Here is a 115,343-nt window from a genome sequence, read left to right on the forward strand (position 1 = left end):
AGCGTTCTGTAGCTATCGGAATAAATTCAACAACAACGGCAGCAGGAACAGGATCTATGGCTATAGGTGAATCTTCTGAGGCTAGTGGTGTTAATGGCCATGCTTATGGGTATTTCACAAATGTATCAGGGGATTATGCGACAGCAATCGGTCAGCAGAGTACAGCTTCAGGAGGCGCATCTTTAGCTGCAGGTTCTTTTGCCAATGCAACAGGTGATAGTTCTGTGGCTTTAACCGGAGGCACGGCATCAGGCGAGAATTCTTTTGCATGGAGTGCTGAAGCTATTGGCCAAGCATCAATTGCTATGTTAGAAGGTACTTCAAATGGAGATCAATCTGTAGCTATTGGAGAAGAAACTATTGCAAATAGTTTTAGGGAATGGGCTTTAGGATCTTACAATCAAACTAATGTTGCAATCAGTACGACTACATGGAATGCAAATGATTGGTTATTTAGTCTTGGTAATGGTCTTAACAATGGTAGTAGAAGTAATGCCATAACAGTATTAAAAGATGGAAAAACAGGATTTTCGAGAATACCAACTACTAATGTTATTGAAGTCAATGGTAATGCCTCAAAAACGGCTGCTGGTGATTGGTTAGCCAATAGTGATGGACGTTTAAAAAAGAACATCAATACTTTTAATGAGACTGATGCCTTAAACAGGTTATTACAAATGCGAGGTGTCACCTACGAATGGAATGATAACCATACAGGAAATAACCGTCCAGAAGGCCAGCAATATGGTTTTATAGCACAAGAATTGCAAGACGTATTTCCTGAAAATGTGAGCTTAGATAATCAAGGCTTTTACCAAACAGCTTATGGTACTTATGATGCTTTATATGTACAATCGATTAAAGCCTTACATACAAAAATTGAAACTTTAGAACAAGAGAATAAGGCATTAAAAGCAAAACTTGATGCGCTATATGAAATGGTAAAAGCAAGTGCAAATAATTAGAAATTATAAAAGCATCTGAAAGCTGTCATTCTTAATTAAACAAAGAATCTTTTGTAAAAAATGAATAGACTATTCGTTATGTATTGAATGACAGCTATACACTACACTTTCAGAATGCTAAATACTTATTGAATAGGAATATAAAACTCGGTCTTTAGTTTTTCTTCTGCTACCCGGTCTGGATGACTAATGTATTTTTCTCTACAAGGTACATCTCTTAGTTCGTATTCTGTGTTGAGTAACCAATCGTTAAACATATAGTCATAAACCTCTGCAAAGTATTTGTAACTACCTTGGTATAAGAATATTGCGTACTTTCCGCCTTTAAGCGTTTTTACACCAATATCACCTTGAGGTTGAGCATCCTTATGGATTATCAAACAAGCGTCGTAACGTGTTTTGTCTGGGTCTGTTACATTTGGGTCATCATAAGGTAAGCCAATATGCTTAATCCCCTTGGTAAATAGTTTCTGTGTTTTCACTTCTGCCCAAAGCTTTTGCCATGCAGTGCCGTAATCCAGGTCTTGGTATTTGCCATGCATTGTGTAATACAAACACTTTTGGTCTTCTACATCTACAATTTTCGGTTTTTTAATGTTTAATTCTGTTGTCTTCATGATGTTCTGTTTTTTGATTATGAATTCTTTTTTGTTACGATAAGCATTTGGAGATATTCCAAAGTGGTTTTTAAACGCCTTAGAGAGTGAAGAAGGTGTTTCAAAACCCACGCTATATGCAACAGCCTCAATGGTGTTGTCGGTATACCGAATCATTTTTGCAGCAGTCTCTACACGTGTTCTACTAATGTAGGCGCCTAAAGGTTCACCAAGCATAGCACGTGTGATGCGATGAAAGTGATACAGCGAAAAATGCGACAACTCTGCTAAATGCGCAATATCAATTTTAGTATCTAAATGGTTATGAATATAATCCACAACACGGTTGAGATTCTGTTGATAATAGTGCTTGGTTTTGGGTTGTTCTGCCATGTGATATCGTTTCTATGAAGACAAAACTAAAGATAGCGGTTGGTAATCACTTTTCCAATCTTGCTCAATTTTGTACGAATAATATGTTAATACTTTCTTAAATGTTCGTCATTCAGTAACGATAAGTGTAACAGTTGATTTTTTTATTAATCGTATACGATATATGATGATAATTTAAACCACTCAAAAATGAAAAAATCAGTTTTTATTCTCTTATTACTTACTTCAATTAGCTTTTCACAGTCTAAAGAACTCGTTCAAAGGCTAGATAGTGTTACCAACTTTATCGATGAACAGCTTAACATAAAACCAGGTACTTCTATTATCGTAACAAAAAACAACAAAACTTTGTACACAGCAAGTAACGGATTGTCTAGTATAGAATTGAATACCAAAAACACCATCAATACGATGTACGACTTAGCTTCAATAGCTAAAATGTTTACAGGATATGCTATTGCCACTTTAGAAGTTGAGGGCAAACTATCTATGGATGATGATATACGAACCTATCTTAAAGACTTTCCAGAATACGATCATAAAATTACCATAGGACACTTAGTGCATCATACCAGTGGTATAAAGAATTGGACCTATCTTATTAATGAAATGGGTTGGTCTAGTGAGGATAAAATCTCTACAGATCAGTTGCTTAGAGCAATTTATGCTCAAAAGCATTTAGATTTTGTTCCAGGCGATAGATATCAATATTGTAACTCCGGCTATGTATTATTAACTAAAATCATTGAAGAAGTTACTAATCAGTCTTTTGTAAATTGGACAGATGAGTATATTTTTAAACCCCTCGGTATGAACAGTACCTTTTTCAACGAAGACCAGAATAAAGTTATTGAAGGTATGGCATCCGCCTATATGTTGGATAATGATGGCAATAGAATACGAGAAGCATACAATACCAGTGCTTTAGGTTCTAGCTCGCTAATTTCTAATGCTACTGATATGGGGAAATGGATGAATTTTTTGCTATTTCCAACAAAGGACAAAAAAGGCATTGTAGACAAAATGTTTACCACGACAAAGCTTAATAATGGAGATGCTAATAATTATGCTTATGGTATTGAAATTGAAGAATTTAATGACCATAAGGTTATTGGTCACGATGGGAGTTGGTCATCATTCACGTCTTACATGACAATAGTGCCAGAGTTGAATGTTGGTCTTTTTTTTGCGAATAACTATCGAGTTGGTACAGGTCAGATTAGGGACTTATATTTAGAGGTCTTCTTTCCAAAAGAAAAAGAAGCCAATACAAATTCAAAAGAAGAAAAGAATAATGCCAAAGAGAACTCAACCGAACCTGAGAAAGAAGTTGTAATACCTACAGAACAATTAGATAAGTATACTGGAATCTATAAACTTTGTGAGGCTTGGTATTTGGATATTATGAAAAAAGGCAAGGACCTATATACACAGGCTAATGGTGAAAATGCATTTTATATGAAACCTGTTAACGATTCTACATTTATAGTTCGTGCATACGGTAACAGAACAATTACTTTCATTACTAATAAAAAAGGAAAAGTAGATAAATTAGTATATAATGATATAACAGCCAATAGAAAAACGACTCCTTTTTATTTTAATGAAGAAGCGTTTAAAAAATACGAAGGAGTATACTATAGCACAGAACTCGGTGTCCTTTACAGTATTGAGGTTAATAGAGATGAAATGTTATATAAGAATATTAAAACAGGTAATTTTGAGCTTATTTATGAAAATGATAAACTCTTCTTTTCTGATGGAAAATTATCAAAAATTACTTTCGAGTATAATGATGAAAATCAAATTACAGGATTTTATAAGATAAACTGGGAAAAGAAAAAATTATATTATTTCAATAAAGCGAATTAAATAATAAATGGTTTTGATAGAAAAAATAAACTTTAGAGATTAGGTTAAAGACTTACTATTGCATAAAATGCGTCATGGCGTATTGAACCCTAAAAAGTCTATTTCTCTGGCATCATTGGCCAGAGAACTAGATGTTAGCGTAACACCAATTAGAGAAGCTTTAACACAATTGCAAACATCTGGTATTGTAGAGGCTATACCCAATAGAGGTTTTTTTATTCCAGAACTTAATAATGAAGAAGCACAAAATCTGTATGAATTAGTAGTTTCGTTGGAGTCATTGGCCATAAGAAATTCAGTATTCTCTGAGAAAACAATAAAAAAGCTAGAAACTGCAAACAAGATTTTTAAAAACGCTAGTGACGAAATTCAACGCATCAATGCAGATATCGACTTTCATAATTTATTGACGTCTAATTATAAAAACCCAATTGCGTTGAAAATCTTATCAGATCTAAAAACCAGAATTTTCTTTTATGAGGTTGATTTTATGAGTAAACGAGAGAACTATGCTGACTCTGACGATGAACATCAACAAATCATAGGACATATAAGAAATGATAACCTAGAACATGCTTGCCAAGTTTTAAAAGAAAACTGGCTTAAGGTTTTAGATTACCAATAAGTTATTTTCAATCTTATGATGTTATAAATACCTTACTTTTACGACCATTAGTCTAATAGTTTTTCAAAATTGAAAGTCGAAAAATTTTCACCAGAAATTAATAAAGTATACTTTATGGAAAGGTATACACTTATTCATATTCTATCAGGTAAAGGAGGCATACAAGTAGACTTTAAAAACTATTTCGATTGGCAGGAAAAAGCTATCTTCTTAGAAAAAGGTCAATACATTAAGTTTTTATCAGACGACTTTACCGTTAGAAAAATAGAGTTTTCTAATTCAGATAAATTTTATGACAAAGACGTAAGAGTACTATTTAAGCACCTTATTTCTCTAGGTTATATCGATTTATTAGAATGCGAAGAGTGTAATGCGTTTTTATCGCAAACTACCTTAACTGATAATTCGGCAGATATCATAGATGTATCTTCAAAACAATGGTATTGGCAAAATCCGTTTAAAGCTAATAAAGAAGAATACCAGGTTATTTTTGATACTAAAGATATTATCGATAAAGAGTTTTCTAATAACCTCACAAGCAATGATCTGGTTAGTCTTATTAACGATAGAGGTTATAATGCCCAAGCCTTAATTAAAGATAAAGTAGGACTGTCCGTTAAAAAATTAATAAACTCTAAACGACTTAATGAAGGGCTTAAAGAAGTGGCATTTACAGATAAAAATATCCAGGAGATCTCATATGATTTGGGTTATAAAGACGATGCCTACTTCAATAGAGTCTTTAAGAATTCTACAGGTCAAACACCAAAAGCGTTTCGAGAGCATTTTGACTTTAAGAATAGAGACATGTTTTCGCAAGACCTATTAGAGCTACTTCAAAAATACCATACCCAAGAACGTACCTTAGGCTTCTATGCGGATAAAATGAACCTGTCAATAAAAGCCTTATCTAATAAAGTAAGGACAAAGATGAATGTCTCTTTAGGGCAACTCATACGCTTAGAATTGATTAACTCAGCAAAGCTAATGCTGCTAAATGGTCAGTCGGTTAGCTCTATATCAAGGCGATTAGGTTTTGAAGAGCCTAATCATTTTTCACGCTTCTTTAAACATTATTCTAAACTGACTCCAACAGCGTTTCAATCCAAAAAGTACAATTCTTAGTCCTTTTTTTGTAGCAACTATCTTTTACATCTCATTGATCTTTGCAGTGTATTAATTCACTAAAAAAGAAAAAAATGAATATTAAAGAACAAGTACAAAAAATGGACACTATCGTTGCTCAGGGAGCTATCGTAGATGCCGTAAAGGAATTCTTTGCAGACAATGCTAACACTTCAGATTACGGAAATGGTGGCACAGCAGGAAAAGCCGAAATGATTATAAAAATGGAAGGCTTTGCAGGTGCTATTGCTAAAGTTAATGGGATTACACATCATCATTCTATTGTTGATGGTAATGTGTCAGCTTCAGAGTTCACCTTTGATTTTGACATGAAAGATGGCAGTAAAATTTACTGGCACGAAATCATCAGAAGAATATGGAATGATGAAGGTAAGGTCACTCACGAAGAATACTTCAATGCTGAATAGGGCTGAATGTTAAGAAATTGTCCTGTGGACAATTTTAATGAAGAGCCAGCGCTGAGGCGTAGGATAACAATAACCATTAAAATTTTTAAAAAATGAACACATTAAAAACCATAGTAACCGCAGTAGCATTTTTATTCGCTACAACAATATTTGCACAAGACAACAAAGCAAATAACATAGACAACAGTAATATAGCATTACAAGGCTATAGCCCTGTATCGTATTTAGATTTGGGCTTAGCTCAAAAAGGAAACAAGAGCTATAAGTCTGAATACAAAAAAGTAGTGTATTACTTTACATCTAGTGAGCAAAAGGCAAGTTTTGATAAAAACCCAGAGCGTTATTTACCACAGTATGGAGGGTTCTGTGCTTTTGGCTGCTATGCAGGTGCTAAATTTAGAGTAGACCCAAATAAATTTATTGTTGAAGATGGAAAATATTACTTGTATTTAAACAATGTAGAATTAGATGCGAAGCAGTTATGGTTAGCAGAAAATAATCACAATAAGCTAAAGGCTGTTGCGGATAAGAATTGGAAGAAATTGAGTAAAACACATAACTAAGTCATGAAATTCGTCACCAAAAGAATACACGCGTTTTTAGATTATCCTGTAGCTATAGCACTTATGGTATTACCATTTGTGCTAGGCTTAGGAAGCTCAAATCCATTAGCATTATGGCTTTCTGTAACTACTGGTATAGCAGCATTACTATTAACGGTATTAACAGATCATCACTTAGGCATCATCAAAGTGATCTCGTATAAAATGCATTTACTAGTAGATTTTATAGTCGCTATCGTATTTATAGTCGCTCCTTTTATCTTTTCATTTGAAGGTATAGATGCCATATATTATTGGGTAAATGGAGCAGCAGTACTCATTGTTGTAAGCTTACATAAACCAGAAATGGCGATGTAGATCATAGTGTAATTTGTTTTGTTAAAAGGCTCGGTATTTTAATAGATATCGAGCTTTTGGTGTTTTAAAATATACGTAGGGTTACGTATGGATTTCTTAAGACAAAAAAACTAACTTCGCTTAACGTCTGGTATAAGTCATTAAAACGGACTCATACCATGAAAGTTAAGCGGAACTACATTTACCATTCCCATTTCATCCCAAAAATCCCGTAATTTTAAAAAGTCATAACTTTTTTGTGACATTTTTTTAAGTACTCCGTTATTATAACAACTACCAATCAAAGACTACTAATTTTTGGAACGACAAGAATTAATAAAAGCATGTAAGCAGAATAATCTAAAAGCGCAGATGCAAGTGTATCAGATGTACAAGGATATGCTATATAATGTCAGCTTAAGGATTATTAAAAATCAGCACGATGCACAAGACACTGTGCATGATGCCTTTATTAAAGCGTTTCAGAATATGTCTAAGTTAAATAACGACCTTAACCTTGGGCCTTGGTTAAAACGTATTGTCATCAACTGTTCTTTAGACCTTTTACGGCACAAAAAGAAATTAGGTTGGTTACAGGAATCGTATGAATTTCAACAAGAAGACACACAAACTGACGAGTTTGAGGATATATCTTTAAAAGTTGAAGACGTAAAAAAAGCAATACATGCCTTAAAGGATAAATACCGCATCATATTAGTACTGTATCTCATCGAAGACTATTCGCACAAAGAAATAGCAGAGCAATTAGGCTTAAAAGAAGGCACAGTACGCAATCAATATGTAAGAGGGAAACGTTTGTTAAAGCAGCAATTGCAAAATAAAATGATAGTATGAGTTTAGAGAAATTTGTTAAGGAGCACAAAACAGCATTTGACGATGAGAAAATGCCAGAAGCTGCAAGCTTAGATTTTGAAGCAAGGCTTAAAAGCGCATTGCATCCTAAGGAGACTAAAGTAAAGAGTTTAAAAACGATACGCTATGTTTCTATTGCAGCAAGCGTCGCATTATTAATCACGTTTGGGTATTGGTACCAAAACAAGCAAGAACGTATTGAAATGAGAGATAACCTCGTTTTAGCCTTGGGCGAAAGTGACACCAATAGTTCACGTCTCGAAGCCATTTACGAGATTGAAGATCAGTTTGCAAATGAAAAGGAAGACGAAAAGATATTAAAGGCCTTCTTTAAAATTTTAAAAGCTGATTCTGATGCCAATTCAAAAATAGCCGTCATCGATGCTCTTTTAAAATTCCCAGACAATCAATTAGTAAGAAACAATCTCATTGAAGCCTTAGGCAATGAAACAGAGCCTCTGGTGCAGTTAAAACTCATAAAATCTGTTGCTACGCTAAGAGAGCAACGTGCAAAAGCACCACTTAAAAAAATCATTGAGGATGAAGAAGCTTTACCATTGGTAAAAGGCAATGCTTCAGCCTTATTAGCCATGTTAAATCAATAAAAAACGAATAGAAATGAAACGTATAATAATACTTGTAGCACTGCTTTTAATAGCTGGTGTTGGTCACACACAACAGAAAGAAAAACGCATTAAATTTAATAAAGGAACACTTAAAATATGCTCTAACGCACATATGACCATTAAAGGTTATGATGGAGATGAAGTGATTATAAAGAGTCTTAACCAGCCACGCTATTCCTACTATTACGACTTTGGAAACAAAGACGAGAAGTTATTAGACTCATTAGAAGAGGCATCAGACACTCTATTGAGAAAGAGCTACTATTTGGTGTCTTCACAATACAAAGACGCAGAATTAGAAAAAGGTCTAAAGCCTTTAGGTAATAAATCTACAAACCCTAAAGACAATCTATATCTGGATATTACAGAAAAGCCTGGTGAGTTGATCATTAAAGATTATAAGTATAGCCAATCTGGTAACAATAAGTTAATTGGTTATACGACCAAGTCTTCAAATGGTAATGTTAATAAAAAGAAATCAAATAAGAATACGGCTTCGGGCTTTGCTAATTTTGCTTCAATAAATAATAAGTATGAAATTTTGATTCCTAATTCCATTAAATTATCCTGGAATGTCGAAGATTGCTCTAAGAAGAATTCTAACACGTTTTTTATAAGAACAACGTCAACACCTTGGGAACTAAATGATTTTAAAGGAGAAGTAGAGATTTCGACATCATACAACTCTATAAGTTTAGCTAATGTTAGTGGTCCAGTCATTGCCAATACTATCGGAGGAAATATCACTGTAGTCTTTGATACGATCAAACCAACGAAGTTATATTCTTTGGTAAGCAACGATGGTTATATAGATATAACCTTGCCAACTAATGCTGATGTAAAGGTAGACGTCAATGGTAAACGTATACTAAGCGATATAGACTTTACGGTTTTGGATGAAACTTTGCAAGATGGTATTAAAGAAATGATGCTTCAGCTAAACTCTGGTAAAACAAAAATGAAGCTAGATGCAGGCTCTGGTAGTGTCTACTTAAGAAAGCAAAAATAAACCTTAAAAACGTCTGACTTATCGGGTTAGACGTTTTTATTCCATTTATTATTTCCAATTTAATTCTTACTGGCTACAAGATAGGTGACTTTATTATGTCATAAAATAGCTAATAGAATTTATCAAAAAACAATTTAAAAAATTCAATTATGCGTTTGTTATGTTTTATCATGACGCTATGCTTCATTGCCAGTTGCGAGGGTCAAAAAAAGAGTGAAAATAAAGCTTTAGAAGAGCGAATTTCGCGAATAGAAAATGGCTTACAATCTAATTTACGAGTTCAATATGGAGATAGCGTAAATATTCAATATTTTAATATTGAAGACCGACTAAAAGAACTAAATATTCCTGGAGTAAGTATAGCTGTTATGAATAATGGTGTTGTGGAATGGGCAAGAGGATACGGTATGGCTGATACTAGTCAGAATAAAAAGGTAACCACAAAGACATTATTTCAGGCAGGTTCAGTTAGTAAACCCATTGCAGCTACCAGAGCACTTCAACTTGTAGAAGAAGGTCAGTTAAATTTAGATAGCAATGTAAATGACTATTTAAGAAGCTGGAAAGTATCAGAAAATGAATTTACAGTCAAAGAGAAGGTGACTTTAAGGCGATTGTTAAATCATTCCGCAGGACTTACCGTTCATGGTTTTCCAGGGTATTCGATCAAAGATACAATTCCAAGTATTATAGACGTATTGGATGGTAAAGGGAATACGGATCCAGTTCGTGTCTTTAGGGCGCCTGGAGAAAAGGTAGGCTATTCAGGTGGAGGTTATACAGTTATGCAACTGATGGTATCGGACTTAGAACAAAAGGAATTTTCAGATATTATGCAAAAGAATGTACTCAATCCATTAGGTATGACATCGAGCACCTATGAGAATCCACTTCCTAAGGCTTACCATAGTATAGCTGCTGCAGGTTATAAATCTGATGGCTCTCAAGTAGCAGGAAAGTGGCATACCTATCCTGAAATGGCGGCAGCCGGACTCTGGACAACACCATCTCAACTTTTGCTTTGGGCAAAGACTATTCAAGACACCTATCAAAATCAAAAAGACGGATTTTTAAAAACACAGACGGTGAATGAAATGCTAAAGGACTATGGAAATAACCAAGGTATGGGCCCTTATGTGGTTGAGGATTTATTTGGTCATGGTGGTTCTGATGAAGGATTTGTATCAGATCTAAGAATTTGGAAAGCATATCCCATTTCTGTAGCCATAATGGTGAATTCGGATAATGGTAATGATATTATTCAAGAACTATTTTTAAGTATAGCAAAAGAGTACAACTTACCTGGAATTTACCATAGGTTAAGGAAATACAATGAACAATCCAAAGCACAACGCGCGCGCTATGTAGGAGCATATCAATTTTCTGAAGATGCTATTGCTAAAGTCAAAATAAAAGATAATGGTTTAGAATTTTCAGAGGGTCTTGTAAAGAATCCTATCTTTTTATTGCCAGAAACGGACACTTTATTCTTTAGTTCTAAAAGTGGCTTATATTTTGAGTTTGTTTTTGAAAATGACTTGGTCACAAATTTGAAAGTGGCTGGATATAATGGTCAAAAAATGCAAGAATAGTCGTTTGGCAAATGGCTATTATAATGACTAAATCTCTGGCACTGAATTTGTTTGTAACAAAACACATCGTTTTACTACATATAAGTATAATAGGTTTAACTAAAAAAGAAAAATATGATTCAGTATAAAGGAGCACTTGTTTTAGGCGCATTAATTGGCGCAGCCGCAGGTGTGTTGTTAGCACCAGATAAAGGTAGTGTTACCAGAGACCATCTTAAAAAAGAAGGTAAAGACATTAAAGAACAAATTACTCAAGATTTTAATGAGGTAAAAGATGATTTATCTAAAGCTGCAAAATCTGGTAAGGATAAGTTTAAAGAAGACCTAAAAGATTTTGCTTCTAAAGCAAGCTATAAAACAGAAGAAGCAATTACGTTTTTAGAGAAGCAATTGGCAGTTCTAAAAGAAAAGAATAAAACGCTACAGCAAACAAGCTAAAAGGTTTTGAAAATGGTCGCTTTAATTTGCGGCCATTCTTCTTTTAATATGCCATAACAACAGGTACTACGCTTAAAACCATCACTCATCAAAGTATCTTTACGTAAAATACCTTCGAGTGTTGCTCCCAATTTTTCAACAGCACGACGCGACTTGTTATTGCGTTCGTCAATTCTAAATTCTACCTTATCAAAATTTAAAGTTTCAAAGGTATATTGCAGCATTAAGAATTTGATGTTAGCATTCAATCCTGTACCTTGAAAACTGTGACCTATCCATGTCCAGCCAATATGTAAGACTTTATTTTTCCAGTTGATGAGTCCAAAACGTGTTGAACCAGCATAAGCTTCCTTTTTTTTATCATAAATGATAAATGGAATAATTGTTTTATGATAATAACCATCAACAGCAACTTGCACATAATCTCTTAACTTTTCTGGTGTAGAAATATCGGAAGGTGAATAGAAAATTAAGTCTTTTTCCTGCGCTATTCCTTCTAAATGTTGGTAGTTGCTTAGGTCTAAGAGACTAAGCTTAACTCTGTTGTTTTCTAAAGTTGGTACTGTCATACAAGTGCATTTATATAATCTACATTAATCACATGCTTTCCTTCAAATGGAAGTATAGTTACTCTACTACCAAATAATTCTTTAGCTCTTAAAGATTCTTGTTTTATACGGGTTTCATCTAGGTACTCGTCTTTGGTGCCGTAGATTAATTTTACTTTACTTGTTTCATTCAAATAAGCAAAATCTTTCTTAGTAAGCTCTTTAGGAATACCGCCAGAGTGTATAACTAGTTGCGAACATTGTAATTTTCGCTTTACCATATAGCGCATCGCAACACTAACACCTTGTGAATAACCCAATATAATTAAGTTAATATCATTTGGAATTTGCTCAGCTTCAAAAACAGCATCAAAATAATTGAGAATGTTTTCCATTCCAGCTTTAGTTTCATCTCTTGTAAGCCAATTGGCACCAACATGCATTTTTGGCTGAATATAATACTTGCTCGGAGCTTGCGGAGCAATAATGTAATTTCCTTCAGGATTAATATGTTTAAAATATCTAAGGAAATAGCGGCTCAAATAACCCATACCATGGCACACAAACCAAACAGTGTTAGTATGTTCCGTTAGTGTGTTTAAAGTAGAGTAGGAGCTACAGGTTTTATATGTGATTTCTTTCTCTTCTGAATTCATTATTCTTAGCAGTTTCAGTATTTTTGTAATAGACAATAAAACTACTGATTTTCTATGCAACAATCTAAAGAAGAATTCTTAGCTAAAGTTAATGCTGTGAGTAAAAATACATTAATGGAAACCTTAGAAATTGAAATTGTGGATTATGGTGATAATTTTTTAGTTGCAAGAATGCCAGTAACACCAAAAGTACATCAACCAGATGGTGTTTTGCATGGAGGCGCAACTGCAGCTTTAGCAGAAAGTGTTGGTAGTTTTGCTTCGCATATTTTCACTGATTTAGAGAAGTATTTTGTAAGAGGTTTAGAAATTACAGCTAATCATCTCAAGAGTGTAAAGACAGGTTATATCTATGCTAAAGCAACATTTTTACATAAAGGACGTACAACGCAGTTGCTGGATATTAGAGTTACTGACGAAGCAGACAACCTGGTTTCTATTTGTCGTTTATCTACCATTTCATTACCTAAAAAGTAATAGTTGATGGAGATAAATTCTTTTTTTGAAGCTCTAGAGCATCAGTATAACAAGCAACTTCCTTTTGTAGTCTACAGCAGACCCATTAATTCAATAATCAACTCTTGGTTGCAAAGCGATAACAGGTTACACACAACGACCACATTCACCGAAAGTGGATTTGTATTTGCACCATTTAATTTATCTAATAAGACGGTTTTATTCCCAAAAGACAATTGTGAGTTTCGTAGTATAGAATCTAAAGCTAAAATCGAGCTCAAAGATTGGGGTCAGTTTGTGCCAACAGATAGTGATTTTATCAACAAAAAAGATCATTTAGACTTAGTTTTAAAAGGTATTTCGGATATTGAGGATGGGTACTTAGAGAAAGTCGTTTTATCCCGTATTGAAGCCTTTAAGCTTAAAAATGTTAATCCAGTAGAGGTATTTAAACGCTTATATAATACGTATAAGAATGCGATGGTCTATTGTTGGTATCATCCAAAAGTTGGTTTATGGTTAGGTGCTACACCAGAGCTATTATTTAAAGTTGAAGGACAGCAATTAACAACAATAGCCTTAGCTGGTACACAACCAAATAACAACGCTTCACAAGTTAAATGGGCCAATAAAGAGATTGATGAACAGCAAATAGTTGTGGATTATATAATACATCAGATAAAACCATATGCTAAATCGATAAATGTATCTGAAGTAGAAACGATTTCAGCAGGTAGTTTATTACATCTAAAATCCCGGATTACAAGTCGTGTTGACGATAATGCCAATTTAAGATCTATAATAGAAGCTTTGCATCCTACACCTGCAGTTTGCGGATTTCCGAAACAAGGCTCTAAAGCATTTATCCTTGAGTACGAAAATTACGATCGTGAGTATTATACAGGGTTTCTTGGTGAGCTTAATTTAAAACAATCTAAGTCTAGAAATACGAATAGGCGTAATGTTGAAAACAATGCCTACGCTGTGGTAAAAACACAATCTAATTTCTATGTGAATTTGCGTTGTGCTCAAATCAAAGATGAAAAAGCTTTAATCTATGTAGGTGGTGGTATTACTAAAGATTCTATTGCAGAAAAAGAATGGGAAGAAACTGTCAGTAAGACTAAAACTATGCATAACGTTTTAGGATAGAACTATTGATATTTCGTATTTTTGTGATTAGATGAAGCATTCTAAAATTCCCTTATCTCAAACTGTAGTTACCTTATGCAAAACGCATAATATTAAGCACATTGTTATTTCACCAGGAAGCCGAAATGCACCTTTAACCATTGGGTTTACACACGATGATTATTTTAGTTGTTATAGTATTGTAGATGAGCGTTGCGCTGCATTTTTTGCCTTGGGAATTGCACAACAACTACTAGAACCAGTAGCAGTAGTATGTACATCTGGTAGTGCATTATTGAATTACTATCCTGCAATTGTAGAAGCTTATTATAGTAATATCCCTTTAGTAGTTTTATCTGCAGACAGGCCCAAACATTTAGTTGATGTAGGAGATGGACAAACCATAAAGCAAAAGAATGTTTATGGAGAGCATGTGATGTATAATACTAATCTAAAACTAGATTTAAAAGAAGAGGCAAACAATGATGAAGATGAGTTGCCAATAATGAAAAGTATAGAAAATAAGCTTGAACATTTTCTAGGGCTTCAACAAGACATACAATCTTATAATGAATCTGAGATTCACGAAGCGCTTACTATTGCTAATTTAAAATCAGGACCAGTACATATAAATATTCCTTTTAATGAACCATTATATGATATGGTTGATGAATTATCAATCAATCCGGGTTTGTTCAAGGTTCAAAATAGAGCAGAACAGGTTGATGAGGTTGAAATAGAGCAAATAACGAGTGTTTGGCAAAATGCCAAGCGCAAAATGATTTTGGTAGGAGTATTGCAACCTAATACTGTCGAAGCGCAATGGCTTCAAAAATTAGCTGATAATGATAGCGTATTAGTATTTACAGAAACCACTTCTAATTTACATCATCCCGATTTTTTCTCTGAAATAGATAAGATCATTGCTCCTTTAGATGATAAGGCATTTAAAGCGCTTCAACCAGAAGTATTATTAACTCTAGGTGGTTTGGTGGTTTCTAAAAAGATTAAAGCTTTTTTAAGGCAATATATGCCATTGCATCATTGGCATGTAGATTTGTTTAGAGCTAACGATACATTTTTCTGTTTGGATAAACACATCAAACTGTCACCAAATACTTTTTTTGGTTCGTTTTTACCTAAGGTTCATTCAATTGAGAGTAATTATAAACCGAATTGGCTATTAGTAAGAGAAAGGCGTCGTGAGCTTCATAACAAGTATTTAAAAACAATTTCTTTTTCAGATTTCACAGTCTTTAATTTGTTATTAAGAAGTATTCCTAGTCATAGCCAATTGCAGGTTGGTAATAGTTCAGCTATCAGATATACCCAGTTATTTCAGCTTAGAAAGGATATTACAGTATTTTGTAATAGAGGCACTAGTGGAATTGATGGAAGTACAAGTACAGCTGTTGGCGCATCTGTTGCTTCTAAAGAGCGGGTTACATTCATCACTGGTGATTTAAGCTTTTTCTACGACAGCAACGCATTATGGAATAGTTATATTCCTAATGATTTTAGAATCGTTGTTATTAATAACAAAGGTGGAGGTATCTTTAGAATTTTACCAGGTCATAAAAACATCGATAATTTTGATACGTATTTTGAAACTAAACATCATTTAACAGCTAAGCAATTATGTAATATGTATAATATTAACTACGTGAAAGCTGATAATGAAACCTCTTTAAGAGAGGAACTCAAAACATTCTACGAAGTGTCTAACCAACCCAAATTACTAGAGGTTTTTACACCTTCGGTTATAAATGATAAGGTGCTATTAGATTATTTTACTTTTATAAAGTAAATATTAGGCGAAGTGTACTAAGAAGTGACGAACCAACTTTTAACGTGTCTAAAAAATACTTACCTTTAGTGAGATATTATAATTAACTTAAAAACATATTATTTAGCATGAGTAAAAGAGATGAATTAATCGCAAAGTATGCGGCAGATTTAAAAGATAAATGTGGTGTTAACGCTGACATGGATTTATTAACTAAAGTTACTGTAGGCTTAGGGCCTTCAATTTATAATGCAGATTCATCAACAGTATCTGGTTCAGATGATAAAGAATTGGCAACTGTAAAGAATAACTTTTTAATAAAAAAGCTGGGATTAAGTGATAGTAATGATTTAGACAAAGGCATAGCATCTGTTATGGATACCTATGGTCAATCTAATAGAAATAAATACAGAGCGGTTGTTTATTATCTATTGGTAAAACATTTTAATAGAGAATCTGCATATTAGTAGATCTTCTTTAAAAAATATAAAAGCGTTATAATACTTATTATAGCGCTTTTTCTTTTGGTTAATTTTTATCTGTAGATAAACAAATAAATATACTATCTATTAATTTCATTTCAGTATCTCACTAATATCAATACATTTGCAGTATGATACATTTAGGTGAATATAATACACTCGAAATATTAAGAGATACTGAACCGGGTTTGTTTTTAGGAGATGGGGAAGAGGGAGAAGTTTTGCTGCCAAATCGTTATGTGCCAGAAACATTTGAAATAGGTGAAAAAATAGATGTATTTGTATACTTAGATAACGAAGAGCGGCCAGTAGCAACAACAGATCAACCCTATATTAAAAAAGGAGACTTTGCTTTGTTACGCTGTAATCAAGTAACTAAGTTTGGAGCTTTTTTAGATTGGGGTTTAGTTAAAGAATTATTCTGTCCATTTAAAGAGCAAGCCTTTAAGATGACAACCGGTGGCTGGTATTTAGTACACTGTTATTTGGATGAAGAAACTGAACGTTTGGTAGCTTCGAGTAAAACCAATCGCTTTTTAGACAATAAAGAATTGACGGTTAATCAGTTTGATGAGGTTGATCTAATCATATCCCATCCTTCAGATATTGGAATGAATGTTATTGTAAACAAAAAGCATTTAGGTTTAGTATTTAAGGATGATATATATAAAGATATTAGTGTTGGTGACCGTTTAAAAGGTATAGTAAAAAAAGTGCGCCACGATAATAAGCTAGATATATCTTTAAATCAAATAGGTTATAGAAATATAGAGCCTAATGCAGCGTTTATATTAAACGAGTTAAATGATAATAATGGTTTTATCCCTTTGCATGATAAATCGAGTCCAGAAGATATCAAAGAGCAACTGCAAATGAGTAAAAAGAGTTTTAAAAAAGCAATAGGAACGCTTTATAAAGAAAGGCAAATAGATATAAAGGAAGACGGCATCTACCTTAAATAGATTAAATTTTGCAGGAAAGTGATTCTTCAACCCAAGTCACTGCAGAATCTAATTCTTTAAAAACAGATCTGTTAAACGTGAAGAAATGATTCTCAATTTCAAAAACACGTTCTGTTATAGTGTTGTATACTACAACAGCATAAGCTCTTAGATTAGGGAAGTTAGCATTAAATTTAGAAGCATCGGTTAAGTTTATAGAATAAGAATTTATTCTATTTGCAATAAACCCAAAATGTCTGTCTTCAAAATAAACTTTTATAAGCTCTGAAACCTCATTGAAGTTTTCAAAATTAATATCTATACCTTCTTTGAAATCTGTAATAATATAATTATCAAAAAGATATACACTCCCTAAATTTGTTTTAAGGAGCGTATGTTCTTTGCTATTAAGGTAAGGGCTATTAATCATTTATAGTTATGAAAAGGCTGCAAATATATTATGCTTGCATAATAAAATCAAATAAAAATAACTCTTAATGCATTATTATTAATTCCTTATTTTTGCAGTCAAAATAATGAGAAATATGAGTCATATAGGTTGGAAAGTTGCCAAATCTTATGAAGATATAACATATCATAAAAGCAACGGAGTTGCAAGAATTGCTTTTAATCGTCCTGAAGTAAGAAACGCCTTTCGTCCAAAGACAACGTCAGAGCTTTACGACGCATTCTATGATGCTAATGAAGATGTAAATATTGGTGTTGTGTTGCTAAGTGCAGAAGGTCCGTCTTCAAAAGATGGTGTTTGGAGTTTTTGTTCTGGTGGAGACCAAAAGGCTAGAGGACACCAAGGCTATGTAGGAGAGGATGGTTATCATAGACTAAATATCTTAGAGGTACAGCGTCTTATTCGTTTTATGCCAAAAGCAGTTATAGCGGTTGTGCCAGGTTGGGCAGTTGGTGGAGGTCACAGTTTGCACGTAGTTTGTGATTTAACCTTAGCGAGTAAAGAGCACGCAATTTTTAAGCAAACCGATGCTGATGTTACAAGTTTTGATGGAGGTTATGGCTCTGCATATTTAGCAAAGATGGTTGGCCAAAAGAAAGCTAGAGAAATATTCTTTTTAGGGCGCAACTATTCTGCTAAGGAAGCTTATGAGATGGGAATGGTAAATGCTGTGATACCTCATGCTGAATTAGAAAAAACAGCCTATGAATGGGCACAAGAAATATTGGCTAAATCACCAACATCAATAAAGATGCTTAAATTTGCTATGAATCTTACTGATGATGGTATGGTTGGTCAACAGGTTTTTGCAGGTGAAGCCACTCGATTGGCTTACATGACAGACGAAGCAAAAGAAGGAAGAGATGCTTTCTTAGAGAAAAGGAAGCCTAACTTTCCTAAGAAATGGATACCTTAATCTAATTAATTTGAATGAAAGAAATTAAACCATGGCTTGCTGCCATGCGCCTCAGAACTTTACCACTTTCCGTTTCTGGTATAATAGTAGGTACATCTTTTGCCTATTATAATGGGCACTTTAGTTGGTGGGTATTAGTTTTAGCTATATTAACGACAATTAGCCTGCAAATCCTTTCTAATCTAGCAAACGATTATGGGGATAGTGTTAATGGGGCTGATAATGATGAACGAGTAGGTCCCAGACGTGCTGTACAGAGCGGTAAGATTACACCAGAAGAAATGTTAGATGCAATAAAGTTTAACATTATTGTAGTTATTATTTTAACTTTATCACTTATCTGGGCTGCTTTTGGATCCACTAATTTCCTTTTTTTATTGTTGTTTATTTTTCTTGGCGGTGTTTCAGTATATGCTGCATTAAACTATACTATGGGAGATTCACCTTATGGTTACAGGGCTTTGGGTGATGTTTTTGTTTTTGTATTCTTTGGACTTGTAAGTACTATTGGGAGTTACTTGTTGTATATGCATACTATTGATCATGTAGTTGTGCTTCCAGCAATAGCTTTAGGGTTATTGAGCGTAGGTGTGCTTAATTTAAACAATATGAGGGATTTAGAGGCAGATGCAAAGGTTGGAAAAATAACTCTTGCAGTAAAGTTAGGAGCGCAAAGAGTTAAACAATACCATTTTTTCCTTATTATTGGCGCAATGCTTATTAGTATAGCATTTTCAATCTTATATTATGTAGAGCCATATAACTTTATATATCTTTTGGCTTTTATTCCGTTGATTCTTCATATAAAAAAAATTAAAGTAGCTAAAACACCTGATGATTATGATGGCCAATTGAAAGTCTTAGCATTATCTACATTCCTCTTTTCATTCTTATTAGGTATTGGCTATATTTTGTATTAATTTTAAAAACAAATTATCTCTAAAAACTTTTATAAATGAAAATAACATTCTATGGACATGCAAGCTTAGGTATTGAGATTGATAGTATTCATATTCTTGTTGATCCATTTATCACAGGAAATGAAAAAGCTTCTCAAATAGATATTGAAAGCTTAAAAGCAGATTATATTTTAGTCACACATGCACATCAAGATCATATCTTAGATGTTGAAGCTATTGCTAGGCGAACAGGAGCTGTTATTGTTTCAAATTATGAAATCGTTACACATTATCAAAACTTAGGATTAAAAGGTCATCCTATGAATCACGGCGGCTCTTGGAATTTTGATTTTGGTAGATTAAAGTATGTTAATGCTATACACACATCATCCTTCCCAGATGGAAGTTATGGAGGGCAACCTGGTGGTTTTGTGTTACAAGCTGACAAAACTATATATATAGCTGGTGATACTGCATTAACTTATGATATGAGATTAATTGGTAAGCAATTTGATTTGGACTTAGCCATTTTACCTATAGGAGACAACTTTACAATGGGTGTGGATGATGCTATACAAGCAAGTAAATTTGTAGATTGCGATAGAGTCTTGGGATATCACTATGATACGTTTGGTTATATTGAAATAGACAAAGTACAGGCCAAGGCTAAGTTCGATTCCAGATTAAAATCATTAAAGCTTTTAGATATAGGCGAAAGTATGGAGGTTTAATCAATAAATGTAAAGACGGTTAGCAATTAATATTTGTCTCTTGTTTTCAAAATAGAATCTAACCACTCTTTTCTTAAATCATCACTTATTTTTCCTGAGCCATCATGTTTCCATCCTGGTGGTTTAATGAAATACTGCAAGCGATTTTTTAATGACTTTTTTCCTGTAAAGGCATCTTTAAACATATAATACCATTCAATGAACGCTATCTTTATGGGATTGAAGGTTTTAATATTTTTTACTAAGCCGTAATTCACTTTTTCATTTTCAAGTTCTGGTTGAAAAGTACCAAATAATTTGTCCCAAATAATTAAAATACCTGCATGGTTTCGGTCTAGATAGATAGGGTTGCTTCCATGATGAACCCGGTGATGGGAAGGGGTGTTAAAAACAGTTTCAAACCACTTCGGCATTTTGTTAATGGCTTCTGTATGAATCCAAAATTGATATAAGAGACTAATGGACATTTGCAGTAAAATCATTGCGGGATGAAAACCAAGTATTGGTAGCCATAGCCAAAAAATAAAAGTATAAAAACCCCCAGACCATGTCTGCCGTAGCGCTGTACTTAGATTGTAATGCTCAGAAGAATGATGTACCACATGCGAAGCCCAAAATAAGCGACATTGGTGCGAAATACGATGAAACCAATAATAAGAAAAATCATCGGCAAAAAATAACAGTAAAAAAGACCACCAGACTACAGGGATTTCGAAAAGTTTAAAATTGTTATATACCCACAGTAATGTTAACCAAACCAATGCTTTACTGACATAGCCTAAAGCTACGTTTCCCAGTCCCATTGCAATAGACGAAAAAGCGTCTTTTGCTTCATAGGTTTTGATATGTTGTTTGGTCGTCACATACAACTCTAGCAACATGGCTAAAATAAAAAATGGAATAGCATAGAGGATAATATTTGGGAATTCTTGCATTTATTTTTCTTTAAAAATAGGATTTTTAAAATAATACTACTTTTAAAAAGTGCTAGTTGTGTATTTTTATGATTTAATTTTTTGAGATTATTATTTATGAGGTTTAAACTTTTCGTTTTACTATTTTTTTTATTAAGCAATTATTGCTTCAGTCAAGTTGAAGAATCCCAAACAGGGGCTTGGTATATGTATTTTTATAATCATCAGTTTAAGGATAGCCTGTGGGGAATTCAAGGGGATTTTCAATATAGAGATTGGCAAGGATTAGGTGATATGGAACAACTATTATTACGTTCAGGTATTACCTATTCTCCAAAAAATGCAGGTGTAAAGTTTACCTTGGGTTATGGCAATATTACCACAGGTCAGTTTGGCGAAAGTGAAGAAACTTCTGGTGAAAGTAGAATATACCAGGAAGCCTTAATTCCACAGAAATTAGGAAATAGGTTTTATTTAGTCCATCGCTTTAGATACGAACAACGCTTTGTAGAAGATCAAGATTTTAGAACACGCTATCGTTATAATCTTTTTTTAAATATACCTATAAACACTAAAACACTTAGCCCTAAAACTATATACGCAGCATTATACAACGAACTTTTTATCAATGGGCAAACTGATATAGGAGATGGTAGGGAAGTTCAAATATTTGATAGAAATCGTACCTATTTGGGAATGGGTTATGTATTAAATCCTAAAATTCGTTTTCAATTTGGTTGGATGAATCAAAAAACAGCTAATTGGGGAAAAGGGCAATTACAGTTAAGTATGCATCATAATTTTTAAAATGATAAAAGCCAATTATAGTAAATATATTCTCAATTTTAAACAGCCAAGTGGTACATCAAGAGGTATAATGACGACCAAAGAAACCTGGTTTATTCAACTGTTAGAAGATAATAAAACAGGAGTTGGTGAGTTTGGTATTCTTAGAGGTTTATCAATTGATGATACTACAGATTATGAAAGTAAGTTAAAATGGACTTGCGAAAACATTACCTTAGGGTTAGATACTTTGATTACTGAACTTATCGAATATCCAAGTATTCAGTTTGGTCTAGAAATGGCTTTTAAATCTTTAAAAAGTGACAACCCATTTTTACTTTACCCTTCGGCATTTACTAAAGGATTTGACAACATACCAATTAATGGGTTGGTGTGGATGGGAGACGAAGCTTTTATGCGAAAGCAGGTAAAAGAAAAGATAGAAGCGGGTTTTGATTGTATAAAACTAAAGATTGGCGCCCTGAATTTTCAAACAGAATTGGCTATATTAAAATCTATCCGAAAGGAATTTTCAATAAATGATATTGAACTGCGAGTTGATGCTAATGGAGCGTTTTCTTCTGATGAAGCATTAGAGAAGTTAAAATACCTTTCAGATTATCAGTTGCATTCTATTGAGCAACCTATAAAGCCTCAACAGCATGAATCTATGGCAAGATTGTGTGAGCTCACACCATTGCCAATTGCCCTAGATGAGGAATTGATTGGCATTTTCTATTTAGAAGGCAAGCAAAATGTATTAAAAACCATTAAACCACAGTACATTATTTTGAAACCTAGTTTGGTTGGTGGCTTTTGCGGAAGTCAAGAATGGATTGATCTGGCAGAAAATCAGAATATAAAATGGTGGATTACAAGCGCACTAGAAAGTAATGTTGGTCTCAATGCTATTGCACAATGGACTTATACTTTAAAGAATATGTTGCCTCAAGGTTTGGGTACCGGGAGTTTATATACCAATAACTTTGATTCGCCATTAACCGTAAAAAGTGGTACTTTGCACTACGATTTAACTCAACATTGGAAATTTAATTTACAACCATGAATTATATACAACAAGCCTATAAAGGACAGCGTGAAGTATGGATGTTTATTTTAACAACATTTTTAGTAGCTGGTATTTTTCTTACCAATTTTGTTATCTATTTGGTTAGCGATCCGGCGGATTTAGAACTTGCAATGGATTTAATGAAACAATGGCCAGCAAATATCTCTTTAATCGTTAACCTAATACCTTTTGCATTTTTACTATTACTTTTATTTATACTGGTAAGATATGTACACCAACGAAGTATTTTGTCCTTAACCACAGCAAGACCAAAAGTAGATTATAAGCGTATTTTGTTCTCTTTTTTAATGGTGTGCACATTTACGCTAGTAACCTTTTTTATAGGATACTCAATAGATTCTTCTGAGTTAGTTTTTCAATTTAATGCTAGTAAGTTTGCCATATTATTTTTAATCAGCATCATTTTATTTCCATTTCAAATAGGTTTAGAAGAATACCTGTTTAGAGGGTATTTAATGCAGCATATAGGCATTATGGTAAAAAATAAATGGTTCCCTTTAATATTAACTTCAATTTTATTTGGTATTGCTCATGCGGCTAACCCTGAAATTGGAGCAATTGGTTTCTGGAAGATGATGATTTTCTATGTGGGTACAGGATTATTGTTAGGTATCATGACCTTAATGGATGATGGTCTAGAGCTTGCTCTGGGTTTTCACTTGGGCAATAATTTATTAGCATCTCTATTAGTAACTGCAGATTGGACAGCATTACAAACCGATGCTATTTTTAAAAGCACAGCAGACCCTTCTATGAGCTTAATTTCGGAAATATTAATGCCAGTATTAATCATTTATCCAATTATGTTATTGATTTTATCTAAAAAATATGGTTGGAAAAATTGGCAAGACCGTTTATTTGGAAAAGTAACAAAACCCCCAAAAGAAGATTATAAAATTATTGAATAGATGACACCAAAGTACAATAAGGTACATAATCGTTTTAAGTATAATGGTATTCATTTTAATCATGAAGATCTTAAAGAAGTTGCTTACAGTCTCATAAAGGAGGGTGAAACCTTTGAGAAAGTTACAGGAAATTTTTTGATAGATTGGCTAAATGATAAAGATTATCTAATTGTTTATACGTCGGGTTCTACGGGTCTACCAAAACCCATTAAATTAAAAAAACAAGCTATGGTAAATTCTGCTATAGCAACAGGAGATTTTTTTGGTTTACAGCCAGGAGATTCTGCATTACATTGTTTGCCTAGTCATTACATAGCTGGTAAAATGATGTTTGTGCGTGCTTTGGTTTTAGGTTTAGAGTTAGATTTTGTTGAGCCTAGTTCGCAACCTATTTTTGATTATAAAAAACATTATGATTTCTGTGCTATGGTGCCTTTACAATTAAAGCATACTATTAATTACGTACAGAATATTAAGACCATTATCGTTGGTGGTTCTATGGTCACAAAACCATTGTTGGAAAAAATTTCTAATAGTACTTCCCGGTTTTTTGAAACTTACGGTATGACAGAAACTGTCACTCATGTTGCCGTAAAACAATTACAGTCTATTAAGAATACAGGTGAAGCACACTTTAAAGCATTGCCCAATGTTACCTTTAATAAAGATAAGAGAGGTTGCCTAATTATCAACGCCCCAAAACTTGTAGAAGAAGCTTTGGTCACCAACGATATTATAGATTTAAAATCAGAAACCAGTTTCAAACTACTTGGCCGATATGACAATGTTATTAATTCTGGGGGAATAAAACTCTTTCCTGAGCAGATTGAGGAAAAACTTCAATCAACAATTAAAGAGCGTTATATTGTTGCTGGCGAAGCCGATGATACACTTGGTGAGAAATTAATTCTTATTATTGAAAACCCTGATGAATCTATAGAAGTTATCTTTAAGGCTATTGAAAAGCTTAAAACCTTAGATAAATTTGAAATCCCCAAGCATATCTATATAACCGATAAGTTTATTGAAACCAGTACAGGAAAAATTCAACGTAACGAAACTCTAAAAGCTGTTCTTGGATAGTTAACTCATTCAAAGACTTATTTTACTCATTCTCGATTTTATATTCTAGGTAAGGCATATAGTTTTATACCAACTTTAAATGCCAAACCAATGAAATTTTCAAAAAAAAATCACGAATTCAGAAGGAGAAATAGTAGAGAAGTAAGTAAAGCATTTGTTGTATTTATACTTGTCGTCATATTATCATTTACGAGTTATGCACAAGAAAAGACCATAGAAACAGAGTCTGTAACCATAGATAATCTTATTACATTTATTGTAGAACACTACAATGTTAAAGAAGATTCCACTAAAATAAAGCACATTACATTTTTGATTGAAACCTATGCTGATAGTTTTAATACAGAAGATAAGGTTATTCTAAAACAAGCTTTTAAGTTGTTGTCAAATCGCCTTACTGAAAAAGACTTGATAAATATAGCTGTTTATTCTAGTTTTAATGGAATAGCGCACAGTCAAGTAGGAGCAACGGATATTAAATCCTTGCTATATGTTATTGAACATCCAAAATCGAGTGTAAAAACACTTGAAGATGATGGCATAGAGAGTGCCTACAAATTTACAAAAGATAACTTTGTTGAAGGTGCCGAAAACACTCTGGTTATGATACGTATTCCCAATCGTAAATCAGAAATCGCTAAAACCGAAACTTTTAGCACTGATAAAAAAACCAAAGCGAAAAGTAATGCTGTGGTGCTGACTGCTATTGCACTATTACCAGAGTTGATTTCTGTTATTAAGGATTAAAGCTCTATTGATAAATAAATTACATTGTAAAACATTAATTCCCAAGATTTCTGTCTGGTTGACGACGTTGATCATATTTTAAGTCTTTTAGTAAGTTAGACTTAATACCTATAAAAAAGTTCCAGGAGGTATTAATACCAATTGGAGTCCAATTAAAATTCATTCGCCAACTCAATAGGTCACGTTCAAATCGCAGTTGGGTTAGCGTAACTCCTTGGTTTAAGAAATCATATCCTGAAGATATACCAACACTCCAACGCGGAGATAGTTCTATATCACCAGAAAACATTAGAGAATGCGAAGATATTTCATCCTGCCGTCTTGTGTTTGAATAATTTGCAACATAGGCTAAATTGAATCTCCAAGGTATTTTAAAGTTGTAGAATTCGTTATCCTCTTCGTCTTTATTTTCATTCTTATTCCGATCGCCTAAGCGTTCATTTGCAAAATCTTGTGATACTCCAAAAAGGTCGTCTGTTCTGGCATTTGCATTTGCGGCACGTCGTTTTTTATCCTCATCCTCCTCCTCCTCCTCGGCATTGCCAGAAAAGGTATTGTTAGATAGTTCATAGTTAATATTAAGATTGGCAGAAGTTAATCTAAATAAACTTCCTCCGTTATCAATATTAAAAGTATTGATGATGTTATTATTACTGTCTAAGGCATAAGGATTAAGTGTCATGCCAAAGTTAATGTTCATTTTATTTTTAAGAATTTGAGTACCACCAGTGACACGTAGAGGACTCCAATTTAAAGAGTCAGCAGCAAGATTGTATGATGTTGAAAAATTAAGATTACTCAATAGCATCACTTTTTCGGGTTCTGTTTTAGTAGAGTCTTTAGCGCGGACTTTAGCTTCAAAATTATTTCCTAAAGAAAATCCTATACTACTCGAATACCTATTATTTGGCGAACCAAATAGAGAGTTCTCAAAGCGTGTATACTCTACCTGATCTGTTGTATTACCATCGGCATCTATGACATCATAGGTTTCGTAATATTGATCAAAGGCAGGAGTTACGCTATAACTTAGACTTGGTCTCACTACATGCCTTATGGCTTGTATTTTTGGGTCCTTACCTTTTTTCTTAAAGTCGTACATACCGTATAAGGTTGTACCAATACTTGCTCCAAAATTATAGGTTAAAAAACGGTCGAATCCATTTTGATCAATAGTTACGTCTTCTTGGTTTGTTTGATCCCAAAATCGTCTTACAGTTTTTAGGGTCCAGGTTTCTTCAAAGTTGGCACTTGTGCTGACACTAAAATGATTAAATATTTTAAAATTGGTTGTTACAGGAATGCTATGTCGCATGCCTGCTCTGGCATCGTCAAACATTTCGCTTTTACCAAATAACGAATCGGTAGTATTGATACGGTATTCACCTCTGGTATTTACCTGAAAGTTGATATTTTGAATAGCTCCTTTTTTAGCTCCAGATTTTGGTGCAAAAGGAAAAACCCTACTCATCGAAGCTTGTAAGGTAGGTAAGGTTAAATTTATGGTTTCGGTATTAGTATTTTGGTTATGTGTAGCCGTAAGGTTGAGGTTTACTTGAGGCTCGCCTTGAAAAGTTTTAGAATAAGAAACCGAAGACGCTAAAGTATTAGTAAGCGAGTTATTTAAATTAATCTGATTAATAGACTGTCTAAAATACTGGCTACTACCCAAATTAACTGAAGCTGAAAATCTTGAATTTGGGTTGGCCTTAGCATCCTGACTGTGAGACCATCTAATATTATAAATAGTTCGTTGACTAAAGTCTGGGAAACCACGTTCACTGTTTAATAGATTTTCGTATCTAAAGGATAAGTTCCCTCTAAATTTATACTTTACTGCATAATTACTTTCTAAACGTAAGCCATAACTACCATTAGTATAATAATCCCCTAAAACTGCTAAATCTACATAATCATTTATAGCAAAATAGTAACCTCCATTCTGCAAAAAATACCCTCTGTCGTTTCCAGTATCTTCACCAAAAGAAGGAAATATAATACCGGAAGTTTGCTTTTTAGACATAGGGAAATATGCAAATGGGATAGCTATGGGAGTAGGTACATCGTAGATGTACATTTGGCTCATTCCCGTTACAATCTTTTTGTTAGGTACAATCTTAGCTCTATTCATTAAGATGTAATACTCTGGGTCTTCCAAGTTCTCAGAAGTAGTGAATTTTCCTCTATATATAAAATATACGGAGTCATTTTCACGTTTTGTACGTTCTGCTATTACGGTTCCACCACTTTGTTCTGTAACGGAATTAAAAATGAGTGCTTTTCTAGAATCGGTATTAAAAATGATTGAGTCGGGTTCAATGATATTAGCACCTTGTTTAAAAACAGGTTTTTGAGTATACCCTGTAGAATCCTTTATACGACCTGCATATACTAGGTTTTTACTATAATCAATAACAATAACTCCTGATGTAATTTCCATATCATCATAGACCACCTTTGCCTCGTTATATAAGCGTATTCTTTGTTTTCTTTGATTTACCGAAACATAATCTTTAGCCGTATATGTAACCGTACTTTTTAAAAACTCATCTTTTTTTACGGAATCTTGCTCTGTAGAATCTACCACTTTAGTATTTACAGTTTTGCCTAATAGTGAATCTATAGATACAGCAACAGAATCTTTGGCAACAACAGTAGTATCCTTTTTTTTCTCTGCAGGAATTTCCTTGTTGTTTTTTGGTAATTCTTGTGCAAAGCTAAAAGTGTTGATAAACACTGTAAAACTCAAGGCAAAAAGTATGTGTAAGCTATTTGTACGCAATCCTTTTAAATGTATTTTTGTAAAAGTATGGCTCGGTTTTTGAAACGCCAAAAGTACAGTTATTTTTTTGTGATTAAATTAATATAACTCTAAAGTTTAAAAATACTGTTTTACTAACAATAATCTGTAATAATTAAAGTCTATAAACCGTTAGATTACATATGCAAACGAAGCGAAAATATATAAAAGTATTTCTGGTTTTCACATTTATCACTTCTTTAACATCATTTGCTTCATTGCAAGCACAAGAAGATAAATTTGTAGTAGTAATTGATGCTGGTCATGGAGGTCATGATCCAGGTCGCCCCACAAAAAATGGATATAAGGAAAAAGATATTGCATTAAAGATAGCTTTATTAGTGGGAAAAGAACTAGAAAAGAATGCAGATTTTAAAGTTATTTACACACGTAAGGCAGATGTGTTTGTAACCCTTAAAAATAGAGCAAAAATCGCTAATAAAGCAGATGCAGATTTATTTGTATCTATACATTGTAATGCACATAACTCTCAAGCACACGGAACAGAGACATTTGTATTGGGTGCCAAGAATTCTGAGCGTAACATGTCTGTTGCAAAAGCAGAGAATGAGGTAATTTTTTTAGAAGAAAATTATCAAGAAAACTATGCTGGTTTTGACCCGAGTTCACCAGAATCTACTATAGCTATTGGTATTGAACAAGAAGTCTATGTTGAGCAGAGTATTATTTTAGCTCGTAAAATTGAAGATAATTTTTCTGGTAAACTTAAAAGAAAGAGTAGAGGTATAAAACAGGCCAGCCTTTGGGTAATGCATAATACATATATGCCAAGTGTACTTGTAGAGACAGGTTTTATAACTAATAAAAAAGAAGGTGCTTATTTAAATTCAAAAAAGGGACAAAGTGCAATAGCAAATGCAATTAAAGATGCTATTATAAATTACAAAAAACAACTCGATCAAAATGTTGGTAGCAGTATATTAGGAACAGTCCCGGAAATTACAGATACCTTAGAAGATGTTCCTCTAATTTACGAAGGCATTACATTTAAAGTACAGATAGCTGCCAGCTCAAAAGCATTAGAACCAAAATCTTATAATTTTAAAGGTTTATCTGATATCACCCGATTAAAAGTAGGAGCGATGTACAAATACTATAGTGGTAATACTTCAGACTATAACGAAATTAAAAAACTACAAGAAGAGGCAAAGTCTAATGGTTATAACGATGCCTTTGTGGTGGCCTATAAAGATGGTGAACAAATCAACATAGCAGAAGCCTTAAAATCTACTACAAATTAGTCACCTTAATTAGAAACATTATTAATATATTTATGACTAATTTTGTTTTTAATCAAAGCTTAGCCCATTGAAAATCTCAAGAGAAGTTAAAACAGCCGTACTGGTACTATCAGGTATTGCACTTTTTATATATTTAATGTCATTCTTAATGGGTGAAAACCTATTTGATAATTCTGAAACATATTATACCGAATTTGATTATAATGCATTAAGCCCATCATCTGTAGTTACTATTAAAGGTAATAGAGTTGGTAAAGTTGAAGACATTAAATACGATTTTGAAACTGGTAAAACCAGAGTTTCTTTTTCGGTAACACCAAAACTAAAATTTTCTAAAAGCAGTGTCATTCGTTTATACGAAACAGGTATAATGGGAGGCAACGCATTAGCTATTGTAAATACTAATGATGAAGAACTAGCCGAGCCTGGCGATTTTATTCCATCAGAAGTAAAACCTGGACTTATAACGTCCTTAAAAGGTAACTTTTCAGATATAAGTTCGGATTTAGACAACACAATCAGATCTGCTGATACATTAATGACCAACCTTAACGCTTTGGTTGTTGACGAAACAGAAACAGGTATAAAAAGTACCATTGCAGAATTGAATGCTACATTAAAATCATTTAAGAGTTTATCGTATTCTGTTCAGGGAGTTATAAAAGAAAATGACAATAAAATAGCATCAATATTAAATAATTTTAATGTCACAAGCGAAAACTTATCAAAACTTTCAGATGATTTAAAGGATATTGAATTGGCAAAGACAATTGCAAAGTTTGATGAGTCTCTATCGTCCATAAATACATTGTTAACAAGTGTTAATAGTAATGAGGGAACATTAGGGAAACTTCTTAATGACGATGCGCTTTACAATAATCTTGAAGCGGCATCTAAAGAAATGGAAGAATTATTACTAGATATTAAACTGCATCCAGCAAGATATAGGAGAATTCTTTCTAAAAAAGAAATTCCTTACCAACCACCAACCAAAGATCAAAAAAACTAGACCATTTTTAATATGGATTATGTACCAAACATTCTTTTTGCCGCTATCCTCGTTTTGGGTGTTGGCTATTTTGTTAGAAATATTAAAAAGCTAATAAGAAACATTAAACTGGGTCAAAAAATTGACGTCAGTGATAATAAGTCTGAACGTTGGAAAAATATGGCACGTATAGCTCTCGGTCAAAGCAAAATGGTGAGACGACCAGTCTCTGGTTTTTTACATGTTATCGTATATATAGGTTTTATAATTATTAATATCGAGGTTCTAGAAATTATCATTGATGGTTTATTCGGTACTCATCGTATAGGATTAAAAGTATTGCCAGAATCTGTATACGGATTTTTAATAGGCTCTTTTGAAATACTTGCAGTACTAGTTTTGGTATCTGTAATTGTATTTTGGTTACGAAGAAATGTTATAAAAATAAAACGCTTCCTAAGTTCAGAAATGAAAGGCTGGCCAAAGAATGATGGTAATATTATTCTGTATTTCGAAGTTGTTCTAATGTGTTTGTTTTTGGTGATGAATGCAACAGATACATCCTTTCAAACAGCCAATGAAGGGAATATTATTAGTCAATTTATTGCACCCTGGTTTGAAAGTATGTCTGCCGAGACCCTCCATACTGTTGAACGTACAGCATGGTGGTTGCATATAGTTGGTATACTAATTTTCTTAAATTATTTATACTTTTCTAAGCATTTACATATTCTTTTAGCATTCCCAAATACATATTTTGGAAGTCTGGACCCAAAAGGAAAAGTTAACAATCTCGAAGCGGTTACAGCTGAGGTAAAGCTAATGATGGATCCAAATGCAGATCCTTTTGCAGCAGCACCAGAAGGTACAGAAGATGAGGAGCCAGCCAAGTTTGGAGCGAGTGATGTGATGGATCTCAATCAAATTCAATTACTCAATGCGTACACTTGTACAGAATGTGGTCGGTGTACATCTGCATGTCCTGCTAACCTTACAGGTAAAAAACTATCACCTCGCAAGATTATGATGGATACACGAGATCGTTTAGAAGAAGTTGGTAAAAATATAGATGCTAATAATGGGGAGTTTAAAGATGATGGTAAACAGCTTTTAGGAGACTATATTACTAACGAAGAGCTTTGGGCATGTACAACCTGTAATGCTTGTGTAGAAGAATGCCCGGTAAGTATTAATCCATTGTCTATTATTTTAGAAATGCGTCGTTATTTGGTTATGGAACAGAGTGCTGCACCTATGGAATTGAATAATATGATGACCAATATAGAAAACAATGGAGCACCTTGGCCTTACAATCAAATGGATAGGTTAAATTGGAAGGATGAATAGATAATTAAACCTTTTATTTAGTCAAAAAAATTAGCTAAATATTTCAAAACACTAAACGCTATACTATATGAGCGAGCAACTAAAAGTGCCAACAATGGCAGAGTATATGGCAGAAGGCAAACAACCAGAAATCTTATTTTGGGTAGGTTCTGCTGGTAGCTATGATGATAGGGCTAAGAAAATTACAAAAGCCTTTGTAAAAATATTAAACAAAGCTAATGTTGATTTTGCAGTTTTAGGAACGGAAGAAAGCAATACAGGTGATGTCGCTAAGCGAGCTGGTAATGAGTTTTTGTTCCAGATGCAAGCTGTTATGAATATTGAAGTGCTTAATGCTTACGAAGTAAAACGTATCGTAACCTGCGACCCGCATTCGTTTAATTGTATTAAAAACGAATATCCAAACTTAGGAGGTAACTATGATGTAGTGCACCATACGCAGTATATAAAAGAATTAATTAGTTCTGGACGTTTAACTCTGGAAGGCAATACTTATAAAGGCAAACGTATTACATTTCACGATCCATGTTATCTTGGTCGTGCCAATAGTGAATACGAAGCGCCTAGAGATGTACTTAAAAAAACCAATGCCAATTTGGTTGAGATGAAGCGTAGTAAAAATACAGCTTTATGTTGCGGAGCTGGTGGTGCGCAAATGTTTAAAGAACCCGAAAAAGGTGATAGGGACATTAATGTACTAAGAACGGAAGATGCCTTAGAAACAAAACCAGATATTATTGCTACAGGCTGTCCATATTGTAATACTATGATGACAGATGGTATTAAAGCTAAAGAAAAAGAAAATGAAATTTCGGTAATGGATATAGCCGAGTTAATTGCAAACACATAAATTAGATGTATAGAATCACTTTACTGTTTATAATATTTGCTATTGGAAATAACCTAAATGCGCAGAAAAAATCAAAGCAAGAGGTAGTTGACCTTATGGCAGAAGACACCTGCGAGTGCATAGCTCAAAAAAAGCTGAAGACTTCTGATAGTATGGAAGAAAAAGAAATAGCCTTAGGACTTTGCCTGATTACCAGCTTTAACACGCATAAAGGTAAATCTAAATACTATAAGAAAAAATCCTTAAACGATATAGAAGAAATAGGTCAGGATGTAGGTATAGTTATGGCAACTATGTGTGCAGATGATTTTATGTCTATATTCTCTTCAGAAGAATTAGTTGATATTATTGAAGATAAAGAAGACGATATCATTGGTTTTGTCAATTCTGAAGAAAACAACCTTTCTATTGAAGTAGAATTAGTATCCATGAATAATGATGCCATATCCTATATTAAAGCCAAAGACGATTTTGATAAAAACCACATATTCTTAATTACTGAAGAGTTTGAAGGTTATGATTTATTGAAGAAATCAAATTTCGGTAAATCTTTTACAATCACTTTTAAAGAAGTAGAATTATTTGATCTAAGTGAAAAGCAATACATTACCAAAAAAGTAATAACTAAGATAGAAGCACTATAATGCTAGTAAAATTTGATACTTTACCAGAGGAATCCAGAGTTTGGATCTATCAAGCTAACCGGTCGTTTTCTGAAGATGAACTATTAGAATTAAATTCAAAAATTAAAACTTTTATTGAAGTATGGACAGCTCATGGGAAAGACTTGCGCGCAGGTTATAAGATTGTTTATAAACGTTTTATAGTTATAGCCTTAGATCAAAACTTAAATAGTGCTACAGGGTGTTCAATAGATGCTTCAGTCCACTTTATACAACAGCTAGAGAATGCCTATAGCGTAGATTTAATGGATAAAATGAATGTATCCTTTAAACAAGGTGAGTATGTAGCATATAAGCCATTAATAGATTTTAAAAAAATGGCAAAGAACAGATCGATTTCAAAAAACACTATAGTTTTTAATAATCTGGTTACTAATATTGCAGAATTTAAAGAGAATTGGGAAGTACCAGCAAGTGAAAGCTGGCATAGCCGATTTATCAAGTAATATCCCCTTATTACGAATTTTATAGATAATCCCATTTATTATTGTAAAATTCTCAGTCTTAATAATTTTTATTTTTCAGATAGAATATTGACTTTTACAGCTTGTTAAAATAAAAACTGCAAAAGTGGCTACAGATATTTTCTTATTGAATATTTCAGGACAGGATAAACCAGGACTTACATCTGGTTTAACTAGTGTTTTAGCAGAATATGACGCTAAGATATTAGATATAGGACAAGCTAATATTCACGACACCTTGTCTTTAGGTATAATGTTTGAAATAAAATCTGGTAAAAAATCTGCTGCAGTTTTAAAGGATTTATTATTTAAATCTTACGAGTTAGGTATTACAGCAAAATTCTCACCAATCTCTCTTGAAGATTATGAACATTGGGTGAGCTTACAAGGAAAAGACCGTTATATCGTTACTATTTTAGGCGAAAAATTAAAAGCCGAACAAATATCTGAAGTCACCAAAATTATTTCAGAAAAAAACTTAAATATAGATTCCATAAAACGCTTAACAGGGAGAACATCGTTAGTTAAAACTGAAGAGTATCCAAGGGCTTCAATACAATTATCAATACGCGGAAAGCTTAATAGTAAATCAGAATTCACTTCAAAATTCATGGAAATTTCGAGAGAGTTAGATGTAGATATAGCGTTTCAAGAAGATAGTATGTTTAGAAGAAATCGACGATTGGTATGTTTTGATATGGATTCTACACTAATACAAACCGAAGTTATTGACGAACTTGCAGAACGTGCTGGTGTTGGTAAAGAAGTGAAAACGATTACTGAGTCTGCCATGCAAGGGGAATTAGATTTTAATGAAAGCTTTGAAAAGCGAATGCAACTTTTAAAAGGATTAAGTGAAGATGTGTTGCAAGATGTTGCTGAGAAGCTTCCGATTACAAAAGGAGCTAAGCGCTTAATAGATACGTTACATTATTATGGTTATAAAACCGCTATACTGTCTGGTGGATTTACATATTTTGGTCATTACCTAAAAGAGAAGCTAGATATAGATTTTGTTTATGCTAACCAACTCGAAATTAAAGATGGTGTTTTAACCGGAAACTATATTGGTGATATTGTCAATGGAAACAAAAAAGCAGAGTACCTTCAACAACTTGCTGATGATATGGATATTGATATCGCCCAAACCATAGCAGTAGGAGATGGAGCTAATGATTTAGAAATGCTGAATCTTGCAGGGCTTGGTATTGCTTTTCATGCTAAACCTAAGGTAAAAGACAATGCTCAGAATTCAATATCCAGCATAGGTTTGGATGGTGTTTTGTATTTATTAGGCTATCACGATAGGCATATTGATTTAATGATATAGTTATTTGTATAACTGTTAATTATACAGTTTATAAAAGTATCACAAAGGCTTTTTACTTCTTATTAATTATGCTATTTTGGCATAGTATTCGTTACATATTAAAAAACGATAAAAGATTTTATATGCGTTATTTGTCCCTTGTGCTTATATGTTTTTGTGTTCAAATTAATTTTGGACAAGAATACATTAATAACCCTTTACTTTCCGAAGACCCAATAGAACAACAAAAGTGGGTTGATAGTATTTATAACTCTATGTCTGTAAAAGAACGCATAGGTCAGCTATTTATGGTACAGGTAATGTCTAAAAATAGTGATGCAGCTAATAACAAAGTTGTAGATTTAATTAAGAAAGAACATATTGGCGGAGTTATTTATTCTAATGGAGGGCCATACAGGCAAGCAAAATTGAATAATCAATTACAAGCTGCTTCTAAGCTTCCACTTTTGGTAGGTATGGATGCAGAATGGGGTTTGAGTATGCGTCTAGATTCTACATATGCTTTTCCATGGAATATGACACTTGGTGCTATTTCTAATGACAGTTTAATAGAACAAACCGGACGACAAATCGGTGAGCATTGTAAACGATTAGGAGTGCACTTTAACTTTGCACCAGTGGTAGATATTAATACCAATCCTAAAAATCCAATTATTGGCAATAGATCTTTTGGTGAAGATAGGGACAATGTCACTTTAAAGGGCTTGGCTTTTATGAAGGGCATGCAAAGCGCAGGAGTTCTTGCCAATGCTAAGCATTTTCCAGGTCATGGCGATACTGAAGATGATTCCCATAAAACATTGCCTACAGTATCGTTTAGTGAAGAGCGTATAGATTCTATAGAATTATATCCATACAGACAACTTATAAAAGAGGGATTGTCTAGTGTTATGGTGGCACATCTCAACGTGCCAAGTTTAGAAAAGAGAAGAGGGTTTCCATCTTCATTATCTAAACACATAGTTACAGATATACTTAAAGAAGAACTAGGTTTTAAAGGATTGATATTTACTGATGCATTAACCATGAAGGGTGCTGCAGATTATGTAGAAAAAAGTGTTGATGGTATTGCTCCAAAAAGTTTGACTACAGGTGGAGAAATAGATTTAATGGCATTTTTAGCAGGAAATGATGTTATGCTCATGTCCGAAAATCCTAAAAAGGGTATTGCGAAATTTATTGAAGCATTTAATGAAGGCGTTATTACAGAAGAACGTTTGGCACATTCTGTAAAGAAAATATTGATGGCAAAATATAAGGTAGGATTAAACAACTATTCGCCAATAGGTTTATATAATCTCTCAAAAGATCTGAATCGTATTAAGGATGATGTACTTTATGAAAATTTAATGGAAAGCGCGATTACTGTTTTAAGAAATACAAAATCACTATTACCATTCCGAGATTTGGAAACTAAAAAAATTGCTTATGTATCATTAGGCAATGATGACGGCTCTATTTTTCTTAACGAATTAAAAAAATATACAAAAGTTCACGAAATAAAAGCTGATAAACTAGATGGTCTTATTTCTAAGCTTCAAAATTATAATACCGTTGTTGTAGGTTTTCATAAGTCTAATGCTAATCCGTGGGAAAAATTTCAATTCTCTCAACGCGAAATGGCTTGGCTTTACGAAATTGCCAGAACTAACACTGTTGTTCTCGATGTGTTTGCCAGACCTTATGCCTTAAACGATTTATTATCTATTGAAAATATAGAAGGAATTATAATGAGCTACCAAAATAGTAGAATAGCTCAAGAGAAATCAGCACAACTAATTTTTGGAGCTATTGGAGCTAAAGGTAAGTTGCCAGTAACTGCCGGACCATTTTTTCCATTGGAAACAGGTGAAACATATAATACTTTATTGAATTTAAGTTACGGACTACCAGAACGTGTAGGTGTAGATTCAAAGCTTTTAAGCAAAATTGATTCTATTGCAAATTATGCAGTAACCAGAAGGATGACACCAGGTATTCAAATGTTAGTAGCTAGAAAAGGTAAAGTGATTTATAACAAAAATTTTGGTTATCACACCTATTCAAAAAAGAATAAAGTCGATTTTGACGATGTATATGATGTTGCATCACTTACAAAGATACTGGCAACACTTCCTGTGGTAATGGAATTAGAGCAACAGGGATCTATATCTTTAAATTCTAAGTTAGGAACATTATTACCAGAATATAAAAAGACTAACAAGAAAGATATTACATTAAAGAAGATGTTATCGCATTATGCGCAATTAAAACCCTGGATACCATTCTACTATGCTACCTTAGATTCAGTAACCAAAAAACCAGACCCTAAATATTACAGAAGTAAGCGAACAGGTATCTATAATGTAGAAGTTACTAATACGCTTTTTATGAGAAATGACTATCAAGATTCCATACAAGATATTATAAAAGAAAGCGAATTGTTATCCCGTTTACGTTACAGATATAGTGATTTGCCATATTACATACTCAAAAATTATTTGGAAGGGTTTTACGATAAATCCTTAAACGAGATTACCCAAGATCGTTACTATAAATCTTTAGGCGCAAACCATACGACCTATAACCCACGAAAAAAATTCAGTTTAAAAGATATTGTACCAACAGAAGTTGACAACTACTACAGATATAAAAAAATACATGGATATGTGCATGATATGGGCGCAGCTATGCAAGGAGGTATAGGAGGTCATGCGGGTATTTTTAGTAATGCTAATGATGTAGCCAAGATTATGCAAATGTATTTACAAAAAGGATTTTATGGAGGAAAGCGTTATTTTAAAAATGAAACGTTAGAAAAATTTACCAAATGTCACTATTGTCATGCTGATAATAGACGCGGTATAGGGTTTGATAAACCGCAATTAGGGGAGGAAGGACCAACATGTGGTTGTTTATCTATGACTAGTTTTGGACACTCGGGTTTTACAGGTACTTATGCATGGGCAGACCCAGAAGAAGAGATTCTCTATATTTTCCTGGCTAACCGAACATATCCGGAAGCGGGTAAAAATCTTTTATTGCGAGAAAATATTAGAACTGAAATTCAACGCCTAATTTACGAAGCTATTATTGAATAATGGGTTAGTGCTATAAGTTAAAATGTACTTAAAGTTAAAACCCTATTCGATAAAACATATAACTTTATAAATTTTAAATAAGGTGTAAGTATTTTAAAAGACTTGAGACTCTATAGGCTAATTACTTATGCACATTTTAACTTTAATACTTATAATTTTTAAATGAAAATAGGAATTGTTTGTTACCCAACATTTGGTGGAAGTGGAGTGGTAGCCACAGAATTAGGTTTAGAACTTTCTAAACGCGGTCATGAAATTCATTTTATTACCTATAGTCAGCCTGTAAGATTAGAACTGCTAAGTAATAATTTACATTTTCATGAAGTACATGTGCCAGAATATCCTTTATTTCATTATCAACCATACGAGTTAGCACTATCAAGCAAGTTAGTGGATATGGTGAAACTACACGATATTCAATTATTACACGTGCATTATGCTATACCTCATGCCTATGCTGCATATATGGCGCAACAAATGTTATTAGATGAAGGTATACATGTACCAATAGTTACCACATTGCATGGTACTGATATTACTTTAGTAGGAAGTCATCCGTTTTATAAACCTGCAGTAACTTTTAGTATTAATAAATCTGATGCTGTTACTTCAGTTTCAGATAGTTTAAAGAAGGATACAATGCGTCTTTTTAATATTAAAAAAGATATTCATGTCGTTCCAAACTTTATAGACTTAGAAAAGCATCAGCATAGTTTTACAGATTGTCAACGCGAAATGATGGCGAATGAAGATGAACGTATCATCACGCATATAAGTAACATGCGAGAGGTAAAACAAATACCAGATGTTATCAAAATCTTTTATAACATTCAGAAAGAAATCCCAGCTAAATTAATGATGGTAGGTGAAGGTCCGGAAAAAGAACCAGCTGAACGTTTAGTGGAGCAATTAGGAATCTCTGATAAAGTGGTGTTTTTTGGTAATAGTAACGAAATAGATAGAATTCTTTGCTTTAGTGATTTATTTCTATTGCCTTCTCTAACCGAAAGTTTTGGATTGGCTGCTTTAGAAGCAATGGCAAGTAATGTTCCTGTAATATCCACTAATACTGGTGGTTTGCCAGAAGTTAATGAAGATGGCTTTTCAGGTTATTTAAGTGATGTTAATGCGGTTAAAGATATGACTGTTAAAGCTATTAAGATTTTAAAGAATATTGAAACATTAAATCAATTTAAAATCAATGCTAAAATTCAATCTCAAAAGTTCGATTTACATAACATAGTGCCTATGTACGAATCTATTTATGAAGAAACTTTGAAAAACTTTCTGGTAACTAGTTAGACCATACTGCGTAACGTTCTCTTCGTAATTCTAAAGCAATTTGTTTTTCAGCAATTAAGGCTTCTTCTCTCGAAAAAAAAGGATCAATATGATTATAAAGACTAGGGCGTAAATACAAGCCATATTTCTCTACTATACTAGAAGATAGCTTATAACCTTTCTTATTTCTGTAACCTGTTTTATGTTGCAAAAAACGCTCTTTGGGTGTTTTACTTGTCATACCTACATAAAGACACTGAAGCACACCATTAAATTGAGGATTAGCAGCTCTAAATTTAGAATTTTCTGTATAGACGCGCTTCGATAGTTCAACAACATAAATGCGGTATAGAGTTCTGGGCATTTTAACTTAAAATAAGAAATGTTTTAGTACAACTAAATATAGTAACTTCTATTAAATCTGAGTTAGAAATTTTATAATATTCTATATATAACCATAAAGGCAATAGCAGAACATTTTACTTCTTCTTATGTGTTTGCTTTTTTGGCTTTTCGACAATAGTTATTGCAGCAATTAAATCCTTGGTGTCCATACCTTTTATATTCTCATTTGTAAAGGAAACAGAGAGTTTGTCTTTGCTGTAATTGTAGATTTTCCAACGTTTAAACTGATATTCTAAAGCAGTAAAATTTTCTACCCAATCACCAGAATTTAAATATGTGGTTTTACCATTTTTATTCTCCTTAACCAACATTTTTGGCTGATGTATATGACCACATATAACATAATCATAACCATTTTCTATGGCCAAATCTGTAGCTACTTGCTCAAAATTATGTATATATTTTAAAGCACTTTTTACGCTGTTTTTTATCTTTTTTGAAAGAGAATAACGTTCTCTTCCCATTTTTTCTAAACACCAGTTAACGAAACGATTCAATAAAATCAATATGTCATAACCATGACCTCCTAATTTTGCTAACCATTTAGCATTTTGTATAGAAATATCGAATACATCACCATGAAAAAACCAAGCCTTTTTGCCGCCAAGATTTAAGACTAATTTATTTACAATTGAAATATTGCCAATTTCGGTATCGGCAAACTTACGCAGCATCTCATCATGGTTTCCTGTAATGTATACTACTTCTGTACCATGAGCTGCAAAATTCATTATTTTTTTGATAACGCTTAGGTGAGATTTTGGAAAGTATCGTTTTTTAAATTGCCATATATCAACAATGTCGCCATTAAGAATTAGCTTTTTTGGCTCAATACTATTAAGGTATGCTAATAACTGTTTAGCATGACAACCATAAGTACCTAGATGTATATCAGATATTACTGCTATTTCAACTTTCCTTTTTAGATTCAATAGTACCAGAAATATTTTTTACAAATAACAGTAAATAATATTACCAAGACATCAAGACACAATTAATTAACTATAAGGAAAATGTTAAGTCAATGTTATGAAAATTATCTCATTAGTCTTCTTTTAAAATCAATTTTGAACTTCGAAAACTTCACCATGATTTTTGTTTCTGTGATAATACAATTACATTAGCGTAAAATAAGTTTTAATGGCAGGAAATTCCTTCGGAAAATTATTTAAGCTCACTACTTTTGGTGAATCTCATGGAAAGGCTATAGGTGGAATTATAGACGGTTGCCCGTCAGGTATAAAATTAGATTTTGAAGCCATTCAGAATGAGCTAAATAGGCGTAAACCTGGGCAATCTAAAATTGTAACTCAGCGTAAAGAACCAGATTCTGTAGAATTTTTATCAGGTATCTTTGAAGGGCAAACAACAGGAACACCAATAGGATTTATTATATATAACACCAATCAAAAATCAAAAGACTATTCACATATTAAAGATGTTTACCGTCCAAGTCATGCCGATTATACTTACGATAAAAAGTATGGTGTGCGCGATTATAGAGGTGGTGGAAGAAGTTCTGCGAGGGAAACGGCTTGTCGTGTAGTAGCTGGAGCTATTGCAAAACAATTTATAAAGACTATTAAAATTAATGCCTTTACCTCTTCTGTTGGTGACATTTTTATTGATAAACCATATGAAGACCTAGATTTCTCTAAAATTGAGTCTAATGCTATTCGTTGCCCAGACGAAACATCCGCTGAAAAAATGATTGCTAAAGTACAAGAAGTTAAAAAACAAGGTGATACTATTGGCGGAACAATAACCTGTGTATTACAAAATGTACCAGTTGGTTTAGGTGAGCCTGTTTTTGATAAGTTACATGCAGAACTAGGCAAAGCCATGTTATCTATTAATGCTGTAAAAGGCTTTGAGTATGGTAGTGGTTTTTGTGGTGCTAAGATGAAAGGTAGTGAGCATAACGATAAATTTAATGAAGATGGAAGCACCCAAACTAATTTGTCTGGGGGTATACAAGGTGGTATTAGTAATGGTATGGATATTTATTTTAGAGTAGCCTTTAAGCCAGTAGCGACAACATTACAAAAGCAGGACACTATAAACAGTAAAGGAGAAACCGTTGAAATGCAAGGTAAAGGAAGACATGATCCCTGTGTTGTACCAAGAGCTGTTCCAATTGTAGAAGCTATGGCTGCTTTGGTTCTGGCAGATTATATGCTTTTACGCAAGCAAGAGTTATAAACTTCTAATAATATAAATACTAATACAAATGAAACAACTAAAAGTATTTGCAATAATTCTTTCGATTTCCTTTTTGACAAATTGTAAGAATAATGAAATGTCAGAAAAAGAAAGAAACATGTCTTATAGGTCTATAGAACAACCTATAGCAAAAGAAGTAGCTGATACCTTGTTAGAACATGGCAATATACGAATAGACAATTATTTTTGGATGCGTTTGAGCGACAGCCAAAAGAGTTTTGAAGAACCAGACGCTCAAACTAAAGATGTTTTAGATTATTTAAATGCTGAGAATACCTATACTCAAAAGGCAATGACGCATACAGATTCATTACAAGAAAAGTTATACAACGAAATAACTAGTAGAATTAAAAAAGATGATGAGTCTATACCATATGATTACAATGGTTATACTTATTATTCACGATTCGAAAAAGGTGCTGATTATGCCTTGTATTGCAGAAAGAGAATAGGAACTGAGAATGAAGAAATTTATATCAATGCGCCAGAACTTGCAGCTGGGAAAGCATATTTTGGTTTGGGCAGTTCAACATTTAGTCCAAATAACGAAATATTAGCTTATGCAGTAGATACTATATCTAGACGTCAGTATACAACTTATTTTAAAAATGTAAAGCATCATAAACTCTTAACCGATAAACTAGATAATACTTCTGGAAGTTTTGTTTGGGCAAATGATAATAAGACTTTGTTTTACATTACCAAAGACCCTCAAACATTAAGAAACAATAAGATATATAAGCATGTTTTAGGAACTTCGCAGTCTGATGATGAATTGGTTTATGAAGAAAAAGATGAAACATTTAATTGTTTTATAACCAAGTCAAAATCTAATGACTACCTATTTGTTTATAGTAGTCAAACAGTTTCAACAGAAGTTCGTTTTTTAGATGCTAATACACCAAATGCTGATTGGCAAATTATTCAACCAAGAGAACGAAACCTAGAATATTCAGTTGATCATTATGACGATCACTTTTATATTCGAACTAATCATAACAATGCTGAAAATTTTAAACTAGTAAAAACACAATTAAATAATACAACAAAAGAGTATTGGATAGATGTTATACCACATAGAGATGAGGTGTTTTTACAAGGGTTTAATTTATTTAAGGACTATTTAGTTTTAAGTGAAAGAAAAGATGGCTTACGCACATTAAGAGTAATAAGATGGGATGAGTCCGATGATCATTATATTAAATTTAATGATCCAGCTTATGCTACATATTCTAGCATAAACCTGGATTTTGACACAGATGTTTTTAGATATTATTATACATCATTAACAACACCAGGTACTACATATGATTACAATATGAAAATCAAATCACAAGATTTGTTAAAGCAAGAAGAAGTTATCGGTGATTTTGACTCTAATAATTATGAGAGCAAACGTTTTTTTGTAACAGCACGAGATGGTGTAAATGTGCCTGTGTCTTTAGTGCATAAAAAAGGACTTGATATAAATAAAAATACTCCGGTGCTTTTATATGCTTATGGTAGCTATGGAAGTAGTAGAGATCCATCGTTTAGTATATCAAGATTAAGTTTATTAGATAGAGGTTTTGTATATGCTATTGCTCACGTTCGTGGCGGACAAGAAATGGGATACAATTGGTATAAAAATGGCAAATTATTAAATAAAAAAAATACGTTTACAGATTTTATTGATGTTGGTAAACACCTCATAGATGAAAATTATACAAGTAGCGATCATCTTTATGCTTATGGTGGTTCTGCAGGAGGATTGTTGATGGGAGCAATTGTTAATATGGAACCTCAATTATGGAATGGTGTAATAGCTGCAGTGCCATTTGTCGATGTTGTGTCAACAATGTGGGATGAATCTATTCCTTTAACAACATTTGAATTCGATGAATGGGGAAATCCTAAGGACAAGACATATTATAATTACATACTTTCTTATTCACCTTATGATAATGTTGAAGCAAAAGACTATCCAAATTTATTAGTAACTACTGGCTATTGGGACAGTCAAGTGCAATATTGGGAGCCAGCAAAATGGGTTGCTAAACTAAGAGCATTTAAAACTGATAATAACCTTCTTATTTTAGATTGTGATATGGAATCTGGCCATGGTGGTGCATCTGGTAGATTTAAAAGCTATAAAAAAACAGCATTGAATTATGCCTTTTTATTAGATTTAGAAGGTATAACAGAGTAAAAAGAACGTATGAAAAAACTAGCATTACATTGGAGGATAATTATTGGAATGGTATTAGGAGTGCTTTTTGCGCTTTTAATGATTAATTTTGAATGGGGAGCACAATTTATTAAAGACTGGATAAAACCCTTTGGAACCATTTTTATCAATTCGCTTAAATTAATTGCTATTCCTTTAATACTAGCAGCTTTAATTAAAGGCATCACTGATTTAAAAGATATTTCTAGTTTATCTAAAATGGGCACAAGAACTATCGTTATTTATGTTATGACTACTGTTATTGCGGTGTCTATAGGCCTTATAGTTGTAAATTTAGTTCAACCTGGGGACACATTAACAGAAGACACCAGAACAGAATTAATAAATGCTTATGCTGATGATGCAGCTGCAAAGCAACAAGCATCAAAAGACCAACAAAATAAAGGTCCGTTACAACCACTTATAGACCTTGTTCCAAGCAATATATTTGAAGCTGCAAGTAGTAATAGAAATATGTTACAAGTCATATTTTTTGCAGTTTTTTTTGGTATATCTTTAATATTAATCCCTGAAATTAAAGGGAAACCAGTTAAAGATTTCTTTGATGGTGTAAATGATGTCATATTAAAAATGGTTGATTTAATTATGCTAGCAGCACCATATGGAGTTTTTGCACTTCTAGCAGCTTTAATAGCAGAATCACCAAGCGCTGACCTTTTTGCTGCTCTAGCTATGTATGCACTATCTGTGGTTGGTGGTTTACTTATTATGGTTATTATTTATGTTTTTGTTGTTAAAACCTACACAAAGAAGAACCCAAAATTCTTTTTAAACGGAATTTCACCAGCACAGTTATTAGCTTTTTCTACAAGCAGTAGTGCAGCAACATTACCAGTAACAATGGAACGAGTTACTGAACACCTTGGTGTCGATGAAGAAGTGTCAAGTTTTGTACTACCAGTCGGTGCTACTATAAATATGGATGGAACTAGTTTATATCAAGCGGTAGCAGCTTTATTTATAGCTCAAGCCTTTGGTATAGATTTAAGTTTCGGGACTCAATTAGGTATTATAGCTACTGCTACGTTAGCTTCTATAGGTAGTGCCGCAGTTCCTGGAGCTGGTATGGTAATGTTAGTTGGTGTCTTAGGCTATGCAGGAATTCCTGAAGCTGGCTTAGCTCTAATTTTTGCAGTAGATAGACCACTCGATATGTGTAGAACAGTGATTAATGTTACTGGAGATGCTACTGTATCTATGGTTGTAGCTAAATCTATAGGTAAGTTAGGCGAACCCAACATAAAAAATTGGGATGATAATTACGAGGCTGTAAAATAATTTTTCATGTTCATTAAAACTTATTAAATTTAAAGACTATAGATAACTAACTAAAACTCATTAGGATGAATATTTGCTTTATAATGTATCCATGGGAAAATATAGACCCAGAAAATGATACGAGTTTAGCCTTGATAAAAGAGTGTGCAAAACGAGGACATGGTGTAGCCATGTGTACACCTGCAAACCTTACCATTAGAGATAGTGTTACCAATGCGTTTTGTAATGTTATAGGCAGAATGGATAAAGTGCCTTCTACACTAAAATCATTTTACAACAAAGCAAAACTTAGAGAAGAAATGTTACCCTTAGCAGGTTTTGATGCTATATTTTTTAGAGCTAATCCACCTCTAGACCCCTTAATGCTTAATTTTTTGGATTCTGTAAAAGACGATGTTTTTATTGTAAATTCCTTACAAGGCATGCGAGAAGCTAATAATAAACTCTATACAGCAGCTTTTGGTGATGCGCATAGCAATATTATTCCTAATACTCATGTGTCAAAAAACAAAAAATATTTAGTGCAACAGATTAAAGAATCTAAGGCAGATAAAATGATATTAAAACCTCTAAATGGTTTTGGTGGTTCTGGTGTTATTCTTATTGAAAAATCTGCTATGAATAATATCAATTCATTATTAGATTTCTACATCTCAGCTGGTGATGGAGGTTCAAATTATGTCATTTTACAAGATTATATAGAAGGTGCTGATCAAGGAGATGTTAGAATTTTATTACTAAACGGAGAACCAGTTGGTGCTATGAGACGTATTCCTGGTTCTGATGATCACCGTTCTAATGTGTCAGCAGGAGGTAGTATAGCAAAACATACATTAACAAAAGCTGAAAGAGCATTATGCAAACAAATTGGGCCTAAGTTGGTGAAAGATGGACTATACTTTGTTGGTATTGATGTGATTGGTGGGAAATTAGTAGAAGTTAATGTAATGTCTCCAGGTGGAATTACATATATTAATAAAGTCTATAAGAATAAGCGAAAAGTTGAAGAAAAAGTTGTTGATTTTTTAGAAAGCAAAGTATTAGATCAACTACAAGCTTTTGATAGACGTGCACGATTACGTAAAGCTGTTGATGAAGCATAATCGATTGTAAATGAAGCTTTTTAATTCAAAAATAAAATTATTAAAAGGTGTAATTATAATAGTTTTAATTGCTGTTTGTTTTTGGGTATTAAAATCGAAAGCATTCCATGATTACTATAGTGCGTATCAATGGAAAAAAAACAGAATATCAAATCAAAATATACAGGTTTATTCTGAATTCGACTCTTTAAAAACTGACGACTATATTCAGTTTGAAAGTATAAAAGGATTTAAGGCTCAAAAAACATACAATTATGCCAAGGTTACTAAAATTACCAAAGACTCGGTAACTATAGTGCCTTTTCTTTTTATGAGGGGTATAAAACTAAATCTCATAGATCGTCATTATAACAAAGAAAAAGAAAACTTACAGTCCATAACATTGAGCCGGAAAGATTTAGAAAATGGTATATGTGACAATTACTTTCCTATGATTGGATTTACATTTTGCGGGGTAGAATTTTTAGATTCAAAAGAAAAATTAAGACTGTCAAACATTAATAATACTACAGAACCCATAATTAGATTTTCTGATTTAGATATTAAAGATTCTGGTAAGTTTTATATATCATTTTATAATGTTGGGCAACCCATTTATATGCAAAAAATAATAGTGTCTAATGATACTATTCGGTTTTTTCAAAAAAATGAGTTTCCGTATTTAATAGGAAAAAAGGATTCGAAAAATAGTCATTTTGCTTTAGCTGGTACAGGCTGGGATAAAGACTTGGAGACATCCGTGGAATTAACAGTAATGTTAGATACGCTAAGCGATAAAACTTATACTTTTAAGTTGTCAACTTATGATGAATCTATTCGTAAATTTGAACGTATAAATTAAACTCTAAAGCTATAAAATGAAAACAATCGACTGGACAAGAGATGAGCTCGTTGCATACATACTATTGTTTGCTGCCAATTCAGATTTTAAAGAAGATAATAAAGAGCGCGATGTTATTATCTCTAAAGTAGATATGCAAACGTTTCAGGATATTCATGACGAATTTGATAATGATAATGATTATCAAGGTATTCAAAAAATAATGACGAGTTTAAGACAGCATAATTACGACAAAGATGATGTTGAAATATTGTTAGCTGATATTAAAACTCTATTTTTCTCTGATGGGGAGTTTAATATTAATGAGCGTAATATGCTTAAATCTCTTGAGCGTTTATTTAAAACTTTGTAATAAAGAACTTTTATACTAAATTCTATGTTTACAAACTTTTCTAAGTGGGTAATTACTTATATTGCAAAAATCACACTAATTCTTTGCTGCAGTAGTCTTGTAAGTTTAGTATTATATTTTATTACAAGTAATAGATTAGTTAATTTACTTGATGTACTTCCTGTTTATTTTGGTTTCTTAGGAACGAACTGGGCACTTCTTTATCTAGAAATGCCAAGTGGTACTTATGTGGCTTTAGATATACTAAGGTTATTCTTAATTGTTACTATGATTATTGGGGCAATTATATATATGCAATCAAAAGGGAAAGAACGAAAACTACTTTATTTTTCTTATGCAATCATTTTTATTGGATCGATTTTTAATTTGGCTGATTTTTTATTTAAAAGAATATTTAGAGAAGAATTTGATGAAATTTTTAGTTTTATTACTAGAGATCAATATAGTTATAATTGGGCTTTAGAAATATATACTGTGCTAACATGGTTATTGTTAATTATAATTAGTTATAGTGTTTTAAAACATTTTAATAGTAACACAAGACTGATTACCAACAAAGAAAGTTCTACTGATGTCTATAATAAATCAAGTAATTGGAAACGATTATTTCATTTTATTTTTGACCTAATTATCTTTCTGAGCATTGCAACCGAATTTATGCAAAATATATTGATTCTTGTTTCGCATAAGCTAGGTTCATCAGGCCAATTTAAAGATATTGCTATCCCAATTTTAATTTTCATTTTTACTGTATTGTACTATACGATTTTTGAATATTTGTTTAGCACTACACCATCTAAAATTCTTAGCCATTCAAAAATAATTAGTACTAATAAAAATAATTTGACGTTATCCAAAGCTTTAGGTAGAAGTTTGTCTAGACATATCCCACTAAATCAAATTTCTTTTTTATTTAATAATGGTTGGCATGATGTATTAACAGAAACTACTGTTGTTGATATTGAAGAGCAAACTACCTATTTGGCAATATATTGGGTATTATTTATTATACTAGTTGTTGGTTTAATTGCAAATTATCTTATTTATCCGTTTTCATAATTATGGAAAAACTGACCATTAATCAAATCATATTAAAGATTGAATCTGAAGATACTTTTCATGCGGTTTCAGAGGATTATTCATTTACGTTAAAAATAGATAAATATGTGCCTTATGTATGCGGAGCAGTGCATGATGGTCATCAGTTTAGAAAAGACCTTTGGGAGAATTGTTTACATTCTGAATATGACAGATGGTACGAAGAAGATCCAGAAACTAAAAATATGGTGATATCCCACCCTATTGTAATTGCAGGATGTGATTCGCGTTTTGAGTATGACTTAAATCGTGATCCAGATAATGCAGTATTTGATACTGCTTGGGGAAAACAACTCTGGAAAAACCCTTTGCCTCAAAAAGAAAAAGAAAAAAGCTTGCAAAAGCATACCAGCTTTTACACAGCTGTACATGCTTTAATTAATAAGCTTGAAGAGAAATTTGGTGTTTGTGTAGTATACGACATGCACAGTTATAACTGGCAACGGTGGGATAGGGAAGTGCCAACATGGAATTTAGGAACCTCAAATATTGATAACAAACGCTTTGGTAATGAGGTTGAAACTTGGAGGCAAGCCTTAGAGAGTATAAATCTGCCACATGGTATAAAACAAACGGCTAAAGTTAATGACACATTTAAAGGCAATGGATATTTTTTAAAATTTATTACTAAAAACTTTAAGAATACCTTAGTTTTGGCAACCGAAATTGCAAAGGTCTATTGTGATGAGTATAAGCAGATTAATTACCCAGAAGTAGTTACTGCTGTTGAAGAACAATTACGAATACTTTTGCCAAAGCATGCCAAGGAATTTTATAATACGTTTAAATAATAATGTCCCAAATTAAAACCACTGAAGAATTTCAAGAATTATTTGATATTGATGCTAATCTTAACCGTTTGGTAAAAAATATTGAATTGCTCAATTATATTAATCCGCTAAATATTGCTTCTGAAAAGAAGAAGTTCTTCGCTTCAAAATATAATTATGAACCAGAATTTAAGTACCGAAAAGTAAGATTCAATGGTTATAAGTTGCATCGTTTGTTTTTTTCGCAGCGTTTAGAACGTATTGAGAACGAAGACATAAGACAATTATACGAAGATGTTATCTATGAATATTCAGGTTTAATTGAGTGTATTCAAACCATTGGACAAGGTAGAAAATTCTATTTCAATAGTTTAAAGAGCTTTGGTACACCAACAGAAAAAGATATCGAAAACGCAAAGTTTATACTACGTTTTGATGATTCAGAATTTGACGAACAAATGCTTCCTATGTATAATGCGAGCGAAGCAAAAGAATATTTTAAGGAGTTTTCTAAGCGTTACGATTTTAAATACAATATAAAAATATCTAATAATCTTTCTGCAGCAGCTATGGTTTTGAATAATACTCAAACCTTGGTGTTGCGAAAAAGTCATAAATACAGTTTAAATCAGTTAAAAGTGCTAACCAATCACGAAATAGGTGTGCATATGGTTACTACTTTTAATGGTTTATATCAACCATTAAAAGTGTTTTCTAATGGTTTACCTAATAATGTTGAAACCCAAGAAGGTTTGGCGGTTTATTCTGAGTTTATGAGTGGCTGTCTTACCATTGAACGTTTAAAAGAGCTGGCGTATAGAGTCCTAGCTGTAAATAGTTTAAATAAAGGTTATAATTTTTCAGATACCTTTCATTTATTGCACAATCAGCATAAGTTAAATAGAGATAAGGCTTTTGCTATAACACTTAGAGTACATAGAGGTGGAGGTTTTACTAAGGATCATTTATATTTAAGAGGATTGCGTAATGTCTATAAATATGCAAAATCTGGTAATGACTTAAGCATTTTACTTACAGGAAAAGTGAGTCAAGAATATGTACCTACTATAGAAAAACTTCAAGAACTAGGCTTAGCCATTACTCCTAGATATTATACTGATGCTTATGTCAAGAATGATAACAATAACCAAAATTTGGATTTTATTTTGAGTAGTTTGAAGTAAATGCATTAAGTGACCATATAAGTTAGAGCTCTTACCGAGTAAAAACCCCAAAGCTAAATGTTTCGGTCTATCATTTGTTGACACTATAAAAGAGGTTAGACAAGTCTCTTTATAGAATTTAACTCGTTCCTAACTAACAGAAGCTAGGGTTAAATTAACATCATCTTGCTTTGAGGTTTAGAATTACTAAGCTTAAAAACCATTAACTAAAAATAAGCTCAGATCTAAAGTACTTTAGTTGTCTCAACTACAAAACCAATACTGAGTGTATTGGTTTTTTTAATAAGTAAACGTAATGTTTTAATGAGTTAAAGATTAACGCGTTTTCCTTTGGGATATTTTACGGAATATGAGTGTTCAACTTTGTCGGTTTCACCAGATTCTAAGCTAATAACCCATTTTAAAATACCTTTCTCTTTGTCATATTTTGAAGTACCAGTTTCAATATCATCAAGTTTAATAGATTTATTTTGAGTGATAGGAATTCTATCTAATAGCGTTAATTGAATGTTTGATTGTTTATTGTTTCTAACTTCAATTTCAAAGCCTTTGTAAACAACTTTATTACTTCCTATAAATGTTGTTTTCTTAAAATCATTACGTTGTGTACGTTTAACAACAATATTTGGGTCAACACCAAGAGAAATTGTTAAGCTATCTGTGGTTGCTCCTGGATTTATATTTGTTTTACCAGAATAACTACCTTCAAAATATACATTAGCTTCAGCTGGTAATAGATTATACTGTTCCCAATTACCAATTTTTGCAGTTAAGAATACATTTTCATTTAAAACAGGAGCGGTAAAATATTCGTAATTAGCAGGAACACTAAATTTGTCTACCTCAATAACCGTTACATCTCCATCAGATGGGATACTGTAAGTTTTGTCTATTTTAAAGCTTGTGTTAGTCAGTCCTGTTTCTATAATTATACCTAAGTCATTTTCTTTTCTTTGTTCTGTATTACGAGTTTTAATTATAATTACTCCATCATCCCCTCCTCGGGAACCATAAAGAGCGGTTGAGCTTGCATCTTTTAATACCTCAATAGATTCTATACTATCTGGGTTAATTTTACTTGCTGCTTTAGCAGTTACAGGTACGCCATCTATAATGTATAGTAAACTATTTTTACTATTCACGGAACTTGCTCCTCTAATTCTAATACCAGAAGCAGAACCATACAAGTCACTGACAATATCTTCAGATTTTATGCTAGTTACAGAACTAGCGTAACCATTTTTTGATGTCCCGTAGCCTGCAATAATTACTTCTTCTAATGCATTATCTTCATCTAAGGCAACGTTCATAGTACTAGAGTGAATAGGTAGCTCTTCGGTTTTCATACCAACATACGAAAACTGTAATGTGTTACCAGTTGAGGTTTTTAAGGAGTAACGACCATCAAAATCTGTTTGTACACCATTAGAAGTCCCTTTTTCAACAACATTTGCTCCTGGTAATGGTAAACCATCACTTGTTGTTGTTACGACGCCAGTAACCGTTTTTACTAAAGGATTGTACTTATAGTTATAACTCCTTGTAGCACGTTGAGATTGGTAATTACTATAAGTACTAACAAAGTTTAGGTATTTAGGGTTAACTATTGGTTTTTCGTTGTTAGTATTAGGATCTCCAGTAGAAAGCACCAGATTTACATTTTTCCAGTCGCAACCGGAGCTCTGAAATACATGTGCCTTATATTCTAAATTTATAGGCGTGTTAATCTTATCTGCCTTTAAATCGTAAATAGGAAACCACCCTGCATTTTTAATATTGTAACTAATGTTTAAGTCTAGGCTTAAAGGTTTATCACTATTAAGTTTTATGGTTATTTCACCAGTTTGCACTTTATCATCAACATTAAACTCTACGAGTTGTTGTTTTATGTCTGTTTGTTTTTTTCCATAATCTTCAATTCTACGATTAGATTTATGAATTGCCATTTTTAATTCGGTAATTCGTTCTCTATAGTAGGTAGCAAAAGACTTTAATTGCTCAAGATTTACTACTTTATTGGAGTTGCCAAGTTTTTTATTACTTTGAATAAGACTAACCTCTTCATTATAGCCAGAAATTAGATCGTACTCATTTTGAATTTTACCATCCAGGATTTTTAGCTGATCTTTTAAAGCTGTTATTGAATCGTTTTGTTTTTGCTTAGACAAATAATTGATGCCATAATTAATGGATAGTATAGAAGCTTTTTTTAATCCTGAAATCTGAATACTGCTTTCTTCAATATAAGGGGACAAGTTGTTAAACGTAAATTCTGAAGTGCCAGACTTTAAATTTATGTCTGTTTTTCGGTTGATTTCGGCACCATCGAGATAGACAGTTACATCAGTTATTTTGCTTTCTTGTTGAGCATTTATCGATTGTATACTTAAGATAATACATAAGAATTTCAATATGTTTTTCATAATAGTTTAGAGTTTAAGTTTTATCAAAACTATTATGGAATACAAAAACCCAAAACTTAAAATGAGTGTAATATCTATTATAAAAGGTAAACGCTAAGTCTCAATTAGTGAGCTTATGACTTTTAATACATCTTATAGATGTTATTTGCATTTTTAACTTTTAGAACAATTATAAATGGACTTATATCGAATTTTTTTATACAGAAGTTGATGATATCCTATTTTTGAATAAACAAAATGATGTGCTATTAACCAATTCGTTATCATCCCTCAATACGAATTAAATTTTGTTTAAATTAAATTAAATTAGTTTTAAGTAAGTTGTTAATTTAAAAAAGCCTTTTAGAATACATACTAAGAGGCTTTTTTTATTCAAGGAATTTAGCTTTTAATTCTGGAGTTGGTATCATGCAAGCCTCTTTTTTGCCATACCATTTATAACGATTCTTGGCAACATAATTATACACCCAATTGCGTATAAAATTTGGAACAATAAAAAATACCGCCATTAATTTAGTTGGAAAACTTAAAGATTTAGCTATACGTAATATTGCAGAAGACTTATGAAAAATTCTGCGTTCTTTGGGTTTGTAAAGTATAATTGAGTCTATTTTTACGGTATCTATACTAAACTCATTAATAATAGACTGTCCAATATTACTTTGCAATGGAGCAAACATAAACTTGTTTTTAGTATCTCGCTTTATAACATATAGCACACTGCTATTGCATAAGTTACAAATACCATCAAACAGTATTAATTGCTTGTTTTTTGGGACATTTTCTATCACAATGCAAAGATAAGCCTTAAGTTTATAGTGTATTTAAAAATTGCGTTAAATTGGCTTCCTTATTTAGGGTAAGTTTCTTCTTTAATCGATATTTAGATTTTAATACACTGTCTGGTAGCACATTGAGCATTGATGCAATTTCTTTTGTGGATAGATTCATGCGTAAAAATGAAGCCAGTCTTATCTCTTTTTCAGTAATGTCGCTGGCAATAGCCCTAATTTTATTGTCAAAGTCATTATGTACTTCAGAGAAGTAAGACTTAAAAACTTCCCAATCTTTGTCTTCTGCACTTTCTTTTTTGAGCAGCATTACCAAACGTCTAAATTCAACTTTAAAAAGCTCTGGCGACTTTTTTATTTTTTCTAAATTTTCTTTGAGCTCTTGTATAAAGGTATTTTTTTGTACCAGATGCAAGGTTTGGGACGCTAACTCTTTCTTCTTAAAGGCTATTTCTTGTTTATAGATTTCTTCTTGTTTTTCGCGTTCAATTTTATTTTTCTTAATACGTTGTTTAAAACCAAAGTAGAGGAGGCCTGCGATTGTCAAAAATGAAATCATTCCAATACTATATAGCGTTTTAGTGAGTTTGTCGTTTTCTGCCTGTGCATTGAGTGTTTTTATTTCTTCTTTCTGTAATGCGATTTCACTTTCTTTTTTCTGAGTATCAAACTGTACCTGTAGTTCATCAAACTTAATCACTTTTTCCTTTTTATAAATACTATCCGAAAGGATTTTAAATTCTTTCTGAAGTTTATAAGCTTCCTTGAAATTTCCTTTTTTAAATTCTATAATTGCTAAATTCTTTGTAGCTTCTGTTATACCAGATAACAAACCCATTTTTTGTTTAAGAATAAATGCTTTTTCAATATCCTCTTTTGCTTTATTTAAATTGTTAGTTCTTAAGTTTATTAACCCTTTATTAAGGTATATATCTGACAAACCGAAAGTGTCATTTATTTTCTCGGCTACTATCTTACTCTCATCTAATAACAACTTTGCTTTAACAAATTTGTTTATTTTTATTAACAATTTTGCATGGTCAATAAGCGCTCTGGATTTTAATGAGGGTACATCAATTTTATGAGCTAAGTTTGTTGCTCTTTTATAATAATATGTGGCACTATCAATTTCAATAGGTTTTAAATTAGAGTATAAAAAACCTATTTTAATAGATACATCAGCTTCAAAGTAGGTGTCATTTTCTTTCTGATAAATTGCTAGGCTTTCTTTGAAATAATCTATTGAAATATCTTTGTTTCCTAGAGATTCATTTGCATCGGCTATTATCTGTAAATTATCAGCATATCTCAATATATCACCGAGTTCTTTACTAAGCTTAGCGGCTTTTGTTGCATTTTCTAACGCTAGTGTATAGAAGGCCTTAGACATTAAAAAATTAGCTTTTATGCCATAGTATTTAGCTAAAAGCGATGAATCTTGTTTAGTATTAATAGCTTTTAAGTAACCTTTGGCTTTTTCTAAATAATGTAAAGCACTATCTAGCTGACCAATATCTTTAAAATTTATTCCTTTATTTATTAAAATGTTTCCTATTCGGTTGGTATTACCAAGCTTTTCTTGTAAAACAATAGCTTTTTTATAGTTTTTATTTGAAATCTTATAATTAGATATATTAGAATGTGAGATACCTAATTGTTCGTAAGCTTTAGCCAACAACTTTTTATTAGAAATGGTCTTTGCTAATTCAATAGATCTTGTTGCATATTTTATGGCTTCAGTTTCATTTTCGTAAGTCGTTTTTTGCCATAATTTTTCTAATACCTTAATTTTTTGCTCTGAGTCTTCTATAGTTAGCAACTCGCTTTCTAATTCCGAAATTGATTTTTCTTGCGAAAATAAACTAGAACAAAAGCAAAAGATAATGAGAGTAAAAATCCGAAAAATCATGATAAAATAGTTTTAATAGTTGACTGTAACGAAGTTAGTTAAATTTAAAACGCCATGGACAAAGCGTATCTTAACAGTACTTAGTTAAAAATGGGTTTGTCCATTTGTTGTCTATGTTTTAAAGTTGAGTTTTTGTATTTAATTAGCTGAAAATCAATTAATTAATAAGTTTTTGATATGTCGTTTTTTAAGTGGGATATATAAATTTTTTTACCTGTTGTCCATACTTTGTCCATGCCGATGATTAGATTTTAGTAGATTTCATATCTAGTTTTGACTCAGAAACAATTCGCAAAATTTATTTATTATGAAGACAACTATTAAAAATTTACAATGCATTTTGATGTGTACTTTACTATTCTTAGTATTAGGTTGTAGTAAAGATGATAACGAACCTGGTCCTGGTGATGGTGAAATTGAAGTAACTAATGGTATTACCGAAGACGAATTAGAAAACTACGCAGGTGATTTAGGACTTTTAATTAGCACCAGAGATATAGCCAAAAAAGGATATATGCCTGCTAAGGTTAATATTACAACTACTGCATCTCAAGGAAATTATGACCAAGAACTCGATGTAGACCCTTTCACCAATATAGCTCAACTTATAATCTCTGTGGAAGATCTTTCGGACAGTGAAGAAGAAGAGTTAAGAAATGGAGTAGGATTAGATATAGAAATTTTAGATGAAACAAATAGTGTCATTATATCTGAATCTTATAGTGTAATATCATTTGAGGAAAATGGTAGTCAGATAGATATCGATGCTACCTCCTTAGAAGAATTGTTCGAAGAGCTTGATTTCAAAGATGACATGCGTCATTATTTGCAGCTTGTAAATCCTAGTGGAAACTATGGAGATAAGATTGTTTGGAAACCAGGAAGTGGTGATTCTGGGAGTCTTAGATTAAAAGAAAGAACATCATCTTTCAATCAAGGGATTACTAGCGAGCAGTTCTTTATTTATAAATATCCAAACGAAAATAATGTTTTTGCATTTTATTCAGCAATTACAAATCGTTATCTTAGAATAGGTTCATCAACAAGAACTTTCAGACAATCTGGGGCCTATTCGTACCCATCTACCAACCCGAATAGTTTAGGTGATGATTTAAAATTTAGGATTCAAAAGGAATCTAATGGTTTATATACTATTAGAGGATTTGCAGATGGTAATCCACTTAGACGCACATCAAACGGTGCAGACATCAATTGGCATACACTTCCTTCAGGAACTATACAATATTTTAGAGTAATTGCTTTAGATATTGATTGGGAAGTTACAGAATTAAATACAGAGTACTTACCACCAATTTTGCCAGCAGCAGAAACATCGTTTGGATTTAATAGTACTTTAAAAAACTGTGGTTCAGGTACATTAGAACAGCAAGTTGGAATAGAACGAGAAGTGACAACAACATATACGAGCGTCGTTTCAGAAACAATTGGACTTAGCGCCAGAGTTACTACTAGCGTTGATGTTTCAGTTAGCGCAACGGCAGAAGCAAGTTTCTTTGGGAATGGAGGTTCAGTAACTGGTGAGGTCTCTACGGGGTTAGAGGTATCTACAGAGGTTAGCTCATCTTCAACAGTTTCGAGTGAAGAGTCAGTCTCGGAAACCAATACCTTTTTCTCTAATAGAATCGTTACGGTACCCTCTGGAAGTGCATCATTAGTCTATGATGCATATCAGACCTATTCAAATGTTAGAGTCCCATATGTGAAGCGTTTAAGACTTAAAGGTAATCATACTGAAAACTCAGGATCACTCTCAGGGATTTCAATAGCTACACAATTAGATATTACAAATTTTTCAGGTGTTATTACTAGCATAGGTACTGATTTTGTTGAAATTACTTTGCGCGGAAATATGTATTTAGACAATATTGTAGATACACAGACCGAAGTAAGAGATGTTGCAGCGAATTGTAACTGATATTGCTAGCAATTTGCTAAAGCGATGATCTCAGGTTTGATCATCGCTTTTTTACTTCTTAGCCTCAACTAATTCTAATAGATTCACACTAACGTTAGTTGTAAATAAGCCATAGTTTACTATGGCTTTGTTTTTTTCTATAGTATCAATACTACCAACAGCTCTACCATCGTGCATACGTACGCGATCACCAACTTTTAATACTGGCTTTGGCTTTTCAATTTTTACTTCTTTTTTCTTTTCAGCTTTTTTCCTTTTTCGGATTACTTCTACCTTCTTTTCGGCTTCCTGTTTTATCTGTTTTTCTTTAGCTTTTTCTGCACGCTTCTGTTTGACTGATACTTTTTTACGCTTGGAGTTTTCAATCTGTACTAAACGAAATAGTTCAGCCATTAACTCACGCTTCTTTTTATTATTCTGAAATTTTTCTGCTAAATCATTTACTTTCTGACCTAAATAAATGAGGCGTTGATTACTGTCATAGAGCTCTTGGAAGCTTTCTAATTTCTTTTGAATTTTTGCATTGGTTTCTTCAAGTTTCTCGGCTTCAGAAAGTTTCTTTTTTTCATTAACCTTAAGGGACTGCTCGGTTTTCTCTAAGCGGCTTCTTTGCTTCTGAAGCTTAGCTATAGTAGCATCAAAACGCACTTTACCACGTTCAATCTTCTTTTTAGATTGATTGATTAAGCTATATGGAATGCCATTTTTCTGTGCTACCTCAAACGTAAAAGAGCTACCTGCTTGCCCTGTAACCAATTTGTACATAGGTTCTAAACTACGTTCATTGAATAACATATTTGCATTTTGCATATGAGGTAATTCGTTGGCCAACAACTTCAAATTAGAGTAGTGGGTTGTGATAATCCCAAATGCTTCTCTATCATAAAATACTTCTAAGAATGTTTCAGCCAATGCTCCTCCAAGCTCTGGGTCACTACCAGTTCCAAACTCATCAATTAAGAATAAGGTTTTAGAATTACATTTCTTTAAAAAGTAATTCATTTGTTTTAAGCGGTAGCTATAGGTGCTTAAATGATTTTCTATAGATTGGTTATCACCAATATCACTAAGAATTCTTTCAAATAAGCATACATTACTACGCTCATGTACAGGAATAAGCATACCGCTTTGTAGCATTACTTGTAATAATCCCACAGTTTTTAGAGTAATACTTTTTCCACCAGCATTAGGACCAGAAATAACTATAATTCTATTCTCATTACTCAGACCAATAGTTTGAGGGAATGTTTTTTCTCCTTTTTCTTTATTGGTTAAATAGAGTAGTGGATGGTATGCATCTTTTATAAAAAGATTACGTTCGCTTGAGATTTTTGGCAAAATTGCATCCATACTCTGAGCGTATTTTGCTTTAGCAGATATAACATCAATTTTAGTAAGAAATGTTTGATAGTCGTTTAAAAGAGGTAAAAATAAACGAACAAAATCTGTAAGCTCTTTAAGAATTTTAATGACTTCTTCTTTTTCTTCGTACTCTAAGTTGTTGAGTTCTCTGGTATGTTGTAATGTGGTTTCTGGTTCAATATAAACAATACTACCAGTTTTGCTACCTCCCATTATAGCACCTTTTACTTTACGTCGATACATAGCTTTAACTGCTAATACACGTCTGTTATCAACTACAGATTCTCTAATGTCATCCAAATAATCGAGACTGTGATATCTATTTAGAGCCGAAGCAAAACTACTATTTATTTTTCCTTTTAATTTGTTGATTTCATGCCTTAGTTCCTCTAGTTGAGGTGAAGCATTATCTTTTATATCTCCAAAGCGATCTACAACATTATCAATCTGCTCAATTATAGCAGTTGTTACTTCTATATATTGACTGTATTGATTGAGGTTAGGATAATAGTCTTTAAATTTTTCTAAAAAAATTACAATGCTATTAACTGTTAGTGAGATGCTTACTAACTTCTGAAGACTTGGAATTTCTAAATACGTGTTTTCAATATTTAGAAGCTTAAGTTCTTTGGAAATAGGTTCAAAACCATGGTTTGGTATTCTGTTTTCATTATCAAATGACGACCTGTATTCATTGACGTAATCTAATTCGCGAATAAGTTGAGCTTCAACTTCAATAGGTCGTATGGCTAAAGAAGCCTCCTTTCCTAAAGCTGTAATGGTATGCTCACTTATTTGATTTAAAACCATAAAAAACTCTAAGTCTTTTAAGGTTTTTTCATGAATCCGTGTCATGGTATATTATAAATTGTAAAGTTGCAAATTTAGGTTAAATAATGCGATATGTCTAACGACAATAAATCCTTATTTTTGAAGGAAAATCTAAAGTATGAATGTAGATATACATCAGAGTTGGAAACCTTATTTGCAAGCAGAATTTAGCAAGTCTTATTTTAAGGAATTAGTTGAATTTGTAAAAAAGGAATACAGAACACACAAGTGCTTCCCTAAAGGTTCAGATATATTTAATGCCTTTAATCATTGTTCTTTTGATGATGTTAAAGTCGTGGTTATAGGTCAAGATCCATATCATGGTATTGGTCAAGCTAATGGTTTATGCTTTTCTGTTAATGATGGTATTGTTCATCCTCCTTCACTGATTAATATATTTAAAGAGCTTGAGCAGGACTTAGGTTTTCCTTATCCTAAAAATGGAAATCTAATGTCTTGGGCAGATCAAGGAGTGCTATTATTAAATGCTACATTAACTGTTAGGGCACATCAAGCCGGTAGTCATCAAAACAAAGGTTGGGAACAATTTACTGACGCAGTAATACAAATCATTAGCCAAGAAAAGCAAAATGTAGTGTTTTTACTTTGGGGAGGTTATGCTAAAAAGAAAAAGAAGCTTATAAATACAGCTATGCATTCAGTATTAGAAAGTGGTCATCCGTCACCTTTAAGTGCTAATAGAGGTTATTGGTTTGGTAATAAGCATTTTAGTAAAACTAACTCCCTGTTGCAGCAAGCTGGCGAGTCTGTAATTGAGTGGAGGTTATAGGAGTAGTAGGTTTATGAGTGCGAATCACTTTTGGTTTTCTATTCTCAACTGTTTTTGGAGTTTTATTGCAACTAAATATTAACAATAAAAAATTAACACAGACCAAAAAAGACAAAATCAGAGTAATGGTTAGAATCATAGTTTGTTCTTATAGTGTTGTTAATAGCAAAGATTTGGTTAAAACAAATGTAACTAAAAATTTGAAATAGTGAAAGTTATGAACAAAAACTGTAAGATTTAACTTTAAGCATTTTAAGAAAAATTAACACTTTTTGCCGATGTTTGCTGGTGTTATGACGATTTATGTTTTTTAAAAAAAGTTTAAGAATCTACAGAAAAATGTTAAAAACTGAGTGATTTACGACTCATTTTTAATTAAAGGATATGAATTAGGTCTTTATAATTAACTTTTTTGGGGATGATATTTAAGTTAAAAAGTTGTTCTTGTACATTTTCAATCGTCTTTTTATCAATTATATCTTGTGCCCATTCTGTAAGTGAAAGCCACTCTTGTACATCTTCTAATTCTTGCTCGTAGCGATTTGCAATAGTTCTATCAATACTGGGTATAGATTTAAAATCTGTAGTTGTTTGATTGATAATATCTAATATAGTTCTTAATTCGTCTTCATTATTTTTAATAAAATCTTCTCGTACAGCAATAACAAAACAAGGCCAGGGAGAAGGACAATTATCTATTCTTCTAAAAATACCATCATCAACTAAAGGTTTTGTGGTGAATTTTTCCCACATAAAATAATCAGCATCACCTTTTGTCAATCCTTTTTTAGCGCCGTCGAGATTTTTGATAACCTCAAAGTTGAGATCTTTTTCTAAATCCCAATCATGATTTTTTGCATTAATATATGCCATTAAATGAGAACCAGAACCATAACGGCTTATCGCTGCTGTTGCGCCTTTGATGTCTTCAATAGTCTGGAATTTGGAATGTTCTGCAACATGAATACCCCATATTAAAGGAGTTTCAACAAAGGTCTGAACAATTCTTGAAGGGTTACCAGCTATTATGTCCTTTACTATACCTTCAGTAAGAATTACTGCTATATCTATTTCTCCAGAGCGTAAGCCTTTACACATTTCTCCAGTACCTCCATGGTAGTCATGCCAACGTAGATTGATATCTTTAGCTTTATATTCGCCATTTTTTAGAGTTAAATACCAAGCTAAATTAAAATGCTCTGGTACACCTCCTATGTTTACTTTTTTCATGCTAACTAACTGCGAAAACAGAAATTTTAATTTAATTTATGACTAAATGATGTTTTAATTGTAATATTATATACTGCACAGTGTAACAATATCTTTTATTAAATATTCACTATACGCTCCAGAGCATATAAAATCAGTTTTTCTACTGTTTTTTTTGGATCTTTACTAAAATCACCAGTGGCTCTATTGGCAATAATAGCATTTAGTGACAAGGCTTCATGCCCCAATAATTTTGAAAGACCGTAAATAACTGAGGTTTCCATTTCAAAATTTGTAATCCTAAATTCTTTATAGTTAAAAGAATCTAGTTTAGTATTTAAGTCTGCGTCATGAAGAGGAAGTCTTAATACTCGACCTTGGGGACCATAAAAACCACCAGCAGTTCCTGTCATGCCCTTAAACACTTTATTACTCTCAAAATACTTTTCTAAGTATTTACTGTTATTGATAATTATTGGCCGCGCTTTATTTTTATCCCAATTTGTATGTTTAATAAATTCATCTTCAATCTCAGGATTGCTTATACCGCTAATCTGGTAGAAGTGTAGCATACCATTAACATCTAGACCGTGTGTACTAATTAAAAAGGCATCTACAGGAATATCTGCTTGTAACGAACCAGAAGTACCGATTCTAATAATATTAAGACTGGTTAACTCTGTCTTTGGTTGACGTGTCTTTAGATTTATATTTACCAGAGCATCAAGCTCATTTAGAACAATATCAATATTATCTGGTCCAATTCCTGTAGAAAGTACTGTGATTCTTCGATCTTTATAATAGCCAGTTTGCGTTTTAAATTCACGCTTTTGAGTACTGAATTCAATACTGTCAAAATGCATCGTTATTTTTTCTACACGATCCTGATCTCCTACAAAAATAATTGTATCAGAAATATCTTCTGGCTTTAAATTTAAATGGTAAACGCTGCCATCTGGATTTAATATTAACTCCGAATTTTTAATTGACATGTAATATAGTCTTTACAAGTTTATTTTGATCTATGCTAAATTGAAAACCTAAACGTTCAATACCTCCATAGACCATATTATTATTTATTTCTGAAGCAAAATTATAATGCCTTAGTAATGCTTCATGTCCTTTTCTGTTGAGTTTAATACCTGTCTCTGTTTCGTCTAAGAATATTGAAAGCCTATCTATTATGCGTCTTAATTGTGTATCACCAAAACCATAGTATCCTTGATAATTGAGGCTGTATCCTAATAGGTGATGTAAGGATTTTATTTGATTATCTCTAACAAGTCTTAGAATATTGTCTTCAAGTACGCTAAGTCCACTCTTTTGATGTGGGAAACGTTTTAAATGAGCTTTAAGGCAATTGCTCATATACTTAAAGTTAGACTTGGTTATAATATAAGGTTTAAGTATGTTATGATCTTTACCACAATAGGTTCTCCAAAGCGTTATAGCTAATTCTTTATCTTCTTTTGTTAATAAAGTTCTTTTATAGTAATGATCCATCAATTGTTCAAGTGATAGCTCACAAAGACCTTTTAAGTTTTTTTCACCTTCAACACGACCACTACATATAAGATAAAGGGGTTTATTAATATTTTTCTGGTGCAATAAATTTATAACGCCAAGGAGGTTAATATGACAAAATAGATCGTACTCAAACCAAAGATGAATTTCAGAATATTTATCAGTATTATCTAACTTAGATAACTCACTTTTGAGCTCTTCCGTATCTACTTCTATATCGTAATATTCTTTAAGAAAATGACGCCTAATGTTAAAAAAAGTATCTGATGCTATTGCAGCAATAGTAGGTCCTTCGCATAGCATTTCTTGCCACGTTAATATATCGTCTGTAAAGTCAAGTTCTCTTAAGTAATCTGTTAATGAGCTACCATTGGTAATATGAAGAATTTGTTTTGTCATATTAACCTCCAACACGTTTTACATTAAACCCTTTTTCTTTTAGCATTTGCATAATTTTATCACGATAATCACCTTGAATAATTATCTTATCATCTTTAAAGCTTCCTCCGACACTAAGTTTAGTTTTTAATTCTTTGGCTAGTTTTTTAAAATCTTTAGTTGCACCTGTATAACCTTCAAGAATGGTTATTGGTTTTCCTTTTCGTTTTTCGTACTTACAAACAATAGGATCATCTTGAAGCCAAATATCATTTTTAGTCTTTTTTGAATCATCAGAAGGATCTTCAGAAACATGGTCAGGAAATAGATGCTTTAATTGGTCTTGTAAATCCATTATTTTTTAATCAATCCAAGTTCTACAAGACGTTGATTTAAAAATTCACCAGCTGTGATGTCATCAAATTGTTTTGGATTATCATCATCAATACAACTATCTAATACATCTAGTTTCATTTCACTTATTGGGTGCATAAAAAATGGAATAGAGTAACGTGATGTTCCCCAAAGTTCACGAGGTGGATTAACTACGCGATGTATAGTAGATTTTAGCTTATTATTAGTATGTCTCGATAGCATATCGCCAACATTAATCATTAATTCGTCTGGTTCAGCAATTGCGTCTAGCCATTCTCCATCATGGCGTTGTACTTGCAGGCCACGACCTTGAGCTCCCATTAATAGTGTAATTAAATTAATATCACCATGAGCTGCAGCCCTAACCGCATTTTTTGGTTCTTGGGTAATTGGAGGATAGTGGATTGGTCTTAGAATAGAATTACCATTATGGATATAATTATCGAAATAAGTTTCTTCTAAATCTAAATGTAAAGCTAATGCTCTTAAAACATACTTAGCAGTCTTTTCTAACATTTTATAGGTCTGTTTACCTACTTTATTAAAAGCAGGTAGCTCTTTAACTTCAACATTTTCCGGGTATTCTTTTCTGCGTTCTTCGTCATCCTCAACATATTGCCCAAAATGCCAAAACTCTTTTAAATCTCCTTCTTTTTTTCCTTTGGCACTTTCTTTTCCGAAAGAGACATAACCACGTTGACCACCAATCCCAGGAATCTCGTAACTTTCTTTAACATCTAATGGCAAACTAAAAAAATTCTTTACCTCCCCATATAATTCATCTACTAATTCATCATCTAAAAAGTGGCCTTTTAAGGCGACAAAACCAATGTCTTGGTATGCCTTACCTATTTCGTTTATAAATTTTTGTTTTCTATTTGGGTCATCAGAAAGGAAATCCTTTAAATCAACGCTAGGTATTCTATCCATTGGTATTTTCGTTTAAAATTTTAGTCAATATACAAAAGTAACGAAAATAGTGTTAAAAAATTGAGTCGTAATTTTTGATAACTTGACTACTAACACTACAATTTTGATACATTTTTATTTACATTTGAAGCATTACTTAATACGAACTTATGCCTACCATAACTAAAAGCATTATAGATTACGATAAAAGGAACCTTAACAACAAGACCCTTTTAAAGCTGTATTACAATATGTTGAGACCTCGATTAATTGAGGAAAAGATGCTCATTTTGTTGCGTCAGGGAAAAATTTCTAAATGGTTTTCTGGTATTGGTCAAGAAGCTATTTCTGTAGGTGTTACTATGGCGCTTAAACCTAGCGAATATATTTTGCCTATGCATAGAAACTTAGGCGTTTTTACCACAAGAGAGATTCCTTTACACCGATTGTTTTGTCAATGGCAAGGAAAATCTAGTGGATTTACTAAGGGTAGAGATCGCTCATTTCACTTTGGAACCCAAGAGTATAATATTGTGGGTATGATTTCTCATTTAGGTCCACAACTTGGTGTAGCAGACGGAATTGCTTTGGCTAATTTATTAAAGAAAAATGGACAAGTAACAGCTGTATTTACTGGAGAAGGAGGGACAAGTGAAGGCGATTTTCATGAAGCTTTAAACGTTGCGTCTGTTTGGCAATTGCCAGTAATTTTTTGTATTGAAAATAACGGTTATGGTTTATCTACGCCAACAAGTGAACAATATAAATGTAAACACCTAGCAGATAGAGGTAAAGGCTATGGCATAGAATCGTTTATTTTAGACGGTAATAATATTATAGAAACCTATTCTAAAGTTAAAAAATTAGCCGAAAGTATAAGGAAAAGACCTAGACCAATATTAATTGAGTTTAAAACATTTAGACGCCGAGGACATGAAGAGGCTAGTGGTACCAAATATGTACCAAAAGCTTTAATTGAAGAATGGGAAGCTAAAGACCCCATTGAAAACTTTAGAAGCTATTTGTATAGTAAAAAGATATTATCTGCTGAAATTGATGAAAAATACATCACCGAAATTAAGGCAGAAATAGACTCTTCTTTAACATCAGCTTATGCTGAAGAAGCTATTGTACCAGATGAAGCCATTGAATTAAATGATGTTTATAGATCATTTAATTATCAAGATATTAAACCAAATTCTAAAACTAAAGAATTGCGATTAGTTGATGCTATTTCCGAAGGTTTAAAGCAAGCTATGGAAAAGCATGAAGACTTGGTTATTATGGGACAGGACATTGCAGAGTATGGAGGTGTTTTTAAAATAACCGAAGGTTTTGTAGAACAATTTGGCAAAGGGAGAGTACGTAATACACCAATTTGTGAATCTGCAATTATTGAAGCTGGTATGGGCTTATCTATAGCTGGTATGAAAGCTGTTGTAGAGATGCAATTTGCAGATTTTGTAAGCTCTGGTTTTAATCCTATAGTCAATTATTTAGCGAAATCGCATTATCGTTGGGAGCAACAAGCAGATGTTGTGGTTCGTATGCCATGTGGAGCAGGTGTTGCTGCAGGTCCTTTTCATTCTCAGACCAATGAAGCTTGGTTTACTAAGACTCCAGGTCTAAAAGTGGTTTATCCGGCATTTCCATATGATGCCAAAGGTTTGTTAGCAACTGCAATTAATGACCCTAATCCTGTACTTTTCTTTGAGCATAAGGCATTATATAGAAGTGTTAGACAAGATGTTCCGACAGATTATTATACGTTACCTTTTGGAAAAGCTGCACTTTTAAATGTAGGAGACGCAATAACTGTAATTACTTATGGTGCAGGTGTACATTGGGCTTTAAAAACCTTAGAGAATAATTCAGACATCTCTGCTGATGTCATAGATTTAAGAACATTACAACCTATGGATAAGGATACTATTTTAAGCTCGGTTAAAAAGACTGGTAAAGCTATTATTCTGCAAGAAGATAGTATGTTTGGAGGTATTGCAAGTGATATTTCTGCCATGATAATGGAAGATTGTTTTGAGTATCTCGATGCACCAGTAAAACGTGTCGCAAGTATGGAAACGCCTATTCCTTTTATTGGACAATTAGAAAATCAGTATTTGGCTAAAAGTAAGTTTGAAAGCGCTCTAAGAGAACTTTTTAATTACTGATTTAACGTTATTTAATGGTATAAACTAAAGAAACCAATACAGACATGTATTGGTTTCTTTAGTTGCAATCCATTGGGTGATTAATCCAACTCATAACTTAATAGTTTCTAAGTCATCATCTAAGCTATTAGATGTATTGACAATTTTTGATAAAGCTCTCATAATTGTTTAGTTTATTGATTGATGAATTGCGCGTTATTACCTATAACGTCTTTTACTGTTCCAAGTATAACTTTTTGTGTCTGCTGTTGTACCTGTTAATTGATTGTTGTTTAAAGTTCTCATAATTGTTTAATTTATTGATTGATGAATTTCGTTTTTACCTATAACGTCTTTTACTGTTCCAAGTATAACTTTTAGTATCTATTGTTGTGCCTGTTAATTGATTATTGTTTAAAGTTCTCATGTTTGTTCGTTTTTAATTGATTACACTATATAGACGTCATAAAAAAGGAAATGTTACAGTACTTTGCATAACATAGTAATGATTTAACAAATTTTAACTATTAAGTGTATCTTTAATCTATGAGAATAGGAACTTATACTTTATTATTCATAACAATATTTAGTTTTAATTGCAAGTCAGAAATAGAAGAGAGTTGTAACTCAAAAATATTTCAAGTCACAGCTACAGCATACAATTCATTTGCATATCAGACCAGTTCTAATCCTAATATTACTGCTTTTGGGGATAGTTTAAAACCTGGATATAGATATATTGCTGTATCTAGAGATTTATTAGACTCTGGCTTAGTACATAACACTAAAGTTAAGATAGAAGGTTTTGATAGCTTTTTTACAGTAAAGGATAAAATGAATAAACGTTGGCGAAAACGGATAGACATTTATATGGGTGTCGATGTTAAAAAAGCAAAAAAATGGGGCAAGAAAATGGTGAGCATTGAATATTGTATCCCAATAAAAGATTCTATCTTTTAATTGCGTTTTACCATAACTTCAGAAACTATAAAAGGATATGCTTTTTTAACGATTTTTAATTCAGCATCTGTAATTTGTTCTGGTGACTTATTAAACGTTTCTTTTATGTAACGTGCTCTTAAATCGTAAAAAGCTTTGGTAATTTCATCTTGTACGGAAATAAAAACATGATACTTAGTTAAGGCATTGTGACTTAAAGAAATTACAGCTTTACTCGGATGATCTGATGACTTTGATAATTTTTCTCCATTACAATAATCACAATTAGATAGACCATTATTATCAACAAATGCCTTTACGATTTGTTGAATATCTTCAAGTTTAACAATTTCATTTTTAACAAAAATTTCATCATTGCTATTTAAATTGATCCTTAACAGGTTTCTTTCATTAGTACCTTTACTACAGTCATTAGTTGGACAATCATCAGGTAATTGTCTTAGTATGCCTTTGTCAGCAGAAATAGTTGTAGTGACCAAAAAGAAAATAAGTAACAAAAAGGCAATGTCAGCCATGGATCCTGCGTTGACCGTCGCAGAATGTTTTCGAATTGATTTCATAATATATTTATTTAAAATGTTAATATTTTCTTAATCACAATAACAGTACCAATCTTGTTAAAGGTTATTAACAATTCTTATCAAAAACCCTTGCAATATGCTATTTTTGCAAAATTAACCTTGGAGGAAATAATTATATGTCAACAGACACAATAAAGGAAACGGTAACTGAGAAAAGACTCTACGATTATCAAATCAAGGATCTCAATCGTATTTTCGATGTGATGCAAGATGAGTCTGATGATTTCAATTTGCTATATCAATTGCCTACTGGTGGAGGTAAGACAGTTATTTTTTCAGAAATTGTTAGACGTTATATAGAGAAGCACAAAAAGAAGGTTGTAATTCTTACACATAGAATAGAATTGTGCAAACAAACCTCTAATGTACTTTCGGGATTTAAGGTTAATAATAAAGTTATTAATAGCAAGGTAAAAACATTACCAGATCAAGATGAGTATGAGTGTTTTGTTGCTATGGTAGAGACTTTGAACAATCGCTTATCTGATAAAGATTTTGAACTTAAAAATGTTGGTCTGGTTATTATTGACGAAGCGCATTATAATTCCTTTAGAAAACTCTTTAAATTTTTTGAACATTGTTTTATTCTAGGTGTAACTGCGACACCATTAAGCAGTAATATTAAATTGCCTATGAAGGACAACTATGATAAGTTGATTGTGGGTGATGATATTTCTACCTTAATTAAAAATGGATTTTTAGCCAATGCAGACGTATATCATTACGATGTTGGGCTAACTACTTTAAAAATAGGGATAAATGGTGATTATACAGTAAAGTCTTCTGAAGCCTTATATACTAATAGTTTAATGCAAACCAAATTGTTATCTGCGTATGAAGAATTGGCAAAAGGGAAGAAAACATTAATTTTTAATAATGGTATATATACGTCCAAAGAAGTTTATTATACGTTTAAGAAAGTTGGGTATAATGTGCAGCATTTAGACAATACTGCAAGTAAGCAAGAACGAAAAGATATTTTAAATTGGTTTAATACCACACCAGATGCAGTGTTAACTTCTGTAAGCATTTTAACCACTGGTTTTGATGAGCCTTCTGTAGAATCTATTATTCTTAACAGAGCGACAAGATCACTGACTTTATATTTTCAAATGATTGGTCGTGGGAGTAGAATTTTTAAAGACAGAACAACATTTCAGGTTATTGACTTAGGAAATAATGTGGCACGTTTTGGACCATGGAGTCAGCCGGTAGATTGGCAACATATTTTTAAATATCCAGATTTATATTTAGAGAATATAGTTGATGATGAGTCCCTTGAACGTGATTTTGTTTATCTCATGCCTGATGCTATAAAAGAGAAATTTAAAAATTCTGATTCCCTAGATTTTGATGTTAAAGCAGAATATAAAGATGTTATAAGCTTGGGTAAGAAATCTTTTACTGTTATAGAGCGTTCTATTGCTCAGCATTCTAAAATTTGTATTGAAAATAGTGAAGACGTTTACGATGCAAGAGACTTAACAAAATTGCTTCAAGATGAAATTGCTTATCGCATCAAGCAATATTGCTATTGCATAATGAACAGTACACAAAATTATAAAGACTGGTTGTTTGAAGAGTACAACCGTAAATTACGTATAAGTTTTAATGGTAAGTTTTAACGTTTTTTTGTAAGGTATTACAATTTTATACGTTTATTTTGAAGTAGGTATGGTTTTTGCACCACAAGATTAAAAACAAAAACGCATCTCAAATACTAGTGAAAGCTTTTAAGTACATATTACTCATATTCTGCACATTATGTTATACTGTTGCTTTTTCTCAAGAAAAAAAGGTGAAAGACAAGGAAAATAAATCTATCAGAATCCCTGCTGAGCCCTCTAAGATTAAAAAAGATTCTATACCAGTAAAGATCAAAGTAGCGCCAAAACTAGATAAAGATGAAAAAAAGGAGAGTAGTGGCGACTCCAAAAAAGATGAAAAGAAAAAATTTGTAATTAGAGATTCTGAAAAGCCATTCTCAATGACTGATAAGGATGGGTTAAAAAGTCCTGGTGAGATTTTTGAAAAACGTTGGAATAAAGAACTTGAAAAGGGTGGTATAATTAGAACTATGTCTGATCAATTTCTTGGTGAGCATAATGTAGATACTAAATTTGTAAACATTATATGTCGCGATCATGAATATGTAGATGGTGATCGTGTACGGATTTATGTGAATGATGTTGTTGTAAGACATAATCTGTATCTTACTAATAGTTATAGGCGTGTTGAAGTCAATTTGGCTCAAGGTAAAAATACTGTAGAAATAGAAGCCTTAAACCAAGGGGATTCGGGGCCAAATACAGCAGAATTTTTAGTTTACGATGATAAGGGCAAACTTATTTCTTCTAAGGAATGGAATTTATTAACAGGAGTAAAAGCTATCATTGTTTTCAATAACGAAAAAGTAGTGATAAAGGAAAAAACATCTGATGATGAAGATAAAAGCGATGAAGCTTCTAATAATTAGTTAGTAATACTTCTCCTGGTTGCATAGCTCCTAATTTATAATCCCCAATACGTATTCTCACTAATCGTAAAGTTGGAAAACCAAGTTTTGCTGTCATTTTTCGTACCTGTCTAAATTTACCTTCAGTTAATGTAATACTAAGCCATGATGTTGTGCCATGTTTTTTATCTCTTACATAACGTTCAGTAATATGCGAAATATCATCTAAGATATAGGCATTACATTGTTTTGTATTATATGGCTGCCCATTAACAGAAATCTCAATACCTTGCTTTAATATTTCAATATAAGATGCAGTAATTATACCGTCAACCATGACATGGTATTCCTTTTCAATTTTTGAGCTGGTTATGTGGTTGCTAAACTTACCATCTGTAGTAAGTAACAATAGGCCTTCGGATTTTTCGTCAAGCCTGCCAACTGCCATAATACCATCAGGGAAATTATATAGCGAATTTAAAAGTTTTTTGTTTCTCCGCTTATTTTGATTATTAATGAATTGACTTAAATAGCCATAGGGTTTATATATTTTATAATAACTGTGCTTCACGCTATCTAAATTAGCAATCATTTTGTGTTTAATCGTTTGTAAAAATAAAAAAGCGCATAGTCTTTGTAGAGTATGCGCTTTAATAATTATATAAACTCCTATTTTATTATAAGTTTTTGAACACGTTTTTTGTTTCCACTTGCTACCAATTCTACTATATATATACCAGCGCTTAGATGTTCAACATTAACAGTTTGTCTCGTATTGTATAAATCTAATGCTTTTGTTATCAATATACGCCCATTTATATCATAAAGTTTAAATTGGGTACTATTTTGTAACTGTCCAAGAATAACGATAGCTTTTTCTTTTTCTAGATTAAAAATATTTAAATCCTCTAAAGTAGATTTTGGTGTACTGAGTGATTGGTTCGCAAACCTTAGATAAAAACGACCTGTGCCAGTTAAGTCGCTCATTGCTGTAAAGCTGTATGTAGTTGTATTTAATTGAGTTTGTGTATTGTTTAATGTATCATCTAAATATACATTTATAGATGAAGGTATATCAGTTTCAAAAATACTAATGGTAACATTTTGTCCTTGCAATGCATGTAATCCAAGAGGAATAGTAACATCGTTAATGGCATTACTACTTAAGCTTTGAACAGTAAAAGCATTACCAGAACTGTTTTCTACCAAGTATGAATATATTGAAAAATCAGGAATGCTTCCATTAAAGAATGATGCATCATAACCAGGGTCTAAACCAAGAGATGCATTGTCATTAAAATAAAAATCTGTACTATAATTTGATGCATCAGAACTAGCCAATAATTTTAAGTGCCCATGATGTGGAGATGAAGATCTTCCCTGAATAAAATCATCACTACTTCCAGAAACCCTCATATTAGGTGTAAAGGTTACTGAGCCACCTCCAGTTTTACTTTTTACAAAAAATGCCTGACCAGGTGCTATGAGTTCAATTACACTACCGTCGTCTATTTTAGCTTGGTTCCAAATAGTCCAGCCATTAGATGCATCGCCGTCATAACCATAAATAGATTGATATGTAGCAATATCTAATTCATCTTTATTGAGATTAAAGAACAGGTCAAAATCTATATAAGAGGTATATGGATTTCCTATTAAATTCCAACCATTAAATGAAGAACCAAGAGAGGTTAGAGCAACATTTACATTACCGGTTTCTATCTCACCAGTAAAAGTAAGCGTGCTGCCGTGAGTGCCATCCTCGGAACTATCCCTTGCTGCACGATAGCCTACACCAGAACTTAATGGTAAATTACTATTGGTGCTAGCATCGTATAATTCATAATTCCCAGTAGATTCATTAAAAGGGCCAAACAATTTTTGAGATGTATTATTTGGGTTTTCAAATAAGTTTGGATTATTAGTAGCAAAATTCCCAAATGTTTCACCTGAAAGCGGAGATGCTATTAAATCATTGCCAGTAGAACCATTAAAAGCATTAACATGTCTTTTGTATTTAATATTTCCTGTGGTTGTACCATTTACAATTAGACTAGAATACTTATTAGAGATTGAATTAAGCGTTACATCACCATTGATAATCAAATCACCATTAATAGTCAGACTACCACCTTCTAAGATTTCTATACTTGCATTAGAATATACCTGATAATTATCATTAATAACGACATGTTCATCTTCACCTATAATCAAATCACTACAGTTATCTGGTGCGGTAAATAATGCGCCATTGCTTCTGTAAAGTGTGTTGTACCCATCAGTAAATTCTGCAATCACCTCTACTTCATTGCTGTCAGAGTCCAATCCAGTGAGTATAACTGTTTGTGGGCTGCCTGTAATTGGGAAAATTTGATCATTTACAATTAAGGATCCGGTTGCAGGTGGATTTGTATAACTTACAGTCAATTGTTGAGTATAAGAATTATCCATAGTATCACAACTTGTTTGTTGGTCAACCACTATATTATCTATAGTTGTTGGATTATCAAATGGTTTAAATTGCAGAAGTGATGCTTTAGGCTCTGTATTTAAATCACCAGTACCGCTATTAGTAGTCTCACCACCTCGACCTCTTAAATGGATGTTTACTAAATCGTTAATACCATCACTATATATTTGCAGCCTCACAGCTTCAGCATATATTGGAGGTTGATTAGTGCCATCCCATTCGTAAATACCAGAATTTATCCAACCACCTACACCATCTTCAATGGTTATCCAGATTCCTTCTCTTAAATAACTAACACGCCATAATGTATTTGGTTGTGGTTGATTTGGATAAGTACCACCAAATGTAATATAGTTAACAAACTTTGGCTCTGGCCAATCTGTCTTCCAATAGAAACCATTGTCTATATCAACTGGCCCTAAATTTACCCCATAACTCTCTCCATATTCACCAAATTGGGTGATGACTTTATAATTACCTGCTAAAGGATCGTATAAAATATCCAGAGGTGTTCCTCGACCAGCTCCTTGAGCTACAGAACCACTAAGTTGAGCAGAGGGCAGAAGTGCTAGGTTAATCAAAGGATTAGGATTATTACTAATGTCAGTGCTATTGGTATCTAGCTGATTAATCCATTGCTCAATTAAATCTACCGCAGGTTGGTCTATAATTGTTTTAGAAATTGGAGGCATCATTACTGATACATCTACACTATTTATTCTGTGATATAGTATGGATTTTGAAGCATCGCCTGGGAAAACGATTTCTTCATTTGGATCAATACCCAAGGGGGTTAATATACCGCTAGTTAATAATTCTGTAGCTTCTAATGTATTATAAACTCTTAAGTCGTAATTAGTTCTAATGCTATTATCGCGCCTATGGCAATAAGCACAATTTAAATCTAAATAAGATCTGGCCTTTTCATCCAACGATGCGTTAGAATCTTGTAAAGATTTATTGGTGTATATGTTTGGTGTATCAGAATCGGTTATAGACGCATCTATAATACCAAGATGACTTAGGGTTACTAATTGATTAGCTGTTATACCTGTTTCATTATAGGTGTAATCAGTATTTAAATATCTTGACTTTAAACCAAGTCCTCCTTTATTGGCATGGTTGTGACAGTTTATACAATCTGAATTAGAAGGGAAATGCCAAGTTTGTGTTCTTGTACCACCTGTAGTTGTTGCTATATCTACTGGTTCATCTAAACTTGAAGCCTGTAATACAGCATCAGTTTCGGTTTCGTTCCAGTTATAGGTTAAGAAGTACATTTCACCAGTTTCGTCTACAACAGAGACTCTGGTTTCAACTTTCTTAGTAATAGATGGATTATTATCATCGACCTGTAAATCGAAATGTTTAACGATAACTGTACCTGCAGGAAATTCCCAATCCCCATGCTCTGAATAGTTTATTTGCTCACTTGATCCACTATGTACACCATCATTGTTTGGTACAGCGATCCAGCGTTTTTTCAATGCACCATCAGACCAAAATGACTCGTACAGTTCGTAAGGTACATAACCGTCAATAACATCTAATGTAGATAAGTCTGAGAAAATCCCCGTTTGTGAGAGTAATTGTGGAGCAGGCCCGTAATCTGCATCATCATCAATAAGTTTATAAATATTTGTACTAAAGCCTAATCTTAGGAGATAAAGTTCTTTATCGTAATCCTGACCAAAAGCAATAATATCTTCAGGCAGAAAAGTACCTATTTGTTCGTAATCTCCTGAGCTAATATCAACAGAGAAGATTTCATCACCTCCACCATAATCTGCACAAATATATTTTCCATAAAGCTCAGGGATGCCAGTACCTCTATATACATAACCACCTGTGATAGAATTAACAATATCATGACCAAAATCCACTAGTGGTTCTGTGTGGTTCATTCCGTTAAACAAATCAGAGTAACAGCCAGGCCCTGTGATGTTTCCTTCAAATAATGGCCAACCAAAATTGGAGTTTACATCGAGAACATTTACCTCTTCACGATTATTTAGACCAACATCTCCAATATAAAACACACCAGTTTGACTATCTTTTGTCATTCTAAACGGATTTCTAAGCCCTATACTATAATATTCCTCAAAGAAATCTCCAGATGTATACACATCATTAGGGTTTGGAGTACTTAAATTTAATTGCCCATATATATTGGTTGTTGACCCAGGAGTAGTATCAGAAAAAGGATTGTCATTGGGTATCCAATATTCTAAGCCAGTGATTTCACCTGCAAAACCTGCATCGTTTGGTTTAGTTCTTACAGGAGGATGACTTTTAGTAGGGTCTTTATCTACATCGAGTCTTAAAACTCCACCTGCTAAATTATTTATAATATCTTGGGATCTTTTCCAAGAGGCCATGTCTCCTGTGGTAAGATATAGAAATCCATCATCCCCAAATTCTAAACCACCTCCATAATGTGTTGTTCCATACATTCTATTTTTCAATAAAATGGTTCTCGAATTAGTAACAAAAGCCATTGTGGTAGGATTGACTTCAAAACGCTCTAAGATTAAATAATTACCCTGATATTCATTGTCGCTGTATGAGCAACCTTGACCAGTGTATTGTCCAAAACCAGGCAGGTCTTCATCATTACTGTTCTTTGTAGCATAATATACATAGATATAATTTTTGGCATTTGTTGGGGCATCGAAATCTGGATGTATGGCAGAGCCCAAAAAACCACCATCAGAAACTAATCCAACTTCAGCAGATAGATCAAGTAAGAGGTTTTTATCCGTTGTGGCTTCATCGTTATCAAACCAAAAAATCTTACCGTCTAATTGACCTAGCACTATTTTATTTTGATTTGGTACCGTATTAAATGTTATGGGGTAAAAAAAATGAAGATTTGGAAATGCCACTCTATAAGTTGCATCTAAGTCATCATCAATTGCCTGAGGAAAAACACCATTTGAGTATGGTGCTATGGTTTTTGCACTAGTTAAACCAGACCCAGAAAAATAGGGAAAAGCAGCAAATAAAAATAGTGAGGCAATTAGAATAGGTAAAATTTGAATCGTCTTCGATTTGGTATTTATGTATGTCATAAAACTTCCAATAGGTAGCTTGGAAATATTAAATTTCATAAGATTTCGATTGAGTAAATTAATAGCTAAGTAAATGTAGCTCATTAAGATACGACACAAACAAAATTTTCGACAAGAACGAATTAAATCGGTTAAAGTTGATTCTCAGAACTTTAAAGGGAAGTAAATACTTGAATATGTTTGTTTTACATAAATGTTAAAACATATCAAATAGATGGTAAATTGTTTGCCTAATAGTATAAAGCATAGACCAGGATTATACTAAAAAATAGTACTTCTATGGAAGTATATAATTGATGTTAGCACACCTTAGCCGTAATTTAGATAGAGAAATGAGCTAAAGACATGTGTAATAAAATAACTTTAGTTTAATGATTTTATAAATCTTAAAAATACTGCTTTACCTTACCCCAAAACGTTTTTGGCTTAAACATGAATTCTGCTTCAAGTTCTTCCATGGTTTTATCAGCGTTATTTATTTGATTAAACATTTTAGCTCTAATTAAATAAATTGATGGAAAAACTATTGCCATAATTGGTAGTAAATATACTATATGAGAAGACTCGTCCATAGGGCGAATATCTGATTTAATTGCGCTTGCTATTTGAAATGAGAACATAACAATAGGTACTAATAGCGCATGATACCACCAATGCTTACATGTAAAAAACCAGATAAGAGTTAGTAGTAAAGGAATTATCTTCATCATTAAAACCCACATAGCCACATTAGCGCTCTCATATAACTTACTATGGTAGATTCCAAATATTGTTTCCCACTCCTTTGTATCTGGCACATACTCATGCATGTAAAAAACAAAAGGAGTACCTGCTACTAAAGTAGCTACAATACTCCCAATTAAAATCTTACGATTGTAAGTCTTTTTATCCGTGCCTAGGCTTTTTAATCTTACTTTTGTCAACTTGTGTTGTAGTCTGTCCATCTAAGTCAATAATGTTAGTTGCTTGAGCAGTAAATAACATTCCTCCGAAGATAGCGATTGCTAGTACTAGTTTTTTAGTTTTCATAATTTAAGGGATTTAATTAATTAATTACTACAAATGTATAGTGCATACACGGCTTGCAAAAATCAACTTGTGTTAAAATCCGAGAAATTTTGAAGTTTCAATTACGGTTTTTCCGTAATTAGAGTACTTTTTTCGGTAGAATGTCAATGAAATTTTATCTAAAATTTCGGTTCTGTCATAGCATTATGTTCGGTTAAAAGTTTATTATTTATGGTTAATTTGAGGGATCTTGTGTTGTTGTCAATTTTAGTGATAGTAAGTGTTTGCTCGTTATCCAATAGCTCAGAAATGCGTTCTGGCCATTCTATAAAAAGCCAATGGTTACTTGCTAAGTAATCTTCTATGCCAAAATTATAGGCTTCATCTAAAGATTCTACTCTGTAAAAATCGAAATGATAGACTTTATCTTTAGGCAAAGTATATTCATTGACTATAGAAAATGTTGGACTCGTAGCAGTATCATTACTACCCATAGCCTTTAACAACGCATTAATAAACGTTGTTTTGCCAGTTCCCATAGTGCCATTAAATAATAAGGTTTTAGATTCCAAGTGCTCTAAAACTTTAGTTGCAATGGCATCAATGTCTTTTAAATGATATGTTAGGGCAATAGTTTTCACTGTAACCTATTGTAAAATAGACCACAATGGTAACAAAAAATATTGAGAAATCCTAGAAAAAAGTGTATTTCATCGGATTTTTTTGCCTTTAGAGGATGTTTGTTGATGAAAAATCACATAGATTGTAAAACTTATTTAGGGTCTAAAACCACGAATGGAATAATCATTTCCTCCAAAGAAACACCTCCATGTTGATACGTATTTCTATAATAACTTACATAGTGATTATAGTTATTAGGGTAAGCTAAGAACAAATCACCCTTTGCAAAAATAAAAGAACTACTCATCGTAAGTGCTGGCAGGTGTACTGACTTAGGGTCTTTAATTGCAAGCACATCCTTATCCTGATAGGTTAGACTTCGGCCTGTTTTATAACGTAAGTTTAAACTTGTATCTCTATCACCTATAACTTTAGAAGGTGCTTTTACATTAATAGTACCGTGATCTGTGGTTAATATTAATTTAAATCCTAACTGTTGCGATAATTGAATCATTTCTAATAAAGGGGAGTTCTTAAACCAACTAAGTGTTAAAGAGCGATAAGCCTTATCGTTAGAGGCTAATTCCTTTACCACCTCCATTTCAGTTTTGGAGTGGGAAAGCATATCCACAAAATTGTACACGACAACATTTAAGTCGTTATCTTTTAATGACCTAAAGTTTTCTACTAGTTTTCTGCCAGATTTTAAATTAGTGATTTTATGATATTCATATTTAATATGATTTAAGCCTAATCGCTTTAATTGTTCTCTAAGAAAATCATCTTCGTGCATATTTTTGCCACCTTCATCGATATCATTTTTCCAGTATTGTGGATATAGTTTTTCCATATCAGATGGCATAAGTCCAGAAAATATAGCATTACGAGCATATTGCGTAGCTGTAGGTAAGATGCTGTAAAATGAAAGTTCTGATGCTTTTTTATAGTAATTATTTACAATAGGTTCAAAAGCTTTCCACTGATCATAACGCAGATTATCAATGACCACTAAAAGCGTTGGTTGTTTATCACTTAATTCTGGTACAACTTTATCTTTAAAAAGCGTGTGCGACATTACTGGAGCATCAGTGTTTGGTTGAAACCAGTCTTCGTAATTTTTCTCAATAAATTTACCAAACTGCATATTGGCTTCTGTTTTTTGAGATTCTAAAATATCAGTCATTCCAACATCTTCAATACCTTCGAGTTGTAATTCCCAATAAATTAATTTTTGATATAAATCTATCCACTCTTCAAAGGAGTTAACCATTGACAAGTCCATGGCAATTTTCCTAAATTCTTGTTGATAATTAGATGTGGTTTTTTCGGAAACTAAACGCGAGTGGTCTAAATTCTTCTTTAAACTCAGCAAAATCTGATTTGGATTTACAGGTTTAATCAAATAATCTGCAATCTTATTACCAATGGCTTCCTCCATAATATATTCCTCTTCACTTTTGGTAATCATTACTATAGGCAGATTTGCGCGCCTTTCTTTAATTTCATTAAGAGTTTCAAGACCTGTAAGTCCTGGCATGTTTTCATCTAAAAAAACAATATCAAAATTGGTGTCGTTAATAATCTCAAGAGCTTCAGTACCACTTTGGCAGGTTGTGACCTTGTATTGTTTTTGTTCTAAAAAAAGAATATGTGGCTTTAATAAATCAATTTCATCGTCTACCCAGAGAATATTTATGTTGTTCATGTATATTTGTTTTCTAATTAATGAGTTTCTAGTTTGAAGTCTAATAATAAACTTAAAATATTTAACGATCCAATTTACGGATTTATTACGATTCCAAATTCGTTAATTTTCGATCTTATTCAACATAAATACTTTCAACGTCTACGTCGCATAAGCCAAATGGGTTTATCTTATCTGGTATATCCAGGCGCACATCATACAAGGTTTCATCATGCTTTAGGAAGTATGCATTTAATGCAAAAAGCAATTAATGTACTTCGTTTTAAGGGAGTTACGATTTCTAAAGATGAAGAGAATGGTTTACTAATTGCTATTTTATTGCACGATATTGGTCATGGTCCTTTTTCGCATGCCATGGAGCATAGTATAGTAAATGGGATTTCTCACGAAGAAATTTCGCTAAAATTTATGGAAACTCTTAATGAAGAGTTTAACGGAAGTTTAACTTTAGCGATTTCTATTTTTAAAGGCGAATATCCTCGTAAGTTTATGTGCCAGCTCATTTCTAGTCAAATAGACATGGACAGGGCAGATTATTTGAAACGTGATAGTTTTTACACAGGTGTAGCTGAAGGCAATATTAACAGTGAACGTTTAATAACTATGCTTAATGTTATTAATGACCAATTAGTTATTGAAGAAAAAGGAATTTACAGTGTAGAAAAATTTTTAGTAGCTAGACGTTTTATGTATTGGCAGGTTTATCTGCATAAAACAGGTGTTGTGGCTGAGCAGTTATTAATGCGAATTTTAAAACGTGCCAAAGAGCTTGTAGAATTAGGTAATGTGCTAAATTGTAGTAAGGCATTAATATTTTTTTTAAAGTCTGACGTTACTAAAGAAAGTTTTAATTCTAAAACCTTAGCCATTTTTGCACAACTAGATGATTACGATATTGTTGCAGCTATGAAAGATTGGAAAAACCATGACGATTTTGTGTTGCAAAATCTTTGCGAAATGATTCTTAATAGAGACTTGTTGAAAATAAAGATGAAGAACAAACCTATTAAAACCTCAGAGCTAGTTTCTTATTCTAATGCCTTGATGGATAAATACATGATTTCAAAGAAGGAGGCAGATTATTTTGTGTTTCATGGTGAAATAACTAATGTCGCTTATCAGAATAAAAAAGCACCTATCAATATCTTACTAAAGTCTAGAAAAATAAAAACTATTATAAAAGTATCAGACCAACTTAACCTAAAAGCATTGGGCAAACCTATTACCAAATATTATATGTGCTATCCTAAAAAGAAAATGTGATGCTTTTTTTTTACTTTTGCGAAACCAATCCATATATTAAAATCAATTAATTGAAATTCACAGCACAACAAATCGCAGGTATTTTAGAAGGTACAGTAGAAGGCGACTCAAATATTGAAGTTTTTAAGCTTGCTAAAATAGAAGAAGGCACAAAGGGCTCACTTACTTTTTTAGCCAACCCAAAATATAAACCATATATATACACAACTAAAGCATCTATTACTATTGTTAACTCAGACTTTGAACCTGAGGAAGCATTAACAACGACCTTGATTAAAGTAGAAGATGCTTATGGAGCGTTTACGAAACTATTAGAGTATTATAATCAAATCAAGCTAAATAAAACTGGTATTGAGCAACCAAGTTTTGTGTCTGATTCTGCTAAAACAGGTGATGATATATACATAGGAGCCTTTACTTATGTTGGTGATAATGTAAAGATTGGAAACAATGTGAAGATTTTTCCTAACTCATACATAGGAGATAATGTAACAATTGGAGATAACAGTATTGTATTTTCTGGAGGTAAGATATATTCAGATTGTGTCATAGGTAAGAATTGTGTTATTAATTCTGGAGCTATTATTGGAGCAGATGGTTTTGGGTTTGTACCAAATGAAAAAGGGGTATATTCTAAAGTGCCACAAATTGGGAATGTTATTTTAGAAAATAACGTGGATATAGGAGCCGGAACAACTATAGATAGAGCTACATTAGGTTCTACAATTATAAGAAAAGGTGTAAAGCTTGATAACCAAATACAGATTGCACATAATGTAGAGATAGGTAAGAATACTGTTATTGCTGCTCAAACTGGTGTTGCTGGTTCTACTAAAATTGGCGAAAACTGTCAAATAGGTGGGCAAGTAGGTATAGTTGGGCATATCACCATAGGCAATAATGTAAAAATACAAGCGCAATCGGGTATAGGACGCCATGTTAAAGATAATGAGGTTTTACAGGGTTCACCAGCTTTAACCTATGGTGATTACAATAAGTCTTATGTGTACTTTAAAAATTTACCAAAGATTGTAAAAAATATTAATGAAATTGAAAAGAAAGTAAATGGCGATAGTTAAAACAGAAGTAAAACAAAAGACCATTGAAAAAGAAGTTACACTAAAAGGTGTAGGGCTTCATACAGGTGCTGATGTAACATTAGTGTTTAAGCCTGGTGCAGAAAATTCAGGGTTCCTATTTGAGCGTATAGACTTGGAAGGCAACCCTAAAATTGAAGCAGATGCAAACTATGTTACCAATACACAGCGTGGTACATGTTTGGAAAAAAATGGTGTAACCATTCAAACCTGTGAGCATGTTTTGGCTGCTTTGGTTGGTCTGGATATCGATAATGCAATAATAGAATTAAATGCTTCAGAGCCACCAATTATGGACGGTTCTTCTAAATTTTTTGTTGAAGCCTTAGAAAAAGCAGGAATTGTTGAACAAGATGCAGTAAGAGAAGAGTATATAGTAAAAGAAGTAGTTTCCTATGCAGATGAGGCATCTGGTAGTGAAATTATTTTAATGCCTTCTAATGCTTATCAAGTTACTACAATGGTAGATTTTGGCACAAAAGTACTTGGGACACAAAATGCAACCATGAATGCTGTTTCAGAATTTAAAACTGAAATTGCTGATGCTAGAACCTTTAGTTTTTTGCACGAAATTGAAATGCTTCTTGAAAATGGGTTAATAAAAGGAGGCGATTTAAATAATGCTATTGTATATGTAGATAAAGAGTTATCGCCAGGTACCATGGAAAAATTAAGGATAGCCTTTAAAAAAGATAACATCGCAGTTAAACCCAATGGTATTTTAGATAATTTAACCTTACATCATCCTAATGAGGCTGCTCGACATAAATTATTAGATGTTGTTGGAGACTTAGCCTTAATTGGTACCAGAATAAGAGGTAAGGTGATTGCAAATAAACCAGGTCATTTTGTAAACACTCAGTTTGCAAAAAAGATGTCTAAAATTATAAAAAACGAAAGACGAAATAATGTACCCAAAGTTGATTTGAATTCTCAACCTTTGATGGATGTAAATCAGATTATGAATATGCTACCGCATAGACAACCGTTTTTGCTGTTAGACAAAGTTTTTGAACTTACAGACAATTATGTAATAGGGATGAAAAATGTCACAATGAATGAAGAATTCTTTAAAGGACATTTTCCTGGGCAACCTGTTATGCCAGGTGTTTTAATCGTTGAAGCTATGGCACAAACTGGCGGTATTTTAGTGTTGAGTACAGTTCCAGATCCTGAAAATTATTTAACATTCTTTATGAAAATGGATAATGTAAAATTTAAGCAAAAAGTAGTACCTGGAGATACACTTATTTTTAAATGCTCGTTAATAACACCTATTAGAAGAGGTATATGTCATATGCAAGGTTATGCCTATGCTAATGGTAAATTATGCGCAGAAGCCGAACTTATGGCACAAATTTCAAAAGTAAAATAGAATGAACCAACCCTTAGCATATGTACATCCTGGAGCTAAAATTGCCAAGAATGTAGTTATAGAACCTTTCACTACTATTCACAATAATGTAAAAATAGGTGAAGGGACATGGATTGGAAGTAATGTTACTATTATGGAAGGTGCTCGCATCGGAAAAAATTGTAACATTTTTCCTGGAGCCGTTATTTCAGCTGTTCCCCAAGATTTAAAGTATAATGATGAAGATACCACTGTAGAAATTGGTAATAACGTTACTATTAGAGAATGTGTTACCATCAACAGAGGAACAACAGACAAAATGAAAACTGTTATTGGTGATAATTGTTTAATTATGGCGTATTGCCATATTGCCCACGACTGTTTAGTAGGTAGTAACTGTATTTTCTCTAACAACAGCACACTGGCAGGTCATATTACCGTTGGTGATTATGTGGTTTTAGCAGGTATGACTGCAGTACATCAATTTTGCTCAATAGGAAATCACGCCTTTGTAACAGGTGGTTCTTTAGTTCGTAAAGACGTACCACCTTTTGTAAAAGCAGCTCGTGAGCCATTATCTTATGTCGGAATTAACTCTGTTGGTTTAAGACGTAGAGGATTTACAACAGAAAAAATCAGGGAAATACAAGATATATTTAGAATATTATATCAAAAGAATTACAACAATACACAAGCTTCAGAAATTATTGAAGCAGAAATGCAAGCAACTCCTGAACGTGATGAGATTCTTCAGTTTATTAAGAACTCGCATCGTGGTATCATGAAAGGTTATTTTAAATCAAACTAAAATTTTATTAATTAAAAAATATCACGTCAAGGCGTGGAACTACTATGGCAAGTACATCAGATATTAGAAACGGATTATGTATAAAATATAATCATGACATCTATAAAATCATCGAATTTCTTCATGTAAAACCAGGAAAAGGACCTGCTTTTGTTAGAACCAAACTAAAAAGTGTAACCACAGGGAAAGTTATTGATAATACCTTTTCTGCTGGTCATAAGATTGATGATGTAAGAGTAGAAACACATAAATTTCAATATTTGTATAACGATGGGGAATTCTATCACTTTATGAATGAAGCCGACTATACACAAATTAGATTACTAGAATCCGCTTTAGATAGGCCTGACTTGATGAAAGAAGGCGAAATCGTTACAATTCAAATTAATTCTGAAGATAACATGCCTCTTTCAGTAGATATGCCAGCAACCGTAATATTAGAAGTTACGGCAACAGAGCCAGGCGTTAAAGGTAATACAGCAACAAACGCCACAAAACCTGCAACAGTAGAAACAGGAGCATCTGTAAATGTTCCACTTTTTATTAACGAAGGTGATAAAATCAAAGTTGAGACTGAAAAAGGTACTTACAAAGAACGTATTAAAGAATAATTATCATTTCTGCATAAGTAGAAATCTCATTATAACAAAGAGGATATTTGAAGTTTCCAAGACCACATACATTAAGAGAGATTGCCAGTTTAATTGATACTGAGTATGTCGGTGACGATGATTTCCCTGTTTTAGGTATAAACGAAATCCACGTTGTTGAGTCTGGTGATATCGTATTTGTCGATCACCCAAAGTATTATGATAAAGCTCTGGAATCTGCTGCAACTGTTGTTCTTATTAACAAAAAAGTAGATTGTCCTAAGGGAAAAGCGCTTTTGGTTTCAGATGATCCATTCAGAGATTTCAATAAGTTAACACTTCATTTCAAACCTTTTAAATCTTCAAATGTTGCTATCGCTGCCAATGCTATAATTGGTGAAGGTACCATAATTCAACCCAATTGTTTTATTGGCAATAATGTTTCTATCGGTAAAAATTGCATTATCCATGCTAATGTTAGTATTTATGATGATACTATTATAGGTGATAATGTGACTATCCACTCAGGAACTGTTTTAGGTGCAAGTGCATTCTATTATAAAAATAGACCAGAAGGTTATGATCAACTACTCTCGGGTGGACGTGTAATTGTCGAGGATAATGTTGATATAGGATCAGCCTGTACAATAGATAGAGGCGTTACAGGCGATACTACTATTGGTAAAGGGTCTAAATTAGATAACCAAATACAGATTGGGCATGACACAGTTTTAGGTAAAAAATGTTTAATAGCTTCACAAACAGGAATTGCTGGTTGTGTGGTTGTTGAAGATAATGTTACCATTTGGGGACAAGTTGGTGTAAAAAGTGGTATTACTATATCTAAAGGTACAGTGCTATTTGCGCAATCTGGTTTAGGACATACAACAGAAGAAGGGAAAACCTATTTTGGGTCACCAGCTCAAGAAGCAAGGGCCTTTTTTAAAGACAGGGCTTATGTAAAGAAAATCCCTGAAATACTTAAAAAACTAAAGGACTTATAAATGTCAGCTAAAGAAATAGTTAAAGCATTTTACGATTCTGATTTGGCCAACGATCCAGATGTGGTTTCGAAGTTTTACCATAAAGAATGTGAATTACATTGGAGCAGTAGTCAAGGCTTTATGTTTTTAGATTATGATGCTATTGTAGATTTTTTTGAAGGCACAAGAAAATCTTATACCAATCTTAGATTTGAGTTTACACATTTTATTGAAGTAGATTCTAAAGTGTTTACTAGGCACACCTTATTTGCCAATACTATTGAAAACCCTGATAATGAAGTTGTTTTAGCACATTTTTCAACTATTTGGGAAGTAAAGGATAATAAATTATATAGAGGCTATGAGATTAGCCAACAAGCTGATGAGAGTGATGCAGAAAGTATGGCATCATATGCAGAAAGAAAAATATAAAAAGAGGTCGTAATTGCATTTCAAAACTCTTATTTTTGCAGAATTAAATTTATAGAACTTAAAATATTACTATATCAAATGAGCGTTTTAGTTAATAAAAATTCAAATATTATCGTACAAGGTTTTACTGGTAGTGAAGGTACATTTCATGCTGGTCAAATGATTGAGTATGGAACCAATGTTGTTGGTGGAGTAACTCCAGGAAAAGGTGGTCAAACACACTTAGACAGACCTGTTTTCAATACAGTTTCTGAAGCTGTTGAGAAAGTAAATGCAGATACAACTATTATCTTTGTACCACCAGCATTTGCTGCTGATGCGATTATGGAAGCAGCTGATGCAGGTATAAAAGTAATTATAACTATTACGGAAGGTATTCCTGTTGCAGATATGATTAAAGCAGCAGATTATATTAAAGATAGAGATTGTCGTTTAGTAGGACCTAACTGTCCAGGTGTAATAACACCAGGTGAAGCAAAGGTTGGTATTATGCCAGGCTTTGTTTTTAAACAAGGTAAAGTCGGTATTGTTTCAAAATCTGGTACATTAACTTACGAAGCTGCTGACCAGGTTGTAAAACAAGGTTTAGGTATAACAACAGCAATTGGTATTGGTGGTGATCCGATAATTGGTACTACAACCAAAGAGGCTGTTGAATTATTAATTAATGATCCAGAGACTGAAGCAGTGGTTATGATTGGAGAAATCGGTGGGCAATTAGAAGCTGATGCTGCAAACTGGTATAAAGCGAGTGGTAGTAAAAAACCAATAGTAGGCTTTATTGCTGGAGAAACTGCTCCTGCTGGTCGTACTATGGGACATGCTGGAGCCATTGTTGGTGGTAGTGATGATACTGCACAGGCTAAAAAGAAAATAATGAAAGCGTGTGGTATTCATGTTGTAGATTCACCAGCTGAGATTGGAAAGAAAGTCGCTGAGGTAATTGGCTAAATTTCTGTTAAAATATATTTAATTAACATACGTTATACATCCATTGACTTTATTTTAGTCAATGGATTTTTTATTCACTTAATCAACTGATATGAAACTTACTAAATTTTACACACTGTTTGTTGTTGCATTAGTACTTTTTTCAGCATGTAAAGACAATGCGAAAAAGGAATATGCCATTAATTCTGAAACTGATGCTAATGGGTTTACTTACGAGACTGTTAACAATGATCCAACAGGTTTACGCCTGTATACTTTAGACAATGGATTAAAAGTTTACCTGGGCAAAAACGAAGAAGAGCCAAAAATTCAAACTTTAATTGCAGTTAGAGCTGGTTCTACTTATGATCCTGCAGACAATACAGGCTTGGCTCATTATTTAGAGCATATGGTTTTTAAAGGTACTGACGATATAGGTACAACAGATTATGAAGCTGAGAAAGAAATAATAAAAGAGATCTCAGATTTGTATGAAGCACATAAAAACGAAAAAGATCTTGAGGCTAAAAAAGCGATATACAAAAAAATAGATTCAGTATCTCTTGAAGCTTCAAAGATTGCTATAGCAAATGAGTATGATAAGATGGTAAATTCACTTGGTGCTGAAGGTACAAATGCATTTACATCAAATGAGCAAACCGTATACGTTAATAAAATACCATCAAACGAAATTGATAAGTGGTTAATGGTAGAAAGTGAGCGTTTTAGTCAATTAGTTCTTCGTTTATTTCATACAGAGATTGAAGCGGTTTATGAAGAATTTAATCGAGGTCAGGATAATGATGGACGCAAGCAGTACTATGCTACCTTACAAGGACTATACCCGACACACCCTTATGGTACGCAATCTACCATTGGTATTTCAGAGCATTTAAAGAACCCTTCAATGGAAGCTATTAACGCGTATTTCGATAAGTACTATGTACCAAACAATATGGCTGTTATTTTAGTTGGTGATCTAGACTTTGACGAAACTATTAAAAAAGTAAATGATGCGTTTGGTGGTTATGAAAAGAAAGAGCTTACACATCCCACTTTTCCAGATTTAGAGCCTATAACAGCACCTGTTAAAAAGGAAGTTTATGGGCCAACAGCTGAGTCGATTTATGTTGCATTTCGCTCTAAAGGAAAAGGGTCTGAGCAAGAAGTAATGTTAACTTTGGTAGATTATATGCTGGCTAATTCTCAAGCTGGTTTAATAGATTTGAATCTTAACCAAAAGCAGATGGTACAACAGGCTTCTTCATTCACTAATTTTAATAATGATTATGGATTTCACTTACTATATGGAAGACCTAAGGCAGATCAAACTTTAGACGATGTCAAGGACTTACTTTTAGAACAAGTTGAAAAAGTTAAAAAAGGGGAATTTGAAGATTGGCTTTTAGATGCTGTAGTCAATGATTTGCGTTTATCTCAAATACGTCAATACGAAAATGCTTCGTCTACAGCTTATGCATATTTAGGTGCTTTCATAGGATTTCAAGATTGGAAAGATAGAATTGTGATGTTAGATGAAATGAAAAAAATAACTAAAGAACAAGTTGTAAAATTTGCAAATGAATTTTATGGAAATAACTATGTAGAAGTTCATAAAATTCAAGGAGAGGATAAATCTATTGTTAAAGTTGAAAACCCTGGTATCACACCAATTGAGCTAAATAGAGATAAGGAATCAGACTTTCTTAAAACATTCAATTCTAAAGCTTCACCAGATCTAAAACCTCAATTTATAGATTATAAAACGGCTATTAAAGAAAAAGAAATGGCTAATGGAGTAAAAGTCGCTTATGTGAATAATCCTAATAATGATATTTTTAATTTAAATATCATTTTCGATATGGGTCAAGATAATGATCGAATGGTGTCATTGGCAGCGGGTTATTTAGATTACTTGGGTACAGACAAATACTCACCAGAAGAACTTAAACAAGAATTTTACAAACTAGGTATTAGTACTAACTTCTTTTCATCGAGTGACAAAACCTATGTGGGAATTTCAGGCTTAAAAGAGAACTTGGATGCTGGTTTAGCCTTGTTAGAAAACCTATGGGATAATGCGGAGGCTAATCAAGAAACTTATGATAAATATGTTGAAAGTATATTAAAAGGAAGAGAAGATAACAAGACCCAAAAGGGTAATATTTTCTGGAATGGTTTAATGAGTTATGGTCAGTATGGTGAAAATTCGAGATTACGTAATATTTATTCTGAAGCTGAATTGAAAAAAATTACGCCAGAAGATTTAGTAAACACAATTAAGCAATTACGTAATTATAAACAACGTGCATTTTACTATGGTAATGATATAGATGCTGCCATGGCCTCATTAGAAAAAAACCACGCTGTACCAGAAAACTTTTTGGATTATCCAGAAAAAACAGAATATGTCAATCTGGAAACTGGTGGTAATGTTTATTTTGTAGATTATGATATGGTGCAAAGTGAAATCATGTTACTTTCAAAAGGAGATACCTTTGATCCAAAAAAGATGGCAGCTTCTCGTTTATTTAATACCTATTTTGGAAGTGGATTATCCTCTATTGTATTTCAAGAAATAAGAGAATCTAAATCTTTAGCTTATTCGGCATTCTCTAGTTATCGCAATGCGAGTGAAGCAGGGAAACCAGATTATACAATGGCTTATGTTGGTACACAGGCCAATAAATTAGAACAGGCAGTTAATGCCATGATGGATCTTATGACAAATATGCCTGAAGCTGAAGATCAGTTCAATCAGGCAAAAGAGGCAACTTTAAAGAAAATTGCAGCACAACGTATAACGAAGTCAAATATATTTTGGACTTACGAAGGTTTGAAGAAACGTGGTATTTCTAATGATAATCGTCAGGAAATGTACAATACTATCAAAAACATGACTTTAGAAGATCTAAAAACATTCTTTAACGAAAATATTAGTGGTAAAGAATATAACGTTATGGTGATAGGTAATAAAAAAGATATGGACTTTGAAGCGCTTAGTACTCTTGGGGAGATTAAGGAGCTGGATATTGATTATTTGTTTAATTACAATCAGGAAGAAGAAGTGAAGCTCTAATCTGGGTATTTATTATATTTTAACCAGAGCTATTATAAAATCTAACCTCATAATTTATTTAACATGAATTGTGAGGTTTTTTTATTTCTTGCAACATGTAATTGGTATATTTGGTGTAGAATAACAAATGTAATTATACTATCATTTTAAGCGCAGTCAAAAACTTAATAGGGATTCTTTATAATATATTTTGTCAGCGATTAAAGGATATTAAACAAAATTAACTAACCATTATTATGAAATTATTAGAAGGAAAAACAGCAATTATAACTGGTGCTAGTCGTGGTATAGGAAAAGGTATTGCTGAAGTTTTTGCACAACATGGTGCAAATGTAGCGTTTACATATAGTTCTTCTGTCGATGCAGCTAAAGCACTTGAAGCAGACTTAAACTCTAAAGGTGTAAAAGCTGTGGGTTACCAAAGTAATGCTGCTAGCTTTGATGAAGCGCAGAAATTAGCTGAAGATGTATTAGTTGAGTTTGGTGCAATCGACATCTTGATTAATAATGCGGGTATCACTAAAGATAATCTTCTTATGCGAATGGGAGAGGAAGATTTTGATAAGGTCATTGAGGTCAACTTAAAGTCCGTTTTTAATATGACTAAAGCAGTACAGCGCACTATGCTAAAACAACGCAAAGGCTCAATTATTAATATGAGTTCAGTGGTTGGAGTTAAAGGAAATGCCGGGCAAACTAATTACGCGGCTTCTAAGGCCGGAATTATCGGGTTCTCAAAATCTGTAGCGTTAGAATTAGGATCTAGAAATATTAGAAGCAACGTCATTGCGCCAGGGTTTATAGAAACTGAAATGACAGCAAAGCTCGATGAGGAAACGGTTAAAGGCTGGAGAGCTGCGATTCCATTAAAGCGAGGAGGAACACCAGAGGATATTGCCAATGCTTGCGTATTTTTGGCAAGTGATTTAAGTGCGTATGTAACTGGGCAAACCCTAAATGTTGATGGAGGAATGCTCACTTAATTATGCGACTGTTGATTTTTTTGATTGGTAAATCAATAAATCTAAAATTGATTAATGCAAACACAAACAATTATATATATTATCATTGCTGGGTCAGCAGCGCTTTTATTAGCGCTGTTTCAGTATATATATAGGTCGAGGATAAAATCTAATCTAAGATATACACTTGCTTCACTTAGAACACTTTCAGTTTTCGGAATATTACTACTACTAATTAATCCAAAGTTTGAATCTAAAACATTCTATGACGAAAAACCCACTTTGGTTGTTGCAGTAGATAATTCTGAATCTATATCTTATTTAAAGCAAGAAGAAAATGTTAATTCAGTTTTAAATACCATTACATCTCATTCAGAATTAAATGAACGCTTTAATATAGAGCGATATAGTTTTGGTAAGTCCGTTAATAATCTGGACAGCTTAAATTTTAATGAACGTCAGTCTAATATTTCGCAAGCATTAAAGCAATTTGGTGAAGTATATGCTAATCAAACAGCGCCAATTATAATAATTAGTGATGGTAATCAAACCTATGGCGCAGATTATAGTTATGTGGCAAAATCAGTAAAACAACCCATCTATCCAGTTGTTTTAGGTGATTCTACAGTATATTCAGACTTAAGTATAAAGCAACTCAACGTCAATCGCTATGTATATTTAAAAAATAAGTTTCCTGTAGAAATTATTGCCAATTACAATGGTGCTGAAGCCATAAATACAGAACTAAAAATTTTGTCTGGTAATAATTCAGTAGTATTTAGAAAACCAATTCAATTTAATGCTTCTAAAACCTCAGAGGTTGTTTCTACTGTGTTATTAGCTAATAGTGTAGGTGTAAAGACGTATCGTGTAGAATTATCACCTTTAACTAACGAGAAGAATATAATCAATAATTCAAAAAATTTTGGTGTAGAGGTTATTGATCAAAAAACAAATATCGCGTTAGTTTCAGAACGATTGCATCCAGATCTAGGCGCCTTAAAGAAAGCGATTGAAAGCAATGAGCAAAGAAGTGTATCTATCTTAAAGCCAAAAGAATATTTAAGTAAAATAAATGATTTTCAGTTGGTTATACTTTATCAACCTAATAATAAATTTAACGAAACTCTTAATGAGATTAAGACGCAAAAACTCAATACTTTTATAATTGCAGGAGCCACAACAGATTATGAGTTTATAAATAATACACACTTAAAAATCTTATGGTCCATATCAAATCAGACAGAAGATTTTCAACCAGAATTAAATAGAAATTATAATACCTTCATTATAGATAATTTAACTTTTGAAGATTATCCACCATTAAGATCTGAATTTGGTGGTTTCAATTTTTTGGCTCCTGCTGATGTTATTCTCTACAAAACAGTAAATGGCATTAACACTGGTGATGCAATGTTGGCTACTTATGCGTTTGATAATATGAAACATGCAGTATTGGTTGGGGAAGGGATATGGAGATGGCGTGCACAAGCCTATTTAGACTCAGAGAGTTTTAACGATTTCGATAACTTTATTGGTAAATTAGTTCAGTATCTCAGTTCTAATAAAAAACGAAGTCGAATAAATATTGATTATAAATCATTTTATAATGGTAATGATGATGTTATAATATCCGCACAGTATTTCAATAAAAATTTTGAGTTTGATAGTTCTGCAGCATTAACCATTATATTAAAAAACAAGGAAGACAATAGTGTTAGGGAAGTACCACTTCTGTTAACTAATGGCAATTATAGGGTGGATCTCAGTGGTATTGCATCGGGTTCGTATAATTTCACAGTTAAGCACAATATCGAATCTATTGCTGCATCTGGTAGTTTTGATGTATTAGAATATAATGTGGAGCAACAATTCTTAAATGCAGATATTGATAAACTAAAATCTATTGCAAACACAAGTTATGGGAAAACTTTTTTTAATACCCAGTACAATGATTTAATACAGAATCTTATAGCTGATAATAGATATGCAACCATTCAGAAAAGCACTAAAAATATCGTACCTTTGATAGACTGGAAATATCTACTTGGATTAATAGTTACATGTTTATTTGCTGAGTGGTTTATTAGAAAGTATAACGGATTAATTTAAAAAAGAAACACATGGATAAATTACCAAAAATTGGACTACCAATATTAGTTGGAGTTGTTATTTTAATTATAGTGATTGCAAAATCAGCCGTAACCATTGGTTCAGGAGAGGCTGGTGTTTTGTTTAAAACTTTTGGTGAAGGTGTAGTTGTTGATGAACCACCTATGGGAGAGGGATTTCATATTGTAGCACCTTGGAACAAAGTATATGTATATGAAGTACGTCAACAAGAACTCTTCGAAAAAATGAAAGTATTATCATCTAATGGACTCGAAATTCAGATAGATGCTTCAGCATGGTATGAGCCTGTATATGAAGATTTGGGGAATTTGCACCAATCCTTAGGTCAAAATTATTTGCAACGTGTTATACAACCAGCAATTCGCTCTGCAGCCAGAAGTGTGGTTGGTCGTTATACACCAGAACAGCTCTATTCTAGTAAACGAGATGCAATACAAGATGAAATTTTTGCAGAAACCAAAAAGATTTTAGCTAAACAGTATGTGCAATTAAATGAGGTTTTGGTTAGAGACGTGACGTTGCCTAACACCATTAAAGAAGCAATTGAGCGTAAATTAAGACAAGAGCAAGAGTCTTTAGAGTATGAATTTAGATTGGTTACCGCTGCTAAAGAAGCAGAAAAAGTAATTATTGAAGCACAAGGTAAAGCAGATGCTAACCGAATTTTAAGTGCATCATTAACAGACAAAATTCTACAGGATAAAGGAATTGAAGCTACGGTAAAACTAGCAGAATCACCTAACAGTAAGGTTATAGTAATTGGCTCAGGAGATAGTGGTATGCCAATTATTTTAGGTAACCAATAATTTTTTTGTTAAATACTTGGAATTGTAATTTTATTTTTTGAAACTTTGTTAAGAACAAAACAGAACATGAATTTTATTCAATTACATCATCATCTTCATTTAATCGCTCAAGCGTGGTGAAGGTGTATTGATTAAAGTCAAGATATTTTTAAAACCGTTTGAGTAAATCAAGCGGTTTTTTATTTCTATAAAAGGAATATCCACCAAAAGATTTACTCAAACTTAAAATTAAGTTTAATTAAAACCTGTCTTCACAGGCACAAGATGAGTAAATTAAAAATTGCTGTACAAAAATCTGGTCGTCTTCACGATGATTCCATGAAAATCTTAAAAGAAATTGGAATATCAGTAGACAATGGAAAAGATCAATTAAAAGCATCCGCTAGAAATTTTCCTTTAGAAGTTTTTTATCTACGAAATAGTGATATACCACAATATCTAAGAGATGGCGTTATAGATGCCGCTATTATTGGCGAAAACGTATTGATTGAAAAAGGAAATGACTTAAAAGTTGTAGAGCGATTGGGTTTCTCTAAATGTCGTGTATCAATTGCGGTTCCTAAATCTTCTGAAGCTAAATCTTTAAAGGATTTAGAAGGCAAGCGTATAGCGACTTCTTATCCAAATACTGTAAATCAATTTTTAGAAAAAAATAATATAAATGCCAATCTTCATATTATTAATGGTTCCGTAGAGATTGCACCAAACATTGGTTTAGCAGATGGCATTTGCGATATTGTTTCTAGTGGTAGTACTTTGTATAAAAATGGATTAAAAGAGATTGAAGTACTCTTAAAATCTGAAGCTGTATTGGCTACTTCACCAAAGATTTCAAAAGAGAATCAAGAAATTATAAATAAAATTCAATTTCGTTTAAAGTCCGTATTGCGAGGACGAGAAAATAAATACGTGTTATTGAATGCGCCAAATGATAAGCTTGACAAAATTGTTGAAATTCTGCCAGGTATGAATAGCCCCACAATATTGCCATTAGCAAAAGAAAGCTGGAGTTCATTACACTCAGTAATTAATAAGAATGACTTTTGGGATGTCATTGACGAGTTAAAAGCTAATGGAGCTGAAGGAATTCTTGTTTGTCCAATCGAAAATATGGTGCTGTAATGATACTGATTGAGAATCCAAAAAGAAATGATTGGTCACGTATTCTGAAGAGACCAACCAAAACAGTAGATGATATAGAGTCTATCGTCAATACAGTATTTAATGACATAAAAGAAAATGGGGATACTGCATTAAAAGAATACACGCTAAAGTTCGATAAAGTAGAATTAAATTCTTTAGTTGTTTCAGAAACCGAAATCATTCAAGCTTCGAATTCTGTTTCTGAGGAATTAAAACAAGCCATCCGATTAGCAAAATCAAATATTGAAAAGTTTCACAAAGCTCAAAAAACAGAACGCGTTTTTCAAGAAACTATGGATGGTGTAGAATGTTGGCAAGAAAAAAGACCAATTCAAAAAGTAGGTTTATACATTCCTGGGGGAACAGCACCATTATTTTCAACAGTTTTAATGTTGGCTGTACCAGCAAATATTGCTGGTTGTAAGGAGATTGTACTGTGCTCACCACCAAACAAAGAAGGAAAAATAGCCAATGAAATTTTGTATACAGCACAGCTATGTGGTGTAACTAAAATTATTAAAGCCGGTGGAATTCAAGCAGTAGCCGGTTTAACCTTTGGTACAGATTCAATTCCGCAAGTCTATAAAATATATGGTCCAGGAAACCAATATGTTACAGTTGCCAAACAAATAGCAACTAAATATGGCGTAGCGATTGATATGCCTGCCGGACCAAGCGAATTATTAGTTATGGCTGATGAATCTGCTAATCCTGCATATGTAGCTTCAGACTTGTTAAGTCAAGCTGAGCATGGTTCTGATAGCCAAGTGATTTTGGTCACAACTTCAAAAACATTTGCAGAAGATGTAAATATAGAAGTATATACCCAACTAGAACAATTACCTCGAAAAGACATGGCTTCTGATGCTATAAACAATTCAAAATCAATTGTTGTTAAAGATTTTGAAACGGCACTAGAATTAATTGATACATACGGACCAGAACACTTTATAGTTGCTACTAAGAATGATGATTTCTTTGTTAATAATATAGGTAATGCAGGCTCAGTATTTATAGGCAATTACACACCTGAAAGTGCTGGTGACTATGCATCTGGTACTAATCACACATTACCAACTAACGGATTTTCTAAGGCTTATTCAGGTGTTAATCTCGATAGTTTTCAAAAGAGTATGACATTTCAAAAGATATCGCAAAAAGGGATTCAGAATATAGGTTCAGCAATAGAATTAATGGCAGAAGCTGAAGGTTTACAGGCACATAAAAATGCTGTGACATTGCGTTTAAAAGATTTAAAATCATGAATATAGAAAATCTTTTACGAGAAAATATCAAAGTAATTAAGGCTTATTCATCAGCAAGGGATGAATACAAGGATGCATCGTCAGATATGGTATTTATTGATGCTAATGAAAACCCTTTTCAGACGAATGTTAATCGTTATCCAGACCCGCAACAATCCAAAGTTAAACAACGTTTGGCTGATATAAAAGATGTTAAAGCAACGCAGATTTTATTAGGTAACGGAAGTGATGAAGTTTTAGATTTATTGTTTAGAGCATTCTGCGAGCCAAAACAAGATAACGTCATTACATTACCACCAACTTATGGTATGTATAAAGTATTAGCAGACTTAAATGCTATTGAAATAAAAACGGTTCTATTAGATGAGAATTTTGAACCTAAAGTTTCAGAAATTATTGAGAATCAGAATGATAATTCTAAAATCTTGTTCTTGTGCTCACCAAATAACCCAACAGCCAATAGCTTTAGTGCCAATAAAGTTGAGCAGTTATTAAATGAATTTAAAGGGATTGTTGTTATTGATGAAGCTTATATCGATTTTTCTAATCAGGAAAGTTGGATGAGTAAATTGAATGATTTCCCTAATCTCATTATAACACAAACACTTTCTAAAGCCTATGGATTAGCAGGAATAAGACTCGGTATTTGCTATGCTTCAGAGTATATTATTTCAATTCTTAATAAAATTAAACCACCTTATAATGTGAATCAGTTAACTCAGGATAAAGCTTTGGAACGATTAACACGCTTAGATGAAGTTAATAATGAAGTTGATTCTATTCTAAAAGAACGAGAAGATTTAATAACTAAGCTTTCCAAAATACCATTCGTTGAAACTGTTTATCCATCTGATGCAAATTTTGTTTTGGCTAGAGTAGATGATGCTAAAATGCGTTATTCGCAGTTAATAGATAATGGTGTAGTGGTACGAAACAGAACAACTCAGCCACTTTGTGAAAATTGTTTGCGCTTTACGATAGGAACAGAAGAAGAGAATAAAACATTAATTACGATTTTAAACCAACTATAATGAAACCAGTACTTTTTATAGATAGAGATGGTACTTTAATTAAAGAACCAGCAGATGAGCAAATAGACTCTTTTGAGAAGCTAGACTTCTATCCAAAGGTGTTTCAATACTTAAGTAAAATTGCTAAAGAATTGAATTTTGAAATTGTAATGATTACCAATCAAGATGGCTTAGGTACGGAAGTCTATCCTGAAGATACCTTTTGGCCAGTGCACAATTTTGTATTAAAAACATTTGAAAGCGAAGGTGTTGTCTTTGAAGAACAATTTATAGATAAAACATTTGCAAAGGATAATGCACCAACCAGAAAACCTAATACGGGCTTATTAACTAAATATTTCTCTGATGAATATGATTTAGAAAATTCGTTTGTAATTGGTGACAGATTAACAGATGTAGAATTGGCTAAGAATCTGGGGGCAAAAGGTATTTTTATTAATGATGACACTAATTTAGGGACAGATGAAGTCACCGTTAGTGATAATATTTTACAAGATTATATCGCTTTAGAGACTAACGATTGGGAAGCGATTTATAGATTTCTAAAAACAACTGAACGTATTGGTGCTATTGAGCGTAACACTAATGAAACAAAAATTAAGATAGACCTAAATCTAGACGGTACTGGAAAGAGTGCAATAGATACTGGTATCGCTTTTTTTGACCATATGTTAGACCAGATTGCACGTCATGGTCAAATGGACTTGAATATTAAAGTAGATGGTGATTTAGAAGTCGATGAACATCATACCATCGAAGATACGGCTATTGCCCTAGGAGAAGTTTTTGCAAAAACACTTGGTAACAAATTGGGTATTGAACGTTATGGATTTTCATTACCTATGGATGATTGTTTAGCACAAGTGGCGATTGACTTTGGTGGTCGTAACTGGTTAGTTTGGGATGCGGAATTTAATCGTGAAATGATTGGGAAGATGCCCACAGAAATGTTTTATCATTTCTTTAAATCCTTCACAGATGGTGCAAAATGTAATTTAAATATTAAAGTTGAAGGTAATAATGAACACCATAAAATTGAAGCCATATTCAAAGCTTTTGCAAAAGCTATTAAAATGGCTGTAAAGCAAGATATAGAAAAAATGATTTTGCCATCAACAAAAGGAATGCTGTAATGGATTTAAAAATAGTTAATTACGGTGCTGGTAACATTAAGAGTATTCAATTTGCTTTTAAGTGTTTGGGATATGATGCGGTATTATCTGATAATCCAGATGAGATATTTAAGGCAGATAAAGTGATTTTTCCAGGTGTAGGTGAGGCTAGTTCAGCGATGAAAATGTTAAAAGAGAGTGGGTTAGATACGCTTATTCCAAAATTGAAACAACCAGTCTTAGGAATTTGTTTAGGAATGCAATTAATGTGTAATCATACAGAAGAAGGAGATACCAAAGGCTTAGGAATTTTTAATGTTGATGTAAAGCGATTTTCAAATGCTGTAAAAGTACCTCAGATGGGATGGAATACCATTAATAATTTAAAATCCAATTTATTTAAAGACATAAGAGAAGAAGAATACATGTACCTTGTACATAGTTATTATGCTGAGAATTGTGATGAAGCCATTGCAACTTCAAATTACGACATAGAATATGCTTCAGCATTAGAGAACGATAACTTCTTTGGAGTGCAGTTTCACCCAGAAAAGAGCGGAAAGACAGGTGAGCGATTGTTACAAAATTTCCTTGACTTATAAATAAAAGTGATTTGTCACGCTGAGCTTGTTGAAGCGCCACAAACTAAAGATAAATATTAATTAAAAGAGATTCCCACTTTCGTGGGCAATGTTATGAGAATAATACCTGCCATAGATATCATAGATGGAAAGTGCGTAAGACTAACCAAAGGAGATTATGATACAAAAAAGATATATAACGAAAATCCACTAGAGGTAGCTAAAGAATTTGAAGCGTCTGGTATAGAATATTTGCATCTTGTAGATTTAGATGGCGCTAAGGCTAAGCATATTGTAAACTATAGGGTTTTAGAAACTATAGCTGCAAAGACAAATTTAAAAATTGATTTTGGTGGAGGTTTAAAATCTAACGAAGATTTAAATATTGCATTTAATAGTGGCGCAAGACAGATAACAGGTGGTAGTATTGCAGTGAGTGACAGAGAGACTTTCGAAAGTTGGTTGTCAAAATACGGGCCACAAAAAATAATTTTAGGCGCCGATAGTAATGACGGTAAAATTGCTATAAACGGTTGGCAAGACAATAGCAAAGAAGAAGTTGTTTCGTTTGTAAAAAACTATCAAAGGAAGCATGTACAGTATGTGATTTGTACAGACATTACAAAAGATGGTATGCTAAAAGGCCCATCAATTGAGCTTTACAAAACGATTATAAATACCTGTAGTAATAAAAGTGGAGCACAGTCCATAAAGCTTATTGCATCAGGTGGAGTTTCCGATATTAAAGACCTGCAAGATTTAAAAGCTATTGGTTGTGAGGGAGCTATAGTTGGAAAAGCCATTTATGAGAATAAAATAAGTTTAAGAGCTTTAGAAAAATTTATAGTCAATAATTAATTATGCTAACAAAACGAATTGTTCCCTGCTTGGATATTAAAAATGGACGTACGGTGAAAGGTGTCAACTTTGTTGATTTACGTGATGCTGGTGACCCAGTAGTTTTAGCCAAACAATATGCAGAATTAGGAGCAGATGAACTGGTCTTTTTAGATATAGCTGCAACTCTTGAGAATAGAAAAACTATGCACGATATGGTTTTAAAAGTGGCAGAACAGGTTAATATCCCATTCACTGTAGGTGGAGGAATTTCTTCTGTTGATGATGTTGATGATTTATTGCACTGCGGAGCAGATAAAGTATCTATAAACTCTTCAGCTGTGAAGCGTCCAGAACTCATTAACGAACTTTCTAAAAAATTTGGGAGTCAGTGTGTCGTCGTCGCTATTGATGCAAAACAAATAGATGACGAATGGTTTGTACATTTAGCAGGAGGAACTATTCCAACAGATATTAAATTATTTGATTGGGCAAAAGAAGTTGAAGAAAGAGGAGCTGGAGAAATTCTATTTACCTCTATGAATCACGATGGGACTAAGGCTGGTTTTGCCAATGTGGCTTTAGCTAAGCTTTCAGAATTGGTTAATATTCCGATAATTGCTTCAGGTGGTGCAGGAACGATTCAGCATTTTATTGATACATTTAAAGATGGTAAAGCAGATGCTGCCTTGGCCGCTAGTGTTTTTCACTTCGGAGAAATACCAATATTAGAATTAAAAAAAGAGTTACAAAAGCAGAATATAGAAGTACGGTTATGAATATAGATTTCAATAAAAATTCGGATGGTTTAGTGCCAGCAATTATACAAGATATAAATACTAAGAATGTATTAATGCTGGGTTATATGAATGAAGAAGCCTTAGAAAAAACAAAAATATCGGGTTTAGTAACATTTTTTAGCCGCACTAAAAATAGATTATGGACCAAAGGTGAGGAAAGTGGTAATGTTCTTAATTTAGTTGACATTCAACTTGATTGTGATAAAGATACACTTTTGGTATCTGTAAATCCAAAAGGGCCAACATGCCATAAAGGAACGGATACATGCTGGAATGAGGGCAATATCCAATCTTTTGGATTTCTCTCAAAATTAGAAGATGTCATCTCTTCTAGAATTGAAAATACCGATGCACAAAAATCTTATGTAGCATCATTGTTTGCAAAAGGCATAAATAAAATTGCACAAAAGGTCGGCGAAGAAGCTGTAGAAGTAGTTATTGAAGCAAAAGATAATAATGATAATTTATTCCTTGAGGAAAGTGCGGATTTAATGTTTCATTATTTAATATTATTACAAGCTAAAGGCTTCAATCTAAATGATATTGTTAATGTATTAAAGGCAAGGGAAAAGTAGTTATATTGTAAGCGCAAAGCAAGACACTAATTAATGTTTGATAAACGTTTTTATTATCTTATAAAAATTCAATATTTAGGATATCGTTTTCATGGATGGCAAAAGCAACCCGATGTTAAAACCATTCACTTAATGATTGATAGAACTCTAAAGTATATTCTTGGCAATATTCGCTTTAAGACCCTAGGTGCTGGTAGAACAGATGCTATGGTTTCAGCAAATGAAGCTGCGTTGGAGTTGTTTATTTATAACGCCCCAATTAAAGACTTTGATGAATTTTTGGCACTTTTTAATCATAATTTGCCCCAAGACATTAGAGCACTGTCTATTAAGGAAGTTGATAATAAATTTAATATTATTCAAGATTCTAAATTGAAGGAGTATCATTATGTGTTTTCTCAAGGGCAAAAAAATCATCCTTTTTGTGCTCCAATTCTATCGACAATTTTAGAGCCTCTTAATGTTGAATTAATGAAGGAAGGAGCTAAATTATTTGAAGGCACTCACAACTTTAAAACCTATTGCTACAAAGCAACTGATAATGGGGAGTATTATAGAACTATAGAATCTTCTGAAATAGTAGATAATGCAATTTATACCGCGAATTTCTTTCCCGAAAAATCGTATATTTTTAAAGTAAAAGGCAAAGGTTTTATGCGTAATCAGATACGACTTATGTTTGGTTGTTTAATTAAATTGGGTAGAGGAGAGGTGACATTAGCTTATATTGAAGATACCTTAAAAGCAGATAGTGTAGAAGTGATGGATTATATTGCTCCAGCTTCTGGTCTAATTTTACATGCTGTAAATTTTGAATAAAAAAAGGAACCAGTTATAATTACTAATTCCTTTTTTAAAATTGGTTGGTTAATAGTTATTTTATCCAATTTTTAGTAATAGCATTTTTTGCAAACCAAACCAAAAATGCAGCAAATACAATAATAATGTAAGCCATTATTTTGTTTGCGCTAAAATCTACACCGTTTAAATCTGCGATAAATAAAAAATACACCATTTGTATGGTTGCAGCTAAAAAGGATAAGGTTAAAAGTAACTTTGCAATTTTTTTTCTAAACAAGAGCAACAAGCAACCTATTGCACCAGCGAAAACTGCAATAGCAAATAATGCTGTATACCAAGTGGGTAAATTAGTCATAACTTCAATTTGCTCAGTAGTATAAGCATCTGTAAATGCTTTAGTCTTGTATGCTTGACTAACGTAGCCATGCACACCTAGACTATTCCAAACTAGAGCTAATACGCTTACAATCCAAAACCAAATAGGTGGTTTGTTTAAAGAATTTGTCATAATAAAGTTGATTTAATTTAGTTAGTTTTTTGCAGAAAAAACTGCCATTTAGATTAACAATGTATAAAAAAAAAAATAAGAGTTAGTTTTTAGACCAACAGTAATACAATAAAAAAAGGCGAAAACTAAGTTTTCGCCTTTTTAAATTTCATTTATTTATAGTTATTCTACTACATGCAATTTTGGTTCTTTATCTACAAATTTACCGTTTATAGACTCACCTAAAATGATGACTTCTTTAGAACGCTCGTACATCTTTATTGCGCGATGCATCTGTAATTTAGTGCCACTGTATAGTTTAACACCTGATTTTGAACCTTTGTTACGGATTTCAATATAAAATCCATCTTTTAGTTTTGTTGGTCTTGTTGCTGGTCTACCCATAAAATTAGTGTGTGTTTTAAAAGTTGTGCATAATACTGAAAATTCTATCACTACGCAAGTTTATTTTTAACTATTCTAAACAGAGTGTTTAAGAAGCCGAGGATTAACTCATTTTAACATAAAATAAAAAAGGTTTTTATATTTTTAGCTATTAAAAAAATCATAAAAATGAGCACAACCATACCAAAGGAAACCCTTACATTCTTTAAGAATTTAACCAAAAACAACGATAGAGATTGGTTTAATGCCCATAAACCAGAATTTAAAGCTATAGAAACTAAAGTGAAAAGTGCTTATAACCATTTAGGTGAATTAATAAATGCTCACGATCAAATAGAGAAAATTAAGATTTTTAGGATATATAGAGACGTCCGTTTTTCTAAAAACAAGCTACCTTACAAAACTCACTTTGGCGGTTCTTTTGCTCGTAAAAAACCAGAACTTAGAGGTGGCTATTACTTACATATTCAACCCAATAATGAATCATTTATAGCTACTGGTTTTTGGGAACCTAATAAAGAAGACCTTTTTAGAATAAGGAAAGAGTTTGAAATGGATGATAGCGAAATGCGAGCTATTTTGAATAATAAAAACTTTAAAACTACTTGGGGCGGATTCGTTGGAGATGAACTAAAAACTGCACCTAAAGGATTTGATAAAGTTCATCCTGCAATAGATCTAATACGTAGAAAGCAATATATATTTACTAAGAAATACACGGATAAAGAGGTTCTTGCAGAAGGTTTTCTTGATGATGTAAATGAAGCATTCAAACAAATTAGGCCTTATTTTGATTATATGAGTGATGTACTCACAACTAATCTCAATGGGGAGTCTTTGTTATAAATACTAAAGCCGAACATAGTGTTCGGCTTTTTAGTTTAGGTTCAGTATGTTTTAAATCTGACTTAATCCACCATCAACTTCTAATTCTACACCATTTATATAAGATGCATCATCAGAAGCTAAGAACAAGGCTGCATTGGCAATTTCTTCTGAGGTGCCAAAACGACCTAATGGTACAGATTCTGCAAATCCTTTACCCATTTCTTCAACAACATCTTGTGGTAAACCCATTTTACCATAAATAGGTGTGTCAATTGGTCCTGGGGCAATTGAATTAACTCTAATGCCTCTAGATTTAACTTCAGAAGTTAACACACGAGCATAAGCTCTCAGAGCCCCTTTACTGGCTGAGTATATGCTTAATCCATCAAACCCTTTTTGATGTACAATAGAGTTTGTAAATAGTATGGTTCCATTATCATTAATATGTGGTAAAGCTTCTTTTATTGCGATAATTGGCCCCTTTACATTGATATCAAATATTTGGTTGTAATGTTCTGCCGTTACTTCTGTTGTTGGAGTAGGAGGTGCAATACCAGCATTTAGAAATAAAATGTCAATTTTACCATAATGGTTTGTGGCTTGTTCAATTAGACTTTTATTGTCTTCATCCTTTGAAACATCTGCTACTACTGTTATAAAATCTCCTTCTAACGTTTTTGCAACTTCTTCCAGAGCTTCTTTTCGTCTTCCAGATAGTACTACTTTTGCATCTTCTTTTAGATATAGCTTAGCGGTAGCTAATCCTATTCCGCTGTTTGCACCTGTGATTACTGCAACTTTGTCTTTTAACTTATTCATAATGTGTTATTTTATTTGAAACAATCGTTTCAAATTAGATTAAAAAAATTATTTTAAATTTTGCAAAGTTGTATTAATTAAACCTTGCAATTGATCTTTGTCATTTACCAAAATACCTGTCATTCTGAAACCTTGCATTGACGAAAATAAATATAGGGCATATTCTTGCTTAGACTTGCTTTTATTAATGCTTTCACCCTTCTGTCCTTTTTCAATTAAATCTTCGAGAAGCTCTATTGTACCTTTTTGGTTGTTCAATAAAAAATTTTGAATTGCCATATTCTGATTGGCCATTTCAGATTTGCAATTAACAATAAGACACCCTTTGGTTTTAGTATCACTCAGCGTTTCTTTTAAATACATATTAAATAAAGATTTAATAGCATTTATAGGACTGTTAGATGCTAATAACACTTTAGAGATAATACGCTGGTACTTATTTTCGTATAGCTTTAAACATTCCAGATACAGATTATGTTTGCTCTCAAAAGAATTGTAAATACTCGACCTGTTAAGACCTGTAACATCTACTAAATCTTGCATTGAGGTGGCATTATAACCTTTAGTATGAAATACTTCCGTAGCCTGCTTTAGGACATTTTCTCTATTAAAAATTTCAGTTTTTGGCATTTTATTTGAAATGGACGTTTCAAAATTATATAATTTTTAATTACTTCAATGTTAAAAATTTTATAAATCTAATATTTTGCTTAGATAGCCTTTAATATCTGAGGTTTGATAAATACCTGAATATTGTTAATAAGCCGTTCTTTTACAATATTCATCATGCGCTTGTTTAAAGCAGAAGAGTTTTCGATATACAATTCATACTCCTCAATAGTAAATTGCCCTATAATCATGCCTTTAACAGAATTTCTAAATTTCATATCCTTATGAATAGCATTATCTATATAGTCTAACTGTTTTGGTAATGTTAGATCATAAAATACATTCTTTCTTTTGGTAATGTAATTTCTAAAAACTGCAATGAATAAATTGTGCTGCATTTTTATGATTGGACGTAAAGTCTTATTCTGAAATAATTCTTCAGAACTCATAGCATCATAAATTTTTGCAGAAGTTATAATTGGCCTAAGAGATAGTAGGTCTTCAGTGCGAGTTGCCATGGTGAAGTGATTAAGGATTAATTTGGAATTAAATTTAAAGATTACACCATAGCGTATGGTTGAAGCTCAAATATGTTGTTAACGGTCTTATTAACATTGGTGATTTTTTCATTCAAAAAACTTATGCATTTCAATTCTTATAATGTGCTTTAAACTATATCTTTGGTTAAAATAACAACACATGAAATTTGGAAGTGTAGATAATCCTGAAATCATAGATTTTACTTTGCCACCTGATCATCAGGATACTATTAAGGTATTAAAGAAAAACTCTGCTGACAAAACTAATGTTTTTGTTGGTTGTGCGAAATGGAATAGAGCAGATTTAAAGGGCTTTTATCCTAGAGGAACTAAGGATGAATTAGAATACTATTCGCGTCAGTTTAATTCTATTGAATTAAATGCCACATTTTATAGAATTTTTCCACCAGAGCAATTTGTGAAGTGGTATGATAAAACACCAGATAGTTTTAAGTTCTTCCCAAAGCTCAATCAAGAGATTAGTCACTGGAAGCGTTTAAATGATGATGTTGCACCTGTAGTTGACAATTACTTATATAGTGCTGTAAATCTAAAAGAAAAGTTAGGCTGCGTTTTTTTACAAATGCACAGTAACTTTGCTCCAAAGGATTTTGATCGTGTAATTAATTTTGTTGAAGGTTGGCCAAGGGAAATTCCTCTAGCTGTTGAGTTTAGGCATACCAATTGGTACAATGATAAAGCCATAGCTGAAGATTTATATCAGCTTTTAGAAGAGAATAATATCTCAAATATTATAGTAGATAGTGCTGGCAGACGCGATATTATGCATATGCGGTTAACCAACTCCAGAGCTTTTGTACGCTACGTTGGTGCTAACCATCAAAGTGATTATACACGTTTAGATGACTGGGTAGAGCGTTTAAAGGTTTGGAAAGATAATGGTATAAAAGATATTAACTTCTTTGTGCATCAAAATATTGAAAAAGAGTCGCCTTTACTTTCTGCTTACTTAATTAAGCAATTAAATTCTAAATTAGGGACTGATTTGAAGATTCCTAATGAAGATTCTGATAGGCAACAAACATTACTTTAAAAATTCTTATTGTTTATATTTAATTACTTTAAATGAGATTTCACACACGTAAATGGGTAAAACCCGAAGATTTAAATCCTAATGGCACTTTATTTGGCGGTCAACTATTAGCATGGATAGATGAAGAAGCTGCGCTTTATACCATTATTCAACTTGAAAATTCTAAGATTGTCACCAAATACATGTCAGAAATTAACTTTATGGCATCAGCCAAAAAAGGGGACATTGTAGAGATTGGTATAGAAGTTACTAAGTTTGGTAAATCGTCTATAACAATGAAGTGTGAAGCCAGAAATAAAATGACCAGAGAAACTATTCTTACTGTCGATAATATTATAATGGTAAATTTAGGCGAAGATGGTAAACCGAGACCGCATGGTAAAACCGAAGTTGAGTTTGTAAAAGACCGATTAGAAGGAAGAAACTAATCAGAATTTGCTACTGTAAGTTCGTATACTTCAAGATCAAAAAACTTTACTGAAGCCAGAACATGATCAAAAATATCTCCCATAATGTATTCGTAATTTTGCCAACGAATATCACTACTAAAAGTATAAATTTCCATAGGAATACCTTGAGGTGTTGGTTCTAACTGTCGTACCATTAATGTCATATTTTTATTGATAGCCGAGTGGTTTTCCATATAGGTTTGAAGATACTTTCTAAAAACACCAAAGTTGGTTAGATTACGACCATTGATTAAAACAGACTTATCAACTCCATTTTCAATATTATATGCTTTAATTTGGTTTGAGCTACTTTCTATATAATCAGAAACCAATTCAATGCTTTTAAAGCGTTCTACATCTGCATCATCTAGAAACTTTATAGTAGACGTTTTAATAATTACGGCACGTTTGATGCGTCTCCCACCAGAATTAGACATGCCTCGCCAATTCTTAAACGAATCAGAAATTAAAGCGTAAGTAGGTATGGTCGTTATAGTCTTATCCCAATTCTGTACTTTAACTGTAGCTAATGTAATTTCGATGACGTCACCATCTGCGCCAAATTTTTCAAAAGTAATCCAGTCTCCAATACGTACCATATCGTTTACGGCTACTTGTATACTGGCTACAAAACCTAATATGCTATCGCGAAAAACTAAAAGTATAACAGCAGATGCAGCACCTAATGAGGTGGCAAACTTCCAAAATGTAATGCCAGTCATTATAGCGAATATTGAAAAAACACCTAGAAGCCAGGCAAAAATCATAAATACCTGAATGTAACTATGAATAGGTTTATCCTTATATCTTGGCAGTGTTTTTAAATAATCTCTTACAGAGTGAAAAAAGCTTCTTAGAATACGAAGCGTAAGAAGTATTGCTATGACTTTTAAGGTTTTTTCTATAATATCTTCAGTATATGCAAAATCAGAAAAAACCTGAGGCACAAATTCAATCAGCAGAATCAAAGGGATAATATGGGCAACATTTCTAGGTAACTTATTCTTTATAAGAATATCGTCAAAACTGCTTTTAGTTCTTTTGGCGATTGCAGTAGAAAACCTCCAAAGCAATCGCTTAGTTATAAAATCTACAATAAACGCAATCACTACTAATGCTAATAGAAGTGCAAGCATATTAAGATACTCTGCAGTAGTTTCAGAAATGCCTTGTTCTATAAGTAAATCGTATATGTAGTGTCTTATATTAAGCATGGGATTTTTTTAAATATTTTTTATCGATATAGAATGTGCCAAACGGAATTACGGATGCAATTAATACTACCCATAAGGTTCTGGTAGACCATTTCATGTCTTTGCTTATTAGAATTGCTATTACTACATAGACCATAAATAAAATACCATGTGGCATACCAAGCATTCTCACATATTGTGGGTCGCCGCCAAAATACTTTATAGGTGTAGCAATAAATAACAAAAGAATATAAGACAAACCTTCTAATAAGGCAACAATTCTAAATGTAGGAAGCATTTTAGACATAAAAGATATTTTTTTGCAAAAGTACTTCAGAATTAAGGAATAGCCATGCGATTTTAACAGCTTTTAAAGACTATATCAAATTATTTTTGAAGTGTATTGAAAGAATAAATATTATCTTAGACCCAAAATAACGATAATGAAAAATTTAATTATACTAACATTTATCTTTAGCCTTTCTGCTTCAACCTTTGTGTCGGCACAATCTAAACCGACACAAAAGGAAACATTTCAAGGGACATATAATGCAATGAAAGCTTTAGTTAAATCTAAAAAGTTTAAATACGTAGGTGAAGTTGTTTTTGAAGGATTTGAAAGAGAGCGGTTAAATAATGAAGATGAATCTAATTGTTTAACTATTGAAGATTCTAAAGCTACTGGATTAATATTTGATTTGGGTGAAGATGATAGAGCCACACTAATTATGGATAAAATTATAAACTATAGCGTAAACTTTAATGATGATTTGCAAAATATATCAATTGCGTTTGCTGTTAATAAAATTAAAATTTTAATTGATATTAAACCAAATGGTAATGCTTTCTTAACTATTAAAAATGGTATTAAGGATATTACACAAATGGGGAAGTTACAGGCACTTTAATTTGTAGAATATAATTACCAACCAGCAATTTGTTTAAAGCGCAATTGTTTGGTTGGTTTTTTTATTTAATAGCGTAACATTTTCAACAGTACCTATTCCAAGAAATTTATATCTAACACCAGCAATCTCACCAATAGATTCTTCGTAGGTTTTTGTAAATACTTTACGGCCTTCAAAAAATACATTTACCTGTTTATTAATACATTCTATTGTTATAGTTTTAAAATCGGTTAATTCTATTGCAAGGGAAGACAAATCTTCGGTTTTACCATCTAAATCTTTATCGCTCAGCATTCCTCTTAATTCAGACGAGCAGCCAATAAGGGATAAAGGAATTATTAAAGCACTCTTTGTTCCTACGACTATAACTGAAGTACTTTGACATACAGCCCATTTGTCGTTATAGATGCTTTTAATTTCTGCACTTAAACTAAAATTATCTCCAGAAAAACCTTCAAATTTATCAATATATTGAAATGTAGTTGTTAAGGGTGCTTTGCTACGCTTTACTTCCTCTTTAATAGCTTCAGAAAATTTTAACTCCTTTAGGTTGCTGATGTATTTTGGTATAGGCTTATAATCTATAGTTCCTAACCAGCCATTGGATTTTATAAATAAATCATGCTCTTTAAGGGTATTTCCATTAACTAGCAACTTTGCTCTAAAATATCCAGGATAATAGTAAATCCCTGTGGCCTGTTTTTGCTCTGAATTGATTTTAATGGTTTTGGTTGGATCCCAAAACTGTTGAATATAAATACTGTCAGAGTCTATATTGCTTATATCAAAATCAAAAACCACACTGTTAGGAATAGATGCAGTTACGCTATGGCTAATAAACTTAATTTGAGAAGAGTCTATTTCTTTGTTATAATGTTTAAAGGCAAAATTTAAAAAGAGTGCAGCAACCAAAAACACTAATCCTACTATTAAAGTTTTTGAGAGATTAAAACGAATTGATTTTTTTGGGTGTAACGTTACATTTTTGGTTAGGGTCAAACTTGTTTTAAAATCTCTCCAGTTTTTATATCCTATAAATTGCGAAAGTGTATTTAAAGTACTAATGCTTGGTGCATTGTTATAGTTTACTTTTCCCCAAATACGTTTTAAAGTAGTCGTACTAATTAATACGCCTGTTTTATTATAGATAGCTTCGCTCAATTCAGAAAAGACGTTGTTATGCCAATTCTCTGAGCTACCCCAATTAAGTTTTGCCTCAATTTTTTGAAGACACTTTTGTACTGTATCGTATTCAGGATATTTATTCATGTTAATGCAAAGGTTATAAAAAAAACAATTTGTACAACATTGAACACTTTTGAACGAACTTGTTTTCTATTCTAAAATAAGATTCAAAAGATTTATGGAATCTAAATATCTATCATCATGAAAAAAACATTCACAACGCTATTTTTGCCCCTATTTGTGTTAGCATTAAACGCACAGAAAGTAATTCCGCTAGATACTATGAATTGGGATATTAATGCCAAATCTTATGAGTTTGTAGATTTTAAAGGGAAAAAAGCTATCCTTATAGATCAAGGTGTACTTGTTCTAAAAGACAAAAACTTCTTAAATGGAATTATTGAGTTTGATATGTTTCTGCCAGAAGAACGGACCTATCCTGGTGTGTTTTTTAGAGCAGACAAAAACTTCTTAAATGGAGAACAATGGTTTGTTAGAACGCACTTGTCTGGTCTAGAAGATTGTAACCAGGCAGCACCTGCAACCAACGGAATTACACCTTTTCAATTTTATTTTGGATCTAAATATTCTTTTGCTTACGATTATAAATATAATGATTGGACACATGTTAAAGTGGTGGTAAATGAAGATAAAGCTCAGGTGTATTTAGATTATTCTGAGACACCGAATTTGTCATGGAAATTATTTAATAAGCCAAAAGCCGGCGGAATACTAATAAGAGGTAGTAGACTTCCTATCCATATTGCAGACATTAAAATTGATGAAGACAACTACCAATTAAAAGACTTTAAACCAATTGAAAATAAACAAATAGAAGGGCTTATTCAATCCTGGGAAATTTCAGATAAGTTTAAAGAGTCTGAATTAGATACAATAGATAATGTGAAAAATGTTATTTCAAAAAGAACCTGGGGTCATACCATTTTTGTTGAAGAAGGTGTAGCAGCAAATATCTCAAGAAAAGTTGTGAGATATGACGATCAGCCAAAATTGAATACCGTTTTTGCAAAGCTGACAATTAATTCTGAAAAAGAACAAACAAAGTTTTTTGATTTTGGCTATAGTGATAGAGTTGTAGTTATTTTAAACGGTAAACCAGTGTATAAAGGAACAAATAGGTGGCGAACAAGAGATTATAGATATTTAGGTACTATAGGTTTATTTGATGGTGTATACTTAAACCTAAAAAAGGGTGAAAATGTATTATTGATGGCAGTTTCAGAAGATTTTGGTGGATGGTTAATAACAGGCAAATTTAAAGACTCCAGTGGATTAACAATCAATAATAAAAATTGAAACAGGATTTTGCTATTATTCTCTTATCTTTGTTTTAAGTTTATTGAAGATAACTACACTTATAATCCTTTCCTTGGATTATGTTTTTAGGTTGTAATTCCATTCATTGTTAAGTTAATTAACTTGTTTGCTTTATTATTATTTTCATAGGCAAGCATTTATTTTAATTTTAAAACAACTCATGGGTAGATCACAACAAACATTCAGTAAAAGCGAAAAAGAAAAAAAGAGATTAAAGAAAAGAGAAGATAAGCGTAAGAAGATGGAGGCGCGTAAACTTGAAAAAGAAGAAAATGGTTCGGCAGGCATTCCCATGGCTTATGTAGACCATAATGGAAATCTTACTGATACACCACCAGATCCATCAACGAAGATAAAAGTTAAAGCTAAGAATATTGTGCTTGGTGTTCCTCAAAAAGAGGATAGTGATGAGGAATTTGATCCGGTTAGAAAAGGTAAAGTCTCATTTTACGATAGCTCAAAAGGTTTTGGTTTTATTATCGATACAGAAACTAACGAAAAACATTTTACTCATGTTAGTGGTATCATTGATGAGATTATTGAAAATGACAAAGTCACTTTCGAACTCGAAAAAGGTCAACGAGGTATGAATGCTGTAAAAGTAAAAAAGGTCTAAAAAGCAAACTCAGAGTACTAGAAAATGCCATTATCTTATATTGATAATGGCATTTTTGTTTTATTACTATTAAGTTATATGTCTAAATATAAGTTCAGTTACAAAAGGATTACGCTAAGTATATAGATATGATGTACGACATTGAATATGTATTTCGTCGAATTTTTAAGTCTTTTTATCGATAATTGATTTAGATTTTATATGTTTGACCTCCCAAATTGATAGAAAAGGTTAATTCTTTTTCTTATAAAAACATAAACCAATGAAAGACCTACTCAAGTTTGTGCACATAATGTGCTTCGTTTTTTTGATTAGTAGTTGTACATCTGATTCAATACAAAATACTACTAATACAAATGATTCACTTGTGCAATCACAATCTATGCAACCTCAGTTTAATGATCCATGCATTGATCAAAATCCAGTTACAAGAGTTATTAATAATGGAACTACAGCTTTTGATTTTCAAGTTATTGACAGCGAAGGTGTTATATTAGTTGATATTCCTAATATACCTCCAAGTACAACGACATCTTGGGCAAATTTTGCTGAAGGTGAAGTTCTTTTTTCTGTTTCAAACAATGCAGCATTAGTCAATGATGATAAAATACTGCTTCAGATGGACGCATGCATGGCTTATGAAATAGAGATTGATGGAAATAATGAAATTGTATCGTATACACCAACTATACTTTAGTACAAATCACTATAACTTTAGAATTATCATTAATTGTTGTAAAAAATAAATAGATATTCCCTCCATCTTTTATTTTTAGTTTTTTTCTGATATCACTGACAGATAAGGGGAAATTTCTTGTCGTTACATTAGCTTTAATGATTTTTTCTTTAACAAAGATTTTTTTGTTGAAAGCAATAGTCTTTTCAATTTTAAAACGTCTTCCAGGGAAATCTATTAGGTGCTCAGAAGTATATAAATGTGAATGTTTATGTAATTTCGAAATATTGAGTTGATTACCAATAGAGGTAAATGCACCAGCTTTTAAAATAGCAGCATTGGGTTCGTATAGATAGGTGAGTGGCATAGAATACTCAATTTTGGCATTCTGCTCCTCATCATAGAGAAATTCAAATACTTGCTGACTGGATTTAGAAATGTTTACAGTCTTAATTCTAAAATCCCATTTAGAATTGCGATCTAAAATCCATAGTAATTCTTTTACCTCATTGTTTACAGCTACAATATGTAACGCTTTAACATGTTGTAAATCATTTTTTGTGGCTTTAATATCTAACAATGGAGATGTCTTAACCATCGCATGCTTAGCATACTTTAAAAAGACCACTTGAAGAGTTTTTACATTT

The 115,343-nt window shown here is 32.6% G+C and carries 109 protein-coding genes and 1 pseudogene (1 of these 110 running past the window's edge); 78 read left to right on the plus strand and 32 right to left on the minus strand.

All coding sequences use genetic code 11. The features are described from left to right. On the plus strand, positions 1–965 hold a 965-nt coding region (locus Q0912_RS06420), incomplete at its 5' end, for a tail fiber domain-containing protein (protein ID WP_299113215.1). 125 nt (positions 966–1,090) lie between these two features. Here Q0912_RS06420 and Q0912_RS06425 read toward each other — a convergent pair. Next, a complete protein-coding gene (locus Q0912_RS06425; RefSeq protein WP_299113217.1) occupies positions 1,091–1,954 on the minus strand; it encodes an AraC family transcriptional regulator in 864 nt (287 codons plus the stop codon). A gap of 189 nt (positions 1,955–2,143) precedes the next feature. On the opposite strand from Q0912_RS06425, the gene Q0912_RS06430 reads away from it, so the two are divergent. The 12 genes and pseudogenes from Q0912_RS06430 to Q0912_RS06485 all read left to right on the plus strand — a co-directional run bounded on the left by Q0912_RS06430 (position 2,144) and on the right by Q0912_RS06485 (position 11,441). Next, the gene (locus Q0912_RS06430) at positions 2,144–3,826 is read left to right on the plus strand and encodes a serine hydrolase (RefSeq protein WP_299113219.1); all 1,683 of its coding nucleotides are present in this window, start codon (positions 2,144–2,146) and stop codon (positions 3,824–3,826) included. 55 nt (positions 3,827–3,881) lie between these two features. Next, positions 3,882–4,034, plus strand: a pseudogene (locus tag Q0912_RS06435) (GntR family transcriptional regulator); the annotation flags it as partial. A 9-nt stretch (positions 4,035–4,043) separates the two neighbouring features. Continuing rightward, positions 4,044–4,451 carry an FCD domain-containing protein gene (locus Q0912_RS06440; protein ID WP_366125124.1) on the plus strand — a complete coding sequence of 136 codons (408 nt, stop codon included), beginning with the start codon at positions 4,044–4,046 and terminating at the stop codon, positions 4,449–4,451. A gap of 114 nt (positions 4,452–4,565) precedes the next feature. Next, positions 4,566–5,576 carry an AraC family transcriptional regulator gene (locus Q0912_RS06445; protein ID WP_299113220.1) on the plus strand — a complete coding sequence of 337 codons (1,011 nt, stop codon included), beginning with the start codon at positions 4,566–4,568 and terminating at the stop codon, positions 5,574–5,576. A 74-nt stretch (positions 5,577–5,650) separates the two neighbouring features. Beyond that, positions 5,651–6,004, plus strand: a complete 354-nt coding sequence (locus Q0912_RS06450) for a hypothetical protein (protein ID WP_299113222.1) — start codon at positions 5,651–5,653, stop codon at positions 6,002–6,004. 92 nt (positions 6,005–6,096) lie between these two features. Then, a complete protein-coding gene (locus tag Q0912_RS06455; protein ID WP_299113224.1) occupies positions 6,097–6,567 on the plus strand; it encodes a YHS domain-containing (seleno)protein in 471 nt (156 codons plus the stop codon). Positions 6,568–6,570: 3 nt separating this feature from the next. Next, entirely contained in the window at positions 6,571–6,924 is a 354-nt protein-coding gene (locus tag Q0912_RS06460; RefSeq protein ID WP_299113226.1) for a hypothetical protein, read from the plus strand. A gap of 297 nt (positions 6,925–7,221) precedes the next feature. Next, positions 7,222–7,758, plus strand: coding sequence for a sigma-70 family RNA polymerase sigma factor (locus Q0912_RS06465; protein ID WP_299113227.1), 537 nt, complete (start codon positions 7,222–7,224; stop codon positions 7,756–7,758). Continuing rightward, positions 7,755–8,381, plus strand: coding sequence for a HEAT repeat domain-containing protein (locus Q0912_RS06470; RefSeq protein WP_299113229.1), 627 nt, complete (start codon positions 7,755–7,757; stop codon positions 8,379–8,381). The genes Q0912_RS06465 and Q0912_RS06470 overlap by 4 nt, the downstream gene beginning before the upstream one ends. A gap of 13 nt (positions 8,382–8,394) precedes the next feature. Beyond that, a complete protein-coding gene (locus Q0912_RS06475; RefSeq protein WP_299113231.1) occupies positions 8,395–9,411 on the plus strand; it encodes a hypothetical protein in 1,017 nt (338 codons plus the stop codon). A 149-nt stretch (positions 9,412–9,560) separates the two neighbouring features. Further along, positions 9,561–11,003, plus strand: coding sequence for a serine hydrolase domain-containing protein (locus Q0912_RS06480; RefSeq protein WP_299113233.1), 1,443 nt, complete (start codon positions 9,561–9,563; stop codon positions 11,001–11,003). Between the two features lie 114 nt (positions 11,004–11,117). Next, positions 11,118–11,441 carry a YtxH domain-containing protein gene (locus Q0912_RS06485; protein WP_299113235.1) on the plus strand — a complete coding sequence of 108 codons (324 nt, stop codon included), beginning with the start codon at positions 11,118–11,120 and terminating at the stop codon, positions 11,439–11,441. On the opposite strand, the gene Q0912_RS06490 is transcribed toward Q0912_RS06485, so the two are convergent. Then, positions 11,438–12,010 carry a GNAT family protein gene (locus Q0912_RS06490; protein WP_299113237.1) on the minus strand — a complete coding sequence of 191 codons (573 nt, stop codon included), beginning with the start codon at positions 12,008–12,010 and terminating at the stop codon, positions 11,438–11,440. The genes Q0912_RS06485 and Q0912_RS06490 overlap by 4 nt on opposite strands. After that, positions 12,007–12,645, minus strand: coding sequence for an esterase (locus Q0912_RS06495; protein WP_299113239.1), 639 nt, complete (start codon positions 12,643–12,645; stop codon positions 12,007–12,009). Before Q0912_RS06495 ends, Q0912_RS06490 begins: the two co-directional genes overlap by 4 nt. Positions 12,646–12,699: 54 nt before the next feature. On the opposite strand from Q0912_RS06495, the gene Q0912_RS06500 reads away from it, so the two are divergent. The 5 genes from Q0912_RS06500 to Q0912_RS06520 all read left to right on the plus strand — a co-directional run bounded on the left by Q0912_RS06500 (position 12,700) and on the right by Q0912_RS06520 (position 17,462). Beyond that, positions 12,700–13,122: a PaaI family thioesterase gene (locus Q0912_RS06500; protein WP_299113241.1), complete on the plus strand. Its 423-nt coding sequence runs from the start codon at positions 12,700–12,702 to the stop codon at positions 13,120–13,122. Between the two features lie 6 nt (positions 13,123–13,128). Then, complete coding sequence (locus Q0912_RS06505) at positions 13,129–14,253, plus strand: chorismate-binding protein (RefSeq protein WP_299113243.1); 1,125 nt, start codon at positions 13,129–13,131, stop codon at positions 14,251–14,253. Between the two features lie 31 nt (positions 14,254–14,284). Next, on the plus strand, positions 14,285–16,039 hold the full coding sequence (menD, locus tag Q0912_RS06510; RefSeq protein WP_299113245.1) for a 2-succinyl-5-enolpyruvyl-6-hydroxy-3-cyclohexene-1-carboxylic-acid synthase: 1,755 nt from the start codon (positions 14,285–14,287) through the stop codon (positions 16,037–16,039). A gap of 107 nt (positions 16,040–16,146) precedes the next feature. After that, the gene (locus tag Q0912_RS06515; RefSeq protein ID WP_299113247.1) at positions 16,147–16,485 is read left to right on the plus strand and encodes a DUF2853 family protein; all 339 of its coding nucleotides are present in this window, start codon (positions 16,147–16,149) and stop codon (positions 16,483–16,485) included. Between the two features lie 146 nt (positions 16,486–16,631). After that, on the plus strand, positions 16,632–17,462 hold the full coding sequence (locus Q0912_RS06520; protein WP_299113249.1) for a S1-like domain-containing RNA-binding protein: 831 nt from the start codon (positions 16,632–16,634) through the stop codon (positions 17,460–17,462). 1 nt (position 17,463) lies between these two features. Here the strand turns inward: Q0912_RS06520 and Q0912_RS06525 are convergent, their stop codons facing one another. After that, positions 17,464–17,871: a hypothetical protein gene (locus Q0912_RS06525; protein WP_299113251.1), complete on the minus strand. Its 408-nt coding sequence runs from the start codon at positions 17,869–17,871 to the stop codon at positions 17,464–17,466. Positions 17,872–17,986: 115 nt separating this feature from the next. Here Q0912_RS06525 and Q0912_RS06530 point away from each other — a divergent pair, with 115 nt between their 5' ends. From Q0912_RS06530 to Q0912_RS06540, 3 genes are read left to right on the plus strand one after another with little or no spacing between them, the layout of a single operon-like run. Further along, positions 17,987–18,826, plus strand: a complete 840-nt coding sequence (locus Q0912_RS06530; protein ID WP_299113253.1) for a 1,4-dihydroxy-2-naphthoyl-CoA synthase — start codon at positions 17,987–17,989, stop codon at positions 18,824–18,826. A 14-nt stretch (positions 18,827–18,840) separates the two neighbouring features. Then, positions 18,841–19,746, plus strand: coding sequence for a 1,4-dihydroxy-2-naphthoate octaprenyltransferase (gene menA / locus Q0912_RS06535; RefSeq protein ID WP_299113255.1), 906 nt, complete (start codon positions 18,841–18,843; stop codon positions 19,744–19,746). A gap of 35 nt (positions 19,747–19,781) precedes the next feature. Next, positions 19,782–20,456, plus strand: a complete 675-nt coding sequence (locus Q0912_RS06540) for a metal-dependent hydrolase (protein ID WP_299113257.1) — start codon at positions 19,782–19,784, stop codon at positions 20,454–20,456. 26 nt (positions 20,457–20,482) lie between these two features. Here the strand turns inward: Q0912_RS06540 and Q0912_RS06545 are convergent, their stop codons facing one another. Continuing rightward, a complete protein-coding gene (locus tag Q0912_RS06545; protein ID WP_299113259.1) occupies positions 20,483–21,391 on the minus strand; it encodes a sterol desaturase family protein in 909 nt (302 codons plus the stop codon). Positions 21,392–21,487: 96 nt separating this feature from the next. Here Q0912_RS06545 and Q0912_RS06550 point away from each other — a divergent pair, with 96 nt between their 5' ends. The 5 genes from Q0912_RS06550 (at position 21,488) to Q0912_RS06570 (ending at position 25,984) form a co-directional block, all read left to right on the plus strand. Then, on the plus strand, positions 21,488–22,177 hold the full coding sequence (locus Q0912_RS06550; protein ID WP_299113261.1) for a DUF2490 domain-containing protein: 690 nt from the start codon (positions 21,488–21,490) through the stop codon (positions 22,175–22,177). A gap of 1 nt (position 22,178) precedes the next feature. After that, a complete protein-coding gene (locus tag Q0912_RS06555) occupies positions 22,179–23,222 on the plus strand; it encodes an o-succinylbenzoate synthase (protein ID WP_299113262.1) in 1,044 nt (347 codons plus the stop codon). After that, positions 23,219–24,154, plus strand: a complete 936-nt coding sequence (locus Q0912_RS06560) for a CPBP family intramembrane glutamic endopeptidase (protein WP_299113263.1) — start codon at positions 23,219–23,221, stop codon at positions 24,152–24,154. Before Q0912_RS06555 ends, Q0912_RS06560 begins: the two co-directional genes overlap by 4 nt. Further along, positions 24,155–25,237 (plus strand): AMP-binding protein, encoded by a 1,083-nt coding sequence (locus Q0912_RS06565; RefSeq protein WP_299113265.1) that lies wholly within the window; start codon positions 24,155–24,157, stop codon positions 25,235–25,237. Positions 25,238–25,327: 90 nt separating this feature from the next. Further along, entirely contained in the window at positions 25,328–25,984 is a 657-nt protein-coding gene (locus Q0912_RS06570) for a hypothetical protein (RefSeq protein ID WP_299113267.1), read from the plus strand. Between the two features lie 34 nt (positions 25,985–26,018). On the opposite strand, the gene Q0912_RS06575 is transcribed toward Q0912_RS06570, so the two are convergent. Next, complete coding sequence (locus Q0912_RS06575) at positions 26,019–28,817, minus strand: putative LPS assembly protein LptD (RefSeq protein ID WP_299113269.1); 2,799 nt, start codon at positions 28,815–28,817, stop codon at positions 26,019–26,021. 110 nt (positions 28,818–28,927) lie between these two features. Here Q0912_RS06575 and Q0912_RS06580 point away from each other — a divergent pair, with 110 nt between their 5' ends. From Q0912_RS06580 to bshA, 9 genes are all read left to right on the plus strand, one after another. After that, positions 28,928–30,046, plus strand: a complete 1,119-nt coding sequence (locus Q0912_RS06580) for an N-acetylmuramoyl-L-alanine amidase (protein WP_299113271.1) — start codon at positions 28,928–28,930, stop codon at positions 30,044–30,046. A 67-nt stretch (positions 30,047–30,113) separates the two neighbouring features. After that, positions 30,114–31,055, plus strand: a complete 942-nt coding sequence (locus tag Q0912_RS06585; RefSeq protein WP_299113273.1) for an MlaD family protein — start codon at positions 30,114–30,116, stop codon at positions 31,053–31,055. Between the two features lie 12 nt (positions 31,056–31,067). Next, positions 31,068–32,381 carry a (Fe-S)-binding protein gene (locus Q0912_RS06590; protein ID WP_299113275.1) on the plus strand — a complete coding sequence of 438 codons (1,314 nt, stop codon included), beginning with the start codon at positions 31,068–31,070 and terminating at the stop codon, positions 32,379–32,381. 67 nt (positions 32,382–32,448) lie between these two features. Beyond that, a complete protein-coding gene (locus Q0912_RS06595) occupies positions 32,449–33,231 on the plus strand; it encodes a (Fe-S)-binding protein (protein WP_299113277.1) in 783 nt (260 codons plus the stop codon). A gap of 5 nt (positions 33,232–33,236) precedes the next feature. Next, the gene (locus Q0912_RS06600) at positions 33,237–33,875 is read left to right on the plus strand and encodes a hypothetical protein (protein WP_299113279.1); all 639 of its coding nucleotides are present in this window, start codon (positions 33,237–33,239) and stop codon (positions 33,873–33,875) included. Then, the gene (locus Q0912_RS06605; protein WP_299113281.1) at positions 33,875–34,360 is read left to right on the plus strand and encodes an ABC transporter ATPase; all 486 of its coding nucleotides are present in this window, start codon (positions 33,875–33,877) and stop codon (positions 34,358–34,360) included. Before Q0912_RS06600 ends, Q0912_RS06605 begins: the two co-directional genes overlap by 1 nt. A 124-nt stretch (positions 34,361–34,484) precedes the next feature. Continuing rightward, positions 34,485–35,708, plus strand: coding sequence for a phosphoserine phosphatase SerB (serB, locus tag Q0912_RS06610; RefSeq protein ID WP_299113283.1), 1,224 nt, complete (start codon positions 34,485–34,487; stop codon positions 35,706–35,708). Between the two features lie 122 nt (positions 35,709–35,830). Next, positions 35,831–38,788 (plus strand): glycoside hydrolase family 3 N-terminal domain-containing protein, encoded by a 2,958-nt coding sequence (locus Q0912_RS06615; RefSeq protein WP_299113285.1) that lies wholly within the window; start codon positions 35,831–35,833, stop codon positions 38,786–38,788. Positions 38,789–38,950: 162 nt separating this feature from the next. Further along, on the plus strand, positions 38,951–40,090 hold the full coding sequence (gene bshA / locus Q0912_RS06620; protein ID WP_299113287.1) for an N-acetyl-alpha-D-glucosaminyl L-malate synthase BshA: 1,140 nt from the start codon (positions 38,951–38,953) through the stop codon (positions 40,088–40,090). Here bshA and Q0912_RS06625 read toward each other — a convergent pair. Together Q0912_RS06625 and Q0912_RS06630 are read right to left on the minus strand one after the other, a co-directional pair. Beyond that, complete coding sequence (locus Q0912_RS06625) at positions 40,083–40,433, minus strand: ribose-5-phosphate isomerase (RefSeq protein WP_299113289.1); 351 nt, start codon at positions 40,431–40,433, stop codon at positions 40,083–40,085. The genes bshA and Q0912_RS06625 overlap by 8 nt on opposite strands. Before the next feature lie 115 nt (positions 40,434–40,548). Further along, the gene (locus tag Q0912_RS06630) at positions 40,549–41,406 is read right to left on the minus strand and encodes a UDP-2,3-diacylglucosamine diphosphatase (protein WP_299113291.1); all 858 of its coding nucleotides are present in this window, start codon (positions 41,404–41,406) and stop codon (positions 40,549–40,551) included. 208 nt (positions 41,407–41,614) lie between these two features. Between Q0912_RS06630 and aroC the strand changes: the two genes are divergently transcribed. The 9 genes from aroC to Q0912_RS06675 all read left to right on the plus strand — a co-directional run bounded on the left by aroC (position 41,615) and on the right by Q0912_RS06675 (position 51,550). After that, positions 41,615–42,676: a chorismate synthase gene (aroC, locus tag Q0912_RS06635; protein WP_299113293.1), complete on the plus strand. Its 1,062-nt coding sequence runs from the start codon at positions 41,615–41,617 to the stop codon at positions 42,674–42,676. 28 nt (positions 42,677–42,704) lie between these two features. Further along, entirely contained in the window at positions 42,705–44,885 is a 2,181-nt protein-coding gene (locus tag Q0912_RS06640) for a S9 family peptidase (protein ID WP_299113295.1), read from the plus strand. A 9-nt stretch (positions 44,886–44,894) separates the two neighbouring features. Next, a complete protein-coding gene (locus tag Q0912_RS06645) occupies positions 44,895–46,202 on the plus strand; it encodes a dicarboxylate/amino acid:cation symporter (RefSeq protein WP_299113296.1) in 1,308 nt (435 codons plus the stop codon). 65 nt (positions 46,203–46,267) lie between these two features. Next, on the plus strand, positions 46,268–47,305 hold the full coding sequence (gene gshB / locus Q0912_RS06650) for a glutathione synthase (protein ID WP_299113298.1): 1,038 nt from the start codon (positions 46,268–46,270) through the stop codon (positions 47,303–47,305). Positions 47,306–47,315: 10 nt separating this feature from the next. Then, positions 47,316–48,146, plus strand: a complete 831-nt coding sequence (locus Q0912_RS06655; protein ID WP_299113300.1) for a hypothetical protein — start codon at positions 47,316–47,318, stop codon at positions 48,144–48,146. 16 nt (positions 48,147–48,162) lie between these two features. Then, on the plus strand, positions 48,163–48,498 hold the full coding sequence (locus Q0912_RS06660) for a hypothetical protein (protein WP_299113302.1): 336 nt from the start codon (positions 48,163–48,165) through the stop codon (positions 48,496–48,498). Positions 48,499–48,522: 24 nt separating this feature from the next. Further along, positions 48,523–49,557, plus strand: coding sequence for an RDD family protein (locus tag Q0912_RS06665; RefSeq protein WP_299113304.1), 1,035 nt, complete (start codon positions 48,523–48,525; stop codon positions 49,555–49,557). Positions 49,558–49,559: 2 nt separating this feature from the next. Continuing rightward, positions 49,560–50,387 carry an N-formylglutamate amidohydrolase gene (locus tag Q0912_RS06670; protein ID WP_299113306.1) on the plus strand — a complete coding sequence of 276 codons (828 nt, stop codon included), beginning with the start codon at positions 49,560–49,562 and terminating at the stop codon, positions 50,385–50,387. 2 nt (positions 50,388–50,389) lie between these two features. Beyond that, positions 50,390–51,550 (plus strand): flavohemoglobin expression-modulating QEGLA motif protein, encoded by a 1,161-nt coding sequence (locus Q0912_RS06675; RefSeq protein ID WP_299113308.1) that lies wholly within the window; start codon positions 50,390–50,392, stop codon positions 51,548–51,550. A gap of 308 nt (positions 51,551–51,858) precedes the next feature. Here the strand turns inward: Q0912_RS06675 and Q0912_RS06680 are convergent, their stop codons facing one another. The 3 genes from Q0912_RS06680 to Q0912_RS06690 form a co-directional block, all read right to left on the minus strand. After that, on the minus strand, positions 51,859–53,973 hold the full coding sequence (locus Q0912_RS06680; RefSeq protein WP_299113310.1) for a mucoidy inhibitor MuiA family protein: 2,115 nt from the start codon (positions 53,971–53,973) through the stop codon (positions 51,859–51,861). Between the two features lie 368 nt (positions 53,974–54,341). Further along, positions 54,342–54,764 carry a DUF393 domain-containing protein gene (locus tag Q0912_RS06685; protein ID WP_299113312.1) on the minus strand — a complete coding sequence of 141 codons (423 nt, stop codon included), beginning with the start codon at positions 54,762–54,764 and terminating at the stop codon, positions 54,342–54,344. A 22-nt stretch (positions 54,765–54,786) separates the two neighbouring features. Then, entirely contained in the window at positions 54,787–56,673 is a 1,887-nt protein-coding gene (locus tag Q0912_RS06690) for a hypothetical protein (RefSeq protein WP_299113314.1), read from the minus strand. A gap of 307 nt (positions 56,674–56,980) precedes the next feature. Here Q0912_RS06690 and Q0912_RS06695 point away from each other — a divergent pair, with 307 nt between their 5' ends. After that, complete coding sequence (locus tag Q0912_RS06695) at positions 56,981–58,609, plus strand: hypothetical protein (RefSeq protein WP_299113316.1); 1,629 nt, start codon at positions 56,981–56,983, stop codon at positions 58,607–58,609. Positions 58,610–58,660: 51 nt separating this feature from the next. On the opposite strand, the gene Q0912_RS06700 is transcribed toward Q0912_RS06695, so the two are convergent. Continuing rightward, entirely contained in the window at positions 58,661–60,826 is a 2,166-nt protein-coding gene (locus Q0912_RS06700) for a DNA mismatch repair protein MutS (RefSeq protein WP_299113317.1), read from the minus strand. 94 nt (positions 60,827–60,920) lie between these two features. Between Q0912_RS06700 and Q0912_RS06705 the strand changes: the two genes are divergently transcribed. Beyond that, complete coding sequence (locus Q0912_RS06705; protein WP_299113319.1) at positions 60,921–61,592, plus strand: uracil-DNA glycosylase; 672 nt, start codon at positions 60,921–60,923, stop codon at positions 61,590–61,592. Between the two features lie 375 nt (positions 61,593–61,967). On the opposite strand, the gene Q0912_RS06710 is transcribed toward Q0912_RS06705, so the two are convergent. The 5 genes from Q0912_RS06710 to Q0912_RS06730 all read right to left on the minus strand — a co-directional run bounded on the left by Q0912_RS06710 (position 61,968) and on the right by Q0912_RS06730 (position 66,008). Next, on the minus strand, positions 61,968–62,822 hold the full coding sequence (locus Q0912_RS06710; RefSeq protein ID WP_299113321.1) for a substrate-binding domain-containing protein: 855 nt from the start codon (positions 62,820–62,822) through the stop codon (positions 61,968–61,970). Between the two features lie 98 nt (positions 62,823–62,920). Further along, positions 62,921–63,793, minus strand: a complete 873-nt coding sequence (locus Q0912_RS06715) for a nucleoside phosphorylase (protein WP_299113323.1) — start codon at positions 63,791–63,793, stop codon at positions 62,921–62,923. Continuing rightward, the gene (locus tag Q0912_RS06720) at positions 63,783–64,724 is read right to left on the minus strand and encodes a DUF1835 domain-containing protein (RefSeq protein ID WP_299113325.1); all 942 of its coding nucleotides are present in this window, start codon (positions 64,722–64,724) and stop codon (positions 63,783–63,785) included. The genes Q0912_RS06715 and Q0912_RS06720 overlap by 11 nt, the downstream gene beginning before the upstream one ends. 1 nt (position 64,725) lies before the next feature. Beyond that, a complete protein-coding gene (locus Q0912_RS06725) occupies positions 64,726–65,058 on the minus strand; it encodes a translation initiation factor (protein WP_299113327.1) in 333 nt (110 codons plus the stop codon). Further along, entirely contained in the window at positions 65,058–66,008 is a 951-nt protein-coding gene (locus Q0912_RS06730; protein WP_299113329.1) for a 2-oxoglutarate and iron-dependent oxygenase domain-containing protein, read from the minus strand. The genes Q0912_RS06725 and Q0912_RS06730 overlap by 1 nt, the downstream gene beginning before the upstream one ends. Before the next feature lie 149 nt (positions 66,009–66,157). Between Q0912_RS06730 and Q0912_RS06735 the strand changes: the two genes are divergently transcribed. Both Q0912_RS06735 and Q0912_RS06740 read left to right on the plus strand, forming a co-directional pair. Then, the gene (locus Q0912_RS06735) at positions 66,158–68,158 is read left to right on the plus strand and encodes a dehydrogenase E1 component subunit alpha/beta (protein ID WP_299113331.1); all 2,001 of its coding nucleotides are present in this window, start codon (positions 66,158–66,160) and stop codon (positions 68,156–68,158) included. Between the two features lie 525 nt (positions 68,159–68,683). Beyond that, positions 68,684–69,097, plus strand: a complete 414-nt coding sequence (locus Q0912_RS06740) for a hypothetical protein (RefSeq protein WP_299113333.1) — start codon at positions 68,684–68,686, stop codon at positions 69,095–69,097. Here the strand turns inward: Q0912_RS06740 and Q0912_RS06745 are convergent. Then, positions 69,094–69,657 carry a biopolymer transporter ExbD gene (locus Q0912_RS06745; RefSeq protein ID WP_299113335.1) on the minus strand — a complete coding sequence of 188 codons (564 nt, stop codon included), beginning with the start codon at positions 69,655–69,657 and terminating at the stop codon, positions 69,094–69,096. The two genes, Q0912_RS06740 and Q0912_RS06745, sit on opposite strands and share 4 nt — an antisense overlap. 137 nt (positions 69,658–69,794) lie before the next feature. On the opposite strand from Q0912_RS06745, the gene Q0912_RS06750 reads away from it, so the two are divergent. Together Q0912_RS06750 and Q0912_RS06755 are read left to right on the plus strand one after the other, a co-directional pair. After that, positions 69,795–71,303 (plus strand): DEAD/DEAH box helicase family protein, encoded by a 1,509-nt coding sequence (locus tag Q0912_RS06750; RefSeq protein ID WP_299113338.1) that lies wholly within the window; start codon positions 69,795–69,797, stop codon positions 71,301–71,303. Between the two features lie 173 nt (positions 71,304–71,476). Next, positions 71,477–72,154: a hypothetical protein gene (locus Q0912_RS06755; protein ID WP_299113340.1), complete on the plus strand. Its 678-nt coding sequence runs from the start codon at positions 71,477–71,479 to the stop codon at positions 72,152–72,154. On the opposite strand, the gene Q0912_RS06760 is transcribed toward Q0912_RS06755, so the two are convergent. From Q0912_RS06760 to Q0912_RS06780, 5 genes are all read right to left on the minus strand, one after another. Next, a complete protein-coding gene (locus Q0912_RS06760; RefSeq protein WP_299113342.1) occupies positions 72,144–72,725 on the minus strand; it encodes a pseudouridine synthase in 582 nt (193 codons plus the stop codon). The genes Q0912_RS06755 and Q0912_RS06760 overlap by 11 nt on opposite strands. Before the next feature lie 77 nt (positions 72,726–72,802). After that, on the minus strand, positions 72,803–77,713 hold the full coding sequence (locus Q0912_RS06765) for a PQQ-dependent sugar dehydrogenase (RefSeq protein ID WP_299113344.1): 4,911 nt from the start codon (positions 77,711–77,713) through the stop codon (positions 72,803–72,805). Between the two features lie 347 nt (positions 77,714–78,060). Beyond that, positions 78,061–78,618 (minus strand): hypothetical protein, encoded by a 558-nt coding sequence (locus tag Q0912_RS06770; RefSeq protein ID WP_299113347.1) that lies wholly within the window; start codon positions 78,616–78,618, stop codon positions 78,061–78,063. Between the two features lie 243 nt (positions 78,619–78,861). Beyond that, positions 78,862–79,323 carry a tRNA (adenosine(37)-N6)-threonylcarbamoyltransferase complex ATPase subunit type 1 TsaE gene (gene tsaE / locus Q0912_RS06775; RefSeq protein ID WP_299113349.1) on the minus strand — a complete coding sequence of 154 codons (462 nt, stop codon included), beginning with the start codon at positions 79,321–79,323 and terminating at the stop codon, positions 78,862–78,864. Between the two features lie 131 nt (positions 79,324–79,454). Continuing rightward, complete coding sequence (locus Q0912_RS06780; protein WP_299113351.1) at positions 79,455–81,008, minus strand: bifunctional response regulator/alkaline phosphatase family protein; 1,554 nt, start codon at positions 81,006–81,008, stop codon at positions 79,455–79,457. A 33-nt stretch (positions 81,009–81,041) separates the two neighbouring features. On the opposite strand from Q0912_RS06780, the gene Q0912_RS06785 reads away from it, so the two are divergent. The 21 genes from Q0912_RS06785 to Q0912_RS06885 all read left to right on the plus strand — a co-directional run bounded on the left by Q0912_RS06785 (position 81,042) and on the right by Q0912_RS06885 (position 103,608). Then, a complete protein-coding gene (locus Q0912_RS06785; RefSeq protein WP_299113353.1) occupies positions 81,042–82,271 on the plus strand; it encodes an HD domain-containing protein in 1,230 nt (409 codons plus the stop codon). A gap of 50 nt (positions 82,272–82,321) precedes the next feature. Continuing rightward, the gene (gene lpxD / locus Q0912_RS06790) at positions 82,322–83,350 is read left to right on the plus strand and encodes a UDP-3-O-(3-hydroxymyristoyl)glucosamine N-acyltransferase (protein ID WP_299113355.1); all 1,029 of its coding nucleotides are present in this window, start codon (positions 82,322–82,324) and stop codon (positions 83,348–83,350) included. After that, positions 83,337–84,743, plus strand: coding sequence for a bifunctional UDP-3-O-[3-hydroxymyristoyl] N-acetylglucosamine deacetylase/3-hydroxyacyl-ACP dehydratase (locus Q0912_RS06795; RefSeq protein ID WP_299113356.1), 1,407 nt, complete (start codon positions 83,337–83,339; stop codon positions 84,741–84,743). Before lpxD ends, Q0912_RS06795 begins: the two co-directional genes overlap by 14 nt. Position 84,744: 1 nt before the next feature. Then, entirely contained in the window at positions 84,745–85,530 is a 786-nt protein-coding gene (gene lpxA / locus Q0912_RS06800; protein ID WP_299113357.1) for an acyl-ACP--UDP-N-acetylglucosamine O-acyltransferase, read from the plus strand. Positions 85,531–85,574: 44 nt separating this feature from the next. Next, a complete protein-coding gene (gene efp, locus Q0912_RS06805; protein WP_299113359.1) occupies positions 85,575–86,141 on the plus strand; it encodes an elongation factor P in 567 nt (188 codons plus the stop codon). Between the two features lie 47 nt (positions 86,142–86,188). After that, positions 86,189–87,124, plus strand: a complete 936-nt coding sequence (locus Q0912_RS06810; protein ID WP_299113360.1) for a UDP-3-O-(3-hydroxymyristoyl)glucosamine N-acyltransferase — start codon at positions 86,189–86,191, stop codon at positions 87,122–87,124. After that, a complete protein-coding gene (locus Q0912_RS06815) occupies positions 87,125–87,535 on the plus strand; it encodes a nuclear transport factor 2 family protein (protein ID WP_299113361.1) in 411 nt (136 codons plus the stop codon). A 78-nt stretch (positions 87,536–87,613) separates the two neighbouring features. Continuing rightward, on the plus strand, positions 87,614–88,486 hold the full coding sequence (gene sucD / locus Q0912_RS06820) for a succinate--CoA ligase subunit alpha (protein WP_299113362.1): 873 nt from the start codon (positions 87,614–87,616) through the stop codon (positions 88,484–88,486). Between the two features lie 91 nt (positions 88,487–88,577). Further along, positions 88,578–91,544: a M16 family metallopeptidase gene (locus Q0912_RS06825; protein ID WP_299113363.1), complete on the plus strand. Its 2,967-nt coding sequence runs from the start codon at positions 88,578–88,580 to the stop codon at positions 91,542–91,544. 236 nt (positions 91,545–91,780) lie between these two features. Continuing rightward, positions 91,781–92,527, plus strand: a complete 747-nt coding sequence (gene fabG, locus Q0912_RS06830; protein ID WP_299113365.1) for a 3-oxoacyl-[acyl-carrier-protein] reductase — start codon at positions 91,781–91,783, stop codon at positions 92,525–92,527. Positions 92,528–92,581: 54 nt separating this feature from the next. Then, the gene (locus tag Q0912_RS06835; protein ID WP_299113368.1) at positions 92,582–94,618 is read left to right on the plus strand and encodes a VWA domain-containing protein; all 2,037 of its coding nucleotides are present in this window, start codon (positions 92,582–92,584) and stop codon (positions 94,616–94,618) included. Between the two features lie 11 nt (positions 94,619–94,629). Further along, the gene (locus Q0912_RS06840; protein WP_299113370.1) at positions 94,630–95,445 is read left to right on the plus strand and encodes a prohibitin family protein; all 816 of its coding nucleotides are present in this window, start codon (positions 94,630–94,632) and stop codon (positions 95,443–95,445) included. Between the two features lie 264 nt (positions 95,446–95,709). Further along, positions 95,710–96,567 carry an ATP phosphoribosyltransferase gene (gene hisG / locus Q0912_RS06845; protein ID WP_299113372.1) on the plus strand — a complete coding sequence of 286 codons (858 nt, stop codon included), beginning with the start codon at positions 95,710–95,712 and terminating at the stop codon, positions 96,565–96,567. Continuing rightward, the gene (gene hisD, locus Q0912_RS06850; protein WP_299113374.1) at positions 96,567–97,853 is read left to right on the plus strand and encodes a histidinol dehydrogenase; all 1,287 of its coding nucleotides are present in this window, start codon (positions 96,567–96,569) and stop codon (positions 97,851–97,853) included. Before hisG ends, hisD begins: the two co-directional genes overlap by 1 nt. After that, positions 97,850–98,884 carry a histidinol-phosphate transaminase gene (hisC, locus tag Q0912_RS06855; RefSeq protein WP_299113377.1) on the plus strand — a complete coding sequence of 345 codons (1,035 nt, stop codon included), beginning with the start codon at positions 97,850–97,852 and terminating at the stop codon, positions 98,882–98,884. Before hisD ends, hisC begins: the two co-directional genes overlap by 4 nt. Then, complete coding sequence (gene hisB, locus Q0912_RS06860) at positions 98,884–100,017, plus strand: bifunctional histidinol-phosphatase/imidazoleglycerol-phosphate dehydratase HisB (protein ID WP_299113379.1); 1,134 nt, start codon at positions 98,884–98,886, stop codon at positions 100,015–100,017. The genes hisC and hisB overlap by 1 nt, the downstream gene beginning before the upstream one ends. Then, positions 100,017–100,598, plus strand: a complete 582-nt coding sequence (gene hisH, locus Q0912_RS06865; protein WP_299113381.1) for an imidazole glycerol phosphate synthase subunit HisH — start codon at positions 100,017–100,019, stop codon at positions 100,596–100,598. The genes hisB and hisH overlap by 1 nt, the downstream gene beginning before the upstream one ends. A gap of 93 nt (positions 100,599–100,691) precedes the next feature. Continuing rightward, positions 100,692–101,435: a 1-(5-phosphoribosyl)-5-[(5-phosphoribosylamino)methylideneamino]imidazole-4-carboxamide isomerase gene (gene hisA / locus Q0912_RS06870; protein WP_299113383.1), complete on the plus strand. Its 744-nt coding sequence runs from the start codon at positions 100,692–100,694 to the stop codon at positions 101,433–101,435. Positions 101,436–101,437: 2 nt separating this feature from the next. Next, a complete protein-coding gene (hisF, locus tag Q0912_RS06875) occupies positions 101,438–102,193 on the plus strand; it encodes an imidazole glycerol phosphate synthase subunit HisF (RefSeq protein ID WP_299113386.1) in 756 nt (251 codons plus the stop codon). Beyond that, positions 102,190–102,789 (plus strand): bifunctional phosphoribosyl-AMP cyclohydrolase/phosphoribosyl-ATP diphosphatase HisIE, encoded by a 600-nt coding sequence (gene hisIE, locus Q0912_RS06880; RefSeq protein ID WP_299113388.1) that lies wholly within the window; start codon positions 102,190–102,192, stop codon positions 102,787–102,789. Before hisF ends, hisIE begins: the two co-directional genes overlap by 4 nt. A gap of 33 nt (positions 102,790–102,822) precedes the next feature. Then, complete coding sequence (locus tag Q0912_RS06885; protein ID WP_299113391.1) at positions 102,823–103,608, plus strand: tRNA pseudouridine(38-40) synthase TruA; 786 nt, start codon at positions 102,823–102,825, stop codon at positions 103,606–103,608. A gap of 55 nt (positions 103,609–103,663) precedes the next feature. On the opposite strand, the gene Q0912_RS06890 is transcribed toward Q0912_RS06885, so the two are convergent. Further along, the gene (locus Q0912_RS06890; protein WP_299113392.1) at positions 103,664–104,098 is read right to left on the minus strand and encodes a hypothetical protein; all 435 of its coding nucleotides are present in this window, start codon (positions 104,096–104,098) and stop codon (positions 103,664–103,666) included. Between the two features lie 162 nt (positions 104,099–104,260). Further along, positions 104,261–104,482: a hypothetical protein gene (locus tag Q0912_RS06895; protein WP_299113394.1), complete on the minus strand. Its 222-nt coding sequence runs from the start codon at positions 104,480–104,482 to the stop codon at positions 104,261–104,263. Between the two features lie 168 nt (positions 104,483–104,650). Between Q0912_RS06895 and Q0912_RS06900 the strand changes: the two genes are divergently transcribed. Continuing rightward, the gene (locus Q0912_RS06900; RefSeq protein WP_299113396.1) at positions 104,651–105,328 is read left to right on the plus strand and encodes a DUF2461 domain-containing protein; all 678 of its coding nucleotides are present in this window, start codon (positions 104,651–104,653) and stop codon (positions 105,326–105,328) included. Positions 105,329–105,379: 51 nt separating this feature from the next. On the opposite strand, the gene Q0912_RS06905 is transcribed toward Q0912_RS06900, so the two are convergent. The 3 genes from Q0912_RS06905 to Q0912_RS06915 form a co-directional block, all read right to left on the minus strand. Beyond that, positions 105,380–106,129 (minus strand): glucose 1-dehydrogenase, encoded by a 750-nt coding sequence (locus tag Q0912_RS06905; RefSeq protein WP_299113398.1) that lies wholly within the window; start codon positions 106,127–106,129, stop codon positions 105,380–105,382. A 48-nt stretch (positions 106,130–106,177) separates the two neighbouring features. After that, positions 106,178–106,759: a TetR/AcrR family transcriptional regulator gene (locus tag Q0912_RS06910; protein WP_299113400.1), complete on the minus strand. Its 582-nt coding sequence runs from the start codon at positions 106,757–106,759 to the stop codon at positions 106,178–106,180. A gap of 80 nt (positions 106,760–106,839) precedes the next feature. Continuing rightward, positions 106,840–107,256: a glyoxalase gene (locus Q0912_RS06915; protein ID WP_299113402.1), complete on the minus strand. Its 417-nt coding sequence runs from the start codon at positions 107,254–107,256 to the stop codon at positions 106,840–106,842. A gap of 181 nt (positions 107,257–107,437) precedes the next feature. Between Q0912_RS06915 and Q0912_RS06920 the strand changes: the two genes are divergently transcribed. Both Q0912_RS06920 and Q0912_RS06925 read left to right on the plus strand, forming a co-directional pair. Beyond that, positions 107,438–108,331: a DUF72 domain-containing protein gene (locus tag Q0912_RS06920; RefSeq protein ID WP_299113404.1), complete on the plus strand. Its 894-nt coding sequence runs from the start codon at positions 107,438–107,440 to the stop codon at positions 108,329–108,331. Positions 108,332–108,363: 32 nt separating this feature from the next. Next, a complete protein-coding gene (locus tag Q0912_RS06925; RefSeq protein WP_299113406.1) occupies positions 108,364–108,759 on the plus strand; it encodes a hotdog domain-containing protein in 396 nt (131 codons plus the stop codon). Here the strand turns inward: Q0912_RS06925 and Q0912_RS06930 are convergent. Then, positions 108,756–109,994: a mechanosensitive ion channel domain-containing protein gene (locus tag Q0912_RS06930; protein ID WP_299113408.1), complete on the minus strand. Its 1,239-nt coding sequence runs from the start codon at positions 109,992–109,994 to the stop codon at positions 108,756–108,758. The genes Q0912_RS06925 and Q0912_RS06930 overlap by 4 nt on opposite strands. Continuing rightward, a complete protein-coding gene (locus Q0912_RS06935; protein WP_299113729.1) occupies positions 109,987–110,271 on the minus strand; it encodes a DUF3817 domain-containing protein in 285 nt (94 codons plus the stop codon). The genes Q0912_RS06930 and Q0912_RS06935 overlap by 8 nt, the downstream gene beginning before the upstream one ends. Positions 110,272–110,416: 145 nt before the next feature. On the opposite strand from Q0912_RS06935, the gene Q0912_RS06940 reads away from it, so the two are divergent. Then, entirely contained in the window at positions 110,417–110,881 is a 465-nt protein-coding gene (locus Q0912_RS06940) for a hypothetical protein (protein WP_299113410.1), read from the plus strand. A 33-nt stretch (positions 110,882–110,914) separates the two neighbouring features. Here the strand turns inward: Q0912_RS06940 and Q0912_RS06945 are convergent, their stop codons facing one another. Then, positions 110,915–112,150: a hypothetical protein gene (locus Q0912_RS06945; protein WP_299113412.1), complete on the minus strand. Its 1,236-nt coding sequence runs from the start codon at positions 112,148–112,150 to the stop codon at positions 110,915–110,917. A gap of 117 nt (positions 112,151–112,267) precedes the next feature. Here Q0912_RS06945 and Q0912_RS06950 point away from each other — a divergent pair, with 117 nt between their 5' ends. The 3 genes from Q0912_RS06950 (at position 112,268) to Q0912_RS06960 (ending at position 114,717) form a co-directional block, all read left to right on the plus strand. Next, positions 112,268–113,383 (plus strand): hypothetical protein, encoded by a 1,116-nt coding sequence (locus tag Q0912_RS06950; RefSeq protein WP_299113414.1) that lies wholly within the window; start codon positions 112,268–112,270, stop codon positions 113,381–113,383. A 181-nt stretch (positions 113,384–113,564) separates the two neighbouring features. Further along, positions 113,565–114,020, plus strand: coding sequence for a cold shock domain-containing protein (locus tag Q0912_RS06955; protein ID WP_299113416.1), 456 nt, complete (start codon positions 113,565–113,567; stop codon positions 114,018–114,020). A 262-nt stretch (positions 114,021–114,282) separates the two neighbouring features. Next, positions 114,283–114,717, plus strand: coding sequence for a hypothetical protein (locus tag Q0912_RS06960; protein ID WP_299113418.1), 435 nt, complete (start codon positions 114,283–114,285; stop codon positions 114,715–114,717). On the opposite strand, the gene Q0912_RS06965 is transcribed toward Q0912_RS06960, so the two are convergent. After that, a protein-coding gene (locus tag Q0912_RS06965; protein WP_299113420.1) for an RsmD family RNA methyltransferase crosses the window boundary here: on the minus strand, positions 114,707–115,343 show its 3' portion. 542 nt of this gene lie beyond the right edge of the window; only the last 637 of its 1,179 coding nucleotides appear in the window; its start codon lies beyond the right edge, outside the window; the stop codon is at positions 114,707–114,709. The two genes, Q0912_RS06960 and Q0912_RS06965, sit on opposite strands and share 11 nt — an antisense overlap.

This window comes from uncultured Winogradskyella sp. (assembly GCF_947498345.1).
Lineage (GTDB): Bacteria > Bacteroidota > Bacteroidia > Flavobacteriales > Flavobacteriaceae > Winogradskyella.

Coding starts and splice junctions, on each gene's coding strand:
- Q0912_RS06425 (WP_299113217.1), bottom strand. CDS start 1,954: ATGGCAGAACAACCCAAAACCAAGCACTATTATCAACAGAATCTCAAC.
- Q0912_RS06430 (WP_299113219.1), top strand. CDS start 2,144: ATGAAAAAATCAGTTTTTATTCTCTTATTACTTACTTCAATTAGCTTT.
- Q0912_RS06445 (WP_299113220.1), top strand. CDS start 4,566: ATGGAAAGGTATACACTTATTCATATTCTATCAGGTAAAGGAGGCATA.
- Q0912_RS06450 (WP_299113222.1), top strand. CDS start 5,651: ATGAATATTAAAGAACAAGTACAAAAAATGGACACTATCGTTGCTCAG.
- Q0912_RS06455 (WP_299113224.1), top strand. CDS start 6,097: ATGAACACATTAAAAACCATAGTAACCGCAGTAGCATTTTTATTCGCT.
- Q0912_RS06460 (WP_299113226.1), top strand. CDS start 6,571: ATGAAATTCGTCACCAAAAGAATACACGCGTTTTTAGATTATCCTGTA.
- Q0912_RS06470 (WP_299113229.1), top strand. CDS start 7,755: ATGAGTTTAGAGAAATTTGTTAAGGAGCACAAAACAGCATTTGACGAT.
- Q0912_RS06475 (WP_299113231.1), top strand. CDS start 8,395: ATGAAACGTATAATAATACTTGTAGCACTGCTTTTAATAGCTGGTGTT.
- Q0912_RS06480 (WP_299113233.1), top strand. CDS start 9,561: ATGCGTTTGTTATGTTTTATCATGACGCTATGCTTCATTGCCAGTTGC.
- Q0912_RS06485 (WP_299113235.1), top strand. CDS start 11,118: ATGATTCAGTATAAAGGAGCACTTGTTTTAGGCGCATTAATTGGCGCA.
- Q0912_RS06490 (WP_299113237.1), bottom strand. CDS start 12,010: ATGACAGTACCAACTTTAGAAAACAACAGAGTTAAGCTTAGTCTCTTA.
- Q0912_RS06495 (WP_299113239.1), bottom strand. CDS start 12,645: ATGAATTCAGAAGAGAAAGAAATCACATATAAAACCTGTAGCTCCTAC.
- Q0912_RS06500 (WP_299113241.1), top strand. CDS start 12,700: ATGCAACAATCTAAAGAAGAATTCTTAGCTAAAGTTAATGCTGTGAGT.
- Q0912_RS06505 (WP_299113243.1), top strand. CDS start 13,129: ATGGAGATAAATTCTTTTTTTGAAGCTCTAGAGCATCAGTATAACAAG.
- menD (WP_299113245.1), top strand. CDS start 14,285: ATGAAGCATTCTAAAATTCCCTTATCTCAAACTGTAGTTACCTTATGC.
- Q0912_RS06515 (WP_299113247.1), top strand. CDS start 16,147: ATGAGTAAAAGAGATGAATTAATCGCAAAGTATGCGGCAGATTTAAAA.
- Q0912_RS06520 (WP_299113249.1), top strand. CDS start 16,632: ATGATACATTTAGGTGAATATAATACACTCGAAATATTAAGAGATACT.
- Q0912_RS06525 (WP_299113251.1), bottom strand. CDS start 17,871: ATGATTAATAGCCCTTACCTTAATAGCAAAGAACATACGCTCCTTAAA.
- Q0912_RS06530 (WP_299113253.1), top strand. CDS start 17,987: ATGAGTCATATAGGTTGGAAAGTTGCCAAATCTTATGAAGATATAACA.
- menA (WP_299113255.1), top strand. CDS start 18,841: ATGAAAGAAATTAAACCATGGCTTGCTGCCATGCGCCTCAGAACTTTA.
- Q0912_RS06540 (WP_299113257.1), top strand. CDS start 19,782: ATGAAAATAACATTCTATGGACATGCAAGCTTAGGTATTGAGATTGAT.
- Q0912_RS06545 (WP_299113259.1), bottom strand. CDS start 21,391: ATGCAAGAATTCCCAAATATTATCCTCTATGCTATTCCATTTTTTATT.
- Q0912_RS06550 (WP_299113261.1), top strand. CDS start 21,488: ATGAGGTTTAAACTTTTCGTTTTACTATTTTTTTTATTAAGCAATTAT.
- Q0912_RS06555 (WP_299113262.1), top strand. CDS start 22,179: ATGATAAAAGCCAATTATAGTAAATATATTCTCAATTTTAAACAGCCA.
- Q0912_RS06560 (WP_299113263.1), top strand. CDS start 23,219: ATGAATTATATACAACAAGCCTATAAAGGACAGCGTGAAGTATGGATG.
- Q0912_RS06565 (WP_299113265.1), top strand. CDS start 24,155: ATGACACCAAAGTACAATAAGGTACATAATCGTTTTAAGTATAATGGT.
- Q0912_RS06570 (WP_299113267.1), top strand. CDS start 25,328: ATGAAATTTTCAAAAAAAAATCACGAATTCAGAAGGAGAAATAGTAGA.
- Q0912_RS06580 (WP_299113271.1), top strand. CDS start 28,928: ATGCAAACGAAGCGAAAATATATAAAAGTATTTCTGGTTTTCACATTT.
- Q0912_RS06590 (WP_299113275.1), top strand. CDS start 31,068: ATGGATTATGTACCAAACATTCTTTTTGCCGCTATCCTCGTTTTGGGT.
- Q0912_RS06595 (WP_299113277.1), top strand. CDS start 32,449: ATGAGCGAGCAACTAAAAGTGCCAACAATGGCAGAGTATATGGCAGAA.
- Q0912_RS06600 (WP_299113279.1), top strand. CDS start 33,237: ATGTATAGAATCACTTTACTGTTTATAATATTTGCTATTGGAAATAAC.
- Q0912_RS06605 (WP_299113281.1), top strand. CDS start 33,875: ATGCTAGTAAAATTTGATACTTTACCAGAGGAATCCAGAGTTTGGATC.
- Q0912_RS06615 (WP_299113285.1), top strand. CDS start 35,831: ATGCGTTATTTGTCCCTTGTGCTTATATGTTTTTGTGTTCAAATTAAT.
- bshA (WP_299113287.1), top strand. CDS start 38,951: ATGAAAATAGGAATTGTTTGTTACCCAACATTTGGTGGAAGTGGAGTG.
- Q0912_RS06625 (WP_299113289.1), bottom strand. CDS start 40,433: ATGCCCAGAACTCTATACCGCATTTATGTTGTTGAACTATCGAAGCGC.
- aroC (WP_299113293.1), top strand. CDS start 41,615: ATGGCAGGAAATTCCTTCGGAAAATTATTTAAGCTCACTACTTTTGGT.
- Q0912_RS06640 (WP_299113295.1), top strand. CDS start 42,705: ATGAAACAACTAAAAGTATTTGCAATAATTCTTTCGATTTCCTTTTTG.
- Q0912_RS06645 (WP_299113296.1), top strand. CDS start 44,895: ATGAAAAAACTAGCATTACATTGGAGGATAATTATTGGAATGGTATTA.
- gshB (WP_299113298.1), top strand. CDS start 46,268: ATGAATATTTGCTTTATAATGTATCCATGGGAAAATATAGACCCAGAA.
- Q0912_RS06655 (WP_299113300.1), top strand. CDS start 47,316: ATGAAGCTTTTTAATTCAAAAATAAAATTATTAAAAGGTGTAATTATA.
- Q0912_RS06660 (WP_299113302.1), top strand. CDS start 48,163: ATGAAAACAATCGACTGGACAAGAGATGAGCTCGTTGCATACATACTA.
- Q0912_RS06665 (WP_299113304.1), top strand. CDS start 48,523: ATGTTTACAAACTTTTCTAAGTGGGTAATTACTTATATTGCAAAAATC.
- Q0912_RS06670 (WP_299113306.1), top strand. CDS start 49,560: ATGGAAAAACTGACCATTAATCAAATCATATTAAAGATTGAATCTGAA.
- Q0912_RS06675 (WP_299113308.1), top strand. CDS start 50,390: ATGTCCCAAATTAAAACCACTGAAGAATTTCAAGAATTATTTGATATT.
- Q0912_RS06680 (WP_299113310.1), bottom strand. CDS start 53,973: ATGAAAAACATATTGAAATTCTTATGTATTATCTTAAGTATACAATCG.
- Q0912_RS06690 (WP_299113314.1), bottom strand. CDS start 56,673: ATGATTTTTCGGATTTTTACTCTCATTATCTTTTGCTTTTGTTCTAGT.
- Q0912_RS06695 (WP_299113316.1), top strand. CDS start 56,981: ATGAAGACAACTATTAAAAATTTACAATGCATTTTGATGTGTACTTTA.
- Q0912_RS06700 (WP_299113317.1), bottom strand. CDS start 60,826: ATGACACGGATTCATGAAAAAACCTTAAAAGACTTAGAGTTTTTTATG.
- Q0912_RS06705 (WP_299113319.1), top strand. CDS start 60,921: ATGAATGTAGATATACATCAGAGTTGGAAACCTTATTTGCAAGCAGAA.
- Q0912_RS06710 (WP_299113321.1), bottom strand. CDS start 62,822: ATGAAAAAAGTAAACATAGGAGGTGTACCAGAGCATTTTAATTTAGCT.
- Q0912_RS06715 (WP_299113323.1), bottom strand. CDS start 63,793: ATGTCAATTAAAAATTCGGAGTTAATATTAAATCCAGATGGCAGCGTT.
- Q0912_RS06720 (WP_299113325.1), bottom strand. CDS start 64,724: ATGACAAAACAAATTCTTCATATTACCAATGGTAGCTCATTAACAGAT.
- Q0912_RS06725 (WP_299113327.1), bottom strand. CDS start 65,058: ATGGATTTACAAGACCAATTAAAGCATCTATTTCCTGACCATGTTTCT.
- Q0912_RS06730 (WP_299113329.1), bottom strand. CDS start 66,008: ATGGATAGAATACCTAGCGTTGATTTAAAGGATTTCCTTTCTGATGAC.
- Q0912_RS06735 (WP_299113331.1), top strand. CDS start 66,158: ATGCCTACCATAACTAAAAGCATTATAGATTACGATAAAAGGAACCTT.
- Q0912_RS06740 (WP_299113333.1), top strand. CDS start 68,684: ATGAGAATAGGAACTTATACTTTATTATTCATAACAATATTTAGTTTT.
- Q0912_RS06745 (WP_299113335.1), bottom strand. CDS start 69,657: ATGAAATCAATTCGAAAACATTCTGCGACGGTCAACGCAGGATCCATG.
- Q0912_RS06750 (WP_299113338.1), top strand. CDS start 69,795: ATGTCAACAGACACAATAAAGGAAACGGTAACTGAGAAAAGACTCTAC.
- Q0912_RS06760 (WP_299113342.1), bottom strand. CDS start 72,725: ATGATTGCTAATTTAGATAGCGTGAAGCACAGTTATTATAAAATATAT.
- Q0912_RS06765 (WP_299113344.1), bottom strand. CDS start 77,713: ATGAAATTTAATATTTCCAAGCTACCTATTGGAAGTTTTATGACATAC.
- Q0912_RS06770 (WP_299113347.1), bottom strand. CDS start 78,618: ATGGACAGACTACAACACAAGTTGACAAAAGTAAGATTAAAAAGCCTA.
- Q0912_RS06780 (WP_299113351.1), bottom strand. CDS start 81,008: ATGAACAACATAAATATTCTCTGGGTAGACGATGAAATTGATTTATTA.
- Q0912_RS06795 (WP_299113356.1), top strand. CDS start 83,337: ATGGCGATAGTTAAAACAGAAGTAAAACAAAAGACCATTGAAAAAGAA.
- lpxA (WP_299113357.1), top strand. CDS start 84,745: ATGAACCAACCCTTAGCATATGTACATCCTGGAGCTAAAATTGCCAAG.
- efp (WP_299113359.1), top strand. CDS start 85,575: ATGGCAAGTACATCAGATATTAGAAACGGATTATGTATAAAATATAAT.
- Q0912_RS06815 (WP_299113361.1), top strand. CDS start 87,125: ATGTCAGCTAAAGAAATAGTTAAAGCATTTTACGATTCTGATTTGGCC.
- sucD (WP_299113362.1), top strand. CDS start 87,614: ATGAGCGTTTTAGTTAATAAAAATTCAAATATTATCGTACAAGGTTTT.
- Q0912_RS06825 (WP_299113363.1), top strand. CDS start 88,578: ATGAAACTTACTAAATTTTACACACTGTTTGTTGTTGCATTAGTACTT.
- fabG (WP_299113365.1), top strand. CDS start 91,781: ATGAAATTATTAGAAGGAAAAACAGCAATTATAACTGGTGCTAGTCGT.
- Q0912_RS06835 (WP_299113368.1), top strand. CDS start 92,582: ATGCAAACACAAACAATTATATATATTATCATTGCTGGGTCAGCAGCG.
- Q0912_RS06840 (WP_299113370.1), top strand. CDS start 94,630: ATGGATAAATTACCAAAAATTGGACTACCAATATTAGTTGGAGTTGTT.
- hisG (WP_299113372.1), top strand. CDS start 95,710: ATGAGTAAATTAAAAATTGCTGTACAAAAATCTGGTCGTCTTCACGAT.
- hisD (WP_299113374.1), top strand. CDS start 96,567: ATGATACTGATTGAGAATCCAAAAAGAAATGATTGGTCACGTATTCTG.
- hisC (WP_299113377.1), top strand. CDS start 97,850: ATGAATATAGAAAATCTTTTACGAGAAAATATCAAAGTAATTAAGGCT.
- hisB (WP_299113379.1), top strand. CDS start 98,884: ATGAAACCAGTACTTTTTATAGATAGAGATGGTACTTTAATTAAAGAA.
- hisH (WP_299113381.1), top strand. CDS start 100,017: ATGGATTTAAAAATAGTTAATTACGGTGCTGGTAACATTAAGAGTATT.
- hisA (WP_299113383.1), top strand. CDS start 100,692: ATGAGAATAATACCTGCCATAGATATCATAGATGGAAAGTGCGTAAGA.
- hisF (WP_299113386.1), top strand. CDS start 101,438: ATGCTAACAAAACGAATTGTTCCCTGCTTGGATATTAAAAATGGACGT.
- hisIE (WP_299113388.1), top strand. CDS start 102,190: ATGAATATAGATTTCAATAAAAATTCGGATGGTTTAGTGCCAGCAATT.
- Q0912_RS06885 (WP_299113391.1), top strand. CDS start 102,823: ATGTTTGATAAACGTTTTTATTATCTTATAAAAATTCAATATTTAGGA.
- Q0912_RS06890 (WP_299113392.1), bottom strand. CDS start 104,098: ATGACAAATTCTTTAAACAAACCACCTATTTGGTTTTGGATTGTAAGC.
- Q0912_RS06895 (WP_299113394.1), bottom strand. CDS start 104,482: ATGGGTAGACCAGCAACAAGACCAACAAAACTAAAAGATGGATTTTAT.
- Q0912_RS06900 (WP_299113396.1), top strand. CDS start 104,651: ATGAGCACAACCATACCAAAGGAAACCCTTACATTCTTTAAGAATTTA.
- Q0912_RS06905 (WP_299113398.1), bottom strand. CDS start 106,129: ATGAATAAGTTAAAAGACAAAGTTGCAGTAATCACAGGTGCAAACAGC.
- Q0912_RS06910 (WP_299113400.1), bottom strand. CDS start 106,759: ATGCCAAAAACTGAAATTTTTAATAGAGAAAATGTCCTAAAGCAGGCT.
- Q0912_RS06915 (WP_299113402.1), bottom strand. CDS start 107,256: ATGGCAACTCGCACTGAAGACCTACTATCTCTTAGGCCAATTATAACT.
- Q0912_RS06920 (WP_299113404.1), top strand. CDS start 107,438: ATGAAATTTGGAAGTGTAGATAATCCTGAAATCATAGATTTTACTTTG.
- Q0912_RS06925 (WP_299113406.1), top strand. CDS start 108,364: ATGAGATTTCACACACGTAAATGGGTAAAACCCGAAGATTTAAATCCT.
- Q0912_RS06930 (WP_299113408.1), bottom strand. CDS start 109,994: ATGCTTAATATAAGACACTACATATACGATTTACTTATAGAACAAGGC.
- Q0912_RS06935 (WP_299113729.1), bottom strand. CDS start 110,271: ATGCTTCCTACATTTAGAATTGTTGCCTTATTAGAAGGTTTGTCTTAT.
- Q0912_RS06940 (WP_299113410.1), top strand. CDS start 110,417: ATGAAAAATTTAATTATACTAACATTTATCTTTAGCCTTTCTGCTTCA.
- Q0912_RS06945 (WP_299113412.1), bottom strand. CDS start 112,150: ATGAATAAATATCCTGAATACGATACAGTACAAAAGTGTCTTCAAAAA.
- Q0912_RS06950 (WP_299113414.1), top strand. CDS start 112,268: ATGAAAAAAACATTCACAACGCTATTTTTGCCCCTATTTGTGTTAGCA.
- Q0912_RS06955 (WP_299113416.1), top strand. CDS start 113,565: ATGGGTAGATCACAACAAACATTCAGTAAAAGCGAAAAAGAAAAAAAG.
- Q0912_RS06960 (WP_299113418.1), top strand. CDS start 114,283: ATGAAAGACCTACTCAAGTTTGTGCACATAATGTGCTTCGTTTTTTTG.